The sequence below is a fragment of the Thermoplasmata archaeon genome (assembly GCA_038874435.1).
GTDB lineage: Archaea > Thermoplasmatota > Thermoplasmata > Lutacidiplasmatales > SKW197 > SKW197.
This window is the reverse complement of sequence record JAVZCK010000001.1, coordinates 1-115,343: the sequence shown is the minus strand read 5'-3', so window position 1 is coordinate 115,343 and position 115,343 is coordinate 1. Positions and strand designations below refer to the sequence as shown.

General features: G+C 43.2%; 99 protein-coding genes, 4 tRNA genes and 1 other RNA gene (1 of these 104 running past the window's edge). 51 read left to right on the top strand and 53 right to left on the bottom strand.

All coding sequences use genetic code 11. The features are described 5' to 3' along the window. The 4 genes from QXD64_00520 to QXD64_00505 form a co-directional block, all read left to right on the top strand. Nucleotides 1–1,192, top strand: the 3' portion of a protein-coding gene (locus QXD64_00520) for a restriction endonuclease subunit S (protein MEM3395800.1). 47 nt of this gene lie to the left of the window's left edge; 1,192 of the gene's 1,239 nt are visible here — the last part of the coding sequence; its start codon lies off the left edge, out of view; its stop codon occupies nt 1,190–1,192. Between the two features lie 2 nt (nt 1,193–1,194). Beyond that, nucleotides 1,195–4,218 carry an HsdR family type I site-specific deoxyribonuclease gene (locus tag QXD64_00515; protein ID MEM3395799.1) on the top strand — a complete coding sequence of 1,008 codons (3,024 nt, stop codon included), beginning with the start codon at nt 1,195–1,197 and terminating at the stop codon, nt 4,216–4,218. A 211-nt stretch (nt 4,219–4,429) separates the two neighbouring features. Then, a complete protein-coding gene (locus tag QXD64_00510; protein MEM3395798.1) occupies nt 4,430–4,849 on the top strand; it encodes a M48 family metallopeptidase in 420 nt (139 codons plus the stop codon). A gap of 139 nt (nt 4,850–4,988) precedes the next feature. Next, nucleotides 4,989–6,008 (top strand): hypothetical protein, encoded by a 1,020-nt coding sequence (locus QXD64_00505; protein ID MEM3395797.1) that lies wholly within the window; start codon nt 4,989–4,991, stop codon nt 6,006–6,008. A 13-nt stretch (nt 6,009–6,021) separates the two neighbouring features. On the opposite strand, the gene QXD64_00500 is transcribed toward QXD64_00505, so the two are convergent. From QXD64_00500 to QXD64_00465, 8 genes are all read right to left on the bottom strand, one after another. Next, the gene (locus QXD64_00500) at nt 6,022–6,444 is read right to left on the bottom strand and encodes a Mov34/MPN/PAD-1 family protein (GenBank protein ID MEM3395796.1); all 423 of its coding nucleotides are present in this window, start codon (nt 6,442–6,444) and stop codon (nt 6,022–6,024) included. Nucleotides 6,445–6,446: 2 nt separating this feature from the next. Further along, nucleotides 6,447–7,079 (bottom strand): DUF531 family protein, encoded by a 633-nt coding sequence (locus tag QXD64_00495; protein MEM3395795.1) that lies wholly within the window; start codon nt 7,077–7,079, stop codon nt 6,447–6,449. Beyond that, nucleotides 7,024–9,804, bottom strand: coding sequence for a tetratricopeptide repeat protein (locus tag QXD64_00490; protein MEM3395794.1), 2,781 nt, complete (start codon nt 9,802–9,804; stop codon nt 7,024–7,026). The genes QXD64_00495 and QXD64_00490 overlap by 56 nt, the downstream gene beginning before the upstream one ends. Before the next feature lie 37 nt (nt 9,805–9,841). Further along, entirely contained in the window at nt 9,842–10,768 is a 927-nt protein-coding gene (locus QXD64_00485; GenBank protein ID MEM3395793.1) for a hypothetical protein, read from the bottom strand. 61 nt (nt 10,769–10,829) lie between these two features. After that, complete coding sequence (locus QXD64_00480) at nt 10,830–12,659, bottom strand: M14 family metallopeptidase (GenBank protein ID MEM3395792.1); 1,830 nt, start codon at nt 12,657–12,659, stop codon at nt 10,830–10,832. A gap of 104 nt (nt 12,660–12,763) precedes the next feature. After that, entirely contained in the window at nt 12,764–13,135 is a 372-nt protein-coding gene (locus QXD64_00475) for a hypothetical protein (protein ID MEM3395791.1), read from the bottom strand. A 59-nt stretch (nt 13,136–13,194) separates the two neighbouring features. Beyond that, the gene (locus QXD64_00470; GenBank protein ID MEM3395790.1) at nt 13,195–14,220 is read right to left on the bottom strand and encodes a hypothetical protein; all 1,026 of its coding nucleotides are present in this window, start codon (nt 14,218–14,220) and stop codon (nt 13,195–13,197) included. Next, the gene (locus tag QXD64_00465; protein MEM3395789.1) at nt 14,193–14,711 is read right to left on the bottom strand and encodes an ADP-ribosylation factor-like protein; all 519 of its coding nucleotides are present in this window, start codon (nt 14,709–14,711) and stop codon (nt 14,193–14,195) included. The genes QXD64_00470 and QXD64_00465 overlap by 28 nt, the downstream gene beginning before the upstream one ends. A 112-nt stretch (nt 14,712–14,823) precedes the next feature. Here QXD64_00465 and QXD64_00460 point away from each other — a divergent pair, with 112 nt between their 5' ends. Continuing rightward, nucleotides 14,824–15,651, top strand: a complete 828-nt coding sequence (locus QXD64_00460; protein ID MEM3395788.1) for an MBL fold metallo-hydrolase — start codon at nt 14,824–14,826, stop codon at nt 15,649–15,651. Here QXD64_00460 and QXD64_00455 read toward each other — a convergent pair whose 3' ends face one another. Together QXD64_00455 and QXD64_00450 are read right to left on the bottom strand one after the other, a co-directional pair. Next, nucleotides 15,652–16,059, bottom strand: a complete 408-nt coding sequence (locus QXD64_00455) for a hypothetical protein (protein ID MEM3395787.1) — start codon at nt 16,057–16,059, stop codon at nt 15,652–15,654. An 89-nt stretch (nt 16,060–16,148) separates the two neighbouring features. Then, nucleotides 16,149–16,316, bottom strand: a tRNA-Trp gene (locus QXD64_00450). Nucleotides 16,317–16,523: 207 nt separating this feature from the next. Between QXD64_00450 and QXD64_00445 the strand changes: the two genes are divergently transcribed. Further along, on the top strand, nt 16,524–17,381 hold the full coding sequence (locus QXD64_00445) for an isoaspartyl peptidase/L-asparaginase (GenBank protein ID MEM3395786.1): 858 nt from the start codon (nt 16,524–16,526) through the stop codon (nt 17,379–17,381). 1 nt (nt 17,382) lies between these two features. After that, nucleotides 17,383–18,402 carry an L-threonylcarbamoyladenylate synthase gene (locus tag QXD64_00440; GenBank protein MEM3395785.1) on the top strand — a complete coding sequence of 340 codons (1,020 nt, stop codon included), beginning with the start codon at nt 17,383–17,385 and terminating at the stop codon, nt 18,400–18,402. Here the strand turns inward: QXD64_00440 and trxA are convergent, their stop codons facing one another. Beyond that, nucleotides 18,403–18,819, bottom strand: coding sequence for a thioredoxin (gene trxA / locus QXD64_00435; protein MEM3395784.1), 417 nt, complete (start codon nt 18,817–18,819; stop codon nt 18,403–18,405). It lies immediately after the preceding gene. Nucleotides 18,820–18,974: 155 nt separating this feature from the next. On the opposite strand from trxA, the gene QXD64_00430 reads away from it, so the two are divergent. Next, nucleotides 18,975–20,624 carry an acyl--CoA ligase gene (locus QXD64_00430; GenBank protein ID MEM3395783.1) on the top strand — a complete coding sequence of 550 codons (1,650 nt, stop codon included), beginning with the start codon at nt 18,975–18,977 and terminating at the stop codon, nt 20,622–20,624. Beyond that, nucleotides 20,621–21,523 carry a rhomboid family intramembrane serine protease gene (locus QXD64_00425; GenBank protein ID MEM3395782.1) on the top strand — a complete coding sequence of 301 codons (903 nt, stop codon included), beginning with the start codon at nt 20,621–20,623 and terminating at the stop codon, nt 21,521–21,523. Before QXD64_00430 ends, QXD64_00425 begins: the two co-directional genes overlap by 4 nt. Here QXD64_00425 and QXD64_00420 read toward each other — a convergent pair whose 3' ends face one another. Both QXD64_00420 and QXD64_00415 read right to left on the bottom strand, forming a co-directional pair. Next, entirely contained in the window at nt 21,524–23,011 is a 1,488-nt protein-coding gene (locus QXD64_00420) for a hypothetical protein (protein ID MEM3395781.1), read from the bottom strand. A gap of 36 nt (nt 23,012–23,047) precedes the next feature. Then, the gene (locus tag QXD64_00415; GenBank protein ID MEM3395780.1) at nt 23,048–25,615 is read right to left on the bottom strand and encodes a DUF2791 family P-loop domain-containing protein; all 2,568 of its coding nucleotides are present in this window, start codon (nt 25,613–25,615) and stop codon (nt 23,048–23,050) included. A gap of 76 nt (nt 25,616–25,691) precedes the next feature. Between QXD64_00415 and QXD64_00410 the strand changes: the two genes are divergently transcribed. Then, complete coding sequence (locus QXD64_00410) at nt 25,692–26,549, top strand: tyrosine-type recombinase/integrase (GenBank protein ID MEM3395779.1); 858 nt, start codon at nt 25,692–25,694, stop codon at nt 26,547–26,549. On the opposite strand, the gene QXD64_00405 is transcribed toward QXD64_00410, so the two are convergent. Then, nucleotides 26,546–28,492, bottom strand: coding sequence for a molybdopterin-dependent oxidoreductase (locus QXD64_00405; GenBank protein MEM3395778.1), 1,947 nt, complete (start codon nt 28,490–28,492; stop codon nt 26,546–26,548). The two genes, QXD64_00410 and QXD64_00405, sit on opposite strands and share 4 nt — an antisense overlap. A 36-nt stretch (nt 28,493–28,528) precedes the next feature. Next, nucleotides 28,529–29,584 (bottom strand): deoxyhypusine synthase family protein, encoded by a 1,056-nt coding sequence (locus QXD64_00400; GenBank protein ID MEM3395777.1) that lies wholly within the window; start codon nt 29,582–29,584, stop codon nt 28,529–28,531. A gap of 89 nt (nt 29,585–29,673) precedes the next feature. On the opposite strand from QXD64_00400, the gene QXD64_00395 reads away from it, so the two are divergent. The 5 genes from QXD64_00395 to QXD64_00375 are packed head-to-tail and all read left to right on the top strand — an operon-like array spanning nt 29,674 to nt 40,072. Beyond that, complete coding sequence (locus QXD64_00395) at nt 29,674–30,696, top strand: ATP-dependent 6-phosphofructokinase (GenBank protein ID MEM3395776.1); 1,023 nt, start codon at nt 29,674–29,676, stop codon at nt 30,694–30,696. 9 nt (nt 30,697–30,705) lie between these two features. Continuing rightward, nucleotides 30,706–31,722 (top strand): S-methyl-5-thioribose-1-phosphate isomerase, encoded by a 1,017-nt coding sequence (mtnA, locus tag QXD64_00390; GenBank protein MEM3395775.1) that lies wholly within the window; start codon nt 30,706–30,708, stop codon nt 31,720–31,722. Then, complete coding sequence (locus QXD64_00385; GenBank protein MEM3395774.1) at nt 31,722–32,480, top strand: creatininase family protein; 759 nt, start codon at nt 31,722–31,724, stop codon at nt 32,478–32,480. Before mtnA ends, QXD64_00385 begins: the two co-directional genes overlap by 1 nt. A gap of 38 nt (nt 32,481–32,518) precedes the next feature. After that, entirely contained in the window at nt 32,519–33,943 is a 1,425-nt protein-coding gene (locus QXD64_00380) for an SLC13 family permease (GenBank protein MEM3395773.1), read from the top strand. Nucleotides 33,944–33,982: 39 nt separating this feature from the next. Then, complete coding sequence (locus tag QXD64_00375; protein ID MEM3395772.1) at nt 33,983–40,072, top strand: M14 family zinc carboxypeptidase; 6,090 nt, start codon at nt 33,983–33,985, stop codon at nt 40,070–40,072. On the opposite strand, the gene pdxS is transcribed toward QXD64_00375, so the two are convergent. Beyond that, nucleotides 40,073–41,080 (bottom strand): pyridoxal 5'-phosphate synthase lyase subunit PdxS, encoded by a 1,008-nt coding sequence (gene pdxS / locus QXD64_00370; GenBank protein ID MEM3395771.1) that lies wholly within the window; start codon nt 41,078–41,080, stop codon nt 40,073–40,075. A 171-nt stretch (nt 41,081–41,251) separates the two neighbouring features. On the opposite strand from pdxS, the gene QXD64_00365 reads away from it, so the two are divergent. From QXD64_00365 to QXD64_00350, 4 genes are read left to right on the top strand one after another with little or no spacing between them, the layout of a single operon-like run. Beyond that, a complete protein-coding gene (locus QXD64_00365; protein ID MEM3395770.1) occupies nt 41,252–42,022 on the top strand; it encodes an ATPase domain-containing protein in 771 nt (256 codons plus the stop codon). Further along, a complete protein-coding gene (locus tag QXD64_00360; protein MEM3395769.1) occupies nt 42,019–42,591 on the top strand; it encodes an ATPase domain-containing protein in 573 nt (190 codons plus the stop codon). Before QXD64_00365 ends, QXD64_00360 begins: the two co-directional genes overlap by 4 nt. 8 nt (nt 42,592–42,599) lie before the next feature. Then, entirely contained in the window at nt 42,600–43,346 is a 747-nt protein-coding gene (locus QXD64_00355) for an RAD55 family ATPase (GenBank protein MEM3395768.1), read from the top strand. Between the two features lie 4 nt (nt 43,347–43,350). Then, nucleotides 43,351–44,049 carry a TraB domain-containing protein gene (locus tag QXD64_00350; protein MEM3395767.1) on the top strand — a complete coding sequence of 233 codons (699 nt, stop codon included), beginning with the start codon at nt 43,351–43,353 and terminating at the stop codon, nt 44,047–44,049. Here QXD64_00350 and cgi121 read toward each other — a convergent pair whose 3' ends face one another. Then, nucleotides 44,050–44,544 (bottom strand): KEOPS complex subunit Cgi121, encoded by a 495-nt coding sequence (gene cgi121 / locus QXD64_00345; GenBank protein MEM3395766.1) that lies wholly within the window; start codon nt 44,542–44,544, stop codon nt 44,050–44,052. It lies immediately after the preceding gene. Next, the gene (locus QXD64_00340) at nt 44,513–44,887 is read right to left on the bottom strand and encodes a cyclophilin-like fold protein (GenBank protein MEM3395765.1); all 375 of its coding nucleotides are present in this window, start codon (nt 44,885–44,887) and stop codon (nt 44,513–44,515) included. The genes cgi121 and QXD64_00340 overlap by 32 nt, the downstream gene beginning before the upstream one ends. Nucleotides 44,888–45,021: 134 nt before the next feature. Between QXD64_00340 and QXD64_00335 the strand changes: the two genes are divergently transcribed. After that, nucleotides 45,022–45,741, top strand: a complete 720-nt coding sequence (locus tag QXD64_00335; protein MEM3395764.1) for an ATPase domain-containing protein — start codon at nt 45,022–45,024, stop codon at nt 45,739–45,741. Here the strand turns inward: QXD64_00335 and QXD64_00330 are convergent. After that, a complete protein-coding gene (locus QXD64_00330) occupies nt 45,733–46,614 on the bottom strand; it encodes a hypothetical protein (GenBank protein MEM3395763.1) in 882 nt (293 codons plus the stop codon). The genes QXD64_00335 and QXD64_00330 overlap by 9 nt on opposite strands. A gap of 6 nt (nt 46,615–46,620) precedes the next feature. After that, complete coding sequence (locus QXD64_00325) at nt 46,621–47,088, bottom strand: pyruvoyl-dependent arginine decarboxylase (GenBank protein ID MEM3395762.1); 468 nt, start codon at nt 47,086–47,088, stop codon at nt 46,621–46,623. A 167-nt stretch (nt 47,089–47,255) separates the two neighbouring features. Between QXD64_00325 and QXD64_00320 the strand changes: the two genes are divergently transcribed. The 3 genes from QXD64_00320 (at nt 47,256) to ppdK (ending at nt 53,285) form a co-directional block, all read left to right on the top strand. Next, nucleotides 47,256–48,158: a tetratricopeptide repeat protein gene (locus tag QXD64_00320; protein MEM3395761.1), complete on the top strand. Its 903-nt coding sequence runs from the start codon at nt 47,256–47,258 to the stop codon at nt 48,156–48,158. Nucleotides 48,159–48,169: 11 nt separating this feature from the next. Continuing rightward, complete coding sequence (locus QXD64_00315; GenBank protein ID MEM3395760.1) at nt 48,170–50,425, top strand: DUF2791 family P-loop domain-containing protein; 2,256 nt, start codon at nt 48,170–48,172, stop codon at nt 50,423–50,425. Between the two features lie 67 nt (nt 50,426–50,492). Next, on the top strand, nt 50,493–53,285 hold the full coding sequence (gene ppdK / locus QXD64_00310; protein ID MEM3395759.1) for a pyruvate, phosphate dikinase: 2,793 nt from the start codon (nt 50,493–50,495) through the stop codon (nt 53,283–53,285). Here the strand turns inward: ppdK and QXD64_00305 are convergent. Both QXD64_00305 and QXD64_00300 read right to left on the bottom strand, forming a co-directional pair. Further along, nucleotides 53,282–53,896, bottom strand: a complete 615-nt coding sequence (locus tag QXD64_00305) for a translin family protein (protein ID MEM3395758.1) — start codon at nt 53,894–53,896, stop codon at nt 53,282–53,284. The genes ppdK and QXD64_00305 overlap by 4 nt on opposite strands. A 14-nt stretch (nt 53,897–53,910) precedes the next feature. Continuing rightward, a tRNA-Pro gene (locus tag QXD64_00300) sits at nt 53,911–53,985 on the bottom strand. A gap of 96 nt (nt 53,986–54,081) precedes the next feature. Here QXD64_00300 and QXD64_00295 point away from each other — a divergent pair. Further along, nucleotides 54,082–54,155: transfer RNA gene (locus QXD64_00295), tRNA-Gly, on the top strand. Between the two features lie 2 nt (nt 54,156–54,157). Here QXD64_00295 and QXD64_00290 read toward each other — a convergent pair. From QXD64_00290 to QXD64_00270, 5 genes are read right to left on the bottom strand one after another with little or no spacing between them, the layout of a single operon-like run. Next, entirely contained in the window at nt 54,158–55,591 is a 1,434-nt protein-coding gene (locus QXD64_00290; GenBank protein MEM3395757.1) for a hypothetical protein, read from the bottom strand. A 6-nt stretch (nt 55,592–55,597) separates the two neighbouring features. Next, a complete protein-coding gene (locus tag QXD64_00285) occupies nt 55,598–56,305 on the bottom strand; it encodes an ABC transporter ATP-binding protein (GenBank protein MEM3395756.1) in 708 nt (235 codons plus the stop codon). After that, complete coding sequence (locus tag QXD64_00280; GenBank protein MEM3395755.1) at nt 56,298–58,250, bottom strand: zinc ribbon domain-containing protein; 1,953 nt, start codon at nt 58,248–58,250, stop codon at nt 56,298–56,300. Before QXD64_00280 ends, QXD64_00285 begins: the two co-directional genes overlap by 8 nt. 31 nt (nt 58,251–58,281) lie before the next feature. Beyond that, entirely contained in the window at nt 58,282–58,998 is a 717-nt protein-coding gene (locus QXD64_00275; GenBank protein ID MEM3395754.1) for an acetate--CoA ligase family protein, read from the bottom strand. Continuing rightward, a complete protein-coding gene (locus tag QXD64_00270; GenBank protein MEM3395753.1) occupies nt 58,986–60,398 on the bottom strand; it encodes a CoA-binding protein in 1,413 nt (470 codons plus the stop codon). The genes QXD64_00275 and QXD64_00270 overlap by 13 nt, the downstream gene beginning before the upstream one ends. A 135-nt stretch (nt 60,399–60,533) precedes the next feature. On the opposite strand from QXD64_00270, the gene QXD64_00265 reads away from it, so the two are divergent. Then, complete coding sequence (locus QXD64_00265) at nt 60,534–63,731, top strand: tetratricopeptide repeat protein (GenBank protein MEM3395752.1); 3,198 nt, start codon at nt 60,534–60,536, stop codon at nt 63,729–63,731. On the opposite strand, the gene QXD64_00260 is transcribed toward QXD64_00265, so the two are convergent. Both QXD64_00260 and QXD64_00255 read right to left on the bottom strand, forming a co-directional pair. Then, a complete protein-coding gene (locus tag QXD64_00260; protein ID MEM3395751.1) occupies nt 63,732–64,793 on the bottom strand; it encodes a radical SAM protein in 1,062 nt (353 codons plus the stop codon). A gap of 5 nt (nt 64,794–64,798) precedes the next feature. Beyond that, on the bottom strand, nt 64,799–65,413 hold the full coding sequence (locus QXD64_00255; GenBank protein MEM3395750.1) for a phosphoribosyltransferase: 615 nt from the start codon (nt 65,411–65,413) through the stop codon (nt 64,799–64,801). Between the two features lie 86 nt (nt 65,414–65,499). Here QXD64_00255 and QXD64_00250 point away from each other — a divergent pair, with 86 nt between their 5' ends. Next, nucleotides 65,500–66,162, top strand: a complete 663-nt coding sequence (locus QXD64_00250) for a phosphoglycolate phosphatase (GenBank protein ID MEM3395749.1) — start codon at nt 65,500–65,502, stop codon at nt 66,160–66,162. On the opposite strand, the gene QXD64_00245 is transcribed toward QXD64_00250, so the two are convergent. After that, the gene (locus QXD64_00245; protein MEM3395748.1) at nt 66,157–67,146 is read right to left on the bottom strand and encodes a GTPase; all 990 of its coding nucleotides are present in this window, start codon (nt 67,144–67,146) and stop codon (nt 66,157–66,159) included. The two genes, QXD64_00250 and QXD64_00245, sit on opposite strands and share 6 nt — an antisense overlap. 60 nt (nt 67,147–67,206) lie before the next feature. On the opposite strand from QXD64_00245, the gene QXD64_00240 reads away from it, so the two are divergent. Together QXD64_00240 and QXD64_00235 are read left to right on the top strand one after the other, a co-directional pair. After that, nucleotides 67,207–67,635, top strand: a complete 429-nt coding sequence (locus QXD64_00240; GenBank protein MEM3395747.1) for an arsenate reductase ArsC — start codon at nt 67,207–67,209, stop codon at nt 67,633–67,635. Further along, on the top strand, nt 67,589–68,473 hold the full coding sequence (locus QXD64_00235) for a proteasome assembly chaperone family protein (GenBank protein MEM3395746.1): 885 nt from the start codon (nt 67,589–67,591) through the stop codon (nt 68,471–68,473). The genes QXD64_00240 and QXD64_00235 overlap by 47 nt, the downstream gene beginning before the upstream one ends. Here the strand turns inward: QXD64_00235 and QXD64_00230 are convergent. After that, nucleotides 68,461–69,132, bottom strand: a complete 672-nt coding sequence (locus tag QXD64_00230) for a hypothetical protein (protein MEM3395745.1) — start codon at nt 69,130–69,132, stop codon at nt 68,461–68,463. The two genes, QXD64_00235 and QXD64_00230, sit on opposite strands and share 13 nt — an antisense overlap. Before the next feature lie 133 nt (nt 69,133–69,265). On the opposite strand from QXD64_00230, the gene QXD64_00225 reads away from it, so the two are divergent. Next, nucleotides 69,266–71,533, top strand: a complete 2,268-nt coding sequence (locus QXD64_00225; GenBank protein ID MEM3395744.1) for a DNA topoisomerase I — start codon at nt 69,266–69,268, stop codon at nt 71,531–71,533. Nucleotides 71,534–71,577: 44 nt separating this feature from the next. Here the strand turns inward: QXD64_00225 and QXD64_00220 are convergent, their stop codons facing one another. Continuing rightward, nucleotides 71,578–72,786 (bottom strand): molybdopterin-binding protein, encoded by a 1,209-nt coding sequence (locus tag QXD64_00220; protein MEM3395743.1) that lies wholly within the window; start codon nt 72,784–72,786, stop codon nt 71,578–71,580. Nucleotides 72,787–72,843: 57 nt separating this feature from the next. On the opposite strand from QXD64_00220, the gene QXD64_00215 reads away from it, so the two are divergent. Then, nucleotides 72,844–73,446 (top strand): DUF1616 domain-containing protein, encoded by a 603-nt coding sequence (locus tag QXD64_00215; GenBank protein MEM3395742.1) that lies wholly within the window; start codon nt 72,844–72,846, stop codon nt 73,444–73,446. Beyond that, nucleotides 73,439–73,807 carry a peptidyl-tRNA hydrolase Pth2 gene (gene pth2, locus QXD64_00210; protein ID MEM3395741.1) on the top strand — a complete coding sequence of 123 codons (369 nt, stop codon included), beginning with the start codon at nt 73,439–73,441 and terminating at the stop codon, nt 73,805–73,807. The genes QXD64_00215 and pth2 overlap by 8 nt, the downstream gene beginning before the upstream one ends. A gap of 4 nt (nt 73,808–73,811) precedes the next feature. Here pth2 and QXD64_00205 read toward each other — a convergent pair whose 3' ends face one another. From QXD64_00205 to QXD64_00195, 3 genes are read right to left on the bottom strand one after another with little or no spacing between them, the layout of a single operon-like run. Continuing rightward, a complete protein-coding gene (locus QXD64_00205; protein MEM3395740.1) occupies nt 73,812–74,381 on the bottom strand; it encodes a CDP-2,3-bis-(O-geranylgeranyl)-sn-glycerol synthase in 570 nt (189 codons plus the stop codon). A gap of 33 nt (nt 74,382–74,414) precedes the next feature. Next, nucleotides 74,415–75,017, bottom strand: coding sequence for an MBL fold metallo-hydrolase (locus QXD64_00200; protein MEM3395739.1), 603 nt, complete (start codon nt 75,015–75,017; stop codon nt 74,415–74,417). Beyond that, the gene (locus QXD64_00195; protein ID MEM3395738.1) at nt 75,007–77,583 is read right to left on the bottom strand and encodes a tetratricopeptide repeat protein; all 2,577 of its coding nucleotides are present in this window, start codon (nt 77,581–77,583) and stop codon (nt 75,007–75,009) included. Before QXD64_00195 ends, QXD64_00200 begins: the two co-directional genes overlap by 11 nt. A gap of 103 nt (nt 77,584–77,686) precedes the next feature. Between QXD64_00195 and QXD64_00190 the strand changes: the two genes are divergently transcribed. Genes QXD64_00190 through QXD64_00175 form a run of 4 tightly spaced genes read left to right on the top strand, consistent with a single transcriptional unit; the run spans nt 77,687 to nt 83,792 of the window. Next, nucleotides 77,687–78,547, top strand: coding sequence for a fumarate hydratase (locus QXD64_00190; GenBank protein MEM3395737.1), 861 nt, complete (start codon nt 77,687–77,689; stop codon nt 78,545–78,547). Nucleotides 78,548–78,560: 13 nt separating this feature from the next. Then, a complete protein-coding gene (locus QXD64_00185; protein ID MEM3395736.1) occupies nt 78,561–79,160 on the top strand; it encodes a FumA C-terminus/TtdB family hydratase beta subunit in 600 nt (199 codons plus the stop codon). Continuing rightward, on the top strand, nt 79,161–81,320 hold the full coding sequence (locus QXD64_00180) for a DEAD/DEAH box helicase (GenBank protein ID MEM3395735.1): 2,160 nt from the start codon (nt 79,161–79,163) through the stop codon (nt 81,318–81,320). Nucleotides 81,321–81,380: 60 nt separating this feature from the next. Further along, nucleotides 81,381–83,792, top strand: a complete 2,412-nt coding sequence (locus QXD64_00175; GenBank protein MEM3395734.1) for a right-handed parallel beta-helix repeat-containing protein — start codon at nt 81,381–81,383, stop codon at nt 83,790–83,792. Nucleotides 83,793–83,820: 28 nt separating this feature from the next. On the opposite strand, the gene gcvPB is transcribed toward QXD64_00175, so the two are convergent. From gcvPB to QXD64_00155, 4 genes are all read right to left on the bottom strand, one after another. Beyond that, nucleotides 83,821–85,254, bottom strand: coding sequence for an aminomethyl-transferring glycine dehydrogenase subunit GcvPB (gcvPB, locus tag QXD64_00170; GenBank protein ID MEM3395733.1), 1,434 nt, complete (start codon nt 85,252–85,254; stop codon nt 83,821–83,823). A gap of 1 nt (nt 85,255) precedes the next feature. Beyond that, nucleotides 85,256–86,572 carry an aminomethyl-transferring glycine dehydrogenase subunit GcvPA gene (gene gcvPA / locus QXD64_00165; protein MEM3395732.1) on the bottom strand — a complete coding sequence of 439 codons (1,317 nt, stop codon included), beginning with the start codon at nt 86,570–86,572 and terminating at the stop codon, nt 85,256–85,258. 111 nt (nt 86,573–86,683) lie between these two features. Continuing rightward, nucleotides 86,684–88,129 (bottom strand): pre-peptidase C-terminal domain-containing protein, encoded by a 1,446-nt coding sequence (locus QXD64_00160; protein ID MEM3395731.1) that lies wholly within the window; start codon nt 88,127–88,129, stop codon nt 86,684–86,686. A 100-nt stretch (nt 88,130–88,229) separates the two neighbouring features. Beyond that, entirely contained in the window at nt 88,230–88,886 is a 657-nt protein-coding gene (locus QXD64_00155; protein ID MEM3395730.1) for a MarC family protein, read from the bottom strand. Between the two features lie 60 nt (nt 88,887–88,946). Here QXD64_00155 and QXD64_00150 point away from each other — a divergent pair. Both QXD64_00150 and QXD64_00145 read left to right on the top strand, forming a co-directional pair. Further along, a tRNA-Arg gene (locus QXD64_00150) sits at nt 88,947–89,021 on the top strand. A gap of 353 nt (nt 89,022–89,374) precedes the next feature. After that, nucleotides 89,375–89,527: a hypothetical protein gene (locus tag QXD64_00145; GenBank protein ID MEM3395729.1), complete on the top strand. Its 153-nt coding sequence runs from the start codon at nt 89,375–89,377 to the stop codon at nt 89,525–89,527. A gap of 2 nt (nt 89,528–89,529) precedes the next feature. Here QXD64_00145 and coaBC read toward each other — a convergent pair whose 3' ends face one another. Continuing rightward, nucleotides 89,530–90,720 (bottom strand): bifunctional phosphopantothenoylcysteine decarboxylase/phosphopantothenate--cysteine ligase CoaBC, encoded by a 1,191-nt coding sequence (gene coaBC, locus QXD64_00140; protein ID MEM3395728.1) that lies wholly within the window; start codon nt 90,718–90,720, stop codon nt 89,530–89,532. Between the two features lie 4 nt (nt 90,721–90,724). Then, nucleotides 90,725–91,792, bottom strand: a complete 1,068-nt coding sequence (locus tag QXD64_00135) for a M20 family metallopeptidase (protein MEM3395727.1) — start codon at nt 91,790–91,792, stop codon at nt 90,725–90,727. A gap of 239 nt (nt 91,793–92,031) precedes the next feature. Here QXD64_00135 and ftsZ point away from each other — a divergent pair, with 239 nt between their 5' ends. Genes ftsZ through QXD64_00115 form a run of 4 tightly spaced genes read left to right on the top strand, consistent with a single transcriptional unit; the run spans nt 92,032 to nt 94,465 of the window. Further along, complete coding sequence (gene ftsZ, locus QXD64_00130) at nt 92,032–93,156, top strand: cell division protein FtsZ (protein ID MEM3395726.1); 1,125 nt, start codon at nt 92,032–92,034, stop codon at nt 93,154–93,156. Nucleotides 93,157–93,184: 28 nt separating this feature from the next. After that, nucleotides 93,185–93,502 carry a hypothetical protein gene (locus QXD64_00125; protein MEM3395725.1) on the top strand — a complete coding sequence of 106 codons (318 nt, stop codon included), beginning with the start codon at nt 93,185–93,187 and terminating at the stop codon, nt 93,500–93,502. Next, the gene (gene rnhB, locus QXD64_00120) at nt 93,483–94,130 is read left to right on the top strand and encodes a ribonuclease HII (protein ID MEM3395724.1); all 648 of its coding nucleotides are present in this window, start codon (nt 93,483–93,485) and stop codon (nt 94,128–94,130) included. Before QXD64_00125 ends, rnhB begins: the two co-directional genes overlap by 20 nt. Beyond that, the gene (locus QXD64_00115) at nt 94,127–94,465 is read left to right on the top strand and encodes an SCP2 sterol-binding domain-containing protein (protein ID MEM3395723.1); all 339 of its coding nucleotides are present in this window, start codon (nt 94,127–94,129) and stop codon (nt 94,463–94,465) included. The genes rnhB and QXD64_00115 overlap by 4 nt, the downstream gene beginning before the upstream one ends. A 103-nt stretch (nt 94,466–94,568) precedes the next feature. Here QXD64_00115 and QXD64_00110 read toward each other — a convergent pair whose 3' ends face one another. Then, complete coding sequence (locus tag QXD64_00110; GenBank protein ID MEM3395722.1) at nt 94,569–95,783, bottom strand: PRC-barrel domain-containing protein; 1,215 nt, start codon at nt 95,781–95,783, stop codon at nt 94,569–94,571. A 136-nt stretch (nt 95,784–95,919) separates the two neighbouring features. Between QXD64_00110 and rnpB the strand changes: the two genes are divergently transcribed. Further along, nucleotides 95,920–96,327, top strand: an RNA gene (gene rnpB, locus QXD64_00105) — RNase P RNA component. Nucleotides 96,328–96,350: 23 nt separating this feature from the next. On the opposite strand, the gene QXD64_00100 is transcribed toward rnpB, so the two are convergent. Genes QXD64_00100 through QXD64_00090 form a run of 3 tightly spaced genes read right to left on the bottom strand, consistent with a single transcriptional unit; the run spans nt 96,351 to nt 99,466 of the window. Next, nucleotides 96,351–98,021: a formate--tetrahydrofolate ligase gene (locus QXD64_00100; GenBank protein ID MEM3395721.1), complete on the bottom strand. Its 1,671-nt coding sequence runs from the start codon at nt 98,019–98,021 to the stop codon at nt 96,351–96,353. Nucleotides 98,022–98,030: 9 nt separating this feature from the next. Further along, a complete protein-coding gene (locus tag QXD64_00095; protein MEM3395720.1) occupies nt 98,031–98,960 on the bottom strand; it encodes a DUF835 domain-containing protein in 930 nt (309 codons plus the stop codon). Nucleotides 98,961–98,965: 5 nt separating this feature from the next. Next, nucleotides 98,966–99,466 (bottom strand): Rab family GTPase, encoded by a 501-nt coding sequence (locus QXD64_00090; protein MEM3395719.1) that lies wholly within the window; start codon nt 99,464–99,466, stop codon nt 98,966–98,968. 227 nt (nt 99,467–99,693) lie between these two features. Here QXD64_00090 and QXD64_00085 point away from each other — a divergent pair, with 227 nt between their 5' ends. Genes QXD64_00085 through QXD64_00075 form a run of 3 tightly spaced genes read left to right on the top strand, consistent with a single transcriptional unit; the run spans nt 99,694 to nt 101,121 of the window. Then, nucleotides 99,694–100,074 (top strand): 30S ribosomal protein S8e, encoded by a 381-nt coding sequence (locus QXD64_00085; GenBank protein MEM3395718.1) that lies wholly within the window; start codon nt 99,694–99,696, stop codon nt 100,072–100,074. A 5-nt stretch (nt 100,075–100,079) separates the two neighbouring features. Next, on the top strand, nt 100,080–100,361 hold the full coding sequence (locus tag QXD64_00080) for a signal recognition particle subunit SRP19/SEC65 family protein (GenBank protein MEM3395717.1): 282 nt from the start codon (nt 100,080–100,082) through the stop codon (nt 100,359–100,361). A 1-nt stretch (nt 100,362) separates the two neighbouring features. Next, entirely contained in the window at nt 100,363–101,121 is a 759-nt protein-coding gene (locus QXD64_00075) for an ATP/GTP-binding protein (protein ID MEM3395716.1), read from the top strand. Here the strand turns inward: QXD64_00075 and QXD64_00070 are convergent. The 4 genes from QXD64_00070 to QXD64_00055 are packed head-to-tail and all read right to left on the bottom strand — an operon-like array spanning nt 101,094 to nt 103,198. After that, entirely contained in the window at nt 101,094–101,762 is a 669-nt protein-coding gene (locus QXD64_00070) for a hypothetical protein (protein MEM3395715.1), read from the bottom strand. The two genes, QXD64_00075 and QXD64_00070, sit on opposite strands and share 28 nt — an antisense overlap. Then, complete coding sequence (locus QXD64_00065; protein MEM3395714.1) at nt 101,725–102,405, bottom strand: CDP-alcohol phosphatidyltransferase family protein; 681 nt, start codon at nt 102,403–102,405, stop codon at nt 101,725–101,727. The genes QXD64_00070 and QXD64_00065 overlap by 38 nt, the downstream gene beginning before the upstream one ends. Continuing rightward, nucleotides 102,344–102,952, bottom strand: a complete 609-nt coding sequence (locus QXD64_00060; protein MEM3395713.1) for an adenylate kinase family protein — start codon at nt 102,950–102,952, stop codon at nt 102,344–102,346. The genes QXD64_00065 and QXD64_00060 overlap by 62 nt, the downstream gene beginning before the upstream one ends. Before the next feature lie 3 nt (nt 102,953–102,955). Continuing rightward, nucleotides 102,956–103,198 (bottom strand): hypothetical protein, encoded by a 243-nt coding sequence (locus QXD64_00055; protein ID MEM3395712.1) that lies wholly within the window; start codon nt 103,196–103,198, stop codon nt 102,956–102,958. A gap of 107 nt (nt 103,199–103,305) precedes the next feature. On the opposite strand from QXD64_00055, the gene QXD64_00050 reads away from it, so the two are divergent. Genes QXD64_00050 through QXD64_00035 form a run of 4 tightly spaced genes read left to right on the top strand, consistent with a single transcriptional unit; the run spans nt 103,306 to nt 108,961 of the window. Beyond that, complete coding sequence (locus QXD64_00050; GenBank protein ID MEM3395711.1) at nt 103,306–107,493, top strand: helix-hairpin-helix domain-containing protein; 4,188 nt, start codon at nt 103,306–103,308, stop codon at nt 107,491–107,493. A 33-nt stretch (nt 107,494–107,526) separates the two neighbouring features. Next, nucleotides 107,527–107,946, top strand: a complete 420-nt coding sequence (locus QXD64_00045; GenBank protein MEM3395710.1) for a hypothetical protein — start codon at nt 107,527–107,529, stop codon at nt 107,944–107,946. Nucleotides 107,947–107,951: 5 nt separating this feature from the next. Then, complete coding sequence (locus tag QXD64_00040) at nt 107,952–108,452, top strand: hypothetical protein (GenBank protein ID MEM3395709.1); 501 nt, start codon at nt 107,952–107,954, stop codon at nt 108,450–108,452. Nucleotides 108,453–108,454: 2 nt separating this feature from the next. Then, nucleotides 108,455–108,961 (top strand): hypothetical protein, encoded by a 507-nt coding sequence (locus tag QXD64_00035; GenBank protein MEM3395708.1) that lies wholly within the window; start codon nt 108,455–108,457, stop codon nt 108,959–108,961. On the opposite strand, the gene QXD64_00030 is transcribed toward QXD64_00035, so the two are convergent. The 3 genes from QXD64_00030 to QXD64_00020 are packed head-to-tail and all read right to left on the bottom strand — an operon-like array spanning nt 108,954 to nt 110,662. Continuing rightward, nucleotides 108,954–109,328: a dihydroneopterin aldolase family protein gene (locus tag QXD64_00030; GenBank protein ID MEM3395707.1), complete on the bottom strand. Its 375-nt coding sequence runs from the start codon at nt 109,326–109,328 to the stop codon at nt 108,954–108,956. The genes QXD64_00035 and QXD64_00030 overlap by 8 nt on opposite strands. Beyond that, nucleotides 109,315–110,058 carry a CDP-diacylglycerol--serine O-phosphatidyltransferase gene (gene pssA, locus QXD64_00025; GenBank protein ID MEM3395706.1) on the bottom strand — a complete coding sequence of 248 codons (744 nt, stop codon included), beginning with the start codon at nt 110,056–110,058 and terminating at the stop codon, nt 109,315–109,317. The genes QXD64_00030 and pssA overlap by 14 nt, the downstream gene beginning before the upstream one ends. After that, nucleotides 110,042–110,662, bottom strand: coding sequence for a phosphatidylserine decarboxylase (locus QXD64_00020; GenBank protein ID MEM3395705.1), 621 nt, complete (start codon nt 110,660–110,662; stop codon nt 110,042–110,044). The genes pssA and QXD64_00020 overlap by 17 nt, the downstream gene beginning before the upstream one ends. 94 nt (nt 110,663–110,756) lie before the next feature. Here QXD64_00020 and ileS point away from each other — a divergent pair, with 94 nt between their 5' ends. Beyond that, nucleotides 110,757–113,666: an isoleucine--tRNA ligase gene (gene ileS, locus QXD64_00015; GenBank protein ID MEM3395704.1), complete on the top strand. Its 2,910-nt coding sequence runs from the start codon at nt 110,757–110,759 to the stop codon at nt 113,664–113,666. On the opposite strand, the gene QXD64_00010 is transcribed toward ileS, so the two are convergent. Continuing rightward, entirely contained in the window at nt 113,661–114,230 is a 570-nt protein-coding gene (locus QXD64_00010) for a phospholipase D-like domain-containing protein (protein ID MEM3395703.1), read from the bottom strand. The two genes, ileS and QXD64_00010, sit on opposite strands and share 6 nt — an antisense overlap. Nucleotides 114,231–114,523: 293 nt before the next feature. On the opposite strand from QXD64_00010, the gene QXD64_00005 reads away from it, so the two are divergent. Then, a partial coding sequence (locus QXD64_00005) for a hypothetical protein (GenBank protein MEM3395702.1) occupies nt 114,524–115,343 on the top strand: 820 nt, incomplete at its 3' end.

Sequence of the window (115,343 nt, the reverse complement as noted above, 5' to 3'; positions counted from 1 at the left end):
GATTGGAAGGATTCCAAAGAAGTGGGAGATTGTGAAGCTTGGAGATATTACAACTCTTAAAAATGGTGAACGTCCTTTAATGATTAATGATAATAATGTTGTTCCTGTGTATGGAGCTAATGGGGTGATGGGTTATACATCAAAGTTTTTAGTTGATAACGATTTTACATTAGTAATCGGAAGAGTTGGAGCATCTGGTGAAGTTCATATTGGGAATGGAAAAATATGGATAAGCGACAATGCGATCTATAGTGAAAGTTATGATAAAAGCAAAGTGTATTTACCATTACTCTTTTATTTACTCAAGTTTAAAAATCTTAGCAAATTTGCTACTAAATCAACTCACCCAATAATAACTCAAAGTTTTTTGAATTCTATTAATCTCCCCCTCCCGCCTCTCCCCGAGCAAAAAGCCATCGCAAAGGTGCTCTCAACAGTGGATGAAGCCATTCAGAAATGCAATGAACTCATAGCAAAAACGGAGCGGCTGAAGCAGGGGCTGATGCGGGAGCTTTTGACGAAGGGAATTGGGCACAAGGAGTTCAAGGACACAGAGATTGGGAGGATTCCGAAGGAGTGGGAGGTGGTGAAGTTAGAGGAGGCTGTCAAAATAAACAGGGAATCCATTGACCCAACCAGATTTCCAGATGACGAATTTCTTTATGTTGATATTGAGTCCGTAGAGAACAATACTGGTGTGATATGTGACGCAAAGAAAATTCGTGGAAAAGAAGCGCCATTACGTGCAAGAAGAGTGTTACACTACAACGATGTGATCATGTCAACTGTGAGACCATATTTAAAAGCCTTTGCTATAATCCCCAAAGAACTAGATAATCAGATTTGTTCTACTGGCTTTGCCGTTTTGAGTTGTGGAGAAGAAGTTGTGCCGAGATATCTGTTATACACAATTTTCTCAGATATGGTAATCAACCAATGCACCAGAATGATGGTAGGAGGTCAATATCCTGCTTTGAATGAATCTCAAGTTGCAGAAATTAAGGTCCCGTTACCTCCTTTGTTGGAGCAGCAAAAAATTGCCGAGATTCTCTCAACAATTGACAAGAAACTCGAACTTGAGCGAAAGCGAAAAGAAAAGCTTGAGCGAATAAAGAAAGGGCTTATGAACGATTTGTTGACTGGGAAGCGAAGAATTCCCAAGGAAATGTGGGAAAAGATTGGAGGTGAATAGGTATGGAGAAGAATTACATGAATGCAGAGGAAGGAACTACACCTCACTTTTTGTGGGAAAAAGAGATTGTAGAAAAGCCGCTATTGGAACAACTTCAGAACCATGGCTGGAAATACATTCCAGCTGAAACACTTGGCAGGGAAAGTCCAGAAGATGTCCTTTTACTCTCCAATCTCAGAGCAGCACTGTTACGCATAAATGAAAGAATGCTTGAAGGGATATCCCAGAATGAAAAAAAAGAGGTTGTGGAAGAGGTTATTCGGGAACTTAAAACCAGAGGTTCAGGAATTGAAGGGCACAAACAGATAATGGACTTGCTAAAGTACGGACTTCCAGTAAATCTCGGAAAAAAAGGTCTGGCTACTATTCAACTTTTTGACTATATAAACATCGAAAAAAACGAGTTTATTGTCTCAAACCAGGTCACATTCACAAGCATCAATGGAAAGATTCGAGCAGACCTCGTTCTTTTCGTCAACGGCATACCACTCGTGCTCGTAGAATGCAAGGACCCCACAAACCCGACAGTTTCCTGGGAAAACGCTTACCTTCAGATAAAGGACTACGAAAAAAAAGTGCCTGAACTATTCAAATACATTCAAATCAACACAATCATAGAAAAATGGGAAGAAAAAGCAAGATATTTCCCAGCAGAGCCATGGAATGAAAATACCCAAGTGCATGTCTGGAAATCAGAGAACGGGCTTTGCGAGTTTCTCCAGCCAAAAATCCTTCTGGACATCGTAAAATATTTCTCGTTTTTCAGAGAGGAGAAAGGGTGCGAAAAAAAAGTTCTAGTTAGATACATGCAATACCGTGCAGTCAACAAAATTGTTGAGCGGGCAAAGAAGTATGTGAAGGGCGAGGACGACAAGGCATTTGGTCTTATCTGGCACTGGCAAGGTTCTGGTAAAACCCTCACTATGATTTTTGCAGCCAACAAGCTCATGCGTCTCCCAGACCTTGAAAATCCTACAATTCTTTTCGTTCTTGACAGGAAAGAACTGGAAGACCAGACCACGGATGAAATTAAATCTGTAAAAATTGGCTTCCAGCCCTCTACAATTACTTCCATTTCTGAATTAAAAGAGACGCTTCTCTGGGACGAAGGTAGAGGAAAAAGAGGAATCTTTGTTGTGCTTGTGCACAAGTTCAGGCCCGGAGAACTTCAGGAAGTGAAAACCCCGCTTGAACAGAGACCAGTAAATGAAACAATCCTTAAAAGAAAGAACATAATTGTGCTTGTTGATGAGGCAGACAGAACCCAGTATGGAATCCTGGCTGGTACAATGAGAGCCATGTTCAAAAGTGCTTTTTTTGTGGGTTTCACCGGAACACCGCTCGCTACCAAAGGAAAGGACACTTTCGCTGCTTTCTCCCCAGAAGGCGAAGATTACCTTGACAAATACTTCATTGATGCTTCCATAGAAGATGGTTTCACTCTCCCCATTGCCTGGCAACTCAAAGTTGAGAGCGTAGTAAACTTCTACAAGGAAAAACTTGATGATGCTGTAGAAAGCTTTCTTGCAGTAGCAGATGTAGAAGAACTCTCTGAGGAGACAATAAAACAACTGGAGAGCGAGGTTGCAAAAAAGTTGAATGTTTGCAATGTAGTGCTGGAGAATCAAAAAATGATTGAAGAGGTCGCAAAGGACATTGCCAAGGATTTTCGTGAAAATCTGGATGACAGATTTAAGGCCTTGGTTGTCACCGCAAGCAGAAAAGCATGTGTCCTCTATAAAAGAGAACTGGACATACATCTTCCAAAAGAGTACAGTGAAATTGTGATGACCTATACGCCAGATGACGACGAACTCATCAAAGAATACGAGAGAGAACTCAAAAAGAGATACGGAACTAACGAAATTGATGAAATCAACCAGAAAATAAGGGAGGATTTCAATAGAGAAAATTTGCCAAAAATTTTGATTGTTACTGACATGCTCTTGCGTGGCTTTAATGCCCCTATTCTCCATACACTCTACCTTATCAAATTTCTAAAAGGGCATCGACTCCTCCAGACCATTGCAAGAGTTAATAGACCCTACAAGGGCAAGGACTTTGGACGAGTGGTTGACTATGTAGGAATTCTCGGAAGATTAGAGAAAGCTCTCGAAATGTACCAAAGAGAGGACATAGCAAATGTCGCAAGACCGATAGCCGAGTATGCAACAGAATTTAAGGAGGAAATGAAAAAAATGAAAGAACGTCTGGGTGAAAATACTAACCAGAACGAAGAATTTATGAAAGCCAAGGTGATGGAGATTCTCCAGGGGGGAAAGGAAAAAGAGTTTGTGAACAGTTTCCGAAAGATTAGAAAGCTTTACGAACTGCTTGGACCAAACGAGATAAAAACAGATTTCCATACTTACTATCAATGGCTCTGCCTTCTCTACGAATACTACAAGATGATAAATCCAGATGTTGAGGATGTACTTGTTGAGAAACTTTATAAACATACCATGAATGCTGTAAAGGAAGGCACAGAGTTTTACGGTCTAAGGACTACAGAGGAAAAAGTTCAAATTGACACAAAATTCATTGATGAAGTAAAACCCAGCATCGTAGGTGTGTTTGATGCATACGCAAAAGTAAGGAACATCATAAGGAGCAACCATAAGATTCCTAAGCCAGTTTATCAGCAGATTGTGGAAAAAGTGGAAAGAATAATTGATGACTGGAAAAAGAAAAAAATCTCAGCAGAGCAAACATGTAAGGAAATTAAGGAGAACCTTGAGGAGCTTGAAAACATACCAATTCTGATTGAGGAGCGTGGACTTTCTGAAATGGCTTATTCCATCGGCCAAGTCCTTGTGAGGAATAAAATAGAGTTCCAGGACGAAGAACTGAGAGAACTTGAGCGGAAAATCAAGCCGCACATGTTTTATGCCTGGGTAAACAAACCCAGCGCTGTAAAAAGCGTGGGAAGAGAGATAAGGACTTTTCTGATAGAAAAAAAGATAGAGAAAGAAAAGAGGGACAGGGTATATGACCAAATCCTCCAGATGCTCAAAGAGAATTTCTAGCTATTTCGGTATAAAATACACTGTTGAATGGAAGAATGTAAAATATCCTCGCTTGGAATTTTCCACACCAATACTACATCTCATTCTCCCTAGAACCATCAAAGATCCAAGAAAAATCCTTGATTCGAGAAGGGACTGGCTGATAAAAAAGCACGCCAAAATAGAGAACGCTTTAAGACAACACCCGGAACTTTTAAAGAAATGCATTGTAATGGGCAAAGCATCGCCTCAAAAACTGGACGATGTCAAAAAGACAAGGAAAAAATTCAGGAGATTACTGAGGAAAAACCTCAAACCCATTGTAGCCTCTTTTTCAAAAGAGTTAGGCGTGCAACCTAACAAAATCTTCATAAAATGCCAGAAAACAAAATGGGCAAGTTGCTCTACAAAAAAGAACCTAAGTTTCAACCTCAAGATGCTTGCACTCCCTCAAGAGCTAATGGAATACCTGGTTTACCACGAACTCCTGCACCTGAAAGAAAAAAGGCACAATAGCAATTTTGTTCGTATGCTGAGGAAAAAATTTCCAAACTTTGTAGAATTGGAAAAAGAACTCTTCGCCTACTGGTTTGCACTTGAATCAAATAAAATCTGGATGCAGATTTTGGGAAGAGAGGAAGGTATCTCTTAGCCCTCCTCTACCATTCTCCACATGGAGAGTCCCAATCATCTGGAATCACATGGTTCACCATTTGGACATATCAGACATGTTCGGACACATAAAACTGATAAGAAAAAATATATATAGTATGATTAGTATAATATATAATATGTGTCCAAATCCGTTTTACCTAGGTCCGATAGATGCCGCAAACAAAGACCATTTATTCATAGACAGAGAGGGTTCGTTAGAGTATGTGAAAGAGAGAATCGGCAGTGAAGGTGAATGTATTGTTATTCTGGGGGAGAAGGGCGTTGGCAAAACTAGTTTCTTGAATATCATCAAAGCATGGCTGGAAGAGAAAGCCGAATACACAACTGGACGAAAAATTCTGGATAAGATTAGCAGAGAAAATACCAGACTACTGCCTGTTCCTGATACTACTGCAAAAATTGAGCATCTTCTTGTGGATGACATTGCCTTTCTGGACGACAGTGAAGCAGCAAGAGTATACGAAGCCATAGATAGTTTGTTGACGAAGAATGAGTACACCTGTATTTGTCTCACTGATAGAGCACACAGGGGCGAAAATGTATTAAAACTTCGCAAGGAGGTCAGCACAGGAACATACATAGACCTTGCTGTAAGCCCAAACGAAATGGAGAATTTTCTGCGTCAGCGATTGAAAAATACAGGTTACTGCGATAATTTTGAGCATGATGGAGTCTATGTGGCTGCACGCCGTGCTTTCACGAATCTTCGTGAATTTTTCAAATACTGCCGTGAAGCTTACAGATTAGTGGATAAAAATGAGAAGATTGGAAAAGAATTGATGTTCAAGGCAATCTGGACGATTGACAGGGGCTATTTACAGGAAATGGATAAGGTTGCTAGGGGTGTTTTGAGTTGCTTGCATGAACGGGCATCATCTGGTGGAATACCATTAATGCTTCTTTCAAAATATGCAGAAGAAACACTTGGAATTTCTCGCAGTACTCTCTACCATAGGCTGAATATTCTTCAGGATTACAACATGATCGTGGTCACGCAAAAGGGTAGAGAGGCATTTTACAATACAATTTACAACATTATAGAGATGCCGATAGACCCAAAACAGATAATAAATCCCCCATCAATGGAAGAAGCGATTCAAGAAATAGTACCACACGGAAGGAAACGAAGACCATAGCCAGGGTCCAAATTCATTCCCTCCTTTTCCTCTCCACAACCTCTACCTTTATTTCCTCTCCATGCCCATTGTAGGCCTTCCAGCTTCGCATGTTGTAGGGATAAGCCACAATGATGTGGAACCAGCCGAAACGCTCAAACAGAGAAAGGTCTGCAGCAGAGGGGATTGGATAAGGGCTTGGATGCGAGTGAATTGTGCCAACAATTGAAAAATCCGCTGGCTTCATATGAAGCATGAAAACTGCAGATTCGTTGCTTGAAATTGTTCCTGGCAGAACCACATACTGGTTTATCACACCAGTCCTTCCGAGGCGAAGCAACGCAGCAAACTCGTTCGGATGGGCATTTCTTGCGTTTTCAAAAATTGCTTCCAGCAACTCCATTGCAATTCCTCTGAACTCTCTCTGCCTTTTCCTTGGTGGTGCAAAAATTGGCATTTTCACTCCCTCCGCATGCACTTGAGCGTCGCACTCACAACACCCACGACAGCACCGAGTGCAGTGCAGGTCTCAAGCCCCACATTCCTGCCAGTTACTTCGAAATGATACTCCGCAATCTCCTCAACCTTCCCTAAACCTCGGTGTCCAAGCCCGAAAACGAGGCAAACAGATTTTCCATTGAGCAACGCATTGGCAATGAACGCTGCACTCACTGCTTTTTTTTCCTCAGGGTGCTGGGTAGTCACCACAACCATGCCAAGCTGCGGGGGAAAGCCCCTATCGGGAAAAGGGAAAAGATGGAACCTGCCCTCACTAGATAGCTTCATCAAAGCATCCTTCGTTGAAATTGTAGTTTTATCTGCCAGAAACTCGGAAATTTCCTTCGGAGTTTCTGCCTCTGGGGGCAATGGAAAACCGAAGAGCGCAAGGTTACAATCAAAGCCCGTGCAGAGTGCCAATGCTCTTGTTACTGCTCTTCTATGCACCTCATGAAATTTAGTTCCATACGAATTGTAAAGCCCGAGCGTCAATCTGCCTTGCACATCACACACAACCCTCAAACAAAGATAAAGATTTTCAAATCCCAACTTTATCAAGCACCCGCTTGCACTTAGCAAGATAGTTCTTTGCATTTTTTTCCTTGAAAATTCTTCTCGCACTCATCAAAAGCTCAATTCCTCTTTCAGATTCCGTGCCACTTTCAACCAGCATCCTTCCATATTCACAAAGGGTTTTGCCCTTCTCTATCTCCATCCCTGCAACTTCAAAAATTCTCACGCTTTTTGCATAAAGCAGTTTTGCCTCATCCAGATTGCCTGTGGCCTCCTCGTACTCTGCATGCACTCGATATGCCCAGCCAACCACATCCCTTGCATTGATCCTATTTGCAATCTCAAATGCTGTTGTGAGGTTTCCCATCACACCCTGAAACTGCCCTGTCTTCACAAGTGCTTCAGCAATTCCACAGATATTCCAGGCAATTCCATACTTGTTGTCTATCCTTCTACAGAGCTTCAAACTTTCATTGTAATTCCTGATTGCCTCAGGATACTCCTCGTAATCCAGTGCAATATCTCCAAGGCTGCTGTACACCACTGAAAGGCCTCTTCTGTCTCCGATTCTCCTGTCTATTTCAAGGGCTTTTAGGTAATGTTCTCTTGCCTGTTCCCGCTCCCCCAGACTTCTGTAAAATTCCCCCAAATTGTTTGAGGTTGCAGAAATGCCCCGCAAATCCTCAATCTTTGTATAAATTTCAAGTGCTTTCTTCAAATTGTTTTCACCTTCTACAATTCGCCCAAGAGAATGATTTGCTGTGCCGAGACGCATGTGGACATAGGCAATATCTCCATAACTATCTGTATTTTCCAGAATTCTAACAGCCTCTTCATAATACTTTATTGCCTCAGCATGTTCTGCCATTCGCTCATGCACCAACCCTTGGATACACACCAATCTCCCAGTGAGTGCTTTCTCAGGCTTAAGAGAAAGAGCATGCTCAACATCTTTCAGTGCTGTCGTGTATTCGCCAATTGCAATGTGGGCTTCTGCCCTCTTTTTCCATGCAAAAGCAATTTCCCGGCTATTCTCACTGTCCTTGATGGTCTCGAGCATCTTATCAATGAACGCAATCTCTTCCCCGAATCTTGCATCGCTCTCAAGAGCTTCAATTAGTAATCTGAGAATTTCCATTCTCTTTTCGGGTCTACTAGCTATTTCCAGCCCTCGCTTGAGAACTTCCACTGCCTTCTCATTCGCGAAATTTGCAAGTGCATACCTACCAGCAACTGCTGCAAATTCCTCCACTTTTGAAGCTATGCCTGCAGATAGATAGTGCTCAACCATTCGCAGAATTGCCTCATGTTTCCCTGCGAGATACTCTGCTTCATAAATTTCAGCCAAGCACTCATGATACGCTTTCTTAAGCCCTTCATCAAGGATTGAATAGAGAGTGTCCCTCAACATCGGATGAGCAAACCTATAATGATTTTCATCCACCTTACTGACGAAACCGCTGGACTCAAGTGCACTCAACCTCCTAAGAACGCTTAGTTTTGAGAGTTCCAACAATCTTGATACCGTGTCCGGAGAAAACTCGTAGCCCTCTATCGCGCCACACTGGAGTATCTCTATATCCTCTCGGGGTAGTCGCTGCACCCTTTCCTCGAGAATTTCATAAATTCTCTTTGGGAGATTTTTTTCGTACTTCCAACGTGCGATTTCAGCCTCGATTTTCTTCTCATCTTTCACTTCCTTAAGCAATTCTATCGTAAACAATGGGTTACCACGTGTCTGTGTAAATAGTTGAGAAACAACTTCATCGTCTAGTTCATATCCTAGCACCTTGGCCAAGAATGTAGAAAATTCATTTTGATTCAAACCTTCTATTTTCAAATATTCCAGATTTTCCTCCTTTGCCAGCGGCTCAAGCATTCTCTTCTCAACTTGTACATTACTTGCATTCTCATTATAGGTACTAAGCACGAAAATAGGCAGCTCTCCAGCACTCCTCAACAGAAATTTAAGAAACTCCAGAGTTTCAACATCTACCCACTGCAAGTCATCGACAAAAATTAGCACTTTTTTTCCGCCTGCCTTTCTCTTAATTCCATAAAGAACATTTTCGTAGAGGTTCAACCTTTGAAAGTTAGTTTCAATCGGAGCTCCTGAGTACCTTCCATCTGTCAAGAGCACTGAAAAATACTTAGTGAGTCCCGCAGCTTTGGTCATGTTGCCATCCCAGTTCATGAGCAAGCTCCTATTTTCTCCCTCAATTTTTTTAAGAATTTCGTCCATCTCGAAGATCAAGTTTTCGTTTTCCTTGCCCGTGAGCACGGCAACTAAATTCAGGTGTTCTCCTGGGACACTGAGAAGGTTGAAGGCGCCGTAACGCATGCTCTGCACATCCTCTCGGATTTCTGCAGATTTGCGGATGTAGGAAAGAGATTCTCTCACAAACGCACTAACTGCGTTAAGCATCCCTACCAAAATATCTGAATCAATTGTTTCTTCTCGTTCTAATTTTGAAACCATAAGCCCAGATTTTGTTACAGCAAATATTGCCTCAATTCTTGGGTTCTGCACGATTTTGAGCAAGTCCTCAAGTCCCTGCCCCTCCAGTGCTTTTCTCAACGAAGAATATGGAAGAGCAAGCCCAGCAACACATGCAGTTCTCAAGATAAAAGCATCTCTAGCCTCCTTCTTTAAGAATTCCTCTACAATCCGCGTTTTGCCTACACCTGTGTCTCCAATTACCACTATCATTTTGCTTCTATTCTTTTCCACACCTGCAAACTTCTGTTTGAGGTATTCTATGTATTTCTCTCTTCCTACAAACTCACAGTTGGGTGGAATTTTCATCCGAAACACTCTAATGGGCTTATCGCTCTTCCTTTATTTATCTATTTTGGTTTCCCAATCCAAAAAATTCCATATCTATAACTGTGCCTTCGGCAGCATTCACAACCATAACGCCAGCACTTCCTTCCACATACCATATTGGAAGATGAAAGATTCCAAGATATTTCAGCACTATCGTCTCTGGGTCAGGACGCTCCATCCTCTTTTCAATCACTATGATGTTATCAATTTTCATCTCCACTGGACTTATCTCCCTTGATTCGTTGTGCAAAATCCATTCAATTGAGAGTGTTTTGGCTTCCTCAGCACTCAACACCACTGCCTTCAAAGAACCTGGATACTCAGGCATGCTCGCAATTCCAGGCACCTTTCTCCACTTCTTTATCTGTCCGTTCAATGCATCCACCGCAAGAAGCCCTTCTATCTTCGTCCCCATTCCATTCCTTTTTATCTCGCATGAGTAGGTGAAGAGGTGATGGGGCACATACCTGAGTTCATAATTAAAACCAGAAACCTTTTCACCCTCTTTTTCAATTCCATTTCTATCAACCTTCAGCACAAAAAACCTTTCCTCAGGAGAAAAATCAACACTAGTGTCAACCGATGACTCAACTACTTCATAATTCGTAAGAATTTTTGAGAGCTTCACCCTGCCAATTTCTCTCTCAAAGTTTTCCCTTGACACAAGGACAATGCTCTGTTCCCTCAATGTCCTTAGAACCTCTTCAGGCACATCCTGGCACTGTGTGAGATTTATGAAAAGTTTTGTGCTGGCCACGATTTTTCTGATTCTAGTTATCCTCTCCCAGACCGCCTCCTCCAGCACTTCATCAGGTAGTGCATAAGTCACAATAATTTCATCACTCCTTCGCTCTGCACGGATAATCTTTTCAGCCACATTTATCACATGATAGCCATAATTCTCTAGAACCTCAATAATCAATTCCTCAATCTCAGTGTTCATCTGAACTGGGTATGCAACAGCAAGATATAACATTTTTGGATTTTGCTGAACTAGGAGTTATCTAACCTCCCCCAGTGCGAGATGGTTTCTCTTTTCCGTTTCTGTGCATTCCAATGGCTGCTAAGCAAATGAGGAGACCATAAAGCACAAGCGAAACCTGAATTTCGTTTGCTGGGCTAACGGTTATCACAAACACATTTGCAGGGGCGTTTGAGGGCAGTTTTCCAAGATTAAACACATTATCATAGGCAGCGATGTAATAGTAAACAAACCCTGATGATGGTGCTGGTACCACGGCAGAGTACACAGAGCCATTGGCAGTCATCTGTACGGGAGTAAATGTGATGTTGTCATAGGAATAGAAAACAGTCGCATTTTTGACACCGCTAAAATCATCGGTAATCGTCGCATTTATGTAAATTAAAGCATCTGGTTCTGCAACACTAACGGGAGTGTGAACAATCGCAGGTGGTGTTGTATCACTTGACTTAATCGTAATCTCCATTTTCTTTTTGTTGTTGGCACTGTAGTTATCTGCTTTCAGGGTCTCAACCGAGATTGTGTAATTTCCCTGCTCCGTAAATGTGTAGCTCCAGCTCAATTTATGTGTCTGGTTCTGGATAAGGGTCTCTGTAATTGTCTTAGTATCCGTATAGACCACTGTCTCACTTCCGCTCACATTTTTCGCAATCGTAATTTTTACACCGATGTTACTCTGGCTCTGGCTTCCATAGTTCTCCACATAGCCAGTGATGTTGTAAGCACCTGGTTCATAGGTAGAGGTGTTTGTGAATGGCTCTATCTTCATCACTCCAACATCGTCCATGTTGTTTAAAATGTAGTATGGATTTTTTACAGAATCCACCAGATAAACCACAGCCTCAATCTGGTCATAGCAGGCAGGATAAATTTTGTTAGCTGGTGGGTGGAAGCCATCGGAGATTGCGTCGTAGAAAGAGGGGTAGAGTTCTGGTGAAAATGAGAGCGTGCGATGCACTCCATAAAGGTAATCCAGTGTAGAACCACCAACCGAATAAAGCACATCTGGAGGTTGCCCAATTATCCAAGACCTGGTGGAGCCAGCGGTGTTTCTAAACAGGGACTTGAGTTTGTAGGCGGTGGCGTTGAAGTATTGCTCATCTGGTGTGTTTGCAGAGGTATAGCCCCAGGGGTAGAGAATGTACTGGCCATAGGTATGGTAAGACACACCGACGATGAAGTGGTGTTGCTTTACAAAGTTCATGTAGGCCTGAACTTCTGGCTCAGAGGCGGGATATGGGCCACGATAATCGTCCGCACTTGGATTTGAGCTTGAGCCAGAACCCCAGGCGAACGGATAGTTTCTGTTTATGTCCACACCATCGTAGTTCTCGTCAAACTGGCCATTTCCGTTGTTATCTCGCTTATTTTTTCGCCACATGTTGTTGGATGCAGGGTCAATGCCATCAGAAGGGTTTCCATCGTAAACCCTACCATCCGGATTCATCGTTGGGATAACCCAAATCTGTGTGGTGTTTACAAGTTCGCTTATCGTTGAATTTGTGCCGTATTCATCAACAAATTTGTGAATAATGAACATTCCCAGCTCAATGGTGAGCCATTCCCTTGCATGATGGTTAGAGTCAAAAATAATCTCTGGCTTATCTGGGTCTTCAATGTTTACATCCTTTGAGATTTTCACTGCCCAGATGTCTCGCCCTTCCCAGCTTTTTCCGATGCTTATTACCTTCATAATGTCAGGGTGCTGGGCGGAAAGATTGAAGAGTTCCTGGGTTAAGCTGTTAGTAGAATTGTAAGAATGGTAATTTTCCCAGAGCATGGGAGCTGATACTCTCTCGCTCTCACCAACTGCTCTGGTTGTGCTGATAAATCCTACCGAGACCAGTAACATAACAAAGCATAGAAAAGGAAGGAGAGTTTTTTGCAACATGATGCAAGTAATTGTGTGAGGGTATATAACTGTTGTGAATTGCCTCTCACCTGTTGGAAATACTATCAGACAAAATATCGCAGGTAAACAGAGGCAAGAAGTCCTGCAAGAAACAGCAGGAAACCAATTATCGTGAGCCCAAAGCCAAAGGTCCATTCTGTGCTTTTCTCCTCTTGCATGTATCTTTCCTTTCCCGTCTCCCTCATTATTGTACTTGAAATCATGGCTGGATGTGTGCCCCTGCTATAACCTACGCTCTGCGGTGTACTTGCCCATGTAGCACTTCCGAAAACAATCTGGGCGATAATCGCAATGATTATTCCTACAAGGACAAAGACCCCTGCTATTGTGGAACTCCGTAGAAAAATGCAGATTCCAAAGACTATTAAAAACGAAAGCAGCCATGCGCTACACCAAATTAGCTTCCTCTTCTCCATGATGCCCCTTATGGCAAAACAGAATATAAAATTTGCTTACATGATGCGAGAAATCTTGGTCAAGCGAGCACATGTTTCAGTGTAGAAATGAAGTTCTTTGAGAGTGTTTCTGGCTCTATGAGAAGAATGCCTGTGCAGTCATAGTCTGCACAGAGATTGTTGATTTTCGTTATGTATTTTATGAACTTTGCTTCCCAATCCTGAAGTGTGAAGCGGAAGGGTTCAATGTGAGTTAGCACAATCACAGGGTCCTTATTTTCAGATTTCTGGGCGAGAATGAACTCTTTGGGTATCTGCACGAGTTGATGCTCTATTCTCGAAGGCGAAACCACTATGTAACCCTCTCCTTTCTCTGCACTCTCTTCTTTGAGCCAGATAATCTGATGTAAATTAGGCAAGTCCTTTTTCACATGCTTTGGATGGGTTTGAGTGATGTATAAAATTTTGCAGGAGGGAATTCTCTGAAGCGAGGCTACAATTACCTTTGCCTTTTCTCTATCTTCAAGGATGTTCACTCTTCCGATTTCGATGCCCTGCTCATCCACAAACGCCTCAAATGCACTCTGCTCCATCTCTGTCTCTTCCTCTACAACCACCTCTTCTTCTACTTTTTCCTGACTTATCTCTGCAGTCACAGTTTTCCTTGCCATCTCTACTTCCTTTAACACTTGCGGCTTCTCATCACCTTTCTTAAGAATTATCTCGGTGATGTTCTCCTTCTGGATTGTAACAAATGTAGAATAGGGCTGCCCTGTAATGTAAACAATTATACCTGCAAGGGTTCCAGCAGCATATGGGTGTTCAGGGAAAAACTCTGGGAACAATTCCGCTAGATACGCATGAACGCCATCTTCCCTCACCTCCAGTCGAATTTTAGAATATCCACTTCCCCTCCACACAGCTTCTATCTGCGAAATGTAATTTTCTAGCTTACCCTTTCCAAGCAACTCCTTCGCTAAAGCCATTCCTACAAGGCGTCCAACAAGGAACCAGTGCTGCTTCTGTCCACCTTCACCCTCCTTTTTGAACAGAATTTGCTGCCAAATTCGAATTGTTTCTACTGGTAAGAGTATGTTCTGAGACATGCCTCACCTACTTTCTGGAGAATTTTGCTCACACGAAAGCCCGTTTTTGCACTTGTTATTGTAGAATAGCAAACATTTATACCTTTTGCACGCATTTTCTGCTCTAACCTGAAAAGGGACTTTGCATGAGCTACAAGATTTTTTACCATATCAACTTTATTTTCAACGAGTATCACTGGCCTCTCCTGCTTTATCTTCTCTGCCCAGTAAAATTCCATACTACTGTAGGTTCGCCGTCTTGCAGCATCACACAAAAGAATGTAGGCATCAGCATTTTGAAGGTAGGTCTCTAGAAGTGTATCGGGCATATGCACTCCTTGGACATCGTAGAAATAAAATGAAATTGCGCATGGAAAATAATCTTTCCTACTCACTCTAACACCCACTGTGGCGTGGTAGCCAAGTGTGAACACATTTGATACTAAACGCTGAATTAACGCCGTTTTTCCGACACCCGCTTCTCCAAGCACCACAACATTCGCTGCCTTCATACATCCACATTCCAAGCTGCCGATTTAGGATTTCTAAGTAGGATATTACGAGTGATTATATAATTGTTCGCCCACCCAAACTTTTAGATAGTTTCATGGCATTCAACCTTCAATGCGTATCTGTGTGCTTGGCAGCGGTAGTTCTGGGAATGCAACTTATTTGGAAACAGAGAAAACCAAAATCCTTATCGATGCCGGACTTCCCTTTCGAGTGATTGCCTCACGGCTTGCAGAACTTGGAGTTCTGACTAACGAAATTGACGCAATTCTCCTGACCCATGCCCACATTGACCACATAAGAAGCATAGGTACATTCGAGAGAAAATTCGGGACGCCAGTGTTCGCAACAACTAACACACAGAAAGTAGCAGTCAAAAAACTTGGAGAGTATCCATGGAATTTTTGTGAACCCGAAGAAAGATTCAGCGATGTAGAAATTCTGTGGTTTCCAGTTCCCCATGGTGATGAAGGGTCTGCAGGCAAGCCAGTAAATTTTGTTATCAAAGATAGAAACGCAACCTATGCCCACATAACAGACCTTGGCACGTACACAACTGAGATGCTGGAAGTTGTAAAAGGGGCAGATTGCATTCATGTTGAGGCGAACTACGAGGAAAACATTGTGAGAAGAAAATTGCGAGACCCAGCATATGCTGAAGAATGGAACTATTTGGAATGGGTTGCAAGTTCAAAGGGTCATCTTTCTAACACTCAGTGCTCTGAGCTTCTCTCCATGATTGTTACACAAAACACAAAGCATGTATTTCTAGCCCATCTTAGTGAAAACCACGCCGAACCTAGCAAGGATAACAATTCTTTTGTAATTGCAAGGAGAAGAGTGATGCAACACTTGAAGACCTTCAGATTGAAACCAGAACTTCATCGTACTTATCGCCGTGGTGCCACTGAGGGAAAAAAGAGCGATGTGGTGAAAATATAGCTAGGCAATTACTGGTACTATCTTTCCTCCAACAACTATTCCTGTTTCATTACCAACTTCTATGGACACAGTAAACCACATTGTTTCACTTTGAGAGATCACGATGTTTTCTGACGGAATCACGGTAAATGTGGCCCCCTTTCCATTGGTGATAATCTGGATTTTTGAGATTTTCACTGGTACTTCATTTAGATTCTGAATACCAAATGCATTCGTGTAAACAATTCTTGTTCCAGACATAACTGTCCCAAAATCAATTTTCAAATTCCCATCTGTATCGATAACTGCATGTGCTCCTGGCACAAGTTTCACATTCCCTGACACACTTGCATCTGGATTTTCTCTTGCGCTAAAGTATGAAATAGATAACAGGAGCATTCCAATGAGGAGGAAGGTTGAGATTTTCATTTTATCACCCCCAAAACTCAATCTCTCCCTTGAGTTTTAAACTCATCTACCCAATTATCAGAAATGAAAACGAGGAAACACAAAAAAATTGGTGGGAGCACTGGGATTCGAACCCAGATCAACGGGTATCTTCGAGGTTGTTTTCAACCTCTTTTCGGGTCTATGCTCCAGTTACTCATCATTCTGGAGTCAGTATACCCGTATGCTATCATCCCCTAACTGGAGCCCGTTAGGATACCTGGTTACCCCATACTCCCTTGTGATTACTGTGTTCTGAGCTTCATTGCCCTCTTTCTTCTTCGCATCCTTTTTTTCTGCCATTTCCAGCGCATCTGGCCTCTTTTCTTCCATGCTCTTGAACTTCTTTTCATCGTAATACCTCAGTTGCATTTGCAAGTAATGCTGTTGGTATGCCAAATAATAAGTATTATTTAATTCTTTATCATACACCTCGTTGTGATACTATGACAAGGGTCGTCATCACACATGGCGGTGCTGGTGCTGGCAAAGAATATTCAGATGGCACGCAGAAGGCGGCTGAGAAAGGGATGGAGGTTTTGCGAAACAAGGGTAATGCACTGGATGCTGTGGTAGAAGCAATTGTGGTGCTGGAGGATGATGAGCGTTTCAATGCTGGTACTGGTTCTTATGCAAAGCTGAATGGCGAAATTGAAATGGACGCTGCTCTGATGGATTCCAGGATGCAGGCAGGAGGTGTGGCTGCGATAAAGAGGGTAAAGAACCCGATCAGAGTGGCAAGATGCGTGATGGAGACACCCCATGTGCTGCTGGTGGGCGATGGTGCGGTTGAATTTGCGAGAATGAAGGGTTTTCCAGACTACGACCCGATGACAGAAAAGGCAAGGAAGAGATTGGCTGAGGTGAAGGAAAAATTGAAGACAGGTGATTTGCCTCCATGGGCTGAGAAATGGAAGAAATTTGTTTATCCTGGCCTAACAGGCACAGTCGGTGCGGTGGCAATGGATGAAACCGGCTACTTTGCTGCTGGCAGTTCCACAGGAGGGACAAGCATAATGCTACCTGGTAGAGTTGGAGATTCTCCGCAAATTGGTTCTGGGCTTTATGCAGGGAAGCACGGTGCAGTCACAACCACAGGCATTGGTGAAGAAATTATAAAACGAGTGCTTTGCAAGTCCGTGTATGACAAGATTGCAAGAGGCATGGCTCCCCAGAAGGCATGTGAATGGGGCATCTCACTCTTTCCAAATGAAATTTCTGTGGGCATAATTGCGGTCTCAAAGAAAGGTGTGGGTGTGGCAAGCAACAGAGACATGGCACACTGGGTGATTGTTGAGGAGTAGCATGGAAACTAAAATCTACAGGGTCTCTTCGTCAAGGCCAGCAACCTGGAAAATTAAAGAGTGTGCCGAGATTTTAAAGAATGGTGGGCTTGTTGGCTTTCCTACCGAAACCGTTTATGGGCTCGGTGCAAACGCATTCTCAGATGCTGCTGTGAGAAAAATTTTTGAGGTGAAGGGGAGACCTCCAGATAATCCAGTGATTGTTCACATTTCAGACCTTTCCCATCTTGATGGAGTTGTCTCTGAAATGCCAGAAAAGGCATGGAAACTCGCAGAAAAATTCTGGCCTGGACCGCTGACAATGGTGCTTCCAAAGAGCAGGGAAATCCCATATTCTGTCACTGCAAATCTTGACACTGTTGCTGTGAGAATGCCCTCTCATCCTGTGGCTAAAAAACTAATTGAGTTTGCGGGTGCAATTGCTGCACCAAGTGCCAACATTTCAGGAAAGGTGAGCCCCACAAAGGCAGAGCATGTGATTGCAGATTTTTATGGAAAGATTGAGGCAATTATAGACGGAGGAAGCACGAAAATCGGACTTGAATCCACTGTTGTGGGAAATCTAGATGGTGTGCCGATTCTTCTTCGCCCTGGTGGAATAACCCCTGAGATGCTCAGAGAAGTTCTAGGAGAAATAGAAGTGCACCCCGTGGCAAGGGCAGAAATAGAGTTTGAGAAGGCGCTGGCACCTGGCATGAAGTACAGACATTACTCTCCTGCGGCAACAGTGGTGCTTGTAGAAAATTCTGCATCGGAAAAACTCTTTAAGGTGTTTGAAGAAGTGCAGAAAAACAGGAAAACCTGCCTCATTCTCTTTAGAAATAGAAATATTTCTTCTCAGGATGTGTTTGTTGGTTCCCATGGCTCAAAAGAAGAATATGCAAGAAATCTGTTTAGGTTGCTCAGAGATGTGGATAAAAAAGGTTACGAAGTTGTGGTTGTGGAAGGTGTGGATGAGGAAGGAATTGGACTTGCGATTATGAACCGTCTTCGGAAGTGTGCCAGTAAGATTGTAAAGTGATTAGACGCCATAAACCTGTTTCAACGCACGCTGAAGCATCGGATAGGGCATTGCACCCACAAATCTCTCAACTAGCTTCCCATTCTTGAATGCGAGAATTGTAGGGATTCCACTGACTCCAAATTTTTCAGGAGTCACGGGATTTTCATCCACATTCAGCTTTCCAAACACGATTTGGCCAGCATACTCCTTTGCAGCTCTGTGAAATACAGGTGCAAACGCCCTGCAAGGTCCGCACCATGACGCCCAGAAATCCACGATCACATTTGGGTGTTTCTTGATGAAACTGAGAAATTCAGCGTCAGTAAGTTCGATTGGTTCGGATTTTACTGGTTCTTTTGCCTTACTCGTGTTTTCCATCATCTCTGCAATTTTTTTCTGCCTTATCGCCTCAAGTTCATCTTCTTCTGCATGCATTTTTACCACCTTTCCATTTTGTCTATCGGTTTATACATCAATATGCAAAACCGATATATATAGATTGGGAAGGAGGCAATGATGGGCTAAGCACGAACATTTTTCACCGCTAATTAAATATACCATCTCCTTCTCCCATTGTTGAGGTGCTTTACATGATTGAGCCAAACATGAAAGATTATAACAAGGAGTATGCGGCATTCAAATGGCAACTGCCAGAAAAATACAACTTTGGATTTGACGTGATTGAGAAGCGTGCAACCACTGACAGAAATAAGCTGGCTTTGATTACAGTGAACAACGAAGGCACGGATGCCCACAAGCTGACATACTGGGAACTCAACAGAGAGACGAACAAATTTGCGAACTTGCTGTTAAAGATAGGAGCGAAGAAGGGAGAAAAAATTCTCATCATTCTTCCTCAGATACCTGAATGGTATTATGTAGTTATTGGAGCAATAAAGCTTGGGATTATTGTGATTCCCACACCCACCCTATCTACCGCTCATGACCTTGAATACAGAATAACAAAGTCAGAGGCACAGTATGTTGTCACGGATAAAGAAAATGCGCCTAAGATTAAGGAAATCCAGCATAAATGCCCAACTCTCAAGAAAGTGATTGGAATCGGAGTCGCGGAAGAGAACTGGGTCGCTTGGGACAAAGAATACCCAGAACTCTCACCAAATCTTGATAGAAGCAAGGTTGAAGAGACGAAGACAGAAGACCCGATGCTGATTTATTTCACATCGGGCACAGAATCCTATCCGAAGATGGTCCTCCATACCCAGGCCTATGCAATAGGGCATACAGTGACTGCAAAATACTGCCAGGATTTGAAGCCAGAAGACATAATCTGGGTGATTGCAGACACTGGCTGGGCTAAGACCGCCTGGGGCAAGCTCTTTGGCCAGTTTATTGTGGGTGCAACTGTGATGCAGCACAATCACAAAGGCAAGTTTTCAGGTGCAACTGTGCTGAAAATTATTGAGAAGTTTGGACCAACAGTGTTCTGCGCACCTCCAACGGCATTCAGAATGATAATTCTTGAGGACTTGAAAAATTACGATTTAAAGAGTTTGAGACACTGTGTGAGTGCAGGCGAGCCATTGAATCCGGAGGTTATCAAGGTCTGGAAGGATGCCACAGGACTGGACATCTATGACTACTATGGTCAAAGCGAGAGCGTTGCATTGCTCTCAAACTTCCGCTGCATGCCAATAAAGTATGGGTCAATGGGAAAGCCAACACCAGGGCATGTTATAGAGGTTGTAGATGACGATGGCAATATTTTGCCTGTTGGTGAGGAAGGCAACATTGCAGTTAAGGTGAAGCCAGTTCATCCACCTGGCATTTTCAAGGGCTACTGGAAAGACGAGGAAAAAACCCAGTCATGCTTTAGAGGGGATTGGTATTACACTGGCGACAAGGCCTACAAAGACAGTGATGGCTACTTCTGGTTTGTGGGCAGAGCTGATGATGTGATAAAATCTAGCGGATACAGAATTGGTCCGTTTGAGGTTGAAAGTGCCCTCCAGGAGCATCCTGCGGTTGCAGAGTCAGCAGTGATAGGTGTGCCTGATGAAATGCGGGGCCAGATTGTCAAAGCGTTTGTGATTTTGAAGCCAGGCTACGAGCCATCAGAAGCCCTTGTAAAAGAGTTGCAGGAGCATGTGAAAAAGGTCACCGCGCCATATAAGTATCCCAGAGAAATTGAATTTGTGAAAGAACTGCCAAAGACAGTGAGCGGAAAAATAAAAAGGGCTGAGTTGCGAAAAATGGAACTGGCAAAGCGAAAGAAATGATTGTTTTTTTCCTCTTTTTTGCCTCAATTTTTCTTCCTCTCATTTATTCGTTTCTTAAAAAAGCTAATCTGGCTCTCGCTCTAATTCTCGCAAATCTCCTTGTATTTGTGCTTCAGATTTTCTCTGCAAGGTTTATGCCTGAGTGGTATGAGGAAATGGTTTTTGCCCTTGCTTTTCCACAGTATAAACTCTCTCTAACTTGGTTTTATCAGGTCTTCACTCATGCCTTCCTTCATGGAAGTATTTACCACATTCTAGGCAACATGCTTGTGCTCTTTTTTGTTGGGGTGGCTTTTGAGGAACGAGAGGGTTTTAAAAAATTGGGTGTGGTGTATTTTATCGCAATGGTTTTTGCAGTGCTCTTTGATACATTGTTTAATTTTGGAAGATTGAGCTATGCGATCGGTGCCTCTGGTGCCGTGAGCGGCATCCTTGGTGCGATGCTAATAAGACATCCGAAGGCAGAAATTCCAATGTTCCTTGGGCCAATCTTTTTGATGCGTGTAAAGGCATGGATTGCAATTCTCTTCTTTTTCCTGATTGAAACAATGCTGAGCTTCTTTTCGCTCACTGGCATGAGTGATGGAGTTGCCCACCTTGCCCATGTGGGAGGATTTGTTGCGGGTGTTTTTGTGGCGATGTTTTTTTCTGGGACAAAGTGGAAACAGATAAACACAGAGATTATGCCCGACCTTGAAAAACTCGCAGGCCTTGTGGTCAGCGCCGAGCAAAAAAAGGCACTGGAAAATTTGCGAAAGGCGGAAATCCAGGAAGTTGCTGAGGCCTGGCTGCAACATTTTGCAAATCACACAAAGTGCCAGAAATGTGGAAAAACAATGCACTATAGAAAGCCGGATTTTGTTTGTAGTTGTGGGAATACAATGAGGGTGTGGAAATAATTACTCCAACCCCTGTTTCATCTCCTCTTCGAGATATTTTGGATTCAACTCCTCCATGTTGATGTTTCTGGCTAATTCTTCAACGCTATGCTTCTCTCCGATAGACCACAGGGCACGGAGGTATCTTCCAGCATCTTCCTTTTCAAACCATCTCTCACCGTAAAGGTCCTCTAGTTTCTTTCTTAGCATTGGCTCAAAAATCCAGGCACGGAGGTAATCTGCAGAGTAGAAGCCATGGTCAATGTCCGAAAGGAATATCTCTTCCGGATGCGGGAAATGAAGTGCCTTCTCCATCTCCTGCTTATACACTGCTGCCATGCTCTCAATGTCTTTAGCTCTGTGAAGCTGAAGCTCATAGTTAAGTTTCCCAATGTAACGACGAACCAAATAGAGTTTGTACAGCATTTGATACTGTATATATTCCTTGAGTACTTCACCATTTAATTTCTTATCTACGAACAGAGGGTTGGTGAGCAGATATTCAAACAGAAATGCATAGGTCTCTGACACAGAGGATTCGCCAATTTTCTTGTAAACGAAGGGAAGTGTCGGGACCACAAAGGCATAATGCAGTGCATGTCCTGACTCGTGAAACACCGAGAGATAGTCAGATACGCCGCCCTGAGGCATCACCACCATGTAGATTTCAAATGGAGGGTCAACTGCAGATACAAATGCTCTAGGAGATTTCGTGGGACGCTGTTCAAGATCAATTATCACATTTCGTTCCTTGCCATTCAGTTTTGTTATGTCCATACCCATTGCTGCAGTTGCTTCAGCAATCGCATTCATCGTATTTTCCGCAGGAAACCACTTATCAAACTCAGTGCCTGCAAACACAAAGGCAATGTCGTGCTTCTCTAGTTCATCAAGTGAAAGAGAATATTTCTCAAGCCAGCGGTTCATTGCCTCCACATAAATCTTATCCGTGGCAGAGAGAAACGCGTTAAGAAGTTCGCTTAACTGGATAAAATCAACCTGTTTCAATTCTTTGTAAAGTTCGTAATAGTCCTTGTAGCCGAGTTCAACTGCTTTTTCATGCAATGTCTTCATTATTGCAATGTGCAGCGGTTGCATCTCTTTTATTCCTGCCAGCTCCACATTGTATAATTTTTTTCTTCTCACACGATTCTCCTCATTTTGAATTTTTGTATCAAGAAATCTGAATGGGTATTTCTCACCGTCTGCCTCCACCTCCAGTGTTGCCTCTTTTGTGAGCAATACATCCCTCTGGACTTTGACTGCATTTTCTAGATAATTTTCACATGCGAACATGTAGAGACGTCTAGCACGTTCCTTCTCCTCGCCGATGTAATTCTGGGAGGCATTCTTGAATGTGCGAACTCTCTGCTCTGAAAACAACGGCGCATATCTTTCATAAATCTGAGCTGTGTTCACCACACTTCTTAGTCCTGCAGCATTCAAGTAAACTTCCATTTCAACCTCGTATGTAAACCTTCTGGCAAGTTCTTCGTAGTCTTCAAACATGGTTGAGAGGTAAGGCCAGCAGGTTTATGAGGTTTTCTAAACCTGAGAATGTGCGTTATTTTTAGATTGTTTCAAAAAATTCTCAATTCGTTCTAGCATTCGTTTAGCAGCAATTTTCTCGTAATATTTTTTTGCTTCACTTAAAATTTCTATTGCTTCTAAATTTCTACCTTGTAATAAATACACCTCTCCCAGATAGACTCTGTTAGAATTGACATTTTGAGGCATTGTCAGATTTGCAAAGATTCCTATAGCTCGCTTAAAATACTCTTCCGCTTTATCAAAATCTCCCGAAAATTTGTAAATCGTTCCATAGGTACTTTCAACTTGGCCTTCCAGTTCACCGCTCCCCGTCTGAATGGCAACCTCTCTTGCTTTTTTTGCTGTTTTCATTGCCTCCTCAATCTTTCCCTTTGCTGCAAGGGCTTCCGCAAGGTAACAGAATCCAAGGGCAAGCATATCTTTGTTTTTTGTCTTTTCTGCAAGTTCTATAGTTCTATACAAATACTCAAGTGCGCCATCATATTTCTTCTCATCTGCATAAATCCATGCAATGTTAGAGCATGCAATGGACATTGACTCAAGGTCTCCAATTTTCATTGCAATTTGGAAATACTTGTTGTAAAAATCCATTGCTTTTTCCATTTCTCCCTTTATCAAATAAATCCCACCAATATTATTGTAAAGGGTTCCAACACCCCTAACATCTCCAATTTCCTCGTAAATTTTCTTTGACTGGATGTAATATTCGAGAGATGCATCGATATCGCCAAGATAGTCTACAGCAATCGCTAGGTTGTTGTATGTCCCCGCTATCAATTCCTTTTCACCATATTTCTTTCGAATCTCAAGCGCTTTTTCCAGATAGGCCTTCGCTTTTTCAAGATCTGACTTGAAAATGAGTGCAGTTCCAAATCTGTGATACACATCACCTAATAGTTTTTCATCGTTTAATTCCTGGGCGATCACAGTGGCCTTTTCATAATTCAGAACTGCCTCAACATAACTTCCCATTCTCTCATAGACCCAGCCTACACTTAGGAGGGATTTCACAAGGAGCTTCTTGTCTTCTAGTGTTTCTACAAGTTTCTGCACTTCATTTGCAATTTCCATTGCTTTGTCTGCATTTCCCTTTCCGAGATGTGGTTCACAGAGCAGCATTTTTACCTCAGCCACTCCGTTGCTGTCGTTCGCAAATCCCACTGCTTCTTCAAATGCAATAACCGCATCATCAAATTTTGAAAGGAGTGTATAAGCTTTACCCAGGGTCACTAGCAGTTGGTATCTCAACCCCTTCCAGGCATCTGCATTATCAATTTTTTTAACGCAGTCATCAGCGATTTTCGCATAATTTATGCATTCTTCAAGTGTATACTGCTTGAAACTATATTCTGCTGCAGCATAATAATATTTGGCGGCTCTATCAAAAACACCTGCTTCCATGTAATGACGCCCAATTTCAGGAGAAATTTTAGGAGAGCTACCGTATCTACTCTCAAGAAGTTCCGCAGTTCTTTTGTGGAGCAACCTTTTCCTAGGTGTAGAGATTTCCGAATAAACAACTTCGTACATCAGGTTTTGGGAAAATCTATATTTTTCTTCTCCACCTGGTTCTTCTCTCAAAAAATCTTCAATGATTAATTTCTCAAGGGTTTCAAGAAGTGCCTCGTTTTTTACATCCGACAATCTTTCCAAGAGAGAATATTCAAACACCCTTCCTATGACTGCAGCGGTTTTTAAAACCTTTTGGGCTTCTTCTCCCAGTTTCATTATACGAAATGAGACCATGCTTCTGACCGTCTCAGGTATCTCGGACTGAGTAATTGGTGCTTTAAAATCATGTTTTTCTGGATCGAAAAGGTTCTGTTCCACGATTACCTTGCAGAGTTCCTCTGCGTAAAGCGGGTTTCCTCCACATCTGTCGTAAACCTCAGCAAGGCATCGCTCCGAAATTTTCCATGTGCCAAGCATATCCGTCAAAATCTTGCCCACTGCATCTATCGGAAGAGGTCCCAGATGTATTAGAGTGCAATTTCTCTCGATGTTGATATTCTGAACGGTTTTCATTGTCTCGTTTTGCTCACCATGTGCATCCAGAAAGGCGCACAGACAAACTAACCGCATTTCAGAAATGCACCTTGATAGATAATGAAGAAAACTCAAAGTGCCTGTGTCTGCCCATTGCAAATCGTCTAGCAGTAGAACTGCAGGATTTTTACTCGTTATTTCCTCAATCCTACGAAGATATTTCTCAAGAATGCGTGTTTTTCCAGATGCATACTCATTTTCTGATACCTGAGGCAAGCCAAGTGTTGCTGGAGTTAAGCCAAGTGGGATGACCTCTGTCTCTTCACCCCCAACCCTAGCTCTCAGTGCATCTTCAAGAGGAAGATATGGCACTGCATTTTCACCTATGCATGCACTGGCAAATACATTTATGCCCTTTTCTCTGGCTACATTAGAAATCTCCTCAAGAAACCTTGTTTTTCCGATGCCAGCTTCACCAGTGATAAAAAACATTCTCCCCTTTCCCTGTCTCGCCTGTTCAATGGCCACAGAAACCTGGGTGAGTTCCCTTTCCCTCCCCACAAATCTGGGTTTCATATGTAGATAATATCCTTCACAGTAAAAAATCTTCGCACACATAACCTTTATTATCGAGTTATACTTCATTGTACTGATGCAGCTTCCTCCAAACAAGCTTGAAAAAATTGTTGAAGAGTTCAGAGAACACCTGGCAGGAGACAAGAGAAGCAAATACACTGTCAAACAATACTCGCATTTCCTCCTCCACTTTCTCAAATTTGTAGACAAGGAGCCAGAAAAAATTACTGCAGAAGATATAGAACGGTTCAAACAATACCTGGCAATTGAAAAACAGTATGCAAAAAATTCAATTTACATAGCTATTAAGGCAATCCAGGCCTTCCTAAAATCCAAAGGCATCAAAATTGAGGAAATTTCTGCACCTAAACGTTCACTGCAACTACCAAAATACCTTAACGAAGAAGAAACCCATGCACTGATTGAAAGTGCTAAAGAAGATTTGAGGGATTATGCAATTCTTAGGACCCTTGCCTACACCGGCTTACGTGTGGGCGAACTCTGCAATCTTGAGATAGAGGACATAGATTTTGCAGAAGGAATAATACATGTGAGAAGCGGGAAAGGTGATAAAGATAGAATCGTAGTTCTGGAGGAGGGAACTGCCCAGGCACTCAAAAACTATCTTGCAGTGCGTTATAGAATGGAGACGAAAACCACCAAGGTCTTTATATCCAGAAAGAATCATCCAATTTCACCGCTTTCAGTGGAGCGACTCGTAAAAAAGTATGGGAAAAAAGCTGGAATTTTGAAAAAAGTTACTCCACATGTGCTTCGTCATACGCTGGCCACAACACTGCTTAACCATGGTGCAGACATAAGATTCATCCAGACGCTTCTAGGGCATGCAAGTGTAAGCACCACCCAGATTTATACACACTTAGACAATGAAAATTTGAAGAAAATGTATCAGAGGACTAAACCAACCTATTAAACCTTCTTTTTTATCTTTACCACCGTGGAATTGTAGGCGCTACCTCCTCCTAGGTCTGCCTTTTCATCCGTGGTAAGAAGATTTACGCTCTTATCAAAGTAGAACAAAACAGTCCCTGCAGGGATTGCCTCCCAGATCTCCACCATTCTCTCGAGTTTCCCATTAGGACTTTCAAGAACTACACAATCCCCATTTGAGACCTCTAGCTTATCCGCATCTTCAGGATTCAAATATACCGTATTTATCGATTCCGGTTCTGCATGGGTGAACTGAGTATGAATTGTGTTTCTGTTGAGAGGAGTAAGAAGCCAAAAATCCTCGTTTCTCTCGTAAATTGGAAGTGGAACTTTCGGTGCACCAGTTCTCCATGCATTTGTTGAGGCAATCTCAATCTTGCCTGTTTTTGTAGGAAAGCCAGTGATTGCAGGGTTCATTTCCAAGATGATATATCCCTCCTTTACAAACTCACTCCTTGCTTTCTCAGGCAAAAATTCAAGAACTGATGCCATGAGTTGCTCGTCATTCTCCAGAAGCTCCGGGTCCTGAAAATTCATTGCTTTGGCAAGCTCTCTTGCAAGTTCTAAATTCGAGAGGGGCTCTCCATCTGGCTCCACAACCTTATTTTGTTTCGCTACTGAGGGAAAGAAATAGCTGAAAACAACGTCATCAAATTCAAACATTGATTTTGCGGGCAGAAGAAGGTCCGCATACATCGCGGTTTCTGTAAGGAAAAGGTCGTGGACTACTGTGAACAAATCCTCTCTCTCGAATCCCTTCTGCACAAGTTTCTGGTTTGGTAGAGTGGCACAGGGGTTTGAGTTGTAAACAAAAATCATTTTTATAGGTGGATTTAGCCGAGAATTTGCAAGTAGCTTTCCAATTTCGACCATGTTAAACTTCCGCTCCTCCACCTTTCTTAGATGCTTTCCTGTGAACTTCGTAATGTCTACAGGTGGTGTGGTGTTGCTATAAATGATGCCCCCATTACCTGCAATACTTCCTGTAAGAACAGGTAGCATTGAAATTGTCCTTACCGCATTTCCTCCAAGCGCCCTGCGTTGCATTCCATAACCAATTATGAATATCTGAGGTTTGAGTGTTGCAAGTAAACCTGCAAAATCACTCAATTTTTCTAACGATATCCCAGTAATTTTCTCTACATTCTCTAAATTGACCGTTTCCGCCACTGCCTTCAATTCTTCAAACCCTACTGTAAGATTGTTGATAAAGTCATAATCCAATACCTGGCTCTTTATCATAATTTTTATGAGCGCGTAAGCGAGAAACGCATCTGTACCTGGCTTAATTTGAAAATAAATATCTGCATTTTCTGCAAGTTTGTTTCTGATGGGATCAATTACCGTAACAATTGCCCCTTTCCCCCTTGCCTTTAGGACCTTGTTGTATGCATGAAGTGAAGTGTTGTATAAATTTGCACCCCAGACCACAATTAGCTTTGCATTTTCAATCTGCAATGGAGATACTCCACAAGTGGTCCCAAAATGCAGTTGGAGACCTGCAGCACCAGCCACATCACAGAGCGTGTGGTCCAGAAAAGAGGCATTGATCTTATTGAAGAACCTATAAGGAAAATACCTATTAAGAAAACCCATGTGCCCAGCATAATCGTAAACCAGGATTGAAAGCGGTGAGAATTCAGCCGAAATTGATTCTATATTTTCTCTAATCATTTTCAGGGCTTCGCTCCAACTACATCTCTCAAATTTTCCCTCTCCCTTTTTACCCGTGCGTTTCATAGGATAAAGAATCCGTTTTTCGGAATACTGGTATTTGGGGTAGGAATACGCCTTTGGACATAGAAATCCCTTGGTAAAGGGATGGGTCTTTAGGCCTGAAACTTTCTTTATTTTCCCGTCTTCTAAGTGAACCTCCATCAAACAGCTGTCATAGCAGTCCCTGGCACAAACTGTTCTTAGTGGCATTTGATATGCAGATTGCAACCACAAATAAAAACTTTGTTAATCTACCTTCTCAATCTTCTCCAGAATGTCTTTTTTCCACACGAATTTAAGCCGTTGCCTTCCCTTCCAGACACCCTTTTCAAGAATTGCTCCAACAATCAGAGGCAGTGCTACAGTGGTTTCCACATAGGCAGTTGCCTTCGTTGCCTTCTTAGAAATTTTACCCCAGGATTGTGCCTCATGCAGAGTGCTTCCACTCAAACCACCGTCTATTGGTGTTGCTGTTGTTATCTGGAAGGCATAGGTGTGACCCTGAATCTTTGGATTGAACACATAGCTCGCCATAACTTCTGCATCGTTTATCCAGTTCTTAGGCACACCACCGCCAATATAAATCACACCCGTCTTTTTGGATTTCAGGATTATCTGGGTGAGTTCGTAGTTATCCCTTATTGAGTGGATGTAAGCATGGGGTTTGCCTCTGTGCTTATGGTAGTAAATGGTAAGCCCTATGCCTATTGAGGAATCATTTATTGCCGGGGAGAAAACAGGGACGCCGTATTTTCTGGCATTGTAAAGAATTGAATTCTCATCCTCAATTTCTCCTGCCAGAAATTCAAGAAATTCCCTGCTGGAGTAGTCCCTTGGTTCAAGCCGCTCCGTAATTTTCCCAATGTATCTGTCTGTTTCTTCAAATTTAAGTTCATCCACAAGGGTGTCATAAATTCTGTCAATGTAAAAGTCCCGCAGTTTCGTATCATCCATATCTGGAGAGCCAACATAGTGTTTGTGGCCCCTTGCTTGATAAATATCTTGATAGAGGATTGCACCTGTGGAAACCACAACATCCACAATACCGTATTTTATCATGTCTGCAATTACCTTTCTCATACCTCCTGCAATCAACGCACCACTTAACCCCATTATAACAGTTGGTCTATCTTTATCAAGAAGCATGTTTTCATAAACTTCCATGCATTTGCCAATGTTCCTTGCCTGAATTGATGCATTTTTGTATGCCTCCACCAGCTCAAGCACTGTCTTACTTTTTTCAAGGTCAATCATTTCCACTGGCTTGCTGAGAATTCGTTTCCTCAGTTTCTTGTCCATCATGCTATCACCAGCACCGAGATTTTCTCATTCTATTTTAAACTTCCCAAAAAATTTATTACCCCACCAAATATCTCTTGCTCTGTGGGACCATGAGGATAGGCGTTCTAACAGGTGGCGGAGATTGCCCTGGGTTAAACCCGGCAATCAGAGGTGTGGTGTTCAAAGCAGCGGAGTATGGCGACGAAGTGATTGGAATCAAGAAGGGCTGGCTTGGAATGGTTGAAGGGCTTTCAGCCCCCCTGAAATTGGAAGATGTGGATGAAATTATGGGAAAAGGAGGAACAATACTTGGGAGCACGAGAACCAATCCGTTCAAAAAAGAGGAAGATAAGAAAAAGATGCTGGACAACATAAAAAAGATGAGACTTGAAGCACTTGTGGCAATTGGTGGCGACGACACACTTACTGCTGCAATGAAACTCACGAAAGAGGGTTTTCCAGTTGTAGGAGTACCCAAGACAATGGATAACGACATTTCCGAGACGGACTACACATTTGGGTTCGATACATCAGTAAGCATTGCTGTTGACGCACTGGAAAAGCTGAGGGATACTGCAAAGTCACACTGCCGGGTTATGGTGCTTGAGGTCATGGGGAGACATGCTGGCTGGGTTGCACTTTTCACCGGGCTTGCTGGAGGGGCCGACTACATTTTGATTCCTGAAGAAAAAGTGGACCTTGAGAAAATGTACCAGGTGCTGAAAACAGTGTATGCAAGAAAGGGCTATGGACTCGTTGTGGTCTCTGAAGGTATTGAAATCCCAGGCATGAAAGGGGCAGAGGCAAAGGCAGATGGATTTGGACATGAGCTTTTGAAAGAAAAAGGTGTGGGGTCTTATATCGCTTCCCAAATTGAGAAAAACACGGGCTTTGAGACGAGGTATGCAGTTATTGGACATATCCAGCGTGGTGGTCCCCCAACTGTGTTTGACAGAATGCTGGCACTTCGACTCGGCGTGAAAGCGGTAGAGATGTTACACGAAGGAAAAGCAGGGATGATGGCGTCGTTGAGAGGCAATCAGATTGTGGAAGTTAAACTTGAAGATGCAGTGGCAAAAAACAAGAAGGTAAGCGAGGAGTGGGTAAAACTAACAAAGGTGTTTTACAGGTAAAGGCAGAGCATGCTTGTAAAAATAGAAAATGAGACGAAAGAAATAACCTCTGTGTGGATGGAAAATTCGGAGATTGTAATGATTGACCAGCGTCATCTGCCAGAGAAACTTGAGTGGTTTAGAGCGCAGAATACAGAGGAACTCTGTTTTGCTATAAAAGAGATGGTGGTGAGAGGTGCACCTGCGATAGGTGTTGCTGCAGCATTTGGAGTCGCTCAAGCAAAAATGCAGGGGAGGAACCTGAGGGAAGTGGCAGAAAAAATCAAGAGCCAGAGACCTACAGCGCATGACCTTTTTTATGCTGTTGATTTTTGTGTAGCGGAAATAGAGCGTGGGAAGGAGCCAGCAAAGGTGGCTGCTGAATACTGCAACCAGATTGTTGAGGAATGCAGAAAGATTGGAGAGGTTGGTGAAAAACTGATTTTTGAGGGTGCAAAGGTGCTTACGCATTGCAATGCCGGTGCTCTTGCTACCATAGATTGGGGCACAGCACTTGCCCCCTTGAGAATGGCTAAGCGGAAGGGAAAAAATTTTTTCGTGTTTGTGGACGAAACGAGGCCGAGATTGCAGGGAGCAAAGCTGACTGCCTGGGAGCTTGAAAATGAAGGAATTGAGCATGCTGTGATTGCTGACAATGCTGCTGGCTACTACATGGCAAAAGGAGAGGTTGACCTTGTCCTGACTGGTGCAGATAGAATCACAGCAAACGGGGATTTTGCAAACAAGATAGGCACCTACGAAAAGGCAGTTGTAGCCAAAGAGAATGGTATCCCATTTTATGTAGCTGCACCGCTGAGCACTTTTGATTTCAATCTTAAAACAGGAAGCCAGATTAAGGTGGAGATGCGGAGCGAGGAAGAAGTGCATTTTGTAGGCAAGACAAGAATAACGCCAGAAAATAGCAAGGCACTCAATCCTGCATTTGATGTCACACCCTCAAGGTATGTAACTGGATTTATTACCGCATTTGGAATATTCAAACCATCTCAAATTTTTGCGTTGAAAGAGAAGTGGAGGAGAAGATGATGGATAAGATTCTTCTCGGAGAGATGACGAGAGAGGAAGCGAGAGAAAAATTTAATCCAAAAACCGTTTTTCTGTTGCCAGTGGGAAGTGTTGAGCAGCATGGGCCTCATCTCCCTCTAGATACAGATGCTTTTGATGCAAACTATCTTTGTGTTGAGGCAGCAAAGCGCTGCAAGAAACCAAAGCCCATTGTGCTCCCACCAATTTATTATGGTGTTTCTCTCCATCATATGCACTATAAAGGTACGATAACGGTACAGCCAGAAACACTAATTGCTGTTGTTGTGGATGTCTGCACTTCTCTTGTGAGGCATGGTGCGAAAAAAATTGTGGTGGTTAATGGCCATGGTGGAAATGCCCACGCACTCTGCTGTGCACTCCAGAAACTGAGCTACCAGTTTGAGGATGTTTTATTTGTGCTGGACAATGGAGGGCTTGCAGAGATAACAAGGAAGAGGTTGTTTAAAGGCAGAAACGATGTGCATGCTGGCGAATACGAAACCTCCACCTCGCTTTACAATCGCAAAGCCCTTGTGCAACTTGAAAAAGCAAAGGAGGGAAAGATAAAATTCCCCTCGAGATTCCTCGAGTTCGGTGCTTCCGAGAAAGCCATTTATTTCCCGTTTATGGATGCGGTCTCGAGCAATGGGGTGCTGGGCAATCCAGAGAAGGCAAGCAAAGAGAAAGGGAAAGAGATGTGGGAGGCAATGATTGGAGGGCTGGTGAATTTAATTGAGGAGCTTAATCGCTTACAGTAACAAAACTCTCTTATAAGCCCACTCTATCCTCCTGACAGATGCATCGCAACATTGAACATTTGAAACTCATTGCGTTCGCGGACATCCTTATAATAGTCACAATTCTCTCAGTTTACTTCAAATTCCTGACACCAGAAAATCCAGTGATGGGCATTACTTTTATTCTCTTTTTTACAATGCTTGCAAGTGTTGTGATTTTCTGGCAGCATAGAATACCCATTCTTCTTTTAACAATAGGCATCATGTTTTTCCTGAACATATTGAGTATTGATGCATTCATAAGGTATGCAAGATTTGATGTGATTGCTTTTTTGCTGGGAATGATGATTGTGGTTGCATTCCTTGAGGACAGGGGCTTCTTTGAAGTTCTGCTTTCACTTTTCTTGAGCAAGTTTGGAAAAAATGCGAAGTTGTTTTTTGCTGGGCTGCTCATCATGTCCGCCTGCTTTGCAGCAATCGTGGATGAAGTTACCTCTGTTCTTTTTATGACCACGATGGTTCTGAAAGTGACAAAAAAATATAATGTCTCTCCTGTACCATACATTCTATCGGTAGTGTTTGCAACAAATGTGGGAAGCACATTCACACTTATCGGTAACCCAGTGGGTGTGCTGATTGCATTTGAGGGAAAGCTCAGCTTCATTGACTTCCTGATGTGGGCGCTCCCGACAGGATTGCTTGTTCTCTTCTTCACAATCGGATTGTTGATGCTGTATTATCGGAAGGAAATTCATGAGATGGATAGAAAGATGCGACAGGACTACCAGATAAGTAGGAAGCTTACCAAAGCAAAGGACTTCTACAAGAAATTTCTCACGCATAGAGAGATGTGGGTGCCTTTAGCTGTATTTCTCCTCACAATTCTTGGCTTGATGCTCCATCATCCACTTGAGGAAATCCTCCACCTCCAGCCAAACTCACTACTTCTAGGCGTGCCAATATTCGCTGCTGCAATTTCCCTTGCCTATGGAAGAGGAAACTCAATAGAAGTCATTGAAAAAAGAATTGAGTGGCCCACGCTCGTGTTCTTCATCTTCTTCTTTGCATCTGTTGGCGCACTTGAGTATGCAAATATCACAACCAGAATTGGCGAAGCAATAACAAATGTAACAGGGGGCGACATGACCCTGAATATTGCAATATTTATCTGGCTCTCTGGCATAATCTCTGCGTTCATGGCGAATGTGCTTGCAGTTGCCACTCTAGCAAGTGTGGTGAGCACACTTCCTTTCAACACATTTCCACTGTGGTGGGCAATTCTGTTTGGTTCGTGTTACATGGGCAACCTCACAATCATTGGCAGCTCTGCAAATGTGATTGCTGTGGATAAGGTGCAGAAGGAGAGAAATCTGACAATTACATTCTGGCAGTGGTTAAAGCCAGGTATTATCGTAGCAGTTCTCCAGACACTCCTTGCAATGCTGCTTACGATTTTGTTCCATGTGTATCTCTTCCCAAGATAATTCCGTTAGTAATATATAGGAAAAGAACCATATTCCCTCATGAACTCTAAATGGAGAATCTTTGTTGGTTTGGTGCTCTCTGCAGTGCTTTTACCGCTCTACCCATCTACTGTAGGAAGCGATTCCATCTTTGCGTCAGCAAGCTACGAACCCAGCAATATACTATTTTTCACTGAGAATGGCCAGAATGTGAAAGTATGGATAGAGGAAGGGAGAATAAAGTATCAGATTGGTGATGAAGGAGTCAACTATAAATTTGGAGAACATGCCTCCTCTCTTCTCCCAGTTCATCTACCTGGCAAGTTTGGTTTTGTATGGGAAGATGCAACCAGCAGAAGTATCAAGTCCTACATTACTTGGTTCGAAGGCAAAAGATTTGGAAAACCGGTGTGGTTAGGATATTCCAGACCTGCGGTGCTTTCTGCAGACGGCAACATAATCGCAGCTACCATTGGAAACCTCGGTGAGGTATGGCTCACAGTATTTCCAGACGAAAGTCAACCTACAATGTTTCCACTTGGAATTCAGGGAAGAAATGTTTCTCTTGCTTACTACAACGGAATTTTTTATGCTGCTGTGAGCGGTAAAAACGAGATGGGAAAGGGTGTCCACATTTACCAGAGCAAGGAGACAAAATTCTGGGAGGAGATAAGATTCTGGGAAACAGAGTTTCTACCAACAAACCTTTCCTTCAGGGTAGACTACGGGCTATGGCTGAGCTGGATTGAGGACAAAGGTGACCATATTTTAAACGCCAATGGGAGAATTGACAGTGGCGAAATCACTCTCAAACCTGCAAACAAGCCCGAGGACCCGAAAAATGAGAAGCCAGTACCTCCTTTACCTCTGCCAATGAAAAACTGGACGCTTGTCGTGTTTCTCGATGGAGACAACAACCTTGCAAGTTATGGTAGCGATGATGTGAACGAAATGGAAACTGTGGGGTCGCAGGATTGGTTGAATATTGTGGTGCTTTTTGATGGTGCTAGTAATGGTGACTCATGTTTGTATTACATAGAGCAGGACAGCAATACTGGCACAATCACATCTCCCACTATCCCTTTGAACCAGGTAAATTCCTCATGGGGAAATGAGCTCAACATGGGAGCTGTCAACACAGTTGTGGACTTTGCAAAATTCGTGTTTACAAATTTCCCTGCAAAATATACATTATTTGATTTCTGGAACCATGGTGGTTCATGGACAGGGCAGTGCTGGGACGACACAAACGGGGACAATCAGGAGATGTCTGAGTTCCGTCAGGAACTTGAGATGCTCAGAAATCTTACGGGTAGGAAAGTGCTCTGGGATATCTGGACAGGAGATGAGTGTTTAATGGCTTCCGAAGCTGTTGCATACCAGGCAAAGGCGTTCACAAACTACACTATAAACTCTGAAGATAGCATCGGGGGTGATGGCTGGCCCTATGACAAGACATTTAAGTGGCTGAAGGACTATCCAAATATGACAGTGGAAGAATTTGCCTATCATGCCTGGGACGAATATGTGAGAGAGTATGCAACATCTCAGCTGGATACATTGAGCGTTTTAAACAACACCCTGTTTGATTATGAAGTAGTGCCTCTTGCAAACAATTTAGCCCAGAAGTTGAGACACCGTGCTGGCGATTTCAAGAGCCAGATAGATTATGCAAGGAGCAATGCCCAGGGATTCCAGGCGAGTGTTGGCTATGGTTTTGACAGGGACTTCTACCATTTTGTGGACTTACTCATTGGACAGATTCCCCAATCAAGCGACCCGGAGATTTACGCTGCAGCCGTTGCTCTGAAGAATGCCCTTACACCAAACCCATCAAAAGCGGTTATGTGGGAAGGCCACAATTCCTACGCTCCAAATGCCCATGGGCTGAAGTGTTACATCAGCACATCTTATAGCAGTGAGTTTGATACGCTGATGTACCCGAGAGAAACCTCCTGGGATGAGTTTTTGAAAGCGTTCATTGCTGGTACAAATGTGCCAAATGTAGAACCGCATGTGAGCATTACCTCACCGACGGAAGGCAGTGTTGTCTATCAAACTGGAGTAGTTAGTGTAACAGGCACCGCAGACGATAACGGAGATAGTGGTACGGTCCAGTATGTGCAGGTAAAGGTCGATAGAGAGGACTGGCAGAATGCAACAGGCACCACATCCTGGAGCTATTCGCTTGACGCAAGTAAACTTGAGCCAGGAGTTCATAGAATTTTTGCAAGGAGTTATGATGGAAAGGACTACTCTTTGTTTGCTTCCGTAAATGTGACTGTAACCACAAACACGAATCTCCCAGACCTTACAGTAACTTCAATTTCCGTCTCCAATGCCAGCCCGACTGAAGGGCAGATTATCACGATTAACGCCACAATCGCAAATGTAGGTGTAAACTGGAGTGCAACCAATGTGGATGTAGGATTTTATGTGAACTCACTCACAGGAACTCCATTTTCAGTGGTGAATGTGGGTGATATTGCTGCAGGAAACAGCAAAACTGCCACCACAACATTTGACACTACTGGTTATGCAGGCATAAACACAATCTATGTGGTTGCAGACCCATTCTATGCAATTCCCGAACTCACTGATTTTAACAACACAGGAAACATCAGTGTAACGGTGCTGGGCTACAACTTTGAACTTACCTGTGCCCAAAACACGAGTTTTGTGGCTGCAGGCGGCTCACACATCTATCCAATTACTGTAAAAAACACTGGTACAATCACTGATACAATTCAGTTAACAATAAACAATCCGACAAACTGGAGTGCAAATTTCAACGACAATAAGTTAATTGCAACAACATCAAAACTGAGAACTGTAAACGGGTACCACACCTACGCAGAGATTACCTCAATTCTTCAGGGAATTGCTGCAAATTATTCCTCAATTGCAAAGCTGTGGAGCATAGGCACGACCTGGGAAGGCAGGAACATTTGGTGTCTTAAGATTTCTGACAATGTAAATGTGAATGAAACCGATGAGCCAGACATTGCATTCTATGGTTTGCACCATGCCAGAGAGTGGATTTCTGCAGAGGTTCCGCTCTACCTTGCCCAGTATCTTGTGGATAACTATAACATTGATCCGAGGTCTACATACCTCGTAAACAACAGGGAGATTTATATTATCCCAGTTGTTAACCCTGATGGATTGGAATATTGCCAGGCAGGACATGACTGGAGAAAAAACAGGCGAAATAATGGAGATGGAACTTACGGAGTTGACCTCAACCGCAATTACAATGGCTCGCAAAATGGAGACCCAAATGGTGCCTGGGGTGGTGCTGGCTCTAGCCACACAACTTCAAGTGAGACCTATTGCGGCCCATCTGCATTTTCAGAGCCAGAGACACAGGCAGTAAGGGACTTTGTAACAAGTTTGCACAACCAGAACAACCAGCTTGCAATCTCAATTTCCTATCATAGCTACGGAGAGATTGTTTACTATCCCTGGGGTTACGCCTACTCCCCGGAGCATGGTGGTAGCCCCGTATTAACAACACCTGATGTAACCTACCAGAAAAAGATTGCCCAGGAGATTGCATCAAGAATTACATCTCAATCTGGCAGTGGGACCTATGATCCAATGCAGAGCGGAGACTCCTATCTAACCACAGGAGATACTGATGACTGGACCTATGGGTATTCAAAGTATGTCTGGGGCAAGCCCACATTCCCATTCACAATAGAACTTGGCACAAGTTTCCAGCCACCTGCCTCTGCCATAACTCAAATTTGCCAGGCAAATCTTGAAGGTGCACTTTATGCTATCGAGAGAGCAAGTGACCTATACTATGAAGCTCCAACAATCCATCACACGCCACTCCAGAACACATCGGACACTCACAACGGTTACACAGTGAACTCTTCAATAACCTCAAATCTCACGCTCACCTCTGTCAAACTTTACTGGAAGACAACTGGCAATTTCAATGAAATCCAGATGAGCACAACGGATGGTAAGAACTACACTGGAACCATACCTGCACAGCCCGTGGGAACAACGATTTACTATTACATAGAAGCGAAGAATGCAAACACAACAGCCACACTACCCCAGTATGCCCCAGAACAACTCTACTGGTTCAAAGTGCAGAATGAGACCCTCACATACAATGTAACTCTCTTGCCAAATGAGAGCAGAATTGTAAATCTCACAGTAACAGCACCTACAAGTGCACAGCCATTAGAAATGGCTAACATCACCGTAGTGGGAACTTCTCAAGGCAACAATTTAAGGGTGAGAACTGTGCTCACACAAACCCAGGTAAAACCTACGCTTCTCCTTGTGGACGACACATCTGGAAGCTACCTGAGTTATTACACTACAATACTTAATTCTCTTGGGATTACATACGATACTGCCACTTCCGCAAATGCAATTTCAATCCTTACAAACTATCAGACCGTGCTTTGGATTTGCAAGGGTATGACTACGCTCGATAGTAGTGAAAAAACTGCACTTGCCTCTTTCCTAGATGCTGGGGGACGGTTATTCATAAGTGGCGAGGACATTGGGTATGATATTGCCAGTGATTCAGACCAATTCTACCGGAACTATCTACATGCCTCCTACATCTCAGACAATGCAGCCATAGCATATCTTGATGGAATCTCGGGAGACCCTGTTTCAGATGGGTTTACAAACATTGCAATCTATGGAAACTATCCAGATGTGATTGCATCTGCAGATGCCAGTGCAACTATTTCCTTCTATTATCACGGCTCTACCAAAGGTGCAGCACTCCGTGTTGATACTGGCGTTTACAAGGTGTACTATCTTGGTTGCGAGTATTTTGAAGGTAGTGACACGCCCACAAACAAGAATGAGATAATGCGAAGAATTCTTACATGGTTGAATGTTCAGCATGACATAGGAATTGATGACCTCTCTCCTCAGAATGGAAGTATCCAGCCATTAGGTGTTGGTGAAATTTCTGCAGTGGTACGAAACTATGGTGCCCAAACCTGTGGAAGCAGTTTACTCTCATTTGCCATCTATTCCTATAACGCTACAAGGACTGAACTTCTCAATGAGACATTTGAGAGTGGTACCACCAGCTGGACACTCCAATCACCCTGGGGACTTACCACAACTGCCCACACAGGCACCTATGCGCTCACAGATTCACCATCTGGTAACTACCAGAACAGCATTAACATCTCAGCCACTTACAACAACTTCATTTCAATTCCTGCAGATGCCCAAATCGTAAATTTCAGTTTCTGGCACAAGTATTATCTTGAGAACAACTATGACTATGGATATGTGGAATTAAGCACAGATGGAAGCACCTGGCAACAGCTTGGAAAATACACTGGAAATCTAACAAGCTGGACAATGGCATCTTTCGATTTATCCAGCTATGCAGGGCAGAACATAAAGCTCAGGTTCAGAATCACCTCTGATTACTACATCACCTACGACGGCTGGTACATTGACGACATCTCAATTGTGGCAATTTCCTTGAACTCTGAAACTTACCTTGAGACAAGGAACTTCACATTGCCTAGTATCACCTATGGCTCCTCAGTTACACAGGGCTTCACAATGCCTTTCACCGCCTCAGCTTACAAGGTGGTGGCTACTGTCTCCACATGCACAGATGAATTGCCATCTAACAACCAGAGGACCACAATCTTTTTCGTGGAAGCAAGTCAATTTACAGTGCAGCTGAAGAAGGGACTTAACTTTATCACACTGCCTGTCTCAGGCGAGAAAAGTATCACAGAGGTGCTTGGCCAGATCAACGGCAAATACAATATTGTGTGGTACTTCTCACCAGGAACCAACAAATGGCTCAAGTATGTACCCTGGCAATCTGCAAACACACTCACGACAATAAACTCAACGATGGCAATTGCAATTAATGCCACAATTAATTGTGCCATCACCCTCTCAGAATTCCAGATTACTGGGAACACAACACTTTATTTGAAGCAGGGCTGGAACATGGTGGGCATCAACCTCAACAAGAGCATCACAGCAGGACAGTTTCTTGCCCTCCTACCCTCTGGCTCGACAATTGAAACTTTTGATGCTGGTATGCCTTACACACTCACCTCATCAGCAACAATTTTACCTGGCAAGGGATACTGGGTCTATGTGCCCCAAGATGTAACAGTGCCTCTCTAACTACCAGCCCCTTTCCTGCAATCTTTTTTCCTCAGTTAATGTAGAAATTTCTATGCCCTTCATCGCCTCTCCCAGTGCCTTTGAATTCTGGGCAATCACACTTGGGTCATCAAAATTGGTTACTGCTTCTACAATTGCCCTTGCCCTCTTTGCAGGATTTTCTGACTTGAAGATGCCTGAACCGACAAAAACTCCATCAGAACCCAGCATCATCATCAACGCTGCATCTGCAGGGGTTGCAATTCCACCAGCTGCAAAATTCACAACAGGAAGACGCTGGATTCTCTTTATTTCCTTCAGAAGTTCAAAAATACCCTGCACAACCTCTCCATAGGTATTCTCATAAAATACAGGTGTGCTCTCATCAATCTTTTGGTCTGGGAAAAACTCAAGTGCAGCTTTAACATAACTTTGGGCATAACTAACAGCAAGTTTTCTAATCTCGTTCTCATCCAGTGTTTCAAGTTTTTTGATTGCTCCCATCACCATCCGCTGGTGTCTCACTGCTTCAATTACATTACCTGTGCCTGCCTCACCCTTGGTGCGAATCATTGCAGCCCCTTCCCAGATTCGCCTCACAGCCTCACCTAAATTTCTGCAGCCACACACAAATGGCACAGTGAATTTTCGCTTGTCAACATGGTAAAAAGGGTCTGCGGGAGTAAGCACCTCAGATTCGTCTATCATGTCAACCCCAATCACTTCAAGTGCCTTTGCCTCAGCAATATGACCAATTCTGCACTTCGCCATCACAGGGATGCTCACCGCATCCATGATTTCCTGAATTTTTGTCACATCCGCCATTCTGGCAACACCACCCTCTGCCCTGATGTCTGCGGGCACCCTCTCAAGTGCCATAACAGCGACTGCACCTGCTTCCTCTGCAATTCTCGCCTGCTCTGCATTTGTCACATCCATTATCACTCCACCCTTCTGCATCTTGGCAAACCCTCTCTTCACGAGTTCTGTGCCATGCATCAGATTTTCAATGTTCAACTGGAACGGCATATCTATCCCTGTGCATACAATATTCATGTGAGTATATAGGGATTATGGTGATGACCGTCAGATCTGCAAAGCACATCAGGGTCTAGGATAAAATGGGAGGTCTGCGGTGATGGTTTATCTGATATTTGTGAGGCAAAATTAATATAACCTTTCACACTATTGGGTATTGCAATGACTGATGTATTAGCTGAGAAGAAAGGGGTTCAAAGGGAAAGATGCAAGACCGGAATTGAAGGCCTGGACAACATTCTAAATGGTGGGATACCCAGAGGAAACACAATTCTTGTCACCGGTAGCTGTGGCACTGGCAAAACTACACTCTCTCTAGAATTTCTAGTTCATGGAGCTCTAAGCGGTGAAAAGTGCCTCTTCATTTCAGTTACTGAGCCGTCATCCAAGCTCCTTGCAAACTTAATTCCTTACGAGTTCTTTGATGACAGATTGATTGAGCAGGGCTTACTTGTTTTTATAGACATGCCCGCACTCTATGAACGCCTTGGATTACGAAAAACTGAGTTTACATTTGAAGAAATCCACATGCTTGTGAGCGCAATTTCGGGGATTGTGCGAGAACTCCAGATTAAACGGCTTGTAATAGATTCTGTTACCTCTGTTTGCTTCCAGTTGAAAACTGAGGAGAAAATTAGAGAGTTTATTCTAAAGTTAGGAAAGGCACTTTCTGACTTTGGTTGCACGAGCTTACTTGTTTCTGAAATTTCACCAGCAGAACAGCGGTATTCAATGTATGGTGTCGAAGAAGCAATTGCAGACGGAATAATTATATTAGGAAATCTAGAAAGGAAGGGCGATCTGTTAAGAACCCTTCAAGTTGTGAAAATGAGAGGAACGAGCCATTCGAGAGCAAAGTATGTGCTTGACCTCACACCAATAGGCATTCTCCTTGTGCCACTGCTGAAGGGTGGAATGGGGGCAGAAAAATGAAGAGCACAGAAGTAGCAGAACGACTGAAGAGTATGCCTGATGGATCCTCAATAGCCCTGAAAATCGGTGAAACTAACTTTGCGGACAATTATGTGGCGGCACTTACAGGCGTGCTCAAGGAATTCATGCCTGAAAGGAGATACACCTGTATCTATGTCACCACTACCACTCCTTCCCATCTCTGCAAGAACCTGTTTGAAATGTTTGAGGTGGACGTAAGCAACATCTACTTCGTAGATGCAATCTCCCACATCATGATGAATGTTTCCACCCAGATGGAGCGAACAACTTACATCGAGAGCCCAACAATGCTTGAAAACATACTGCTGAAAATTGAGTTTCTGCTGAAAAAGCTGGCAAATGAGAATAAACTCCTGATTCTGGATTCAATCAACACTCTTGCAATTCACAATGGCAATCGAATCCTGGCAGAGTTCTTGCACATTCTTGTGAACAACCTTAAATCAAAGGGAGTATTCACTATCATACTAGGTGTTGAGGAAAAGAACAGTGATGAAATCTCAAACATGCTCAGCTTGGTCTGCGATGATACGATTATTGTGAAATAGGTGGTGAGATGGTAGAAACTGTAAGTGTGGGAATAGAAGGACTGGATGAGGCGCTGTTGAAGGGTTTACCAAAAGGGTACACCCTGCTGGTTTCGGGAGAGCCGGGCAGCGGCACTGAGCTTTTCGCAAAACAGTTTGCAACTGCAGGAATTGGTAAAGAAAATGTGCTTTACATTACTACTACAGAAAGAACAGAAGATATAATCAACACCATGCATGAGTTCGGGTGGAAGTCTGATATGCAAATAGTTAACATTGCTACAATGTACTATGAAGAAATTCTTGCAAAGGAGTTGGAGATCAGCAAATATCGTCAGGAAGGTATTGGTGTGAATGATGTTAAAAACATAACTCTTGATGAAAGCAAAATGAGAGCTACGAACTTTCTAACCCTTGCAAATTATAGAGTTTCACGGCTTAAACCCCCATTTAGAATAGTGATAGACTCAATTGATTTTTTTATGGAAATTTATGACAGAAGCGACGTGCTTTCAACAATGCGATTGATTAAGGCACATTCTCAGCATCATGGCGGTGTGGTTTGTATCACAATGTTAAAGGATGTCTACGATAGAGCAACACAGAGTGGGCTCGAGGAGATTGCTGATTGCGTGGTGGAACTCCAGAAGGAAAAGGCGCAGCTTGAAACTCGTCTCAAGCTTTTTGTGAAAAAGGTGAGGAATCACCCTGAGAAGGGAGAAACTTTACTACTTGAAATCGGAGAGAAGGGGTTCGTTGCAAAGCCGATGAAGTAAGTTTATGATAGTGCTTATCGGTGTGGGACATGTTTTCGACATAAGTGAAAAGGTAAGACATGAAATTGCTGCTGCAGAACCAGAAATTGTTTGTATAGAATTGGACCAAGATAGAGCAAAAGCACTTTTACAGCCAAATCAAAGCAAAGAGGTAGCGGGAAGAAATGTGCCGGTAATGTATCAGATGCTTGCGGTATTTCAGAAAATTATAGCTGACAAATTTGAGACTGAGCCAGGTATGGAAATGCTCGCTGCAATACATGCTGCGAGAAGCTTGAACGCAAAACTTGAATTTATAGACATAGATGCAGTTACTATCGCTGAAAGAATCTGGCGAGAGATGTCGTTTGTGGAACGTGGAAAACTTCTTGCTAGCATTCTATTTGGAATTTTTTTACCTAAGAAGAAGGTAGAAAAGAGCATAGAGGAATTTATGACAGCAGAAACGAAGGTAATTGAAGAGTTTGGAAAAGAGTTTCCAACCCTCAAGAAAATTCTGATAGATGATAGAAACGATTACATGGCTTGGCGAATTTCAATGCTAGCAAAAGAATATACAAACATTGTCTGCGTTGTGGGAGAGGGTCACATTGATGGTATCTCAAAGAAACTTTCCCAGAGAAATCTTCCCCATAGAATCATCCATCTTAAGCAACTGCTTTCTACAAACAATACAAACTATACCTGGAGCTGGACATGGTAGTTATGGTAGGTTCAATAGTGCCATTCTCTCAAGCACTAGATATTGCCATTTCACAATTGGTGTTGCCTCGAGCTCCTCTTGTGAAAAAACCCTCCTGGCTTTTGCCTCGCTAAACTGAATTACCTCCTCACGCTCCTCAAGGTCGAGAACATTCAGGATTCGGACCTTTTCAATGTCTCGAGGTGATACGATCGCAAACCTTCTAGTTTCTGGCTTCACACCTGCATTTCTTCTCGCCTCATAAATTTGGCTGGAGAGACCAACATAAAGAAGAACGCAATTTTCAAAAGTATTTACTTTATGAATTTTTTTTTCGAAGGCCCTCCGGGCATGGAACAAGGCAAATTTAATGTGAACTCTACCAAGAACCCAGTCAGCATCAAAAACGATGATTCTTTGTGAAATCTCCTTTAGCTTTGGTACTATGTCCTTACTCTTACCTTCGGCCCCGAAAATTTCGTAATCAAGGCCTTCTAACAACAATTTCTTCTCCATTTTTTACCTTCTTAAAAATTTCTGGCTTCTGAATTTTCGCAAATACATTTACTGGGGAGTATGCCTTTGGTCTTTCATCCTCACTACTCAAAGTTTTTCCAAAGAAGATGCAGAGGCACTTACCCTCTGGCCAGTAGGCAATATCTCCTACCTCCACATAAACTCGCCCACTCTCTAAATTTGCTTCAACTGGGATTTCGAAGTAAATTTCATCGCCCCAGAAACTTGCTTTACCTTTGAATGGAATTGCTGCCAAGATTTTACTCGCAGTGTTGGGATTCTCACCTGTGGTCTCTGCTTCGACACACCCGGTGCTCCTTGTCTCAATAACGAATTTTGCCATAGTATGCGAGATGAACACAATAGATAAAAGGATTTTCCCATGGCACCACAGAGACGCAATGAAACAAAGATTGCCAAATAGAGGCAAGTTATATATTATCCCATTTTATACTCTCTCTATCGAGGAGTGAAATTATGTCTAAAATTCATGTTGAGCGGATGCCGACAGGTGTACCAGATCTCGATGCGATTATTGAGGGTTTTGTAAAGGACCGAAGCTATCTAATAAGTGGAGAGCCAGGCACTGGCAAAACCATTTTCTCAATCCATTTTATGAGTAAAGCCCTCAAAGACGGTCATAAGGTTGGGTTAGTGACCACAGAGGAACCACTTGAATCAATCTTACTCCAGGCATCATTGGTTGGAATGCCACTAGATAAGTATGTGGGCAACGAATTGAAAGTGGTGGATACTTCACTTCACAGGGCAATAGAGGCCTCGTTTGCGACTCCAACTGGCGACTATCTCATCCAGAGTTTTAGGGACCTCCTTAGTGCTATCCCGTCGGGTGTGGACTGTGTAGTCATAGACACAATTACACCATACTTCCTACCAATGAATGCAACGATGGCACGGGAGACCGCAACTGAAATCATGACCACTTTTAGAGAAAAGCGACTGACTGCTCTTCTAATCATGGATGAAGCCGTGGAGCCAAATGTGCTAAGAGCTGTCGCTGCACCCATGCATGGATTTATACGGCTCACTTACCAACATGACCCTTACACTACAAGACCAATCCAACTGATGTATGTGAGAAAGTTGCGGGCAACAAAAACCCCTAGACACCCCTTAATGTATGAAATTACCGAAACAGGAATTGTCATTCACAAGGAAAAGATTCCCTTAGAATAAAAACATGTTTCTGTTTTTTACACAATTTTTTGCATATTCTGCTATCATTTCTGCAATCTTATCAACAATCCATCGATAATACTCCGAAGGAAGATTATAGGTTTTTATTTCTGGGACATAATTCGAGAAATCAATGAGATAGGGAATCCCTCCTGCAATCCCTATCTCTACTGTGTTGATGTCATAGTCGAGCACAGTGTTTAACTTTGTGCAGATTTCTACAATTCTTTGGTGCATCTCTAGTGAGAGAAAGTTATTTGTGTAAACATACTTTCGTTCGCTGGGCACATACTTAACTGGCAATACATGCTTCTTGCCAATTACAAACGCGCGCACATACTCTTCGTAGGCAACTTTTTCCTGCAAAATCATGGTTTCATTATCAGTTTGTTTGTAAATCTCTGCGAGGTCCTCCAGGGTATTGACAAAGAAAACATTCCGCCAGGCATATCCATTCACAGGCTTTAACACCGCTGGAAAGCTTATCTCTTTCTTCACCCAATCCCACGATATCGGTGGCAGCACATGTCCAAACTCGTAGTCGGGATCAAATGGAGGGAGCATCAAGGTCTTAGGCACCTTCATTCCCAGCTTCTCAGCAATCCCATAGAAAAAAAATTTGTCATCCAACGAGCAAGAAAAAGGATTGTTTATCACATAGGTTCCATGCAGGGCCGCATGCTTCATTGCACATCTGAGATACGGTTCAAGGTAGGACTGTCTGTCTAGAATTATGTCGTACTCAATGGGCTTGGAGAGGGCGACTTCTGAAATTCCAATAACCCTTATCTCTACATTTTCTAAATGCAGACTCAATTTATGGATTAATTCCTGCACCCACTCATCATCATATGTGAGAATCCCAATCTTCATGTTGTCTCAGAATATAAACACACACGCTGCCAGGCACACGCCGTAATGGTCCATTGGAATTGCAAGTTCTTCTGTTTTGAAGTTAATCTTCTCCAGTTCTACGCCCCTCAACTTCGCCATTTCCTCCATTTTCCAGCGAAGCACTTCTTTCAAACTTTTTTGGGTGCCGTGCATGTGCCCCTCTGCCACATAGCCCCCAAGCCCGTCCTTTCGAAATGCATATGCAATTCCCGCTGAAATCATTTCACCCTCACCACCTCTCTGCTGGGCAAGCACACAGTATGTAATTGCACCCATCGGCAGTGTTCGTTTCTCCACCTGTTTTATGCCTACTGGTAGAATCGATGAAACTGATACCAAGTTCTGCTCACCGATGCCTGCACGCAGAAGGGCTAAGTCAAACGCATTTAGGTCCGATACCTTGCTTATCGCCTTTCCAGATGTTACGAAAAATTTCGTTGGTATTGGTAGCATATTTATCAGGAATAAGTTAATACTTCTCTGCACTTAAAGTTTTTTGTGAATTTTCATGAAAAATGGGATTGTCCATTTCGCAATCCCTGCAACTTCCAAACATACCAAACAAACAAAAAATAAACCAATAAAAATTTTTATATCCAAGAAGAGGATATATGGAAAGAATGATTGAAAAGAAAATAAAAGAGTATGAAGAGGCAATCAAAAAAGAACCAAATAATCCTGTGTTATGGTTTGAAATGGGAAAGTTGCTGAGCACAATCGGAGACATAGATAAGGCAATTAATGCTTTTCAAACAGCAACAAGCATAAAGCCAGATTATTTCGAGGCCTGGGATGCACTTGGCGATGTTTACATGGAAATTGGGGAAAAGGAGAAGGCAGTGGAGTGCTACAAGAAGGTTGTGGCGACTGCGACGAAGGACACTACACTTCCAAATCTTTGTCCAAGATGCGGAAAGGAAATCAAAGGGGAAGACCAAGTATGCAAAGTATGTGGCTTTGTGTTCGCCAGCGAGGATTTTCAAGATGCTGTTCCACTCATATCTGGCGATATTTATCACTGTCCACTTTGTGGTGCAAAGGTGGATTTCAACGCCAGTTCCTGCCCATGCTGTGGTGTGCTCATATTTGATGAACACCCACCAGACCCAAACTTGGTGCACATTCTAAGGCGAGAGTTGAAACATACTGTAATTCCACCAGCGACTCCCGCATCCACGCCAGTGGAATCAACCCAAGCAAAATCTGAGAAGGAAACAGAGGGGACCCAGATCCCGCAGGTAATAAGCCCCTCTAAGAAAGAGGGGGAAGTTTTAAAAATTTCAAAAAAAAATGAGAGATTAGAGCCAAACGAAATCCCACCAAATGTAGAGGAGAATAAAAAGAGTGCAACGGAAGACCTACGAATTTATCTAGAAAGCATGAGTGCTGTTAATGAAATTCCGAAACCAGAAGAAAAGAAAATTAAATTTTTTGATGATCCTGTAAATCAAGTTCTGGTCATAGGCCTGATAATCAGCGTGATTATCCTTGGTCTTGCCTTGTGGTTCTTCGTAATACGGTGAGAAGAGAAATTATGGAGGAAATGATAGGTAGAGAGAACGAATTCCGACAACTGGTAAGGATACTCGAGGAGATGCAAAAAGGAAGGGGCAACACAGTTATAATAGAGGGAGAGCATGGAGTTGGAAAAACCTACCTCTGTGAAAAATTTGAGGAATACTGCAGAGAAAAGGGAATTCTCTTCGTCGGTGCAGACGCTCGGAGATATGACATGGGACGCCCCTATTCCACCTTTATTCAGATGCTCGATGACATAAGGAACCTGCACCCAGAATTTGTGCCTCTCGGGCTTGCGCCCTTTCTCGGAACTAGAACTCTGGACATCCCTGATTTGCGTACAGCGCAGAGTTTTCTCTACGAAAAGGTTTATGCATTTGTGGAAGCAGTCAGCACGGAAGGATTGGTGTTGTTTTTTGACAACATCGAATGGATGGATGCATCAAGTGTGGGACTGCTCCACTATCTCACAATGAAAGCGCAGCAGTCACGGTTGCTGATATTGTGCACATATTCGCAAGAAGATGCAAAACTAAATCAGAATGAGCGAATTGTCACAATGATTTCGATGCTAAATACCGAGAAGCTCTGTGTAAGAATACGTCTGGGAACTCTAGGAAAGGAGGAGAGTATTACTGTTGCTAAAAAGTATTTGAAAGACGCAAATCGCCTTACTCTAGAACAAATTTATGCATACTCCAGAGGCAATCCGGGCTTAATCCGGGACCTCTGCAGACATTTATCTGCGGAAAAAGATAGGGAAATTGGGTTGATTGCACCTGAAAAGCTTAAACTATCATTTGAGAGCAAGCTCGCTAAATTATCCCCTCGAGAGTTGGAAGTGGCAAGAGTTGCAAGTGTAATTGGACTCAGCTTTGAAATGGGATTTTTGGCAAAGATGTGCAATCAGAGCGAGGAAGAGCTCGTAGATGTTCTGGAAAAATTGATAAATTCTGAGGTCATTGAAGAAGTCGGAGATAAATATGTGTTTAAAACTCCTGTAATTCGGGCATACCTCTATTCCCAACTTCCACAGGATGTGCGTGCCCATATACATAAGATGGCTGCTGAATACATATCTAGAAAATACAGGGAAGGTGAGGAAAAAATTTATGCACTTGCATACCATCATTTTCACGGAGAAAACTACGAACTTGCACTTAGATATTTGCTGAGAAGCGCTGAGCTATCTTATGAAGAATATGCATTCGAACGCACATTGGAATTTCTAAAGATGGCAGAGAAGTGTGCAGCATACATCGGTAACATCTTTTTGCAAGCTGAAGTTAAGAGTAGAATAGGAGACATATATTACGGACTGGGCGAGTTTGAAAGGGCAGGTGAAATATACAACAGGTTGATTGAAGAACCAGTAGTTAAAACTGATGCAAAGCTTCATGCGTCACTCCATCTGAAACTTGGGAATTTGGCAAATCTTCGTGCTGATTACTGGGAAGCCCTGAAATTTTATGAGAAAGCCCTGGAAATTGCAATCGGCTCGAAACATGAAATGGAAATTGCAATGGCCCATAGGGGCTGTGGATACATTTACCTTCGTCTCGGAAACTGGCGGAAAGCGCTGGATGAATATTCCATAGCTCTTGGCACTGCTCAGAAACTTCATGACACATGGTTAAATGGAATTCTTTTCTTGGAACTTGGAAATCTGTACAACATGAGAGGCAACCTTGATGATGCGTTGATGCATTATGCAATGGCATGCAAAAATTTTGAAAAAGGGAAGCACTACCTGGACATGGGGAGAGCACTCTGCAATGCGGGCGAGGTCTATGTACAGAAAGAGGATTTTGCCAAAGCAGATGCAAAATTCATAGAAGCATTAGAGTATGCAAAAAAAACAGAGAACGAGAGCTTTGTGCAGTGGGTAGAGACCAATCACGGTTTTGCACTGATAAAGTTGGGCAAAATAGATGAAGCAAAGAAGCGATGTTATGCATTTGTAGAGACATGCAGAATGAACAAAAATAGGTTTGGAACTGCGAGAGCATTCAGGGTCCTAGGATGGGCAGAACGAGAATTGAAAAATTATCTAAACGCAATAGAATACTTCGAGCTTGCACTTGAGATTCATCAGGCACTGGGAGTGCAGTACGAACTTGGTCGTGAACTCTGGGAACTTGGAAGAACCTATGAGGCAATGAATGAAATGGAAAAAGCAGAACGATACTATGCCCGCGCCCTGGAAATTCTCGGGGCCATCGGTGCCAGCTATTATGTTAAAAAACTCAAAGGGAAGCTTGGAAGAATTTAGATTAAAGGCCAAATCATCAATCTCAAAGATTAAATATTCCCTTCTTTATTGGGCAGGGAAAGAGATGATGACCATGAAGAAGTATGTGTATCTGTTCACTGAAGGAGATGGAAAAAACAAGAAGTTATTAGGTGGCAAAGGTGCTGGACTATGTGAAATGACTCAGATAGGGTTGCCGGTACCTCCCGGTTTTGTGATAACTACAGAGGCTTGCTTGGAGTATTATGAGAGAAACAGGGAATTGCCAGATGGTTTGAGAGAGCAGGTCATGGATGCAATTAAAAAACTTGAGGAGGCAAGCGGAAAAAAATTCGGCGGGAAACCTCCGCTTCTGGTCTCCGTGAGAAGTGGTGCCGCAATTTCAATGCCCGGCATGATGGACACAATTCTAAATTTAGGATTAAACGATGAAACTGTGAAGGCACTGGCTGAAGCAACACAGAATGAAAGATTTGCCTACGATGCCTATAGACGATTCATTTCGCTGTTCAGCAAAATTGCAATGGGTGTTGATGACGAACTCTTTTCCCATGCCCTTGAAAAAATGAAGAAAAACAAGGGCTACAAATATGATACAGACCTAACTGCTGAAGACCTCAAACAACTTTGCGAAGAATTCAAAGCTATAACCAAGAGAGAAAAAGGAGATTTTCCAACAGACCCATATGCGCAGCTCTTTACGGCAGTCAAAGCTGTATTTGAATCCTGGAATGGAAAAAGATGTGTGGACTATAGAAGAGAATTCAAGATTACACCGGATATGGCAAACGGCACTGCCGCGAATGTGCAAACGATGGTGTTTGGTAACATGGGAAATGACTCTGCAACAGGTGTTGCATTTACAAGGGACCCTGCTACTGGAGAAAATGTGTTTTATGGAGAATATCTCGTAAACGCTCAAGGCGAAGATGTTGTGGCTGGGATAAGGACACCTAAGCCAATTGCGGAACTCAAAGAGGAAATGCCCACAGTGTATCAGCAACTTCTGGAAGTTAGAGCTAAGCTGGAAAAGCACTTTAAAGAAGTTCAGGACCTGGAATTCACAATTGAGAAAGGAAAACTCTACATGCTTCAAACCAGAAATGGAAAGATGAATGCTGCGGCCCGTGTGAAAACTGCTGTGGATTTTGTTAAAGAAGGGGTAATCACCAAAGAGGAGGCCTTGCTCCGAATAAATCCTTCTGAACTTGACCAATTGATGCATAGAAGGGTTGATCCAAAGTACACTGGTAAACCGATCGCGGTGGGAATCCCAGCTTCACCTGGTGCAGCATCTGGTAGTGTTATTTTTGACGCTGATGAAGCAGAGCGGAGAGGCCGACTTGGCTGGAAAGTCATTTTGCTTCGTGAGGAGACGAAGCCAGAAGACATTCATGGCTTCTTCGCAGCTCAAGGAATTCTTACGAGCAAAGGTGGTAAAACAAGCCATGCTGCTGTGGTCGCAAGAGGGATGGGAAAACCCTGCGTAACTGGATGTGAGGATATTAAAATTGATTCCAGAGCGAGGGTTGCAACTGTGGGAAACATAAAGATAAGTGAGGGGGACATTGTCACAATCGATGGCACATCTGGCAGAGTTTGGTTGGGAGATGTACCGAAAATTGAGCCGGAAATCAGTGAAGAATTCAAAACCATTCTTGCCTGGGCAGACGAAATAAGAAAACTAGGCGTGAGAGCAAATGCGAACACACCTAAGGAGGCAGCACTTGCGATTTCATTCGGTGCTGAAGGGATAGGGCTATGCAGAACTGAAAGAATGTTCAACGAAACCAACCGCCTTCCAATAGTCCAGGAAATGATTCTTGCAGAGACATACGAGGAGCGGAAGAAATGCCTTGATAAACTCTTGCCATTCCAGAAACAGGACTTCATTGAAATTTTCAAGGTGATGAAGGAAAAACCAGTCACAATTCGACTTCTTGACCCACCCCTCCACGAATTCCTGCCGTCCCAGGAAGAACTGATGACTGAAATCGAGCGCCTAAAGAACTTCAGAAAAATTGTAGAAGCAATGCATGAACTGCCAGAAACGATTAAGCTCATGGACCCAAAACTTCATATGTATCTAGAGCCAGTTGAGAAAGTTTCTGCCGAATTGATGAAGTTAGGAGAGCAAAGAGTTGATGAAGACCTTCTCCGTCTTAAAGAAAACGTGCTGAGAAAAGTGAAGAATTTGGCTGAAGTAAATCCAATGCTTGGACATAGAGGTGTGCGTGTGGGTATTACTTATCCAGAGATTTACGAGATGCAAATCAGAGCAATTCTTGAGGCGGTAGCAGAGTTGCTTAAACAAGGTAATCAGGTAAATGCAGAGATCATGGTGCCGCAGGTGTGCACGGCTCAGGAGTTGAAATGGGTGCATGACATTCTAAAGAAGGTGCACAGAGAGGTTGAAGAGAAGTATGGGATAAAAGTGCCATACAAATTCGGGACAATGATTGAAGTTGTGAGGGCTTGCATGCGTGCTGGAAAACTCTCGGAATATGCAGAGTTCTTCAGCTTTGGCACAAATGACTTGACACAGGCAACCTTCAGTTTCTCAAGAGAGGATGCAGAGAACAAGTTCCTTCCCCTATACAACGAAAAGAAGATTCTCCAGGATAACCCATTTGAGATTTTAGATGTGAAAGGTGTGGGCAGATTAATGATGATTACCATAGAGTGGGGTAGAAAGACACGACCTGACCTGAAGGTTGGAATTTGTGGTGAACATGGAGGCGAACCTCGTTCAATAGAGTTCTGTCATTCCATTGGCGTGGACTATGTAAGTTGCTCGCCCTACAGAATTCCAATTGCAAGGGTCGCTGCTGCCCAGGCGGCAATAAAAGAGAAGATGGGAACACTAAAAAAGGAACCCTAAACTCTGCGAGACATTACAGCATAAGCAACATCGCTTCGTGTCTTGTCTATGATTCCTCTTGCCACATCAATCTTGTGTTTGAGCGGAACCATTGCAGTGGGATAATCTAACACTTCAAGTTCACTGTAAAATTCCTCCATAATTTCAAGAATTTTTGTGCCCTTCTCAACCTCTCCCCTTTTCAAACAGTTGAGACAGAATCTGCGCAATTCCCCAATTACATCCCCACAAGCTAGAAGGTAAGCACCTGGTGTAATTCCGAGTTCTTTATGAGAGGGTATTGGCTCGCCTTTCAACACCGCGAGAAAAATGCATACTTCCCCAAACTCCTGGTATGCATCTTCTAGTACAGGCAAGACCTTGTTTGCATCTATTTTTTCACACAAACCCCTAATCATCAGCATCTCTTCCCTTAATTTCTTGAGTCCCTCACGCACATCATTGCCTAGATGCGTCATCTGAATAATTTTTCTGGACTCTTTTATGATTGTCCTTGCATTCTTTATTGCAATCTCTCTAACCGCTTCAATCTCGTCAAGTTCAGCAACGGCCTGACTTATCATTTCATGCAAATTAAGATTGGGCATGGTTAGGAGCATTCCTAACCACATAATAAACACTTCTATGGGGCCGTCCAGATTTGAACTGGAGTCTCTAGCACCCCAAGCTAGAAGGATAGTCCAAGCTACCCCACGGCCCCTGTGCAGATGGCCTAAATCCCTGGGAATATAAAATTGTTTCAGTTCCTAGTCAAAAGAAAGATATATATTCCATCTTGGTATTTCCCGTTTGCACTGCGGGTGTAGTGTAGTCTGGCTATCACTCAAGCTTGCCAAGCTTGTAACCCGGGTTCAAATCCCGGCACCCGCACTCTATTTCTCAATCCTCTCATACTCTCTTCCTCCGGATTTACAGGCAAGCACATAAGCTAAAGCACCCATATCTGCAGAGAAAATCGCAGCCAGGATGCCGAGCACCTTATCATGGAAGTAAATTTGGAGTGGGATTCCCAGAAAAAGTGCGTTTAGCACAAGAGAGAGAATCAGCACATTGTATGTGGTAATGATGTCTGTTGAGCCACGATGCCAGGCAGAAAAATCAGGGTACCTTGCAGCCCCCCATGTTCCCGCAGCAGTGGAAATAAAAGCACTGGCAACACCTGAAGCAATCACAAACAACACTAATGGAATTTTCCTGAAAATGTAGAGCGGTAATGCAAGAAGCACAATAGGCAAGCCAATCAGACAGGTAAAGAGAACCCAGTAGGTTTTTGCCACCATTATTCGCTCTCCACTCACGGGTGCGGTCTTGAGAACCCAGTATGCTTTGCCATCCTTTCCAACCACACTCAGGGCACTGATTACAGAAAGCAGGGCTGAGGCAACGAATAGGGCAGTGCCAGCAACCGCTGCATAAGTGTATCTTGCAGTGAAACCTGTGAGGGTCTCTGACGGAAGCACACGGAGGGCAAGAATTTGCCCAACAAATGCAAATACAATCACGAGCGGAATGCTGATGTGCTCGCTGTTGCGAACTATGTAGAGCCATTCTGCTTGAGCCAGTTTCCTCAGGTGTTCTTCTTTCAAAAAGACAGGTAGCTTTATTTGGGTCTTTTTTGGTGTTCTCTCCAGCACAATTCCATTGTTCCATGCCACTAGACCAATTTTGTAAGCCAGATACAAAAGAAAGCAAGCATACGCTATTACAGGAACAAAAAGAAGAGAGTTTTCAAGTGCATACCATACGCCGACATAACTCATTGAGAAAAGATAGAGACAAAGAATTTTTTTCTTGAGGGGCTTGACAAACATGAAAATTCCAACTGCAAATCCGCACAAACTTCCTATGGCTCCAACTGAAACAAGCTTCCATCCAAAGTCAAATGGGATGGCGAGAGGTGCTTGCAGAAGCATCACCATTCCCACCATCGTTGAGAGCGCAATTGCAATCACACCCTCTATGAGCCAGAAGGTCAGAAGCCATGTGCCTGCGAACACATGCCATGTTTCAACTGGCTGAGAAAAATACCAGACAAGCTTTCTCTCCTTCACAAAATGGTTCAACGAGGTTGAGTAAGCAATTCCAGTGAAAAGGAAAAAAGCAAAAAAGAGCACATCCTGATAGGAAAAAGATACAATGGTGTCAAGCTTCAGAATTGTAGAAAGCGAAACAATCTGAATTACCATCCATTCCCCAGCAAGAATCAGCACAAAAAACCAGCCCACCATAAATGGGTGTTCTTTCGCCCTGAGATAGAATTTTCTCAGACCTTCTGCACATCCATTGTTGAATATAGTGTAGAGCAAAAAGCATCACCCTGCGGCATCAATTTTCTCAATCAGTGACTCCTCTAGTGTGAGAGCCCCTTTCACTTCATCCAATTTTCCGCAAGCAAGTAACTTACCCTGATGAATAATGCCTATGCTATCGCAAATTTCCTCTGCCAAATTCGTGATGTGTGTACTCATAAAAACCACATGGTTTCTCCCATAATTTTTTATGTAATTCTTTGCCACATGCCAGTATTTTGGGTCCATTCCCAGCAAGGGCTCATCCAAAAAAAGATATTCTGGCTCATGAAAAATTGCACCGGCGAACGCAAACTTCTGTCTCGTGCCTTTGGAAAGGGTGGAACAGAGTACATCAAGATAATCTCCAATCCCCAGCATTTTTGCGAGTTCCTCAATTCTATTTTCGATTTCCATCACTTCCATTTTTCGCAAATTGCCCATCAATTCCAGAAATTCCTTGCCTGTTAAATGTTCAAAAAGCATTGGCATCTCTGGGAGATACCCTATCTTTTTCTTAACCTCCATTGGTTTTCTCACAACATCAATTCCATCTATCAATGCAGTGCCTGATGTGGGTTTTAGCAAGGTGACAAGAATCTTTATGGTTGTGGTTTTGCCAGCTCCGTTGGTTCCGAGAAGTCCAAAAACGCCCTTTTCCACAGTGAAGGAAATATTTGAGAGTGCGAGAAAATTATCAAATTTTTTCGTAATTTCTCTGCATTCAATCATGCTTTTCTTCTCTTCTACTACAAATCATCCAGGTTGCGATCAGAAGCACTGGAATCACTATCACAATTTGCACATCTTCGTTCACGCCTGGACTCAGCACCACTCTGCTTGCACTTGAACTGTTCCAGTCCTTGAATGCCACATCCACATAGAAAAATGTATTTTTCACTACATTTGGAATTTCAAATTCCACCTGCCATTCTGAGATTTTTGCATTCACTGCCTGAATTTTGACCCATGTTCCGTTAACCTGAGTATAAAATGCAGCATTTTTGACGCAGTTATCCAATCCTGAGATTTCCACCATGTAATCTGGGCTGATGTAAGAAAGAGTCGTGTAGAGATAGACACGAAGCACATCCTCACCTGAAATGTAGCCAGATGTTGGCTGTTGGCCACTACCGGTGCCAACAATCGGCGTGCGTTCGGGTATTAACTCCCCATTGAAAATTCTACCTTCAACACCAACATACATTCCCAGCGTGTTTCCCAACAAAAACGCATACTCCTTTATGTCCACATTTGGATTTAAAACTCTGGTCGTTTCCTGGGTCACTTCCTTCCACTCCCCAAACGCGCCGTCCACCTCTGGGTTTTGCGGGACTTCCTGGTAGTAACCAACAAAATTTCCATTAGGAGTAGATGGATTTCTTAGCAAAACCTGGGCACTAGCATCAATACTAGAAGGTCCAGCCGGTCTGAAACCCGCAGTGCCACCGACACTCACACCACTTAAATTTCCAGTAAGGATGAGTGTGACAATTGTATTTTTATTCAGTTTATAGTTCCCTGCATTTATTCTAACAGTATCTTCCTCTCCAACGAAAGCGCTTCCAAGTTCTCGAGTTCCATCGGTTAGAGCAAGGGTGTAATTTCTCGCATTACCCAGAACTTTAAACGAAATTTGGTTTAGAAGGGCATCACCGCCTTTGGCACATAGTTCAATCTTCAGAAACTCTGGCGCATCATTCAGCACCATTGGAGCAACTGCCAATACCTTTGCCTCAATGTAAATCCCTGTTTTTGAAAACAGGAAGGGTTCAGAGGCAAGCCCATCCCAGGATTTCATTATGAGAATGGCTGTAAAATTCTCGCTGAAAGATACTGCGGTTTTGCTCACTTGAAGTTCCATTTGCGAACCAGAATTCGCTGCTTTAGCGGAAGAAACCATGTTCCAGGCAGACCAATTAATTCTATTTTCTGTGCTTCCATAGGCATAAACACTGCTGCTTCTCACATTTCCGCTCTCTCCGAATACGGTAATCTTGTAGTCAAATCCATAACCAAGGGCAGAATAGCCCGTATCTGGATTTCTATCAGCATCTACCAGTATGTAGCAGCCATCGGTAATTCTCTCAGCCACTATCTGGGGTGCACCCTCAAAGATTGTGCCCCTCACCTTCACATAGAATGCTAATGTTTTCTCCTCTTCCAGCATAGCCAGTTCCACAGGTGCAATAGAATCCCTTGTTATAGCTGATGCTACAGAGGTCTTGTGCACATCATCCCAGTCACTGAAATTGCCATCAATTCCAATCTTTCCAGATGGTTGTGGAAGCATGAAATAAACGAGAAGTATAGAAGAAACAATCAAAAGAACCACGGCCAATGCAATGACTGTTCTTTTTTTCTCAACATAAACCCTGCGTTCGATTCCTTTCTTCTTTCCATTGGTAAAACCTGTCCTCTCACTCAGACCATTTACTCTTCCATTGGTGAAACCAACTCTTCCATTCTCTTTTTTTCCATACATGGCAGAAGGTCCTTCTGTGAGCTTTGGTTCTACCTCCTCTTCAGATTCCTCAAGTTCAAGCAGAGAGGCAAGTTCCTTCAGTTTCTTATCGCGTTCCTCCGCAGAAACAAGAGTGACTAGATTGCCACACTTTGGGCAAACAGTCGCAGCTGCGGGAAGCTCAGCACCACAATTATTGCAAGTTGATGGCATATTGACTTACTTATGAAAAAGGAAGTATTTATTATTTCTGCTCCTTCACATCTCTCAAAATTATTCTGGCATCAATTGCGTAAAGGTCCCCTTTTGCGCCTATCAGCGGATTTATGTCCATCTCCTCAATTTCTGGATGTGTCTCTACAAACTCAGAAACCTTCATAATGTAGTCCACAATCTTTTTCTTGTTAACCGGTTCGAAGCCCCTTGCTCCCTCAATTATCTCAATCCCCTTTATCTCGTGAATCATTTCCCAGGCATCCACGCGTTCAAGCGGAATTATTCTGAAAGACACATCCTTGTAAATTTCAACCCAGATTCCGCCAAGCCCAAACATGAGCATCGGGCCAAACTGCTCATCTCTGGTAACACCGATAACAAGTTCTGTGCCTCGCAACATCTCCTCGACACTCACACCAAGCACCCTTGCATTCGGCATTACCTTTTTCACATTTTCCAGCATCTGCTCGTAGGCATGCACAATGTCCAGCTCGCTTTGAAGGTAGAGTTTGACTCCGCCCACTTCTGTTTTGTGAATTACATCAGGAGAAACAATTTTCATAGCCACAGGATAACCAATTTTCCTTGAAAGCTGAATTGCTTCCTCCAGATTTCTGGCAAAGCCATAGGCATTGAACTTAATTCCAATGGCTTCAAGCACCTTTCTTGCTTCATCCAATGAAAGCACATTTCTACCCTCTGCCAGCACACTTGCAAACACCTGGCTTATTTCTACTCCTGCCATATCTCTTCCCTCCTTAAAATTCTGGCTCTGTGCACAAGTGCATGCATCCCAAACACTGCATCCTCTGGGAACGACATTTCTGGAATGCCTTGACTCTCCACATAATTTTCTGCGGGGCTTGAAATCATCCCCACAAATGAGGCAATTACTGGCTTTGAGGTGCCTTTCGCAGCCTCCACAATTCTCTTTGCAAGTGTCTCAGGGTCTGTCATTGCCTGAGGGGCAGTGATAACAATCAAACCAGAAACTTCCTTTGCTTCCAGAAGCACACGGATTGAATCTGCATACCTGTCTGGACTCGCATCTCCGAGAATATCCACGGGATTTCTATGAGACCATTCGGGTGGGCAAACTCTGTTCAGCTCATTTATTGTCCGGTCTGATAGTTTTGCTAGCGGTAAACCGAGGTCACTGGCTGCATCTGTAGCAACCACACCGGGACCACCAGAGTTTGTGACCACTGCAATTCCTCCTTCAAGGGAAGGTGGTGGCTGGTAAGCGAGAGCTCTAGCTGCATCAAAAAGCTCGCTCATCGTTCTCGCTCTATAAATTCCCGTCTGGCGAAACATTGCCTCATATGCAATATCATTGCCTGCAATACTACCTGTATGGGATTTAGCCGCATTTCTCCCAATCTCTGTTCTTCCAGATTTTAGAGCGACAATTGGAATCTTTTTACAAACCTCTCGTGCCACCTTCAGAAATTTTCTTGCATCCTTCAGGGCTTCGATATACATTGCAACACATTTTGTGTGTTCATCTGTGGCATAATACTCAATTATGTCTGCATCATCTATGTCAGATTTGTTGCCAATGCTCACAAAATTTGAGAATCCAAAGTGCTCCTCCAGTGAATACTGAATGACCGAGGCACAGAAAGCACCACTCTGAGAGATAAAGGAAATAGGTCCTCTTGCTGGCATTGCTCTTGCAAATGTGGTATTCAGGTCTTCATACAAGCTGTAGATACCAAGGCAGTTGGGTCCGAGAACCCGCATTCCGTAACTTCTAGCCGTCTTCACAATCTCCTCTTCAACTCGTTTTCCCTCCTCTCCCGTCTCACCAAATCCAGCAGAAATTATTATTGCTGCTTTAACTCCCTTCTTTCCACATTCTTCAACTACACCAGGCACTACCTTTGCAGGCACTGCAATCACTGCAAGGTCCACCACTTCTGGAATGGCAAGAACTGATGGATATGTGGGTAAATTGAAAATTACATCCTCGTTTGGATTTACTGGATAAATTTTGCCTTTATAACCCAGCTGTCTATCTCTGCGCAGACAATCGCCAAAGAGCACATTTGCAATAACAGCATGACCCACCTTCCAGAGCTTGTTTGATGCACCGATTATCGCAATGCTCCTCGGATGGAACATGGCTCTTATGTTTTCATCCATAGAATTACCTCTTAGATGTGAATACCTGACAGATATATTAAATTCTCTACTCATGTTATACGACATGTTTCTCCGTCAGCCATAAATTATGCATACAGAAAGTTTAATTTATTGCCTTTACATTACGCCATCTGAATGGCTAATGGACACAGAATAAAACTTACCGCCGCAGAGAAAGTGTTGCTGCACCTGTATGAATATACTAAGTATGTGGACCATTTTGAAGTGCCGTTTGCAGTAACGCAAGATGGAATTGCAGAGGCGGTCGGGATTCTGCGAAGTCATGTGCCCAGAACTCTCAAAGGCCTTCTAGATAAGGGATACATTGAGGAAAAGCTTGCCCATGTGATTGGTTCGGAGCGAAGGAGAAAAGTATATTTTCTCACAACACCAGGCATAGCACATGCAAAAAAGATAAGGGATGATGTGAAGGCAGTGGAATGGATTTTTGGTTTACCAGAGGAAAAAGAGGAACAAATTCTTAAAGAGGTTATGGAGGTCGCAAAAAAGGAGGAAGTAGTGCAGCGAAAAGAGGAGAAAATTCCCGTGCCAGAGGGAAAGAAGACATTGATAGAAGGTGTGTGTTATCTGATTGAGTTTTCAAAGCAGGAATTTGTGTTCTCTTTGCTGAGAAGGGAGCTCCAAGGAAAAAACTGTCTTTTTCTTTCTAGAATACCACCCCAACGAATAAAGAGCTTGCTCGGAGATGATAAGGCGAAAATTTACTGGCTGAGCGGGATTGAAAGTGAGGGTTCTGTGAGTGCAACGAACCTAGTGAGAATTTTTTCTATAATCAAGAGTTTTGCAGAGGAAATGAAGACAGGTTTTGTTATAATTGACGGGCTTGAGTATTTGATTGCCCAGAATGGCCTCGACCCGATTATAAAGTTCATCCATATGATTGAGGACTTCACAATTTCCAACAATCTCACTCTGGCAATTCCGCTCTCACCAGCAGCAGTGGATCCAAGCTTCCTTGCCCTTCTTGAACGGGAATTTGAGGTAATAAGAGAAGATGGGGTGAGCAGGGTAAAGGAAACAAAAACTCCGGAGCCAACCCAAGAGAAACCGCAAATTATGCCACAACCTGCAACCGTGCCTGGTACGCCTTCCCTTTCCGAATTTCTGGAAAAAATTTCAGATGAGGTTACAAGCTTCCACGCAAAAATTCCTGCAATTGTGCACTTCTTTGGCAGACAGGAAGAGCTCAGAAAGATTGATGAATTCATAAATTCTAAAACACATAAGTTTATGATAATTCACGGAATTGCTGGAATGGGAAAAACAACGCTCGGAGCAAAAGTGGCAAGAAATTATGTGAAAAAATGCAATGTATTCTGGCTCCGAATTTACGACTGGGTGAATTTGCGGACAATTGTTGTTGAATTAAGCGAGATTCTGTTTCTGCTGAAACGCCACAACCTCAAGAATTACATAGAGGCAAAGTCGTCAATAGATATTGGAGAAGTTCTAGGCATTCTAGAACGAGAGTTGAAGAACACAGGGCTTATTGTATTTATAGATGATTTTCAGAAGGTCAATGAAGAAATCAGACAATTTTTCACCTCGCTGCTGGATGTGGTTGCGGGGATGGAAGGTGTGAAATTTATTTTGCTGTCTAGACACATTGTCCCGTTCTACGACATAAGGGATGTGGAACAGCGAAAGCTTGTGCTTGAACTTGAGCTAAAGGGCTTGGACAAGGAGAGTACTTTTGAGTTTCTCAAATTGAAGGGTTTTCCTGAGAAAATGTTTGAGCAGATTTATGCTCTCACCAAGGGGCATCCTCTTGCACTTGAATTTTTAAAATCTCCAGAGGATGTGAAACAGACGAGCAGCGGCATCTACAAGTTCATTTTCAACGAAATTTTCATGAAACTAGGAGAAACAGAAAAATCCTTTTTGAAAAATGTGTCTGTCTTCAGACATCCCGTCTCACTGGATACGATAACTTACACATTTCCTGGATACACCACAGAAACCATTACAAACCTGATAAACAGAGGTCTGCTTACCCATGTCTCTAACAACCACTATGAAGTTCATGAACTTGTGCGAGAATTTTTCTACAACATGATGTCTCTCCAGGAGAAAAACGATGCCCACAAAAGAGCGGCGCATTATTATCTGGACATAATCAACAGAGAAGGCACATTTTCAGAAAGAGTTTACCTTGAGTGTGCCTATCATCTCTACAAAACCAAGGACTTTGAGAAACTGGTGGATGTAATCTCTACTAACTCCTTCCGCTTGCTCCAGCAGGGTTACATCTATGATATTCTGGAATTACTAGAAAATATGCCTGAGATCGCATTTTCCAGCAGGATTGACATGTATGTGCTGAAGGGCACAATTTACGACATCCTTGCTAGATGGAACGATTCGCTCAAGGCATATGGTGCTGCTCTGAACATTGCAAGGAATTTGCTCAGCGAGAAGGATAGAGCAGTAAAATTGATGAAACTTTATGAGAGAATAGGGCATGTGCACTACAACAGAAGCGAGTGGTTAGAGGGAATAAAGAACTATGAGGAGAGCTTGAAAATTGCAAGAGAACTCAACGATGCATCAGGAATTGCTTATGCTGAGGAGGGCCTAGCTCTGATTTACTGGAGAACTGGGGAGTATGAGAAAGCAAAACAGTACATAAAGGATGCACTTCATCATGCAGAAATGGTAAACGATCTCTCTCTTTTTGTGAATCTCAAGATTGAGACGGGGATGATATACTCAGAACTTGGCGATATCAATTCTGCAATCTCAGAATACAGTGATGCAATCAAGTATGCAGAAGAAAAATACTTTTATTACGAAATGGCAAGGGCCTACCATAACATAGGCGGCGCCTATCTTGAAGTCAGAGATTTTGAGAATTCTGTGAAGTGCTATGAAAAGGCACTTGATATTTTCAAGAAACTTGGCTATTTCAGAGAGACATACTGGACAATGTTTAACCTTGCTGAGGTCTACATTAGAGGGAAAGGTGATACAGTTAAAGCCGAAGAGTACCTGAAGGAAGCATATGTGAATCTGAAGCGCATTGGAGACCTACACGGTCTGGCAAGTGTTCATAGATACATGGGGGTTGCAAAACGACTCAAAGGCGATTTTGTTGGAGCTGAGGAAAACTTCAAGCACTCTATTGAAATTCTTGAGAAACTCAATCTTCCACACAGACTTGCAGAAACCTACTTTGAACTGGGTTTGCTCTACAAAAGCCAGCTTAGGAAGGATGAAGCAATTGAGTGTTTTGAAAAGGCATATTCAATGTTCGAGAAGATAGGTGCAAAAGTTTACTATCTCCGGAAGCTTTATGAAACGATGAGGGCGTGATTAGAGCGGAATTCTCTCCACTTCCAGCCCATCTTCTGTTGGATAGACCTCCACAATGTAGGCCTTTTCTCCAAGCTCCACTGCTATTTCCTCCAGAATTCCAGGGTGTGTGAGAACCATCTTCTTTCCTTTCACAACTTCTACGAGATTTGATGGGATTCCAAAGTCCTCAACGAGTTTTTGTTTCAATTTCAAAGGATTTTCGCAGTAAATTACGCCCCTCAGGAGGGTGCCTTCATCAGTCACAACCTCGTACTCCTTTGCCACATTCTTTGCTCGCCTCAACAACCTGTTGCGTAACTGGACAGCATCCTTGAATGCTGAAGAGCAGTAATGCACTCTATAATCCTCAAATTCCCTTAGCATTTTTAGAGCCACTTCCTCGCTGCCTTTCGCTGCAGCCGAAACCCCTCCTTTCTCACTGATTCTCAGCCGTCGCAAACCCTCCCAGTTAGTGTCTGAGAATTCAAGTTCATTCAAATTCACAAATTCCACACCAAGAGCAAAACTGTCCTTGAGCAACTTTTGTAACTCCTTAGCCCTGTTCGGAAACACAGGGACCTCAATCCCCACTGTCATTTTTGTTCCAAGTGCAAATCGAATTGCATCAGCATAAGGGCTTTTTGATAGAGAATCCCAGTGCCTTACAGGAATGTGGAATCTGAGTTCGTCAATGTCTGCCTCTCCAAATTTAGCAATTATTTCTTTTGCATGGGTCGTGGTGTAGAGATGGGTGTGGAAATATGAGAAATTAGATTTGAGCAGATTGTTGTAGTGCATCACACGGTCTATCGCCAGTGCTGGCTCCCCACCTGTTATGCCCGCACCCACCGCATCAATCATTTTTGCTTCGTAAACCACATCTTCATCATTTTCCACAAGCAACTCGTTAGCCCATACAAAATCTTTTCCCCGTTTTTCAACTGAAAGCGGGCAGTAAACACAGTTCTGGTAGCATCTACCTGTGACAAAAAGTACGAGCTTTCTACCACTTTTGCAGTGCACACACCCTTTAGGCAAACTTCCAGCGTATTTTGAGCCAGCTGGCAGTGATTTTATCATTCGGCTCACTGCTTCCTTGCCAATGTGAGAAGGGCGTTATAAATCACCTTTTCCTCCACTGTTATCTGACAGTGTTTTTTCAGCACTTCCTTTATTTCTTCAGCAGCCCTCACATCATTCAGCGCTTTTGAAACCAAGCTCTGTATGTCTTCGTTGAAATTCCAGGGGAATATGAACCAGGTCCACTCTTCTTTGGGAACTTCCACGCTGTAAAAATCCGGGACAATTGTGGAGTGCGTGATGTGCAGCAAAGTGGCAGTTTTCAAGGCACTGGGCTTGAAGGAAGCTACATGCTCTTTTGCAAGCGATAAGCTCTGCCCAGTGTCTGTAATGTCATCAACGATGAGCACATTCTTATCCTTGACATCCACAGCAAGTGGCTGGGCAATTTTTGCCTGTCCATCTTTGGTGGCGGTGAGCCCCCAGTGTTCTGTCTTTACAGCATACAAGCTCTTCACCTGAAGTTCATCACATATCAACCTTGCAGGAATCCAGCCACCTCTTGTGAGGCCGATGACGACATCGGGTCTGTAATTGGCTCTGCGGATTTTCTCTACTACATCGTCAACCCATTTCTCTATGTCTTCCCACTTCACTATCTGGCATTTGATGGTCTCCATTTTCACACCATTTTGAGAAAAGCAAACAGTGTATATAAGGATTGATGAGACCAACCCTTTTATAATCCGTCCCCTCTCCTCAAACTATGTTCAAAGCCCTGTTCGTTGACATTGATGGCACAATCACGGATGAGGAACGAAGAGCAGAGCTTGAGGCAGTAGAAATTCTCAGAAATCTGAGCAAAAAACTCACAGTGGTGCTCACAAGTGGTAATGTGCTCCCAGTTGCCTTTGGGATAAGGCAGTTCATTGGTCTGCATGGCCCTGTGATTGCTGAAAACGGAGGGGTAGTGCTCTGCAACAATGAGGTGGAGGTGTTAGCAACAATTGAGGAAGTAGAACGGTTTTTCAGGGCAGCCCAGCAACAAATAAAGATGGAACGCATCTTCACGGATAGATGGCGTCTCACTGAGATTGCAGTGAAGCCAGATGCTGACTATGAAAGAATTGTTGAGTTGAGCAAAGGTTTCAGGGTAAGAATTGAACGCACCGGCTTTGCAATCCACATAATGCCGGAGCATGTTTCGAAAGCCAGTGCGATGGAGCACATCTGCAAAAAGCTCGGCGTTTCGCTAGAAGAGTGCATTGCTGTGGGCGATGGTGACAACGATGCAAGGATGCTTGAAATTGCTGGATTCAGTGGTGCACCTGCAAATGCATCGGAACTTGCTAAACAGAAAGCCAAATATGTGGCTAAGAATGCCTATGGAAAAGGGTTTGTTGAGATAATCACGAGGGTAGGATTATGAGATCTTGCCCGTTTCCAATCCGTTCCTGTACTTCTTCGTCTCTTTGAACCTCTTTTTTATCGTCTCCACTAACTCCTGAAGTCCTTCACCTGTTTCTGCAGAAATTCTCAGACGTTTTGTGGGACTTTTAACAATATCTCCTTTCGTTTCCACCACTATAAACACAGCCTCACCAAATTCCCGCTCTAAATTTCTTAAAAGTTTTTCCTGTTGGTCTACGGTTCCAGAATAACCAGTTGGATCTATGAGAAATAGGATTATGTCTGCAAGATGCCGCAGAGCCAGAATCGTCTGCTTTTCAATCTTGTTTCTTTCTTCAAGGGGCCTATCCAACAATCCAGGTGTATCTATAAACTGGTACTTTACAAGATTCAGTGTTGCATGTCCAATAATCAAACCTTTGGTGGTAAATGGATATGGAGCAATCTCTGGCTCTGCAGAAGAAATTTTTTTCACAAGTGTGGACTTGCCGACATTTGGGAAGCCCGCAATCACAATAGTGGGAAGTGTGACATCAATATGTGGAATCTTGACGAGCACGTTTCTAGCACCGTTTAGAAAATTTAGTTCTGGTGACACCTGTTTTATTACAGAACTCACACGGCCATAATACTCCTTCTTTATTTTTTCTAACTCTTTGAGATTGCTGCGTCTCAATTTTTCTCGGACCTCCTTTCCGATTTTTCTCACTGTTTGGCTACACCACTTAATGGCTGCAAGAGAATGATGCAATTCTTCGCACCCTATTAAAATGTCCACTAGTTCCTTCTCAAATGGAGAAAGTTTTTCAATAACTGGAAATGTCCTTTCATATCTTGCCAGAGTTTGAACTAAATTCGCCTCCACGCAGTCAATTTTTGCATGTACAAGATTTTTTTCATCAGCGAGCTTGTTCCCTGTTTGTTTCACAGTAACAGATGCTGCCTTTTTTAAAACCTTGTTTGTAAGTTCATCGCTGGTAAGCACAGTTGGAATTTCTTTCATTGCCCACCATTGGAGGCAACTAACAGCAAGTATATAAATGAACTCCCTTTCCATTTAACCATGGAAAAGAAAAGGGTGTTAGTGCTTTGTGTCCATAACTCTGCACGCTCCCAGATGGCCGAGGGATTGATAAGAGCATTTTATGGTGATACAGTTGAAGTTTACAGTGCGGGCTCGAAACCAACGAGTGTGCATCCACTGGCTGTAAAGGTGATGAACGAACTTGGAATAGATATCTCAAGCCATCGCTCGAAGCATGTGAAAGAGTTTAGAGGAATGAAATTTGACCTAGTGGTGACAGTGTGTGGGCACGGAAGTGAACCCGCTGAGGAATGTCCATTCTTTCCCGGTGGTAAAAAATACATCCACAGAGATTTTGAGGACCCGGATAAGAGTGGACAAAGTGATGATGAAAGATTGGAACAGTTTAGAAAAGTGCGCGATGAAATCAGGGATTGGTTGGTTCAGATTGAGAAGGAATTTAGATGAGAGCATTCATGAACTGCGCTGTTTCAGTTATGTTTATAAGCGTTGGTGGTATGTAGGAGCAAAGGTGCATCAGATGGAAGAAGTAGTAATCAAACTAACCAAGAAGCCAAAACTCAAAAATCCAATCTTTCTTGAAGGTTTGCCTGGAATTGGCAGTGTTGGAAAGATTTCTGGAGAATACATTAAAAATTCGCTCAAAGTGGTTAAATTCGGGACCATAATTTCAAAGCATTTTCCACCGCAGGTGTTTCTCAGAGAGGATGGGACTGTAAGAATTGTGGATAACGAGTTGTTTTATTACAAAGGGAAGGAACGGGATGTGGTTTTGCTTGTTGGTGATTATCAAGGGCTTACACCAGAAGGACAATATGAAATCACAGACAAACTGCTTAGTTTACTCCAGAGCTTTCATGTGAAAGAGATTTACACTGTGGGGGGCTATGGAGTTGGGAGATTTGTTGAAAAGCCGAGAGTGTTTGGTGCAGCCACAAAACCTGAAATTGTTGAAAACCTGAAAAAGTATAATGTGATTTTTTCAAGGGAAGAGCCTGGTGGAGGAATCGTTGGCACGATTGGCTTGCTCGTGGGCTTATGCAGTGATTACGGAATGGATGGACTATGCCTTATGGGAGAAACCCCTGGGTTCTACGATGACCCTGTTGCTGCCTATTCTGTGCTCTCTGTGCTTGTTCCCTACCTGAACCTCGATGTAAACCTAGAACCACTGAAAAAGTTGAGCGAGGATACGCTGGAAAGATTGAAACAGATGCCATTCGAGCCAAAACATGGAAAAGAATCCCCACTACCCACAAGTGAAGACCTTTCTTACATAGGATAAATCAGGGTCGCCTTCTTTTCCTTCACTAGCACCTTTGCAATTTTTTCTGGCAAGGATGCAATGTCTCCTTTTTTGTAAAATAGATTTTGCTCGGGAAGTGCGATTGAACTCTCTGTTAAAAATATAATTACGAAATTCTTTTTCTCAAGTTCCGTAATTTCAGGCAGTTTTTCTGGCATCGGGATTGGCTTAATCTGGGGCTTTTCTAGCTCTAGTTTTTCAGTAGGTTTGGGTGTGGTAGGTGGAGCTAAATGAGGGGGTTGATTGGATTTATCCCAGAGCCAGGCATTTGCGACAAACTGGGCAATAACTGCCATGATTCCCTCAAGAAATCTTTTTTCCTCTTCTGTGAGAGCGCTCAAGAAGTCGTTATCATATTTGAAATAGTGGTCATGGCTCTGCTTCAGAATCTTTGTTGTTCTCATATGAACGATGTTTTCAAGGTCCTTTCTAGCGCGCTCCAGCTCTCTTCTTGCCATCTCTGTTGTTCGCGAATCAGGATTGGCTGCAAGTTCTTTCTGATATCTCTCCCTCATGCTCTGGATACACTGTGTGGCTACCTGATAAAAGTCCTTTCTGATCTTTGTTAGCGCTTTAGATTTTTTCTCTTTCTCGAAGATGAGGGCGAGGTCTGTGATTGTGAAGTCCTTGTCGTTCATTCGAAATGAGAATGGTTCAAAGATATTAGGTTTTTTGGGTGTGCAAAAAGAGACAAACTCAAACGTTAAAACACATCCCACAACCATAAAATAAGAGTTCCATCTTTACGCATGCAAACGCAAGGAAGATAAAATGTCCGTGCTTGTGATAGCGGAAAAATACAATGCTGCGATGCGAATTGCCACAATTCTCGCAGGTGGTAAGGCAGAACGTAAAATGTACGGGAGTTTACCTGTTTTTAATTTCAAGAAGGATGGAGAAGAATGGCATGTGGTCGGTCTCCGTGGTCACATAATTGAACTTGATTTTCCGGAGAAAATGAATAGCTGGGAGAAAACTGACCTACAAAAACTTGTTGTAGCGAAGCCACTGAAAGAGGTGAAAATAAAGAGCATCGCATCAGTAATCAAAAATCTTGCCTCAAAATCAGAGAAAATCATTGTAGCTACTGACTACGATAGAGAGGGTGAACTAATTGGCAAAGAAACGCTTGAAATTGCAGGTATCTCACCACAGGACCCAAGGGTGAGACGTGCCAAATTTAGCGCACTTACAAAGCAAGAAATTACAGAGGCGTTTCAAAATCTCCAGCAACTTGATGAAGCCCTTGCTGATGCTGCCGCTGCAAGACAAGAAATTGATTTGAAATGGGGTGCAGTGCTAACAAGGTTTATCTCTACATCTTCTGGCAGAGTAGGAAAAAATTTCCTGTCTGTTGGAAGAGTCCAGAGCCCGACGCTCGCCCTTGTAGTAGAAAACGATAATTTGATAAAAAATTTTGTCCCACAAACATTCTGGGAAATCTTCGCAGAGATTCAAAAAAAGCAAACTGTAACTGCAAAACACATGGCAGGTAGAATCTTTGAGGAGACAAAGGTTAAGGAGATTTTGACTAAGCTAGAGGGGGCAAAAACCGCTATAGTGAAAGAATACACAGAAAAGGAACAGAAGGAGTTTCCTCCATCTCCGTTCAACACAACTACATTTCTTGCAGAGGCCTCAAAAATCGGATATTCACCTGCGAAAGCGATGCAGATTGCAGAAAATCTTTACATGCGGGGCCTGATTAGTTACCCAAGAACCGATAATACTGTTTATCCACCTACCATTAACCTCCGCTCTGTCCTGCAGGAACTTAGAAATTCTCCGTTCAGAGAGATGGCTGAAGATATTCTCTCACAGGAACGCATTTTTCCAAGCAGAGGAAAAACCGAAAGCACTGACCATCCTCCCATATATCCGGTTGGTGCAGCCCAACGAGACAAGTTAAAGAAGGATGAATGGGATATTTATGAATTGGTGGTGAGACGATTTCTTGCGACTCTCGCACCTCCCGCAATTTACCAGACCAAAAAAGTGGTGTTTGATATAAAAGAGGAAATTTTTATGGCTGATGGTTTAACATTAGTTGATGAAGGATGGAGAAAGTACTACATTTACAGCAAGCGAACCGAGATTTCACTTCCTCTTTTCAAGCAGGGAGAATGCGTGCCAGTAAAAAATATCTACTCAAAGGAAGATAAAACCAAGCCGCCTGCAAGATACAGCCAGAGTGCGTTGCTTCAGGCGATGGAGAAACTTGGATTGGGAACAAAATCAACAAGGCATGAGATTATTCAGAAACTCTATGAGCGGAAATACATCACTGGGAACCCTGTAATCCCAACACCTTCTGGACATGCAGTGATTGATGCCCTCAAAACCTATGCAGAAATTGTGACGAAGCCAGAAATGACAAGCAAGCTGGAAGAGGAGATGTCAGAAATAGCAAACAAGAAGAGGAAGATGGAGAGTGTGATAAAGGACTCAGAGGAAATCTTACTGAAAATTGTAGCACTTCTGGAAAAGCACAGGAAAGGAATTGGTGATAAAATTAGAACCGCAATCAGGGAGCAGCATCATTTGGGTAAATGTGGAAAATGTGGCGGTGAACTCTCCATCATACATATAGATGGTAAAAAGCGATTTGTAGGGTGTTCAAATTATCCAAAGTGCGATGTGAGTTTTCCAATTCCCCAGACGGGCCACATTGAGAAAACGGAAGAGAAATGTGAACAATGCGAAATGCCAGTAATCAAAATTACCCATAAAGGACATGGCACAGAAAAAATCTGCATAAATCCTGAGTGTAGTGCCCATACTGAAAAACGGAAGATTGGAATCTGTCCGAAATGCGGAAGCGAAATGCAGGTGATGCATGGAAAAACGGGTAAACGATTTATCGGTTGCACAAATTATCCGAAATGCAAAACTGCTTTTCCATTACCACAGAGGGGTAAAATCGTTTATACTGGGAAACATTGTAGCAAATGCAATGCACCCCTTGTTAAAGTCGTGATGAACAAGAGTGCTTGGGAGCTCTGCGTGAACCCAGAATGCGAAGGTAAAAATAAAAATTGATAGAAGTTAGAGGGGTTCTGTCCAAAGTTAAGTGAGAAATCCAATTACAGAAACATTACTACCTCAACTTCCTCTCCTTTTTCCACAACATCCACATTTTCTGGAATTTCAATGTAGCCATGAGCATCAGCCATGCTCGTAATAGCCCCAGATTCCTTAAAAACTGGAATTGCAAGTTCGCCATCAAGCTTAACAGGCAAGAATTGCAACCTTCCGATTGTGGAAGCTACTCTCCTCCCCATCTTTGCCTTTACCCTTCTCAACTGTATCTCTCGCCTCGTAAGTTTTCCAAGTGCGGACAATAGCAATGCATAGGCATTTGTGAGGCAGGATGTAGGATACCCTGGCATTCCAAGCACAATCTTCCCATTAACCTTTGCACAGAGCGTTGGCTTTCCCGGCTTCACAGCAATTCCGTGGAAGAGCAATTCGGCATTAGACAGCACTTTCACAATGAGGTCTCTTTCACCTACGGAGCTTCCACCAGCAAACAGCACAAGGTCGGTTTTCAATGCTTCCACCAATGCCTTCTTCAAAGCATCCATTTCATCAGCTACAACAGGATAAATCACAGGCACAGCACCTGCAAACTGGATGAGGGAGGCAAGTGTATAGGTGTTCACATCATAAATTTTCCCAGGACGCAATTGCTCGCCAGGTTTCAAAATTTCATTACCAGTGGGAATTATTGCCACTCTTGGTTTCTCATAAACTCTTACCTTTTCCCTGCCGATAGCAGCCAAAGCCCCGATTTTCCCAGGGGTGAGAACTTCTCCTCTTTTAATCACAACAGTTCCTTTTTTTATGTCTTCTCCAGCCCTGGTAACATTCTCTCCTTTTCTTACAGGGCTATAGATTTTTACTGTCTCGCTCCCTTCCTCAACCTCTGTATGCTCCACCATCACAACGGCATCGCTTCCTTCTGGCATTGCAGCACCGGTTGCAATCTGGACGCAGGTGCCTCGCATCACATGGATTACTGGCATGTCGCCTGCATGCACCTCTCCAATTTTTCTCAATGTTATTGGCTCTATGGCTTTTGCACCAGCAGTCTCTTCTGCAATCACAGCATACCCATCCATTGCAGCACGGTTGAAAGGGGGTACATCCACTTGAGATACAATATCCTCTGCTAGCACCCGAAATCCTGCGTCTGCAATTCCTAATACCTCAACTCGCTCAACTTGTTTCAGATTTTCAAGCAGAAGCTTTTTTGCAGTGGCAAAGTCAATCACATTTTTCAGCAATTCCATGGCTTGCAGAGAGAAAGCAAACCCTTAAATTTTTCCCATTGTTAAGGAGTTGGGAACATGATTGATGTGCTCCGCTTGCTGATTGGAGTTTTCCTCCTATATTTTCTTCCCGGGTATACGATAGTCCAGTTTATGTTTCCAAGGAAGGGAGAATTTGACAGGGAATGGGACATTCTTTATCGCCTCGTTTTCTCTATTGGGGTGAGCATGGTCGTGGTTATCCTAATTGGTTGGTTTTTAGGTGCCTTGCCACCAGACCCCACGACAGGTAAGGGCTATTTTCAGGGTTCTGCAACTGGCTTTCCCTACATTGAACTTTCCATAATCACAGTTTCCGCTGTTTTTTTTGTTGCCGGCTGGTATAGAGGTGCCTATCCATGGCTCGGACGCATCCATCCGAAACTGGAAAGGAAGGCAAAAACACCAAAACAGGGACCTATCACAAAGGAGGACTTCCTGGATTTGCTTGCTGGTCTGGCTTCTGAAAAGGCAAAGGCAGAAAAACTGCTTCATATGTATGAGGAAAAGGAGAAAGTGAGCACAGGGGAGCGGAGAAAGTATTATAGAGATAAGATAAAGGAAACGAAAGCCAGAATAGAGGAACTCAATGCAAAGATAGAGGAAGTAGAGGAACGAAAAAATGCAGAAATCTATGAGTGAGAGGGAGTTCAGATACAAGCAAGTGATGGTTGTTAGAAAAGACCTGCGACTTTCAAAAGGCAAACTGGCAGTGCAAGTAGCCCATGCTGCAATTACTGCTGCTGAGCATTGCAAAAAACACAGGAAGGAGTGGTTTGAAAGCTGGTTTGCAGAAGGGCAGAAAAAGGTGGTAGTTGAGGTAGAAAATCTTGATGCATTGCTTTTTCATTACGAGATGGCAAAGAGGGAGGGATTGCCTGTTTCGTTGATAGAGGATGCTGGTCTCACAGAGATTCCACCTGGTACAATAACATGCATTGGCATTGGCCCAGCACCTGCAGAACTTGTTGATAAAATCACAGGTAAACTGAAATTGGTGTGAGAAACTACCACGGTACCTTTTTCTTTCCAAGTTTGTAACCAACGATGTTTATGCCACGGTGCAGCAAAGGGGTGACAATTAGAACCATTATCACTGCTGGCAAATTAAGGAAATGCGTTGCAAACCATTCCCAGAAGAAAAGCGCAAGCAGGAGCCAGGAAAAGAGAACAAAACCAAATTGGTCAAGAAGGAAGGCCTTATCCCCTCGTTCATAACCCAATCTTCGTTTTATGAAACTACCTATGGCATCGCCAGTCATTGAGCCAAAGCAGAGCGTAAGGCAGAGGAGCAACGCAGTTGTGGTGCTAGCAGAGTAGGGTGGGAGATAGGGATTTGGGTAGTAAGATGCTGCAAATTGCTCGATTAATCCAATTCCTGTGCCAAGGAGCGAAGCCCCTATGAAACCCCGCCAGGTTTTTCCATCTCCTAAGATTCTTCGCCCATCCCTGAAATTTTTTCCAAAATCCATTGGTGTGCCGCCCCCCACAAGTACAGCAAGGGAATTCACTGCATAACCTGGAAACATGAACCAGAATGCCTGTGCTGCAACTAGAAGGGCCGTGGTAAGATCCATATGAAACCTCAACATCGAACTTCCTCTTATTTTTTATTCCTGCATGAACTTCACAAACTCTTCCAATGTTCTGGGCTTCAGGGTATAATTGTGCAACCTTTCATGACCTATGGTTGAACTTGACATCTCTCCATAATCGTGTCCTGGATAGACCTGCACATCATCATCGAGTTTGAGAATTTTTCCAAAAAGAGAATAGTAAAGTTTTTCTGAGCTCCCTGTAGGCAAATCTGTTCTTCCACATTCACCAACAAAAAGGGTATCTCCTGTAAACAGCTTTCTATCTGCAAGTATGCAGATGGAGTCCTCAGTATGTCCTGGTGTGTGAAGAATTTTTATTTTAATTTTTCCCAATATCAGTTCATCCCCATCACTAACTCCGATGTGATGAAAAACCTTGCTATCTCTGTATGCCACAATTTTCGCTCCTAAGGTTTCTGCAAGTTTTTCGCATCCAGAACTATGGTCAAAATGTCCGTGGGTGAGAAAAATATATCTAACTCTAATTCCTGCCAGTTCCCTCTTTATTTCACTCATCTCACAGGAATCAACAATAAAGCCCTCTCCGGTCTCTGGCTCCCAGCAAACATAAACAAAATTCTCAAGTGTGCCAACTTTCAACTGCTTAACTTCCATCCTTTCCCTCAATTTTCTTAAGTTCTTTCTCTACTTCTTTTATAAGTGCATTGGCACCGATCTTCCTGTAGAATTCCAGTGCACTGTTAAAATACTTCTTCGCCTCATCAATTTTGCCCATTCCTGCATACACTCTGCCAATGTCCGATTCAACTTCCTTGATGTAGCTGGGGTTTCCAAGTGATTTATAGATTTCCAAAGTTTCGAGCATGAATCTCTCTGCCTCTGCATAGTTTTTAGCTAGGAGGTAAACCTCCCCCATACCCCACTTTGCATCCGCAATTAAGTCCTTACTCCCCGTGCTTTCGGCAAGATTTAAACTCTCCCTTGCATACTCAAAAGCCTTATCAAAATCACCCATATTCGCATATGTGATTGCAATTCTGTTTAAAACTCCAGTCATGTTAATTTTCTCTCCAATTCTCCTTGAAATTGCTAAGGATTTCTCATAAAACTCAAGTGCCTTTGGATAGTTCTCGAGAAATCTGTGAATCCAGGCAATATTTCTATATGCGAGCATCAGCATGGTGATATCACCAGTTCTCTCAGAAATTTCAATGTTTTTCAGATACAGTTCCATTGCTTTGTCTGTTTCGCCTCTTGGCACATGAATTACAGCAAGGTTATTGTTGATTGTAGCAATGCCTGAAAGGTCATCTAGCTCCTCGTAAATTTTCCTTGCCATCTCATAGTATTGAAGGGTTTTTTCCATTTCTCCTCTGTCATGTGCAATTATTGCTAGATTATTGTATGTGCTCGCCAGCCCTTTCTTGAGGTTGAGGCGTTTCCTGATTTCAAGTGATTTAAAAAGATATTCCTCAGCTTTATTTAGTTCCCCGAGGTCAAGTGAAAGCGTGCCCATTCCATGATAGGCATCGGCCAGAGTTCTTTCATCCCCAATTTTATTGCAGAGTTCTATGCATTTTTCAAAACAGGTCCTTGCCTTCTCAAAATTGCCTATGTGAAGGTAAACCACCGCGAGAGCTCTAAGAGCGGTAGCCGCGCCTTGCATACTGTTTGCATTCTCCATCAGTCGCCTAGCGTTTTCTAGGATGCTCAGAGCTTTCTCTGTCTCTCCCATCTCCTGGTATGGGTTGCTCATCTTGATGAAAATCTCAGCCTTTTCATAGTCTGTTGTTGCATTATTCAAAGCCTCCTCATAATGCGAAAGTGTTTTTCTGAGGTCGCCAAAGATGCTGTAGCAATCACCCAGCATCATGTGAACATTCTTTAGGGTCCTCTTCTTGGTATTCTCATCTTTGAGGTTCTGCACAAGCTTAAGAACTTGCTCACAATAGCTAACGCACTCCTTGCCGGCAAAATTTTTCAGAGAATGCTCTGCAATGCTTGTCAAATATTTTATCGCTTTCTCATTTTCGCCAGCAATCATGTAATGTCGTCCTATATCCGCATGAAATTTCACATCATTTCCATGCTTTTTCTCGATGATTTCCCCCACTTTCTTATGAAGGGTTCTCTTCCGCAAGCTAGAAAGCTCAGAATATACTACTTCATATACTGGGTTATGCATGAACCTAAATGCCTCTGAGTCACCAGGCATCTGTTCGAAAAATCTGAGATTTACTAAGCGTTCCAAAATATCTAGAAGAGTCTCTTCATCTATTCCCACAGTTTCCTTCAATATTTCATAATCAAACACTCTTCCGATCACTGCTGCAGACCAGAGAACCTTCATTTCATTCTCCTTAATCTCCTTTAATCGCATTGCAATAACAGATTTTACAGATGAAGGCATCTGCACTTTGTCTAGGGAGGTTGTGAGCTTCCTGGTCTTCACATCAAAAATTCCCTGTTCCTGGATTGCTTTGCTAACTTCTTCCACGAAAAGCGGATTTCCACCTGTCTTCTCATGCACAAATTCAACGAGTTCTTCCGGAATTTTCCAAGTTCCAAGGATGGCGCTCAAAATTTTTGAAATATCCTCTCGTTTCAGAGGGTGAAGGTAAAGAGTATTTACATTCTTTTCAAGGGCGAGATTTGAAAGAAATTCGTCAAATTGGGGACTGCCCATAGTTCGCACATAATCATCAGGGTATGCACCAATCAGAATCAGGTTGAGATTCCTTACATTTCTCGCTAGATAGAGGAAAACACTTAAAGTGCCCGTATCTGCCCACTGGATATCATCAATAATTAACATCACTGGCTGTTTCTCTGAAATTTGGGAGAATCTACGCATTATCGCCTCCATCATTCTTATTTTCTCACGGGTAAAGCCAATGAGCTCTACTTTTTCTTCTCGATCAGTTCCGACCAATCCTGTTGGCACATATTTTGAGGTTTCATCAGGTATAGTGGAGTACTTCTCAAATGCTTCAATGACTGGGAGAAAAGGGACTGCCTTTTCATCTATGCATCTCCCAAGCATCACTGCATAACCAAGTTTTTCCGCGATTCTAGAGGCCTCCTGAATTAACCTTGTTTTGCCCACTCCCATCTGACCGGTTATTATGTACACATTACCTGCTTTAGTTTCTTTAGTTTTAGTTAATGCATTCTTGAGTATATCCAGCTCCTTTTCCCTACCAACAAAAGGTATCTCCATGCGCTGTGTAACGACTTCTCATAGATTAATTTAACTCATAGGACTTTCTTGCACCATTGAGAAAACCCTTATCTACTACTCCCAATTTAGCTTCGGTGGTAAAATGATAACCGAGGAAAAAATAAAGGAAGCGGTTGTTGGGTTGTTGCAGAGGGCTTCGACTACACTGCCATCCGATGTTCTTGCTGCGCTGAGGGATGCTTATGAGAAAGAAGAGTCCCCGCCTGCAAAAATGCAGCTCAAGGCAATTTTGGACAATGTAGACATTGCTGGTAAGATGACGAAACCCATATGTCAGGACACAGGAGTACCCCTGTTCTATGTGAAGATTGGGAAGGTAGAACACGGAGACATTGGGAAGGCAATAAATGAGGGTGTGTCGGATGCTACAAAGATTGTGCCACTTAGACCCAATGCAGTACATCCATTGAGTAGAAAAAATCCTGGCAACAATGTGGGCAGAAATATGCCCTATGTAAATTACAAAGTTATATCTGAGCCATACATGGAAATAATTGCGTTTCCGAAAGGGGCTGGCTCTGAAAACATGAGTGCTTTGGGCATGCTTGTACCTTCACAGGGTGTTAAGGGAGTTAAAGAATTCGTGCTGAACACTGTAGTAAAGGCGGGAAGCAATCCTTGTCCTCCAACAGTAATTGGTGTGGGTATTGGCGGTTCTGCGGACATCTCAATGAAGCTTGCAAAGGAAGCTCTGCTGAGACCCATCACGCAGAGACATGAAGAACCAGAGATTGCAAAACTTGAGGAGGATTTGAAGGAGGCTTTGAACATGCTGGGCATAGGACCAATGGGACTAGGAGGCAAGGCCACAGTGTTAGGTGTGAATGTAGAGTATGCCTACTGCCATACTGCTAGCTTACCTGTTGCAGTCAATGTTCAGTGCTGGGCTGCAAGAAGGGCAGGATGCAGAATATATTCTGATGGAAAGATTGAGTATTTGTGAGGAGGTGGATTGAATGGAATATCATCTTAAAACACCATTGAGCATGGAAGATGTAAAAAAGCTGAAGCTTGGAGACATTGTCTATCTATCTGGCAGAATTTATACTGCAAGAGATGAAGCGCACATGCACATTCTCTCTGACATTAATAAAGGAAAGCAGATTCCCATAGAGTTGAAGGGAATGGCGATTTACCACTGCGGGCCAATTGTGAAGAAAATAAGTGAGGGCAAATGGGAACTGGTAGCTGCTGGCCCAACAACAAGTTCAAGAATGAATTCTCTTGAACCAGAGTTCATTGAGAAAACAGGTGTGAGAGCCATCATAGGTAAAGGTGGAATGAACAAAGGAGTAAGCGACGCAATGGCAAAGCATGGTTGCGTTTACCTTGCATTCACTGGTGGAGCAGCAATCTTAGCTGCAAAAGGATTGAACAAAGTTGAAGGTGTCTACCTAGAAGAACTCGGAATGCCTGAGGCTGTCTGGATTATGAATGCAGATGACTTTGGTCCGCTTGTGGTCGGAATTACCGCGAATGGAGAGAATATGTTTCTGAAACTTGCTGATGAAGTAAAGAAAAATGAGGAAATGGCAAGAAAGAAACTTGGATTATAGATGAAAGAGATTTCAGAACTATGCCTACCTGATAAGGTAAAGCAGCTATTTATCGCTCAGGGAATCCGTACTCTCTATCCTCCCCAAGAGCTAGCGATAGAACCCGCACTTGCAGGTAAGAATGTAGTCGTAGCAGTGCCTACCGCTTCTGGTAAATCCCTGATTGCTTATTTGACTATCGCAAAGGGATTTGTAGAGGGAAAGAAATCAATATACATTGTGCCCCTTCGCGCCCTTGCCAATGAAAAATACGACGACCTGAAAATTCTTGAAAAGATTGGTGCAAAAGTCGGGATTTCTACAGGTGACTACGATGCTGCAGACGAGAAACTGGAAGAGATGGATATTGTGGTGATGACTGCAGAAAAGGCAGACGCGTTACTGCGACACCATAACTCGTTGTTGGAAGATGCAAGCATTGTAGTAGCTGATGAGGTGCATCTTCTTGCTGACTGTGACAGAGGCCCAACTATGGAAATCCTGCTTACAAACTTTCTTTTAAGAAAAAATGTGCAGATTGTAGCGCTCTCAGCCACTGTAAACAACTCTGCAGAACTTGCAGCATGGCTAGATGCAGAACACATTTCAATGAATTGGAGACCTGTAGTTCTGAAAGAAGGCGTCTTCTACAGAAATATGCTTTTCTACAAGGACGGAACCCATAGGGAATTGATTTCAGAGGGAGATGCAATAGTTGCGCTCACAACTGAATGCATACGCAATGGAGGTCAGATGCTGATATTCACAAATACTCGGAAAAGTAGTGAAACCACTGCAAAGCAGCTCTGCAAAGTTGTTAGAAAAGAATTAGATGACGATACCCTTAACGAGCTTAAAAAAATTGCTGAGGAAATTAAGGATGCGGACCACGAAACCACGAGCACGCATGAAAGTTTAGCAGGGTGTGTATTGAATGGTTGTGCCTATCACAACGCTGCTCTTACGAACAACATTAGAAGAATTGTAGAACAGAACTTCAGAAAGGGACTCATAAAGTGCATTGTAGCCACACCTACACTGGCGGCGGGAATAAACCTACCTGCAAGAAGGGTGATTGTGAAAGAGGTCTGGAGATACTCTTCCTTTGGTAGAGCTGCGCTGCCAGTGATGGAAGTAAAACAGATGTGTGGTAGAGCTGGAAGGCCAAAGTATGACAAAGAGGGTGAGGCAATTTTACTTGCAAAAAACCCAGAGCATATGGAGGAACTTTTCAATAAATACATCAATGGAGAGATTGAAGATGTGGAGTCAAACCTTTCCTCAACTAGTGCAATGCGAAAACATGTTCTGGCTCTAATTGCGACAGGAAGAGTAAGAAACCTTCAACAACTTGAGGATTTCATCAGCCACACATTTCTTGCTCATCAGGGAAATCTCAGTGGACTTGATGCTGTTCTACAGGATGTCATTAATTTCTTATCCGCGGAGGAATTTATTCGTATATTCGGAGATGAGTTCCAGCCAACGCTATTCGGCATTAGAACGAGCGAACTTTACATAGATCCCGTAACTGCTGTGCTCTTTAGAAACTCAATGCTCAAAAAGAAACCACTTTCAAATGTAGCCGTTTTCCATACAATTTCACTTTCGCCAGATATGGAGACGCTCATCGTAAAAAGAAAGGACAGTTTGTGGCTTGAAAATTTTTTCCAGGAATGGCATGACTTGCTCTTCCTAACACCAGATGATGGCATTGAGGAGATTTATCACTACAGTGCAGTGAAGACCGCTGCATTTCTGCATGATTGGGTCCATGAAATGCCTGAAGATGCTATAATTAAAAAGTATGACATTGGACCTGGCGATGTCCACAACAAAATTGAACTTGCAGAATGGCTGCTCCATGCCTACAGAGAACTTTCTAAACTTTTTATTCAGGCATGGTTTAGACCCTTAGATGAGTTGTTAGTGCAAGTTAAATATGGAATAAGGCCAGAACTTCTGCCGCTTGTTGAGTTACCTGAGATTGGTAGAGTGAGAGCGAGAAATCTTTACAGGGCGGGAGTAAAAAGCAAGGAAGATTTGAGAAATGCAAGTGTTGAGTTTTTGGCTAGCATTGATGGGATTGGAAAGAAGTTGTCTGTGCGATTAAAAGAGTATGTAAAAGAGACAAAAGTAGAGGAAAGAAAGAAAGGGCAGAGAACACTGGATTCGTTCTAAATTGAGCATGCCTCAAGAAAGATTTATATATTTTCTAGCATTGAGCAAAATGGTGAAAATATGGATTGCACTAGAGCCTTATCGGCTTTTTTGTTTGCAACGCTGTTAATCAGTGTTGTGGGTGCTGTGGTATCTAGTGAAGGAACAGCAGAGTTCAAAAATCCGATGCAAAACATACAGCGACTGGATGATTATGTGAAGGGAACTACCCATGCACCGATCCACATAAATGGCGATGCCGACTTTGTAGCCCAGGCAACAAGTGAGGGTTGGTCAGGAGATGGAAGTCAAAACAATCCTTACATCATTGCCGCCTATGACATCGACGGAGCTGGGGGTTCGTTCTGCATATGGATAGAGAATACGAACCTGTATTTCGTCGTTAAGGACTGCAATGTGTACAATGCCACCAGTTCCTCACCGATTGGTGCTGGAATTACCCTTAACAATGTTACAAATGGAAAGCTGGAAAATAACCTCTGCAACAACTCGAAAATTGGCGTCTACATTTACGGAAATAGTGTGAACAATTTCGTGGTCAATAATACTATTACTGGAAACTCTAAGCACGGGATTTACATTGAATACGGGCTCTCAATAGTTATAGACAACAACACCGTTTCACAGAACTCTGCGTCTCCATGGCGTGGGAAGTACGACTTTTTCGGCATTGGCTTATACTACACGAATGCAAGCACAATCACTAACAACACAGTGTTCAATAACTCCTTCAACGGCATAGGGCTGCTTTACTCCAATTCAAACACAATTGCCAAAAATAACATCTCCAACAACGGAATTAGCAACGGATATGATATTGCAATGGAATACTCAGATACGAACACAATTGCGAATAACTCAGTAAATGGTAGTTTTGCTCTCTCTTACTCTGCCCATAATCTGATTGAAAACAACAACTTTACATCCTCCATATCGGTTGGAGGTGACGATAACATCATACGAAATAACTCAGCATCAGGTGGAAGTATATCGGGCAACAGAAACATCGTAGAGGGGAATACCATTGTCTACTCTAAATCTACTACATCCTCTTCTGGAGCGTACGCATCTGGAATTGGAATCTACGGCACGGAAAATATTGTAACAGGAAACCATATCAATGTTAGTGCAAACACAACCTCTAGCGGTATCGCAAGTGCTTATGCTATTTATGTTGGTGGATTAAACAACACCATATCTCTAAACGACATTCTAGTTCTAGCTGAAACAAAGAGTAGTGCATCCTCCTATGGTTACGGGATAATTGTTGAGGCAAACAACAACACAATCTCCCAGAACCAAATTGCAGTGACATCAAAAAGTACAGGTGCGGCAGGAGGTAAGCCGTATGGGTATGGTGTCTTCATTCAAGGAAACAACACAACAATCTCTCAGAACCAGATATTTGCAGATGTATATGCTACAAACACTATGTTGGTCTATTCATACTGGGTGTATCTAAACAACACATTCAATGCTAAGGTTCTTTACAATACAATAAATGGCACGATTGCAATCCTTTATCTTAACAGCATCAAAGGGATATACATGAGCAATTCCAGTAGTAGCCATATCGTAGGAAACACTGTTTTCCGCGACATTTACATAGAAAATTCACAACTCATAGAGATAACTTCAAACCAGTTATCTGGAGACCACAAATACGCAATCAATCTGTATTATACAAACTACAGCAACATTGTCGGAAATATTCTATCGAATATCTCCGGTGACTCCATGAGAATTGAAAACACTAACAACAACACAATTCATGGGAATACAATCTTCAACTCCGGTAAAATAGATGTGCTATCGTCTGTGGACACCATCATATCTAACAATAACATCCATAACACCACACCGAATGGGGCCATGATATCATTATCTCAATCGAGCCGCACAATTATCCGAGAAAACACTATCAGAGATATTGCTGTCTCTGGTGGAACACCAATCTCATTGTACGCCTCTTGCTATAACACAATTGATGGAAACGAAATTGACAACATTTCTGGGAACGGTGGAAACGGTATTTTCTTGACGATGGGCTCGCATTGGAACACAATAAAGAATAACAACATCTCAAACTGCAACAATGACGGAATTGCCATCTATTACTCGGAGAATAACACTATCACATACAACAATCTTTGCAACAACTCAGCGTATGGCATATTGATCTATGAGGCCACAAACAACACAGTTCAGTACAACAATTTCTATGGAAATAACGGTGCGGGCAAGGGTGTAACTGGGCCTTGTCAGGCGTCAGACAACAAGGGAGGAAACAACTGGAATGGAAACTACTGGAGCAACTGGGATGGAACAGGGGCTTATCCAATTGATGGTGGTGCGGGTGCAAGTGACAATTCCCCGCTTGTTAACCCAGTAACAAGTGAACTAACGCCACTGACAATCCTTGTAATAGGACTTCTGTGTATACTACCAGTGTTGAGAAAGAAAAAATTCTAAATTCTTTTTTTTTTAATTTTTTAGTTTTTTACTCTCTCATCATTTTGTAAGACACAATCGCTCTCTTTGCTGCAAGAACCTCATCAACCCGTTTCACTGCAGTGTTGTGCGGTGCGGTCTTCACAAGCTCCGGTGGTTCATTCAGAATCGTAGCAAGTGCGTCGCAGAAGCGGTCAATTTCGTCCTTGCTCTCTGTTTCAGTTGGCTCAATCATAATTGCTTCCTCTACTAAATGCGGAAAGTAAATAGTTGGAGCATGGAACCCATAGTCCAGAAGCCGTTTTGCCACATCTGTGGTTTTAAGCCCTTTTTTCTTCAGCTCTGCACCGCTTAGCACAAATTCATGCTTTCTGAGTTTTGCATAGGGCATGGGCAAGAGCTTTGAGAGTTTTGCAGCCATGTAATTGGAATTAAGTACAGCTCTTTCAGTTACTTTTGTAAGCCCGTTGCCTCCCAGCATCTTAATGTAAACATATGCTTTCACCATCACTCCAAAATTTCCATAGAACTCACTCACTTTTCCGATGCTCTTTGGATAATCATAGGAAAACCTGTATTTGTTGCCCTCTTTCAACACCCTCGGCACCGGAAGATACGGCTCCAAAAATGCCTTTACAGCTACGCCACCAGCACCGGGACCTCCACCACCGTGTGGTGTGCCAAATGTTTTGTGCAAATTGAAATGCACAATGTCAAAATTCATTTTGCCTGGCGAGGTTTTGCCCATGATTGCATTCAGATTTGCACCATCGTAGTATAGCAAAGCCCCCACATCATGCACACATTTTGCAATCTCTAAGATGTTGTTTTCAAAGATGCCGAGTGTGTTGGGATTTGTTATCATGAAGGCGGCTGTATTTTTGTTGAGAGCACTTTTGAGCGCCTCAATGTCCACACAGCCATCCTTCGAGGGAATTTCAATTACATTGAAACCAGCCATCGCAGCACTAGCTGGATTTGTGCCATGAGCCGTATCTGGCACAATCACATTCTTCCTTTCCTCACCCTTATCTCTGAAGTATTCACGCACAATGCACATGCCTGTAAATTCACCATGGGCTCCTGCAACTGGCTGGAGAGAGACAGCATCCATATCTGAAATTTTACAGAGCATTTCCTGGAGTTCATACATAATCTGGAGTGCTCCCTGCACCGTATCCTCTGGCTGGAGAGGGTGAAGCATTGTTACAGCCTCGTGCTTCGCAAACCTCTCGCAGATTTTTTTGTTGTATTTCATTGTGCAAGAGCCGAGTGGATAAAAGCCAGTGTCAACACCATAATTCATCTCTGAAAGCCGCACAAAGTGTCGCATTACCTCGCCCTCTGTGACATCTGGAATTTTTGGTTCCTCAGCTCGGAGAAGTTCCTCTGGAAATGCAAAATCAATTTTTGACTTCTGCCTTTCTGAGGTGTCCTTATACTCAAAGATTAGCTTTTCATCAAACCTTGCCTGGCGATACATTTCATGCACCCCCGTGAGTTTGCGAATATTTTTTGCAAAGTCCTGCAAATTTTTCAATCTCCTCATCTGTGTTCATCTCTGTCACAGCACAGAGAATTCCATTTTCAATGCCAAGCCCTTTTTCTAATGGAATTCCTGCCAGGACGCCATGCTCCTTTGCAAACGCAAGAAAGTCCGTGTCCATCAGATAAACAAATTCATTGAAGATTGTCCCCTTCTCAAATTTCAGCTTGACACCTGTTTCCCTCAACTTTGCCTGGAGTTTTCTTGCATTTTTCATTGATGCTATTGCCACTTCCTTCAATCCAGTTCTTCCCATCAAGGATACATAGGCAAGGGAGGCAATGGCACTTAGCGTTTCATTGGAACATATGTTGGATGTGGCTTTTGCCCTTCTTATGTGCTGTTCCCTTGGCTGGAGGGTGAGACAGAAAGCCATCCTGCCCTCGCTATCATGGGTGTAGCCCACAATCCTACCAGGCATTTTCCAGAGATGGGCTTTTTTTGCTGCAAAGATGCCTGCAAGTGGGCCTCCGAATGTGGGCCCAGCACCAAGCAGGGAATTGCCAATAACGATATCGGCTCCGTATTCTGACGGAGGTTTCACCACTGCCAATGAAAGAAGGTTTACACCCACAACTAATGGGACATTGCAAATTTCCCGCACCGCCTTCAGCTCTGTCTCAAAACAGCCGAAGTAATTCGGATTCTCAATGTACACACCACAGGTTGCTGTGCTCACCTTTTCTTTCAGTTTTTCTAAATCTATCGTCCCTGTGTCTTCCCTAAATGGCACCTCGACAATTTTCAAGCCCATTCCTCTCGTGTAGTTGGAAAGGACTGATTTTTTCGAACTGGAAATTGCAGAAGGAATAATGAACTCGCTCCCATCTTTTATTCGTCTCGCCATTAGGGCAGCTTCCCCAAGTGCGGTTGCAGCATCGTACATTGATGCATTGGCACAATCCATACCAGTGAGTTCGCAAACCATGCTCTGATACTCAAAAATTGATTGCAAAACACCCTGGCTGATTTCCGCCTGATAGGGAGTATAGGCAGTGTAAAACTCCTGTCTTCCGATAATTTCATTCACCGCTTCAGGCACATAATGGTTGTAGATTCCGCCACCCAAAAAACTTGCAAAATCAGTTAACTTCCTGTTTTTCTGGAGAATTGCTCTGATTTCACGCTCAAGCGAAATTTCATCAATACCATCGGGCAACTGCAGTTGTGTCCTCACTTCTTTTGGAATGTCTGAAAATAAATCCTCTAAAGAACCAACCCCAACCTCTGCCAGCATTTTATGAATTTCATCCATATTTATCACGATTTCCCCCTATGCTATGAACGGTATAAGGTTTTTGGCGGTTTCAATTCCAAAACAAACCTTGAAAAAATTGGTGCAAAATAATAGAGAAAAAAAAGAAGTTTAGTTTCCAGCTGTCACCGTCAGGGTGAATGCACCTGTGCCTCTGTAGGAGTAAACCAGAATGTAGTATGTGCCTCCTGCATTCGTAATTTTTATGGTTTCTGTGCTTGTGCTGGACACACTTCTGTAGTCGTATTTTGTCGTTGAGGGCAAAGAACCTGCTTTCACATAGAGGTCAAAATCAGCATTGGATGGACCATTGAGCTTAATTGTCAGATTCCCCGGCTGGAAGAAGTAGATTGAGGTCTGGAAATACACTTTTTGGTTCACTGCATCAATTCTGCTACCAACTGTATTGCCTGCTGGCACAGTAAACACAGTCTGGTTCTCAATCTTAGCCACACCATCACCTGGAATAACACTCAACGTGAATTCACCGCTACCAGCGTAAGCATAAACCATCATGTACATGTTACCACCAGAGCAATAAACAATTTCACTGCTACCTGCACCAGTAGAGCGGTAAGTGTAATCTGCCTTGGTGGGAATACCGTCAATTTTCACATAGAGGTCAAAGTCAGCATTCGCAGGACCATTTAGAGTTATTTTCACAAAACCTGGTACAACAAAAATTACCGTGCTTTTGAAGTATTTTGTCTCGTTCTGGGCAAGGGTATCTGTTATGCTCCCACCTGCCTGGATTTCCGTAACATTTGATTCATGTGAGCCCGCAATTTCAACAATTGCTGTGAGTGTGAACTGGCCAGAGCCAGAATATGCATGGACCATTATGTAGTACTTACCAGGAACCAGCTGCGGGTTTGTGTTGGCGTTCAGCACAACCTTTTCCTGGGCTGTGTTTGTGTAACCCCTTGCATCATAGCTTGAGGTTGTGGGCTTGGTCTCTCTTTTCACATAGAGGTCAAAATCAGCATTGTTTGGTCCTGAGAGAAGCACTGTCAAGGCAGTGCCGCTTCTTGGCACATCAACAGAGAAATACTGCTTACTGCCCGCAGATGCAGAGCCAGTGTATGGAGTTCCCGCAGTTAGTGTAATTACATCTTCACCTGAACTGCTTCCTTCAACAGTTGCAGAAATTGTGTAACTGCCCAAACCCTTATAGTCATAGACCATCACATAATAGATTCCAGAAGGATTGCTCACTGATAGTGTTTCGTCAGCAGAGCTTGTGTAAGCCCTGGCATCATAGCTTGAGGTTGTGGGCTTTGCTCCCTTCTTTATGTAAAGGTCAAAATCCACACCAGAAGTATTAGGTCCATCAAGTCCGATTTTTAACTTACTGCCAGAATTTACTTCCACCCTGTAATAGTCCTTCTTTCCCGCTCCTGATAAACTCCCAGAAAGAGAACTACCTGGAACTAAGTCCCTTTCCACATCGTCAGCAGCACTATTCTGGAACATCACAGCACTTACTGCTATGCTCACACATGCAATTCCGAGGAGCACAGCAAGAATTTTTTTTGCTCTTTCACTTATTCTCTGCATTCAGCCACCTCCAAGGTGTTTCTTGAAATTCCGAGATTATGGAAGTATATAAAATTAACTATTGTCTGTAGTTACTAGATACTCTTTCCCACTGGCTCATTCATCCATAATAGAGATACCATGCCCCTACAACGCCATCAATTATGAACTGCACTGCAACCCCTGCAAGAATAAGACCCATAATTCTTGAGAATGCAAGGATGCCAATTCTCCCAGCCCTTGCAAAAATTTTATCTGCAATTGCAAGAAACAGGTATGCAAGAATGCAAACAATTGCTATAGACCCAATTATTATTCCATAGCCAACTGGTGCGAAGTCAGTGCGCTGAGCGTAGGTGACATAAATCATCACGGTGGTGATTGCACCTGGACCTGCAAGCAACGGCACACCCAAGGGCACGATGCCTATTTCCTCCCTTGCAAGTGCTTCCTCCTTGTCCTTCTCAGTGATTTTTGTTTTTGATTTTTCACCTTGCAGCATCTCAAAGGCGATTGTGAAGAGCAGCAGACCCCCAGCAATCTTGAAAGCGTGGATTGTAAATCCAAAAACTCTGAAAATGTATTCTCCAAGAAGTGCAAAGATGACTAAAACTGCAAAGGCAACAATCACAGAACGCAAAATAATAATGTGTTTCTCTTGCTTGTTGTAACCCTCAGTCAACGACACGAAGAATGGAATTACCGCAAGAGGGTCAACTATGGCGAAGATGCTTGCGAATGTAGCAAGTGCAAAACCGATGATCTCTGCGATGCTCATTGGACGGCTTAAGTAAGGCGGTTATATTTAAATATGTTGTTAGCTATTGCATTTTATTATGGGCGTATGGCTTAGTCAGGATATAGCACTGGCCTCCTAAGCCAGCGGTCGAGGGTTCAAATCCCTCTACGCCCGTGTAAAACCTTACTACTCTATTGTACGAAACAACCAGCTCATGCTGTTCTCTGCTTTCCATACTTTTATATCAGTAAAACTTGCAAAAATGATCAGTAATCCATCTATTGGTTTTTGATTTTTTTCCTCCTCACCGCAAATACTCTGCTGTGAGACCCATTCTTGGAATAGAGTTTCATAATAAGTTTATACTTCTTTTAAAAATATAACAAAAAAATATAGCAGGCCGAAATGTTTATATATGACGCAGATGATACACATAATGCATACAAAATGCATACAAAATGCAACGGGGTGTAAAAAATGATGATGGCTCTACTCATCTGGAGAAAATACGAAAAAGGAGGTGAAACATGGCAGAAGAAGTACCGCTAGAGGGGTGCAACTGCATAAACTGCCGACTGGCTAGAATGGAACTCAAACTTACAGAGATCGAAAAAGAAATCACAAAGATTCTAGACAGTGAGCAGTCGAAAGATGTTGCGCCTGGCAATCGCTCAAAGTAAAGTTATTTTCTTACTAGATCAAAAATTTTTTCCGCAATCTTTTCTTTTGTGCCTGCAATTCTCGTAGCACTGCCATTTTTATCAATCAGAAATACTTCTCCCGTTTCAGTTCCTACATTCGATAGGGTGTTCGCACAAATGAAGTCAATGTCGTTAGCTTTGAGTGCAGCAAATGCACGATTTATTAGTTGTTTTTCAGCAGCAACTGGCTCTGCCTTGAAACCCACTATCAAAGCTCTACTGCGCTTCCTTAAATGATTTAATACTTTGGGAAGGGGTTTCAACACAATTCTGTGTTCCCTGTTCGAAGGCAACTTCCCTTCTTTCGTGTCTACAGTAAAGTCAGAGAGGGCTGCAGGCACAAAAATATAATCATAATCCAACTTTTTCAGTTTTGCCAGCAAGTCCTCTACAGTTGTAAATCTGGTTATCCTGATGTACGGAGGCAAGTTAACTTCGATTCTACCTGCTAGAAAATCTATCTCTGCACCCCTCAGAAATGCCTCCCTTGCGATAGCCAAACTCATTTTTCCAGTGGAGAGGTTAGTGAGAACCCGCATTTCGTCAATTGGTTCATAAGATGCCCCACCAATGACAAGCACTTTTTTCCCTACGTAATCCCTCTTTCCAATCAACCTTATCACATTTGCCACAATTTCCTCAATCTCTGGGAACTTGGCCTTATGCTCAGAAATTCTCGGTTCGACAAAGTTTACCCCAAGTTTTTTGAGTTTTCCAATGTTTTCCTTAAGCACTGGATGTGAATACATTGTTTCATGCATCGCAGGAACCACAAGCAAAGGAATGCCTGTACCGATCGCAGTTGTTGCAAATGTAGTTACTGATGTGTCGTCAATCCCACAAGCAATTTTAGAAATTGTGTTTCCAGTGGCTGGCGCAATCAGAAGAAGGTCTGCTTTTTCGGGCCTTGCACCACAGTACATAACGTGCTCTACATTACCTGTAATTTCTGTTACTGGAGGAATGCCCGTAGCAAAATGCAAACTCTCAACTCCAATAATCCCCGTTGCAGCTTTGCTCATCACTGGGATTACAGTCGCACCATGTCTTATTAGCTCCCTTGCAAGTTTTACAGTTTCCACGGCCGCAATGCTACCAGTAACTCCTAACACAATCTTTTTTCCCGCAAGTTTATCAGACTTTACACCTTCTATGTCCTTTGCCGGGTGCATTTCTTCACTTCGGTGCAAACTTACTGGCTATTTTCTTATACACTTCCGATGCTTTCAGCACATCCTCTAGCTTCACATATTCATTTACATGATGGGAAACTTCCTCATCGCCGCAACCAAATAGAACAACATTTCTGTTTACTTCATAGTACTTAACAAGTTCTGAAGTGTATTTCAGACCCACGAGCTCCGTCTTAGCAATTTCAAGAGCACTTGTAATTACTTCTGACTTTGGGTCAATTTCTATTGCTGGCAACTCGAACATCTTGTTTAGCACGAACTGTTTCTTTGCAGTGTGCATGTGTTTGCTGAGGGCTTCATAAATGCTCTTAACCGTATGGGGTGGCGGGAACCGAACATCAATCATTGCAGTGCATTTGTCTGCAACCACATTAACTTTCTCCCCTCCAGATATTGTGCCTATGTTGATTGTCACACCACCTAGCTGAGGGTGCTGAATAGTGTCTTTGAATGTTTCGAGCGTTCTCAGCACCTTCATCATCTTCAAAATTGCATTTTCCCCAAGATGAGGCATTGCACCATGAGCTGCCTTTCCTATCGTCTCTATCTGGAGAAACATTAAACCTTTCTCAGCGTAACCCACATTTAGATTTGTGGGCTCACCTATCACAATTACAGGTGCATTCCTGATTGCTCTTGCCCTACACAAGGAGGATGCTCCTCGCATGGTGGTCTCCTCATCTGTAGTAAGCGCGATTGCAAAAGGAATCTCTCGTTTCACCAATTCACTAACTGCATTAAGCATAGCAGTAACCGACCCCTTCATATCTGCTGCACCGCGTCCATACATTTTGCCATCTACGGTCTGAGCTTGAGTATAGGTCCAGAATTCACCGATTGGGCAAGTATCTAAATGCCCTGCGAAAACCACACCACCCTCCCCATATTCTACGAGGATTGCAGGAGAGCTGTCATCACCATACTCAGTAACCTTCAAATTCAGCGGGGAGAGGTAATCAACAACATATCTTATTATATCTGCTTTCTCTTCCTCTAGATAGGACTTGAAGCGTATTAAATCTGCCAGTGTATCTGTAATCTGTTTTCGCATGCTTACCCGTTATAACAACTGATTAATTAAAACTTTTGAAAGCGGTGCACCTCCTAGAGGAGATCGTAAAGACATATCATTGTAAATCTTTGAGCACTGAGAGTACAAAATCTTCCGCAAGGGTAAGGGTCTTCGCAATCTCACAAAAGATTTAAATACTCCACTTCCATAATGTGTTGTTGGATGGGGTGCATTCTCTCCCTAGTGGAAAGAGTGCAGGACTCCAGGAGGAAATGGATATGAAATCAATAATAAGTGAAGCCTTATCCAGGCATGAGGAAGCAAAAAAAGCAGAGACACAGCAGCAGAATGCGCCGGTGACAACTCCAGATGATGAGGTAATTCGTCAACTTGCAGAAAGTCTGAAAGTGAGCATAAAGATTGTTGGCTGTGGTGGCGGTGGCTGCAACACGATAAATAGGTGTGTGGAAGAAGGAATCTCTGGTGCGGAGATGTGTGCGATTAACACCGATGCAAAGCATCTCCTAGCCATAAAATCACCTAGAAAGATTTTGATCGGGCAGAGAACAACTCGAGGACTAGGTGCAGGAGCAAGACCAGAGATCGGTGAGGAAGCAGCTAGAGAGAGTGAAAACGAGATTAAGCAGTTTCTTGCAGGAGCCAACATTGTATTTGTCACAGCAGGCATGGGTGGAGGCACCGGTACTGGCTCAGCCCATTTTGTAGCGAAGCTCGCAAAGGAGATGGGTGCACTGGTGCTCGGTGTAGTCACATTACCCTTCTCTTCTGAAGGCACAGTTAGGATGGAGCAGGCAAAAGACGGGCTCGAGAGATTGAGAAGAGTATGCGACACCACGATTGTGATTTCGAACGACAAGTTACTGGAACTTGTTCCGAGGTTACCATTAGATGCTGCATTCAAAGTTGCTGATGAAATTCTGATGACTGCAATCAAGGGCATCACAGAGATTCTGACTAAGCCAGGACTTGTAAATCTTGACTATGCAGACCTGCTCACTGTGATGAAAGATGGTGGTGTTGCCCTCATTGGTCTCGGTGAGTCAGAAAAGACCACTGACAGAGTTACGGAAGCTGTGGAAATGGCACTCACATCTCCTCTGCTAGGGAACATTGACCTGAGTCAGGCACAGGGAGCACTTGTGCGAATAACTGGTGGCAGTTCAATGAGTGTAAGCGAGGCACAGAAGGCCTCTGAGCTTGTCAATTCGAAGGTTAGCAAGAGGGCAAGAATAATCTGGGGCGCATCAATTGATCCCACACTCGGAGATAAGATCCAAGTCCTGCTCATCATCACAGGTGCAAAATCACCGTCACTGTTGGGCAAGGACAAAGGCGGATATGCAGTCGGAGAAAGTGACGATACGATTGATCTGATAAGGTAAAAATTTTTACCATTCTTTTTAATTTTTCATGACTGTAAAGGACAAAGTGGGCAGGAGGAGATATGTGGTTTTCAGGCTGAGCATAGGAGGTACTGGGAACCCCAGGAAGGATGTAGAGAAACTTATCAATCAGATTCGTAAAGATTTCAAAAGTGTCCAACTGATCCAGATTAAGAACGGTTTAGGCATAATAAGGGTGCTTCATTTTGAGATGAATGGAGTAATTAACGCTCTGAATGTAAAATATCAGAATCTGAGCATAGAAACGATTGCCACAGCTGGCACGATTAAAAAAGCCAGAGAAATTATTGCGAAGAAGTGGGGAAATGCAGATTTGCGGAATTGATGAGGCTGGCCGTGGGCCAGTAATTGGTCCGTTGGTTGTGGCGGCGGTTTGTGTGCACGATGATGCAGAGCTAAAGAAATTGGGTGTGAGAGATTCAAAAAAACTCCAGAGGAAAAAAAGAGACGAACTTGCGGGATTAATTGAGAAAGTTGCCATTGTAGAAACCATTGTGCTAGAACCAAAAGAGATTGATGATCTGATGGACATTCTCAATCTGAATTACATTGAGGCAGGAATATTCGCCAAGCTGATTGACAAATTGACCCCTGATGTGGTCTATGTAGACGCTGCAGATGCAAATGAAGAGCATTTCAGACAAATGATTGATGAGCGATGCACATGGAAATGCAAAATTGTGGCAGAGCATAAGGCAGATGAGAAGTATCCTGTAGTTTCTGCGGCCTCAATAATCGCGAAGGTGAGGAGGGATGCGGCAGTGGACAAAATCAAAAAGGAAATCGGCATTGACTTTGGAAGTGGGTATCCAAGTGACCCTAGAACCGTTAAATATCTTCAAAATATCATTGCAGAGCACAGACCTTTGCCCAAATTTGTGAGAAAGCACTGGAGCACGGTTTCAAAAGTAAAAGATGAGATTTCAACTAAAAAGCTGGAGGAATTTAAATGATTGAGGAGATTTTCAACCAGATAATTCAAAAATTCAACGAGAAGGCGAGCAAGGATGCAGGTATCCAGGAAGAACTTGAAGGAATTGAACGCAAAATCCAGATTGAACTAGACGATGGTAGGGTTTATACCACATTGCTTAGGGACTGTAAGTTAACACCACTTTCTAAAGAAAGATTTGATAATCCAGACATGAGAATAATCTCAAGCGAAGCCACTATTCAGCAACTCTGGAACAGGGAAATTGGGCCCTGGAAGGCAATGGTTACTGGCAAACTGAAAATAATTGGGACTTTGGAGGACAAGGTTAGATTAAGAAAACTGCTTGGCGATTAAACGAGAAGGAAGTAGGCCACAAGCATTACTACTCCAATGAAGATGAGCAATGTGCCAACTTTGACAAGGCCACCTCTCTTAATAAAACGTAAAACTCTTTCCTTCATTTCTTCTCTACCTTTTTCTTAACTGCCTTTTTTGGTTCTTCTTTTGTAGCTGGCTTCTCTTCATACTTCAAACCGCACATGGGACAGGAATCAAGTGAACTCTCAAACACAGCGCCGCAGAGGGCACATGTTCGTCGTCCATGGTCCACAATTGCTTCCTTTTCCTCCCTGCCTTCCTTCGGTTTAGGTTTCTGCTCGGACAGAATAGTGTCTTTAGCCCTCTTTATTTCTGCCATTATCTTATCAACAGCATCTTTCTGGGATTTTGCGAGTTTTTCAGCAGCAAGCCCAGAAACATTTTTTTCAATTACATCGAGAACCCTGACAAAATCGCTTCTAAGCAGATTCTCCCTTTCTGCCAGTTTCTTTTCAACCTCTGCATTTACCCTCCTTGCAATCTCTTCCTCAGATGCCTTTAGCTTTTCCTCCATCTCCTTCAGTTCTTTTTCCACTTTCAGCACCCTGAACTTCTTAATTTTTGCTCTCTGCTCTGGGGATATTTGTGGTGCGCCTAGGGGCAGATTTTCAGTTCCGGGCTTTTCTATTTTCTTCTCAGCAGTTTCCTGCACTCTTGCTGCGCGCAACAGGGCAGAGGACTCTAAACGGGAGAGAATCTCGTTTGCCTTTTTCATGCTGGCGTCAAGTATCTGAGCCTTTCTCTTCAATTCAAGAATATTACTCGCAAACTCCCTACGGTCAATGACACCTAGAACTCGCTTCTCTGTCATCTCAGAAATCATGCTGTAAATTTTTGCACTCTCTTTTTTGAAGCCTGCCAACTTCTTGTTCGTTGCATCGAGGAGTTGCAGCCCCTCCTGAATAAGACGCTTTGCTTCAGGTGACGCTTTATCCAAAATCGCTTTGATTTGCTCTCTTGGCACATTCTCCTCAGCAAGCAAAACAAAAACTTCTGGCATCAGGGCTTCCTGAATTTCCAAGGTTTTGATAAATTTATCTGCATCTGCATACCATGAAGGAATGAAAATCAGTCCACGCCTTGTCACAAGGACATTGTCAACAGGGATCTGGAATGTACTCACTTCATTCTCTAAAACATAGCTCAAAATTTTCCCATCTTTGGATTCAACAATATCTGAAACCATGCCTAGAACTTCGCCATTTTCCTCCAAATAAACTGGTAATCCTACGACCTTTCTCTTTCCCGGCCATATAGATTCCTTCATCCTCTCAAATATTGATTGTGCCACCATAATGATCATGCTATAATCTGACTTGGTGTATATAAAATTTCTTATTTGCATTCGAGAAGTTGTATGTTGTATCCCCTCGCTTCTGCGTATGAAACATAACCTATATATTACCCCATGCTGATTTATATATTGTGCCTGGAGTTGGCGGATGGCTGACGGTGGAAGCTTTCGATTGGCATATACAAAGAAGAAGCTGGATTGGTGGGAACCCCTTACGGGTTTCTTTTCCATGAAGGCTTTTCTTTGCATGCCGAAGAAAATGCTTCCGCTGAGGAAAGTCCCCACTCCTTCAGCTAGGCCGAGATGCGCAAGCATCTATGCCGAGAGGCATGGTAAAGGTGCAGAAAAGACACAGCCAGTCCATTTCCACGCTCTGCTGTGGAAAATCTGTGAACCTCTGCAGGTGAGAAAAAGGACTGGATTTGGTGAAACTACCTTCCCGGCCGGAGCAAGCCCAAATGTGCGGAATGATTGGCTGAGGACCGCAAAGTGGGGCGCATAGTCGAATGCCATCAGAACAGAATGGGGCTTACTACCAACACCAGGCACAAAAAGGCACATTACCACTTAAAACAATCCTTTTATTTTTCCGCTCTCCTCAATATCCATTTCAAATGCCGCCGGTTTTTTTGGCAACCCGGGCATCAATGAAATTTCTCCAGTTAGAGGCACAACAAAACCACCACCAGCGGAAATTCGAAGGTCTCTCACTGTTATCTTGAAATTCTTTGGTCTTCCCAAAAGGGTAGGGTCATCACTTAAAGAATATTGTGTCTTGGCCATACAAACGGCAAGCTTGCCAAACCCATTTTCCTCTGCTTTTCTAATTGCCTCCTCTGCCTCAACAGTATAGGCCACTGTTTTCGCTCCATAAATTCGTGTTGCAATCGCCTCAATTTTTTCTTTAATTGTTAGGTCTAAGGAATAAAGAAACCTGAATCTGTTTCCCTTTTTTATCACATCAACCACTTTCTGGGCAAGCTCAATGCCTCCGGCTCCACCGCGGTCGGCTACATCCGACACTGCCGCAGGAATCCCAGCATTCTCACAGAGCCGTAAGATTGTCTCCAACTCTTTTGAGTTATCGCCCTGGAACTTGTTTATGGCTACTACCGCAGGCACACCGAACATCTGAATGTTTTCCAGGTGCTTTGAAAGATTTGCAAAACCCTTTTTGATAGCTTCAATGTTCTCGATGCTGAGATCTTTCTTAGCAACACCGCCATGCCATTTCAGGGCCTTAGCGGTAACTACTACAACTACGGCGCTGGGTACGAAACCGCCTGTTCTACAAACAATGTCAAAAAATTTTTCCGCACCAAGGTCTGAACCGAAACCAGCCTCTGTGATAAAATACTCTGACAGCTTGAGACCTAACATTGTAGATATTATGCTGCTAGAACCTGTCGCAATATTTGCAAATGGACCACCATGAACAAACGCAGGTACATGCTCAATTGTTTGCACAAGATTTGGCTTGATTGCATCCTTCAAAAGTAGTGCCATTGCACCAACTGCTTTCAGGTCTGCAGCAAAAACTGGCTTATCCTCAGTCGTATAGCCAACAATAATTTTGCCCAGCCGTTCTTTAAGGTCTGCAAGGTCCTTGGATAGGCAAAGCACAGCCATTACCTCGCTAGCTGCGGTGATGTCAAAGCAATCTTCCCTAGGAATCCCACCAAGTTTCCCCCCGAGACCTATTACCACATGTCTCAATGCCCTGTCATTCATGTCCAAAACTCTATGGAGCGTGATTTTTCTAGGGTCTATTCGGTTTGGATTCCCATAATGAAGGGCATTGTCAACAAGAGCACAAAGAAGATTGTTGGCAGCTCCAACTGCATGGATATCTCCTGTGAAATGCAGATTGATGTCCTCCATCGGAAGCACCTGTGAATAGCCAGCACCCGCAGCACCACCTTTAACCCCAAACACTGGGCCAAGCGATGGCTCTCTAATTCCCAGCATTGCTTTGTATCCTAGTTTTGCAAGTGCCTGGGCAAGTCCAATCGTGGTAGTGGTTTTACCCTCTCCTGCAGGCGTTGGATTTATTGTGGTGACTAGAACCAGTTTGCCATCTTGTTCTGCCCTTAAACTCTCAAAAATTTTGAGATTAACTTTTCCGATGTATTTTCCATAGGGTTCCAGAAATTCCTCATCTATGCCTACAATCTTAGCAATTTCTGATATTGGAAGAAGTTCCGCATTCTGGGCAATTTCAACATTAGAAAGTGACATGATACTACCCTAAAGTAAATCAAACCATTTAGTGACGACCAGTTCTCTCTCAAAGGTCTTTACATCCCTTGTTTCAAGTGTACCTGGCTCGAGGTAGAGCACACCAATTGCCTGCGAAAGCGCAATTCTATCCCTCAGGCTTTGGAGGAATCTAAGGGCCTGAGAATAGGATGTATTAGAGATTATGTATTCAATCCCAGAAATAAACACCACTGCGTTCTTGTTGCTGATAATGAAGTCCTTTACATCACTGTAAATCCCTGCAAGATTTGTGGGCTGAACTGCATAGTCATACTCCTTCTTATCTGCACCTGTGAGCCAGAGAAACCTTGTGTCAATTCCAAAATTTTTCTTGATATGTTCTGGAAACTCTCGTGTAACACAAAGCGTGGGATACCCTGCGGATATAAACTTTCTCAAGCCCTTGTAGAGTTTGGAAACATCGTTTCCTTCATAGAGATAGAATATACCTGTCTCACTAATCCCTATTTTATCAGTAGCTGGAGGAATCTGCGGAGTCACTGATGGAGTTGGAGAATATGTTGCTGCAGTGGGGGATATTTCTCTAGCAAAGTATTTTCCATCCTCTTTGATGCATTCAAATGGAATCTTCTGAATTTCGGAGATGATGCCTGCAATTGCTCCAAGCGTAAAATTAATTTCGGCATACAATTCTAGAAAGTTAATTTCAAGCACACTCCCTGATATTTTTTTGATGCTCACTTTGCAAATGCCCGTTTGTTCCATCAGCTCAGAGACAGTTTTTGGCACTTCGTCGAAGGTTGTGACAAGTTCAATACCCTCTAACACTGATTTTCCGCAACGGTAGCCAAATCTGTACATGATTTCCCTTGCTACTTCCACATCAATCTCAAGGTTAATCTCATCCGCGAGGTCTGTTATGGCACTTGCAGGCACACTTATTAACTGAACTGGCATTTTTTCTACCTCCTCAACAGGAGTTCACCCATTCGTGTAAATGCTTCATTAACGTTCACACCGGTTTTTGCACTTGTGATAAAATATGGCATTCCTTTAGTGGTTGCAAAATTTTCTATTTCCTCCAGACTCACCTGCCAGCTGGGAAGGTCTGACTTGTTAGCTAGAAGAATAGCTGGAACCTTTCCGACAGCATTGTTCAGCGATGAAATCCAGGATTCCAGTTTTTCAAATGTTTCTCTGCGTGTGATATCAAATACGAACAATGCTCCTTCGGTGCCTGAATAGTGTCCTTTGTGGAGTTCGTCGTGATACCGCTGTCCTAAGATGTCCCAGATTATTAAAATTATTTCATCCTCTCCGACCATAACCGATTTCTTAGATATCCTTGCACCAATTGTCTGGATGTAGGTTTCGTTAAAGGTATTATATACAAATCTTTGGATTAAAGCTGTTTTGCCCACTGCACCTTCTCCAAGCAGCGCTATTTTTTTGATCTCTCTCATACAGTTCACCAAATGAAGTTCATGATAAAAAGCTTTTTGCAGGAACCCTTTTCAGGGTGCTTCGCACCCCGATAAGGTTTCATCCAAAAAAAGGGTAGGTTCGGAGATGCTGAAAGCATCTCCTTGACGCAGGTTACCGTAAGGGTGTCAACCCTCGGGGGTTACCGTAAGGGGGCGTAGCCCCCTCGGGAGAAAGTATTTAATACCCTTTGTTCTTAGTTTGCCCCATGGCGATATGGCAAGGTTTACCAAAACGAAGAAAAACAGGTGCGAGAATTAGGTATGCGAGAAAGAAAAGGAAGTTTGAAATTTCCAGAGAGAGGCAGTATGCCATTGTGGGAGTACACAAAGTCAAATTTTATAGAACCAGGGGTGCGAATCGCAAGATTAGGTTGTTGGGCGTCGCGTTCGCAAATGTGGTCAATCCCGAGACAAAGGAAATAAAAAAGGTAAAGGTGCTCGGAGTGATTGAGAATCCTTCGAATCCACACTATGTGCAACGAAACATTGTCACTAAGGGCGCTAAAATTCAGACAGAACTCGGACCTGCCAAGGTTGTTTCTAGACCAGGACAACATGGTGTTGTGAACGCAATCCTCGTCAAATGATTTCTATGCTCAGGGAAAAGAAAGGATTTGTAGTAATCTACCCTGAGTACCTGGATGCGACGCTCAGCAGGAAGGAAGGAAGAAAACTCAAAAAAGAATTTTGCATCCAAAATCCAACCTTAGATAATCTTGTACATGCCCTCAAAAAGCTTCATCTGGATTATGAGATAGAGAAAGACAAACATTATCCACCTGATGCTTATCGTAAGCGTGGCAGGGTGCTCGTAAAAAAAACAGGGAGCAAACTTGAAACCCTAGAAAAAATTGCAAAGGTGCTGAGGAGTTGAGATGTACACCTTTTTCTTTGTTGGAACAGCAGGAGCTGGTAAATCCTCACTAGTGGCAGCATTCCAGCAATGGATGGATATTCATAAATATGATTCAATCATTGTGAACCTTGACCCTGGTGCAGAAGTTTTGAAATATAATCCAGACATAGACATTCGGGAATGGATAAGTATCGAAGAAATAATGCGGGAACATGAACTGGGTCCAAATGGAGCCCAAATTGTAGCTGCAGACCTTCTCGCAATGAACGTACCAGAGGTAAGAAACTACATTGAAAAGTATGGTGCGGATTATGTGCTTGTTGACACGCCAGGACAAATAGAGCTTTTTGCGTTCAGAGAGGCGAGTAAACATGTGGCTGATGGATTATCGTCAGGACATTCCATACTTGTCTATCTCCTTGAACCAACACTTGCCAAAACCCCAACTGGGCTCGTTTCTCTGTTGATGCTTGGAGCCACTATTCAATACAGATTCAAATACCCACTGGTAAATGTGCTTAGCAAGTGTGACCTTCTAACCACGGAAGAGATTGAAAAAGTGGTCTCTTGGTGTGAGGAACCCTACAGATTGTATGAATCGATTAGCAGGGATTCAAGAGTGGACGAGATCCCCGTGACTACCGAATTCTTCAAAGGCCTTGAAAACCTTGGTGTGTTCTCAAAAATTATTCCTACCTCTAGTATTGACTTGACTGGAATGGAGGATGTTTTCAATACCCTTCAGCAATCCTACATGGGCGGAGAGGACTTTGAATGAGATTTATTGCCGAGAACTCGGGCTAAACTAATGATTGCTGGGAGCAGAATCACAATGGCTGCTAGAAGGTAAATATATTCTGCTGTGAGAACAGAAACTCCATAGAAAAACAAGAGTGAAAAAACTGTACTTGTAATCGCAGTGCCTGAAACAACAATGTAGAAAACTGTTGTAGAATTGAGTTTCAGGATTTTACCGAGGATTGTAGTGACGAGTGGTCCAAAGCCCTGAAGTGGGATTAGATGAAAGAGAAACAGAAACAGTTTCCAGTCATTCCTTAAATACCTAAAAACTCTCAAACTGAGCTTATTCACCATATTGTGGACAAGGTCTATTTTCATCACACGGTTATATTGGAAAATGACCACAAGTGCTATGAATGCATCCAGAAATACTGAAAGTGCCGTGGTAAACCCCACTGCAAAAACAAGGCCATAGGTGCGAAGTATCGCAACTGAACCGAGTATCATTCCTTCCTTTGGCACAACACTTACTATGTAGAGGAAAGAAAGAGCAAGAATTGCACCTGCCTCGACCCTGAAAAGAAGAAAAAGGGTAATGATGAATAACAGAAACACAATGCCAAGTATTGTTGTTCTTACATCAAGCACCCTGTTTTTTTCTGGCTCTTTCCCTCTCATCTAACTCCTTCCATGTAATGTATGCCCTCTGAATTGCAGTTATGTGCCCCATTACAGCAAAGAAAAGCATCACAAGTTCAAGAAATGTGAAGGTGTGTGTGTATCCATAAATTGTCAGTTCAAGCCCAAAATAGTTTTGGTAAGGATTTGTGAGAAGCGTGCACTGAATCCATGGCGCAAGCACCAGAATTATCAACCTATCTGCTCTTGAAAGAAAGCCAGTATATTTTCTTCCACAGCCAACCGCTTGAGCTTGAGTCCCCATGTAACTTGCAAAAAGGACGCCGACAACAGCAAGCAACCCTATCACCGGATCACATAAACCGGTTAGCATTACTCCTCCAATAATGAAGAAATCTGCATAACGGTCCAAAACATGGTCTAAAAAGTCGCCCCTTTTACTCGCCTTCCTGCTCATCCTGGCGATTTTTCCATCTAACACATCAAAAAATCCATTGAGAAAGATAAACAGTGAGGCGAGGTTGAGGAAATACACATTTACACGAACCAGGATGAAAGAAATGAGTGCTAGAATTGAACAAAGAAAAGCTAGTACTGTCATTGAATTAGGGTCTGTATTCTCAAAGTACTTCGCAATCTTCGAAAGATATGGGTCTACCTTTTTTCTGTAATTTTCTAACATTTTCCTTCCTCTGGACCAACTTGAGGAAATCCTCGCTCCAGTTGATTTTGCCTGGTGGACATTTACCTCTACCTCTAACCATTTCCATTATCTTGTCTGCAACTTCATCGGGCTTTGTGAATGTCGTATCAATTTCTGAGACGGGTTTTCCACTCTCCAATGCCTCAATTAATATTAAATCTATTGCTTCCGCTTCAACATTCTCCCAGATTTTCTTAACCCTCCATTTCTTTCTTTTTAGGCGAGAGTAAAGCACCGTGGGAGCACAACGGAGCACCACAATTTGTGTGACACAAGAAATGAGATGTGCCAGATGCCCCTCTATAACTACATTCATCTCCATTTTTCTGCATTCCAGCTCAATTTCTTTCCCGAGTAACTCTATATCCAGTTCAAATGTATCCTCGCCTTTGATGTATGCTCCCAGGGCACCGCAGTATCTCGCAAAACTCCGAATGTCGACTATTTTTAACCCTCTCTTTCGTAATTCCTTCGCAACTGCAGTTTTCCCAGTGCCAGGTGTTCCAGTAAGCGCAATAATTTCCAATTTCTATCCCCCTTTTAATTCGGCCTCGATTTTTCTTTTACACTCCTGAACCTTCTCCTTGGACATTAGCGGTATAAGTGCAGGAACAATGTATTTTTCCACTATCATTTCCATATCTACAGGTGTGAGATTTTCTTTAGGTATCCCTGCTTTAGACACTGCTTTTCTAGTAATTATTTCGGCTAGGAAAGGCCCAATGTAATCTTCAATCGTTTTCTGCGTTTTTTCAAACACTTGTGTAGACATTTTCCCAATTAGCATCTGTAAATCGCTACATTATATAATCGTTTTGAAACCATGCTGACAGATTAAAAAATCTTAAATATGTTGGAGTTGATATGGTATCGATGGGTATGTCTGAAGAAGAGAACATGGATGAAATGAACCGTGCACTAGCAGAATTCACGAAGATTCCGGGTGTAGGCCTTTCAAAAGCAAAGAAGCTGTATGAGATGGGGTATAAAACTGTAGATGACCTGAAAAAGGCATCATTTGAGGAACTGGCAAATATAAAAGGTATCGGAGAAAGCAGGGCAACACTTATCAAAAATTATTTTGCTGAACTAGAAGAAAAGGAAAGAAAGAAAGAGGAAGCTAAAGTCGAAGGTACTAGCGAACAAGATAAGGAAATTAAGCCCGAGGGTGGAGAAACTAAGCCGGAGATTATTGGCGATGAAGAAAAGAAGGGAGAAGCGAAGCCAGAGGAAACGGTGCCCCAAGAAAAAGAAGAAGGTGCTGGGAAAGAAGAAAAAGCGGAAGAAGTTGGGAAAAAGGAAGTGACAGAAACCGAAGAAGAGATTGCAAAAATGGAAAAAGAACTAGAAGAAGTGGAGAAGGTGCTCGAAACAACGAAAGGGAAGGAAGCTAAGATTGTCTTCGAGAAGAAGGTAAAATCCAAAGAAGGTTTGATAAATGGGCTTAAGGCAAAACCCTCACCAAGGAAGACAAAGAAAATATCGCCAGGTACAAAGATTGGTGTGGCATTCTTGGCGTTACTCTTGATTTTATCATCTGTATTTGTCCTCTGGTATGCTCTTCAGCCCGCTGGTAGAATTAAGGTAGATGGTAGCCTAGAGGACTGGGAGGGTATTGCAAGATACACAGATACTCAACCCGTGTTCAACATGGACATCAACCTGAACGAATACAGTGTTTACTACGAAAACGAGCGGATATACTTTTACGGCAGGGTTTCTGGCACCTTGTTCAATGGTGCTAACAATGGCTACGATGCTTTGATAATTTTTGTGGATACAGATGCAGATTCTAACACCGGCTACAAAATAGAGAATCTGGGCGCAGATGCGAAGATTGAAGTTTCTGGTTATGCGGGTGAAATCCGCTCTGCCGTTGCCTCAAGATTCATTGAACAGAGTGCTTCCTCAAAGCCAGAATTGAATTACAGTGCCTGGGAGAATACTGGCGAGGTAAGAGCTGAGAAGACCGATAAGCTTGTTGAAGGGTATGCCAAAATTGCTGGCTTGAACAACCCAGTGAGTTTGGTGTTGATGCGACACTATGAGGGCAGTGCTTATGCAGAGAAGCGGGGCATGGCACTAGTGGGCAAAACAGAAGGAAGTTTGGTGGTTTACCAGAATTTTATTGGCAATGATGTGGTGAATGCAGATGCTGATGTTCTCGAGCTAAGACTGGTTGCAAAGGGCAAGGCGGTGCATGTGGAGAGTTTGAGCGTGGAGAATGCAAACCTGGATTTGCCGAAAAAAGATTTGGGAGTGAACGAAGAACTTACCGTGAGATGCAAGGCAAAGAGCTTGAGTGATGGTAATGCGTATGCGTTTGCAGTTTCCACCGTGGACACAAATGTCCCTTACAGAATTGTGGGCAATGGTGGAAAGGCATACTTTGGTTCTCTGCCTTCGGGCATTGTTATAGACGGTGCATTTGGTGACTGGCAGAGTGTGCAGAAAGGCGTTGATGTGTCTGGTGATGCTGATAAAAACATTGATTTGCGGGAGTATGCAAGTGCAATTGCAGGCAAGGCATACTTCTACATGGCTGTTGATGGCACAATGCTGGCTGGCTGCGAAATCCCTGTGCTTGGTGCCAGACCACCAGTGCAGCCGGGACCACCGATACCAGTGGTGATAAAAGAAAATCTTGGCATGGATGTGGCAAGAGTTTACATTGACTTGATGAACTCCACAATCAACACCTTCAATCCAGCAATGATTTCCCATGGTTATCTGATTGAGTTACAAGGGAGGAATGGGCAGGTAATCAGTGCAAAGGCATGGAAGTGGGAGAATGGTGTTAAGGCAGAGGAAATCCAGAATCCAAACATTGCTCATGGTTTGAGCGATGGGAAAATAGAGTTCAGTGTTGGGCTTGACACACTACCAGGCATTGATGGAAACTCCAAATTCTACTTTGAGATGAGTAACTGGCTCGGACAGAAGGACGCAAGCGAGATTGCGTATCTTGTGGGAAGGGAAGGTGTAAGGGTTGGCGGTGATGGAAGTTATGGTTCCACACTTCTCACGGAATTTACAGGCAGTTATAACAAGGTAGTGCTTGTGAACGACCGCTACACTTCGACCACAAAAGGTGCGTTACGGCTGGAAAATAATACAGTGGCTTACACACCTGCAGATGGAAACGGAGATGGAACACCCGACACAGATGCAAATGGAAACCTCACTGTTAGCGCCTCCGTGAACTGGGCAAATGGAACATACTATTTCAGACATTTGAGAATCACAAGCACAGGCAACATTTCTAACACAACCTCAACCCAGTATATGGTTACACTAAAAATTTATGCGGAAGTAATAGAAATTGAGGCAGGAGGCACAATCTATCTGGTAGGTAAAGGAGGAGTGGGTGGTGCTGGAGGATATTGGGCTGGTGCGGATGTTGCAGCATACCAGGGGCAGGATGGGAACACAGGGAATGCTGGAGCCCAGGGTAACAGAAACGCCAATGGTGGTGGCGGTGGAGCCGCAATTACTACCCAGGATAATAATGAAGGTGGCTCTGGTGGTGGTGGAGCTGCTCACCAGGTAAATGGAGGGGATGGAGGAATTCACGGTGAAACTAACGGTAATGGCAGTCCTGGGTATGGAGGGATTGCTTATGACACTGCTCCTAGTGCTCTTGATGTGAAACCAGGCTCTGGTGGCGGTGGCGGAGGCCGCGGCAGAGGTGCTAACGGAGCAGCTGGAGGTCGTGGTGGGGATGGTGGTGGTGCAGTTATCCTGAATGCATGGAACATTTACATTGCAGGAACGATAAATGCAAGTGGTACAAATGGCAATAATGGTTTGAATGCTGTCGATGGTGCTGGTGGTGGCGGTGGCGGCGGTGCAGGTGGCGGTGTTCTTATTGTTGGCTGTAATGTTACCGTAACCTCCTCAGCAAAAATTGATGTTTCTGGTGGAAATGGTGGCAATGGTGGAAGTTCTAGCAACAGAGGAAATGGCGGTGGCGGTGGCGGCGGTGCAGGTGCTGCTGGTGTGATCTGGATATATTATGATAATGCCGGGAATATAGACACTACTGGTTTCAGAGTTGTTAACGGAAATCCCGGTGCTGGCGGAAGTGACACAAACAATCCTCCAGGTTATCCCGGTAATCCTGCAGGTATATTACCATATCCTCCATATACCATTACCCAACAAATCTTCACTTCTCGTTTTGGTTATTCCAGTACTGGCTACTATGAATCCCCTGTTTACGATGCGGGCAGAATTGCACTCTGGCAACAACTCATATGGACACATGATACGCACTTCACAGGAACAAGCGCAGAAATTCTTGTCAGATGTGCAAACGATACTGGGAGTTTGAGCAGTACCTCATGGAGTTCCATTGCAACATATAGCGGTTCTGGAGTATCCACAACTACTGAAGCTCTTCCTTCTTCTTTCTTTGCACGCTTTTTCCAGTATAATATTACGCTCAAAACAACAAATTCACAAAATTCCTCAACAGTTTACAGTGTCTTCCTCACATGCCATAAACCAAAGCTTCTGATTGCCAACATCACATTCAATCCTCTCTTTACAATAAGCCAAAAGGTTGCCTTGTACAATAATGACACCATGCTCTTAATCTACTCCAATCTTTACCTGAATGCAAGTGGAAATTCATACTCCACTGGCCCAGTCACCATTAACCCAGGGCAATGGCTCGAAATTTCTGTAGGGGTAGGCTTCTTCAAATCCATAGCAACCTCCGGAGATTACCTATTCCTCAACGACACTACATCAGGCATTGCAGGCAAAGCACCCAATGGTATAGTGGACTTCGTGAACTGGACAGATGCAAAGGGCAATCCTCCGCCTTCAGACGGTGGCATCGCCGCAGCCAATCTTGAGTGGAACGATGGACCAGTGAATTTAAATGGATTTGACATAACAACCGATGAAGGGATAAATCGCACCCAGAGCACTGGTGTGCCTGATGATAATGACGAGTATAAGGACTGGGTGACGACATCAGAACAGAGTTTGATTGTGCTGCTAAGTTTGCCGTTACTGCTTGTAATAATATTGCGGCATCGCAGAAAACGCAAACTGTAACTATTATATACCCATAATGCAATACAGGATTGGATGTTGAGGAACAGGAAAGGCGCCTTAGAGGGACTTCCCCTCTACCTGCTGATCATGGTTATAATAATTGCTCTGGGCACAGGGATTATCTGGGGATATCTCCAGTACTTTAATAAACCCAATCTGAAAACCCTTGTAGTAGAGCCAAAGCAGATTCCAAACAACATCCAGAGCACAATTGAATTCTGGGCTTATGACAACAAGAACTCCCCACTCCAGGATGTGGTGATTGAGTTGAAGGGCGTGAATGTAATCAACGCTGATAAAATCACAAGAACAGATGCCAAGGGCTATGCAAAAGTGACAATCACGCCAGTTATAGATGGCTACGAGGACTCGGGCAGCATCAGGGTGACTGCAACCTACACAGGTGGCACAGCACCCCAGGAACTTCATGAAACGATTGTAGTTGTGAGGTGAAAAAAATGAGAAAGAGATTAACAAAGAAAGGTGTGCTCGATCTGCCAATGCGGCTATTGATAATTATGGTCATCCTTGGGATCACTATTCCAATCATTATTGGTGGATTCATGTACTTCACGAGAATCCAGAAGGAAAATCAGCTTGATGCAAGAATTAACGAATTGAAAATGCAGATTATCCAGGTCTACAGAGGCGGTGAAAACACAGATATTCGTGTGGACATAGAATTTCCTGCGGAAACCGCATACATACACATTGGTGGCTCTCTCAGTGGCTCAGACGAAAAATACCGCATTGAATACAAGATCTATGCCACAATAAGAAGTTATGCGGTGCTGGATGGTGCCAAGAACATTCCAATGTGCTCTGATACGGGCGGCACCCTTGAGATTGGGGGTGCAAAGTACGCCTTGAGCTTGAAAAAACTGACATACCCGAACGACATTGACGGCGACGGCTCTTACCCTGACTTTTATGTTCAAATAAAGGTGCTTCCGGTGTGAACATGTGGGAGTTCGTCTCTTCAAAAGTTGTGGTCACAGCGACTGTGCTTATCCTGATTTCAGTTGCAGTGGGGTTCTTTTTGAACCAGCGAGAAACAAACTACACCTACACTGAGATGAATAATGTGGTCAATGTGATTGGAAATGGCGTGAATGACATGATTTCAATTCAGGCAGATGCAAACATGACCTTTACCTACGATACAAAAGCACCGTTTGGCACCCACCTGCCTGGTTTAATCAATGGCAAAGCCTACAAACTTGAATTTACGAAAGACCAGGTAGTGTTAAGGCGAGAGAATGCCGCCGTCTCATTCAAATTTGCGGCTAAAATTCATCTTTGGAAATGGACAATTTTGACACCAGAACCAACAAAAAGTGATATTTATATCCAGGACACAAATCACCCTTCGCTAACTCTCGATTCTGGCAAAGATTTCATTGTGGAAACCAAGAGATTGCTAGTAGATGGAGAATATCAATACCACACTTTTCTCTATGCTAAGTAATCTCCCTAACTTCCTTTACCATCATAAGCGGATAATCCATCTCCTCAATATGTTTCATCTCTGCAATGACTTCCACATTCTCGTAGTGTATCACGAGGAGAACCTGGAGCATGCTTCCTGTTAGCGTCAGATAGTCATATTCGTCTCGCTTTGTGCGAAGTTTTTCCTTCCGAATCTGGACCTTCACATCCTTGACGAATGGCTGGATTCTGACTCCATTCTCTATTGCCTTCTCAAGCGATTCCACATTTTCCATGCTCACAGGTGTGCCAACAAACTGATGATATACAGTTGCCAGCTTGATTCCTGCCTCAAAGCATGCTCTTTCTCTTGCGTTGCAGTTGAAATACTTCTTAGCCCTGTCCATTTTTATTCCCCCTTCTCAAAATCAATGGCGAACCGAGTATGTAGATTAGCAGTAACCCCAGGGAAAGCACTGCATTCCCGACAGCAAACCAGTGAATTTGGAATTTAATCCCGATGAGGGTGAAAAAAATGCAGATGCCGGCAAATGCGCTGAGCCAGAGATATAAACCCTTCCTTGCCTTTGGATACTCAATGTCAGTTATCATCAGGAAAGCAAAACCACACATGGGCAAAAGCACAAGAAGATGGTTCTCACTGAAAACCCCAGCAGGACCAAAGAGGAGCGAGAGTGCTACGCCTGTCATTGCAGCTGCAGGTGTCGGCAGTCCATAGAATACAGGGGCTTTGTAACCACTTAAACTGAATTTTATGAGCCGCATCAAGCCGAAGAACGCAATAAGGCAGGATGCAAGCACTGAAAGAAAATTCTGGAAATCCACAAAAGCACTGCCTCGCTGAAGCGAGTAGAATTGATGGTAGAGCAGGAAGGCTGGTGCAAAGCAGAAGGAAATCGTGTCTGAAATTGAATCCAGAAATCTGCCGGCGTTGTGCTTAGAAGGAAATTTTCTCGCAAGATAGCCATCCAGACCATCCAGCATTGCCCCGCATAGTATGAAAAGACACGCAGCCAGAAAGTTTCTGTCCAGTGTGTAGATTATTGCAAAGAAGCCACACATTCCATTTCCAAGCGTGGCAAGGTCCGCAACCGAGATTTTAGTTATCCACCGCATCCTTCCATACCCCTATTGTGGTTTCTCCAGCTTTTACCTTTTCACCTTTTTTCACCTGAAGCACAGCATCTGGTGGAAGATAGAGTTCAACCCTTGAGCCGAAAAAGATGATGCCAATTCTCTCGCCTTTCTTTACCACATCTCCTGGCTTCACATAGGTGGAGATTCTTCTGGCAAAGATTCCTGCAATTTGAACAATTCTCAAGCGCCCGTGTCTTGTTTCCAGCTCAATTACTGCATGCTCGTTCTCTCTCACCTTGCTTCCGAACGCAACTCCGTGTTTTCCAGGAAAATGTTTCACACTAAGAATTTTACCCTGCTCAGGAGAACGGTTCACATGCACATCATGCACATTCATGAAAATACTTAGAAACTTGCCACCATCACGCTCGCAAGCATCGGTGACAACACCGTCAGCAGGAGACACAATGCCGTCGCCAATTTTTCGCTCAGGGTCTCTGAAGAACCAGGCAAAGAATAGGAGTGCAATAAAGAAAACAAGTGCCAATCCTGTGAAAAATTGCCAGAAAATTCCAAGAACCATCGTAATTGAAGCAATGAGGGCAAGCCCACACAGAACGCTTTTGCCTGCACTTGCAAACATCGGGCATGAATACTTGCAACTGTATTTATTGGTTGTGGGCTACCGCCTCAATAAATGTTATATCCCCTCTCTGTTTCCCTTTGGATGTGGGAACATGGCGAATGCAGTGTTCAACGAAGTTAAGGCAAGAAAACATCCTGAACTGGAAAAAGAAATTCTCTCATTCTGGGAAAGGGAAAACATTGAAAAAAAAGTAAGGGAAAAGATGAAAGGCGGCAAGATTTTTGTTTTTTGCGAGGGCCCGCCCACAGCCAACGGCATGCCCCACATAGGACATGTGCTCACCAGAACTTCGAAGGACGCCTTTCTCCGCTACAAAGTGATGAATGGTTATGAAATTTTTCCCTACAAAGCGGGCTGGGATTGTCATGGTTTGCCTGTGGAAATTGAGGTGGAAAAAGAATTGAAAATCTCTGGGAAAAAGAAAATTCTGGAGTTTGGAATTGATAACTTTAATGCCAGATGCAAGGCATCTGTGTTCAAATACAAATCTCTCTGGGAGGCAATGAGTAAGCGGATGGCATTCTGGCTGGATTATGAGCATCCTTACATCACCATGGATGATGCCTACATAGAGAGCGTGTGGTGGTCGCTGAAGGAACTCTGGAAACGAAATTTGTTGGAAAAATCATATTACATTGTGCCTTACTGTCCCCGCTGTGGAACCCCACTTTCAAGCCACGAAGTGGCTCAGGGCTATGAGACAGCAAAAGACCCTTCCATTTATGTGAAGTTTAAAGTGCTGGAAGAGGATACTTTCTTTCTCGTCTGGACAACTACACCATGGACATTACTGTCTAACCTCTTGCTTGCGGTTAAGCCAGATGTGGATTATCTGTTGGTTGAGAAGGACGGCGAGAAATACTACATTGCAGAGGCACTCGCCACACAAGTCCTTGGTGATTTTGAAACGATTAAAAAAGTAAAGGGCAGTGATTTGTTGGGAAAGAGATACGAACCACTTTATCCCTATGGGAAAAAGCTGGGAAAAGTGCATTATGTAGCTGCTGGTGATTTTGTTGGTACTGAGGAAGGCACAGGCATTGTCCACATTGCTCCCGCTTATGGTCTTGACGACTACGAACTTTGCAAGAAGGAAAATGTGCCCTTGCTCAATCTTGTTGATGAGACAGGAAAATTCATTGAAAGCGTTGAGAACTATGCAGGAATGTTTGTGAAGGATGCAGATAAGCAAATTATTCAGGAATTGAAGGAACGAGGGATTCTTTACAAAGCAGGAACGGTAGAACACACTTACCCATTCTGCTGGCGCTGTGATTCGCCACTGCTCTACTATGCGTTAAACACATGGTTTATAAGAACCTCAAAGTTGCGAGAACGCCTTATTGCTAACAATGAGCTCATAAACTGGGTGCCTGAACATCTGAAACATGGACGATTTGGCAATTTCCTTGAGGAGGTGAAGGACTGGGCATTAAGCAGAAACCGTTTCTGGGGCACACCATTGCCCATCTGGCGCTGCAAATGTGGGCATGAGATATGCATTGGCTCGAAGAAAGAACTGGAGGAGCTTGCTGTCGAACCCCTGCCTCCTAATTTTGAACTCCATAGACCATTTGTTGACAATGTTAAGATTAAATGTGAGAAGTGCGGCGATTTGATGAAACGGGAGGAGTATGTAATTGATGGCTGGTATGATTCTGGTAGTGCCCCATTTGCCCAACTCCACTATCCTTTTGAAAACAAAGAACTGTTCGAAACGCGGCGACCTGTTGAATTCATAAGCGAGGCATTAGACCAAACAAGGGGCTGGTTCTACACGCTCCACGCCGTAAGTACCCTGCTGTTTGACATGCCTGCATACAAGAATGTGGTTTGCCTCGGCCTAATCCTGGATGACAAAGGCCAGAAGATGTCAAAGAGCAAGGGGAATGCTGTGGAGCCAATGGCTGCCTTTGAGAAAATGGGTGCGGATGTGATCAGGTTTTACTTCTATCTAACACCGCTCTGGAACACAAGTAGGTTTTCTGAAGCAATGGTGAATGCAACAGCAGGAAAGATGTTCAATACATTGATGAATGTCTATTCCTTCTTTGTGTCTAACGCAAATGTGGATGGTTTTGTGCCTGCTGGCAGAGAACCCAAGGACTTGCTTGATGTCTGGTTGATTTCAAGATTGTACAGCACGGTTAAGGCAGTGCGTGAGGGCTTTGACACTTACAATGTTCACATTGGAGCAAGAGCTATTGAATCGCTTGTTTCGGACATCAGCAACTGGTATCTGCGGCTTTCAAGAAGAAGGTTCTGGGAAGACACGGATTCAAAAATTGAGGGCTATGAGACACTTTACACAGCGCTCACAACTCTTGCAAAATTGCTCGCACCTCTGGCACCATTTACAGCAGAAGAAATTTATCAGAATCTGGTGCGAAATGTGAAGAAAGAGGCACCTGAGAGCGTCCACCTCTGCGAATTTCCAGTTGTGGATGAGAGCAAAATCAAGCCGGAAATTGAGATGCAGATGCAGAAGGTGATGGAACTTGCAGAGGTGGGAAGAAACCTGCGGCAGAGCAAGGGCATAAAGTTGAGACAGCCACTTTCAGAACTCTTTGTTGTGGCTTCTGCAGAGGAGACAAAGGCACTTGAGCCCTACATCCAGTATCTTGCTGAAGAACTGAATGTGAAGAAAGCAATGCTCTCAGAGACAGTGCCTGCTGGTGATGCTTACATTACAGGAGAGCATGAGAACTTTAAGATTGTGCTCAACATCCAGATTGATGAAAAACTGAAGTATGAGGGATTAGCAAGGGAAGTGGTGCGACGGATTCAAACCCTGCGGAAAGCCCTCAACCTTGAATACACCCAGAAAATTGAGACGGGCTATGAGGCCTCGCCTGAAATCGAGAAGGCAATAGAGGTTTTCAGGGACTACATCATGCACGAAACTCTTTCAGATAAACTAGAGAAAGGTGAAAATTCTGGCAAAATGGAAAAATGGAAAATTCAGGAGATGGAATTAGCCATCTGGGTAAAGCCGTTATGAACCCCACAGTGCACTGAAATATTCCTCGTATTTCTGTGCCAGCTTCTCATCTGTAATCGCCACATTTGCCTCATGGTTCTTATTGACCGCAGAATAACTCCAGTTTGTAGAACCAACAATCACAGTTTTGGAATCAATTATTATGAGTTTTGTGTGGGTGGTGATGCTTGGAGAGTCAAATTTCACATGCACTCCATTGTTCATCAGATACTGGGCTGTGAGTGTGTTGTTGCTCGTTATCATCTGATTAGAGGGGTCCGTGTCCAAGAATACCTTCACATCCAGTCCTGCCTTAGCTTTTGCCACAAGAATGTTCACGAGGTTCTTTATTTCGTTGGTATCCTCATACCAGAAAACCACATACATTGTCATGTGAATACTTTTGTTTGCACTCTGTAGTAAGTCAAATGCCGCCTGGTAATACTGCCTGTCGTTCATCACAATTGCAGTGTAGTTTTCAGGCAAATTCGTGGTCTCTGGCCTGTTAAGGCTAGCAAGGTACTGGGCAACGATGAAGCCTGCTACAAAGCAGAGCAACATGAGCAAACCATAGATTTTTCGCATGTGGGGAGAAAAGGCCTTGAGGTATATGAGGTTAAGGTTATCCTAAGGTAGCCGCATGAGGCGGCTTAATTGTTCCCCATGGGATTAACTACTACAAATAGTTAATCTTCCGAAATCCTTATATACTCATTGAAGTATAGCATAAATAGAGCGTAAAAACAAGCACTCTCTCTTAAAATCACGCTGCACTCATCACCCCTACACTTTTTATTTTTTTGCAGTGTTTGATACAAAGACCTGACTCTGTGAATACACCGATAGTTTTTAATCGGAGCGGTGCCTAAACCGGATTGATGGAGTTCAACCCATACGCAATCCCGCCAATTCTGTCAATGATAATCCACATATTCCTCCTAATCTATCTTATGGCTTACACTAAATCCAGAAATATAAAGAAGGCATTCGCACCCTTTTTTATATCAGCAGTAATATGGGCAGGTGCAGAATCTGTGTTGCGATGGTTTGTAGTTACTGAAGAAAATTATAGAATGCTTTGGTGTTACCCTTATGCACTGCTCATGGCGAAAATTATGGCTCTTGGTGTGACTGCACTCATATTATCAGGGGTCTATCTTTCTTTCCTTTATCCAATGAGAAGAGTTGCTGAAAAACAGGAAAAAATCCTTGCTTCCATACTTGCTTTGGGTTTAGCCATTATTGCTCCAATTACCTTCTTTACACCCGCTATGGTAGAAGATGTGATGTATTATTGGGCTGGCTATGGCACTGACTTTGGGGATTTGCTCACATATCTGCTACCTATTATATTCATAATCTCACTGGTCATTTTCTATAACTTCTATTACTCATATACCCATGCAAAAACAAAAGTTGAGAAAAAGCAGATACAACTTTTAGCTCTCGGTGCTGCACTGTTCGCTATCACGGCGATTCCAACAGGAATACTGCCAGAGTACATGCCGAACAAAAGTTTTATCATACCCGGGATGCCAGCAGGCAATTTCTACATAATCTTCCTTGACATTTTCCTGCTTTATGGAGCTGCAAAATACAAATTGTTCACAGTTGAGGCAGTTGTGGAAAATGGTGTCAAGGATATGCCAATGCCAGAAACTGCGAAAACCATAGAGCCAGGCGATGTAGTGCTCGTTG

What these genes read in the sequence shown, in the direction of transcription:
- QXD64_00515 (MEM3395799.1), top strand. Translation starts at nt 1,195, where the DNA reads ATGGAGAAGAATTACATGAATGCAGAGGAAGGAACTACACCTCACTTT.
- QXD64_00510 (MEM3395798.1), top strand. Translation starts at nt 4,430, where the DNA reads ATGGGCAAAGCATCGCCTCAAAAACTGGACGATGTCAAAAAGACAAGG.
- QXD64_00505 (MEM3395797.1), top strand. Translation starts at nt 4,989, where the DNA reads ATGTGTCCAAATCCGTTTTACCTAGGTCCGATAGATGCCGCAAACAAA.
- QXD64_00500 (MEM3395796.1), bottom strand. Translation starts at nt 6,444, where the DNA reads ATGCCAATTTTTGCACCACCAAGGAAAAGGCAGAGAGAGTTCAGAGGA.
- QXD64_00495 (MEM3395795.1), bottom strand. Translation starts at nt 7,079, where the DNA reads ATGCAAAGAACTATCTTGCTAAGTGCAAGCGGGTGCTTGATAAAGTTG.
- QXD64_00490 (MEM3395794.1), bottom strand. Translation starts at nt 9,804, where the DNA reads ATGAAAATTCCACCCAACTGTGAGTTTGTAGGAAGAGAGAAATACATA.
- QXD64_00485 (MEM3395793.1), bottom strand. Translation starts at nt 10,768, where the DNA reads ATGAACACTGAGATTGAGGAATTGATTATTGAGGTTCTAGAGAATTAT.
- QXD64_00480 (MEM3395792.1), bottom strand. Translation starts at nt 12,659, where the DNA reads ATGTTACTGGTCTCGGTAGGATTTATCAGCACAACCAGAGCAGTTGGT.
- QXD64_00475 (MEM3395791.1), bottom strand. Translation starts at nt 13,135, where the DNA reads ATGGAGAAGAGGAAGCTAATTTGGTGTAGCGCATGGCTGCTTTCGTTT.
- QXD64_00470 (MEM3395790.1), bottom strand. Translation starts at nt 14,220, where the DNA reads ATGTCTCAGAACATACTCTTACCAGTAGAAACAATTCGAATTTGGCAG.
- QXD64_00465 (MEM3395789.1), bottom strand. Translation starts at nt 14,711, where the DNA reads ATGAAGGCAGCGAATGTTGTGGTGCTTGGAGAAGCGGGTGTCGGAAAA.
- QXD64_00460 (MEM3395788.1), top strand. Translation starts at nt 14,824, where the DNA reads ATGCGTATCTGTGTGCTTGGCAGCGGTAGTTCTGGGAATGCAACTTAT.
- QXD64_00455 (MEM3395787.1), bottom strand. Translation starts at nt 16,059, where the DNA reads ATGAAAATCTCAACCTTCCTCCTCATTGGAATGCTCCTGTTATCTATT.
- QXD64_00445 (MEM3395786.1), top strand. Translation starts at nt 16,524, where the DNA reads ATGACAAGGGTCGTCATCACACATGGCGGTGCTGGTGCTGGCAAAGAA.
- QXD64_00440 (MEM3395785.1), top strand. Translation starts at nt 17,383, where the DNA reads ATGGAAACTAAAATCTACAGGGTCTCTTCGTCAAGGCCAGCAACCTGG.
- trxA (MEM3395784.1), bottom strand. Translation starts at nt 18,819, where the DNA reads ATGCATGCAGAAGAAGATGAACTTGAGGCGATAAGGCAGAAAAAAATT.
- QXD64_00430 (MEM3395783.1), top strand. Translation starts at nt 18,975, where the DNA reads ATGATTGAGCCAAACATGAAAGATTATAACAAGGAGTATGCGGCATTC.
- QXD64_00425 (MEM3395782.1), top strand. Translation starts at nt 20,621, where the DNA reads ATGATTGTTTTTTTCCTCTTTTTTGCCTCAATTTTTCTTCCTCTCATT.
- QXD64_00420 (MEM3395781.1), bottom strand. Translation starts at nt 23,011, where the DNA reads ATGTTTGAAGACTACGAAGAACTTGCCAGAAGGTTTACATACGAGGTT.
- QXD64_00415 (MEM3395780.1), bottom strand. Translation starts at nt 25,615, where the DNA reads ATGAAACCCAGATTTGTGGGGAGGGAAAGGGAACTCACCCAGGTTTCT.
- QXD64_00410 (MEM3395779.1), top strand. Translation starts at nt 25,692, where the DNA reads ATGCAGCTTCCTCCAAACAAGCTTGAAAAAATTGTTGAAGAGTTCAGA.
- QXD64_00405 (MEM3395778.1), bottom strand. Translation starts at nt 28,492, where the DNA reads ATGCCACTAAGAACAGTTTGTGCCAGGGACTGCTATGACAGCTGTTTG.
- QXD64_00400 (MEM3395777.1), bottom strand. Translation starts at nt 29,584, where the DNA reads ATGATGGACAAGAAACTGAGGAAACGAATTCTCAGCAAGCCAGTGGAA.
- QXD64_00395 (MEM3395776.1), top strand. Translation starts at nt 29,674, where the DNA reads ATGAGGATAGGCGTTCTAACAGGTGGCGGAGATTGCCCTGGGTTAAAC.
- mtnA (MEM3395775.1), top strand. Translation starts at nt 30,706, where the DNA reads ATGCTTGTAAAAATAGAAAATGAGACGAAAGAAATAACCTCTGTGTGG.
- QXD64_00385 (MEM3395774.1), top strand. Translation starts at nt 31,722, where the DNA reads ATGGATAAGATTCTTCTCGGAGAGATGACGAGAGAGGAAGCGAGAGAA.
- QXD64_00380 (MEM3395773.1), top strand. Translation starts at nt 32,519, where the DNA reads ATGCATCGCAACATTGAACATTTGAAACTCATTGCGTTCGCGGACATC.
- QXD64_00375 (MEM3395772.1), top strand. Translation starts at nt 33,983, where the DNA reads ATGAACTCTAAATGGAGAATCTTTGTTGGTTTGGTGCTCTCTGCAGTG.
- pdxS (MEM3395771.1), bottom strand. Translation starts at nt 41,080, where the DNA reads ATGCCGTTCCAGTTGAACATTGAAAATCTGATGCATGGCACAGAACTC.
- QXD64_00365 (MEM3395770.1), top strand. Translation starts at nt 41,252, where the DNA reads ATGACTGATGTATTAGCTGAGAAGAAAGGGGTTCAAAGGGAAAGATGC.
- QXD64_00360 (MEM3395769.1), top strand. Translation starts at nt 42,019, where the DNA reads ATGAAGAGCACAGAAGTAGCAGAACGACTGAAGAGTATGCCTGATGGA.
- QXD64_00355 (MEM3395768.1), top strand. Translation starts at nt 42,600, where the DNA reads ATGGTAGAAACTGTAAGTGTGGGAATAGAAGGACTGGATGAGGCGCTG.
- QXD64_00350 (MEM3395767.1), top strand. Translation starts at nt 43,351, where the DNA reads ATGATAGTGCTTATCGGTGTGGGACATGTTTTCGACATAAGTGAAAAG.
- cgi121 (MEM3395766.1), bottom strand. Translation starts at nt 44,544, where the DNA reads ATGGAGAAGAAATTGTTGTTAGAAGGCCTTGATTACGAAATTTTCGGG.
- QXD64_00340 (MEM3395765.1), bottom strand. Translation starts at nt 44,887, where the DNA reads ATGGCAAAATTCGTTATTGAGACAAGGAGCACCGGGTGTGTCGAAGCA.
- QXD64_00335 (MEM3395764.1), top strand. Translation starts at nt 45,022, where the DNA reads ATGTCTAAAATTCATGTTGAGCGGATGCCGACAGGTGTACCAGATCTC.
- QXD64_00330 (MEM3395763.1), bottom strand. Translation starts at nt 46,614, where the DNA reads ATGAAGATTGGGATTCTCACATATGATGATGAGTGGGTGCAGGAATTA.
- QXD64_00325 (MEM3395762.1), bottom strand. Translation starts at nt 47,088, where the DNA reads ATGCTACCAATACCAACGAAATTTTTCGTAACATCTGGAAAGGCGATA.
- QXD64_00320 (MEM3395761.1), top strand. Translation starts at nt 47,256, where the DNA reads ATGATTGAAAAGAAAATAAAAGAGTATGAAGAGGCAATCAAAAAAGAA.
- QXD64_00315 (MEM3395760.1), top strand. Translation starts at nt 48,170, where the DNA reads ATGGAGGAAATGATAGGTAGAGAGAACGAATTCCGACAACTGGTAAGG.
- ppdK (MEM3395759.1), top strand. Translation starts at nt 50,493, where the DNA reads ATGACCATGAAGAAGTATGTGTATCTGTTCACTGAAGGAGATGGAAAA.
- QXD64_00305 (MEM3395758.1), bottom strand. Translation starts at nt 53,896, where the DNA reads ATGTGGTTAGGAATGCTCCTAACCATGCCCAATCTTAATTTGCATGAA.
- QXD64_00285 (MEM3395756.1), bottom strand. Translation starts at nt 56,305, where the DNA reads ATGATTGAATGCAGAGAAATTACGAAAAAATTTGATAATTTTCTCGCA.
- QXD64_00280 (MEM3395755.1), bottom strand. Translation starts at nt 58,250, where the DNA reads ATGCCATCAACTTGCAATAATTGTGGTGCTGAGCTTCCCGCAGCTGCG.
- QXD64_00275 (MEM3395754.1), bottom strand. Translation starts at nt 58,998, where the DNA reads ATGGCAGGAGTAGAAATAAGCCAGGTGTTTGCAAGTGTGCTGGCAGAG.
- QXD64_00270 (MEM3395753.1), bottom strand. Translation starts at nt 60,398, where the DNA reads ATGGATGAAAACATAAGAGCCATGTTCCATCCGAGGAGCATTGCGATA.
- QXD64_00265 (MEM3395752.1), top strand. Translation starts at nt 60,534, where the DNA reads ATGGCTAATGGACACAGAATAAAACTTACCGCCGCAGAGAAAGTGTTG.
- QXD64_00260 (MEM3395751.1), bottom strand. Translation starts at nt 64,793, where the DNA reads ATGATAAAATCACTGCCAGCTGGCTCAAAATACGCTGGAAGTTTGCCT.
- QXD64_00255 (MEM3395750.1), bottom strand. Translation starts at nt 65,413, where the DNA reads ATGGAGACCATCAAATGCCAGATAGTGAAGTGGGAAGACATAGAGAAA.
- QXD64_00250 (MEM3395749.1), top strand. Translation starts at nt 65,500, where the DNA reads ATGTTCAAAGCCCTGTTCGTTGACATTGATGGCACAATCACGGATGAG.
- QXD64_00245 (MEM3395748.1), bottom strand. Translation starts at nt 67,146, where the DNA reads ATGAAAGAAATTCCAACTGTGCTTACCAGCGATGAACTTACAAACAAG.
- QXD64_00240 (MEM3395747.1), top strand. Translation starts at nt 67,207, where the DNA reads ATGGAAAAGAAAAGGGTGTTAGTGCTTTGTGTCCATAACTCTGCACGC.
- QXD64_00235 (MEM3395746.1), top strand. Translation starts at nt 67,589, where the DNA reads ATGAAATCAGGGATTGGTTGGTTCAGATTGAGAAGGAATTTAGATGAG.
- QXD64_00230 (MEM3395745.1), bottom strand. Translation starts at nt 69,132, where the DNA reads ATGAACGACAAGGACTTCACAATCACAGACCTCGCCCTCATCTTCGAG.
- QXD64_00225 (MEM3395744.1), top strand. Translation starts at nt 69,266, where the DNA reads ATGTCCGTGCTTGTGATAGCGGAAAAATACAATGCTGCGATGCGAATT.
- QXD64_00220 (MEM3395743.1), bottom strand. Translation starts at nt 72,786, where the DNA reads ATGGAATTGCTGAAAAATGTGATTGACTTTGCCACTGCAAAAAAGCTT.
- QXD64_00215 (MEM3395742.1), top strand. Translation starts at nt 72,844, where the DNA reads ATGATTGATGTGCTCCGCTTGCTGATTGGAGTTTTCCTCCTATATTTT.
- pth2 (MEM3395741.1), top strand. Translation starts at nt 73,439, where the DNA reads ATGAGTGAGAGGGAGTTCAGATACAAGCAAGTGATGGTTGTTAGAAAA.
- QXD64_00205 (MEM3395740.1), bottom strand. Translation starts at nt 74,381, where the DNA reads ATGGATCTTACCACGGCCCTTCTAGTTGCAGCACAGGCATTCTGGTTC.
- QXD64_00200 (MEM3395739.1), bottom strand. Translation starts at nt 75,017, where the DNA reads ATGGAAGTTAAGCAGTTGAAAGTTGGCACACTTGAGAATTTTGTTTAT.
- QXD64_00195 (MEM3395738.1), bottom strand. Translation starts at nt 77,583, where the DNA reads ATGGAGATACCTTTTGTTGGTAGGGAAAAGGAGCTGGATATACTCAAG.
- QXD64_00190 (MEM3395737.1), top strand. Translation starts at nt 77,687, where the DNA reads ATGATAACCGAGGAAAAAATAAAGGAAGCGGTTGTTGGGTTGTTGCAG.
- QXD64_00185 (MEM3395736.1), top strand. Translation starts at nt 78,561, where the DNA reads ATGGAATATCATCTTAAAACACCATTGAGCATGGAAGATGTAAAAAAG.
- QXD64_00180 (MEM3395735.1), top strand. Translation starts at nt 79,161, where the DNA reads ATGAAAGAGATTTCAGAACTATGCCTACCTGATAAGGTAAAGCAGCTA.
- QXD64_00175 (MEM3395734.1), top strand. Translation starts at nt 81,381, where the DNA reads ATGGATTGCACTAGAGCCTTATCGGCTTTTTTGTTTGCAACGCTGTTA.
- gcvPB (MEM3395733.1), bottom strand. Translation starts at nt 85,254, where the DNA reads ATGTATCGCCAGGCAAGGTTTGATGAAAAGCTAATCTTTGAGTATAAG.
- gcvPA (MEM3395732.1), bottom strand. Translation starts at nt 86,572, where the DNA reads ATGGATGAAATTCATAAAATGCTGGCAGAGGTTGGGGTTGGTTCTTTA.
- QXD64_00160 (MEM3395731.1), bottom strand. Translation starts at nt 88,129, where the DNA reads ATGCAGAGAATAAGTGAAAGAGCAAAAAAAATTCTTGCTGTGCTCCTC.
- QXD64_00155 (MEM3395730.1), bottom strand. Translation starts at nt 88,886, where the DNA reads ATGAGCATCGCAGAGATCATCGGTTTTGCACTTGCTACATTCGCAAGC.
- QXD64_00145 (MEM3395729.1), top strand. Translation starts at nt 89,375, where the DNA reads ATGGCAGAAGAAGTACCGCTAGAGGGGTGCAACTGCATAAACTGCCGA.
- coaBC (MEM3395728.1), bottom strand. Translation starts at nt 90,720, where the DNA reads ATGCACCCGGCAAAGGACATAGAAGGTGTAAAGTCTGATAAACTTGCG.
- QXD64_00135 (MEM3395727.1), bottom strand. Translation starts at nt 91,792, where the DNA reads ATGCGAAAACAGATTACAGATACACTGGCAGATTTAATACGCTTCAAG.
- ftsZ (MEM3395726.1), top strand. Translation starts at nt 92,032, where the DNA reads ATGAAATCAATAATAAGTGAAGCCTTATCCAGGCATGAGGAAGCAAAA.
- QXD64_00125 (MEM3395725.1), top strand. Translation starts at nt 93,185, where the DNA reads ATGACTGTAAAGGACAAAGTGGGCAGGAGGAGATATGTGGTTTTCAGG.
- rnhB (MEM3395724.1), top strand. Translation starts at nt 93,483, where the DNA reads ATGCAGATTTGCGGAATTGATGAGGCTGGCCGTGGGCCAGTAATTGGT.
- QXD64_00115 (MEM3395723.1), top strand. Translation starts at nt 94,127, where the DNA reads ATGATTGAGGAGATTTTCAACCAGATAATTCAAAAATTCAACGAGAAG.
- QXD64_00110 (MEM3395722.1), bottom strand. Translation starts at nt 95,783, where the DNA reads ATGGTGGCACAATCAATATTTGAGAGGATGAAGGAATCTATATGGCCG.
- QXD64_00100 (MEM3395721.1), bottom strand. Translation starts at nt 98,021, where the DNA reads ATGTCACTTTCTAATGTTGAAATTGCCCAGAATGCGGAACTTCTTCCA.
- QXD64_00095 (MEM3395720.1), bottom strand. Translation starts at nt 98,960, where the DNA reads ATGCCAGTTCAGTTAATAAGTGTGCCTGCAAGTGCCATAACAGACCTC.
- QXD64_00090 (MEM3395719.1), bottom strand. Translation starts at nt 99,466, where the DNA reads ATGAGAGAGATCAAAAAAATAGCGCTGCTTGGAGAAGGTGCAGTGGGC.
- QXD64_00085 (MEM3395718.1), top strand. Translation starts at nt 99,694, where the DNA reads ATGGCGATATGGCAAGGTTTACCAAAACGAAGAAAAACAGGTGCGAGA.
- QXD64_00080 (MEM3395717.1), top strand. Translation starts at nt 100,080, where the DNA reads ATGCTCAGGGAAAAGAAAGGATTTGTAGTAATCTACCCTGAGTACCTG.
- QXD64_00075 (MEM3395716.1), top strand. Translation starts at nt 100,363, where the DNA reads ATGTACACCTTTTTCTTTGTTGGAACAGCAGGAGCTGGTAAATCCTCA.
- QXD64_00070 (MEM3395715.1), bottom strand. Translation starts at nt 101,762, where the DNA reads ATGAGAGGGAAAGAGCCAGAAAAAAACAGGGTGCTTGATGTAAGAACA.
- QXD64_00065 (MEM3395714.1), bottom strand. Translation starts at nt 102,405, where the DNA reads ATGTTAGAAAATTACAGAAAAAAGGTAGACCCATATCTTTCGAAGATT.
- QXD64_00055 (MEM3395712.1), bottom strand. Translation starts at nt 103,198, where the DNA reads ATGTCTACACAAGTGTTTGAAAAAACGCAGAAAACGATTGAAGATTAC.
- QXD64_00050 (MEM3395711.1), top strand. Translation starts at nt 103,306, where the DNA reads ATGTCTGAAGAAGAGAACATGGATGAAATGAACCGTGCACTAGCAGAA.
- QXD64_00045 (MEM3395710.1), top strand. Translation starts at nt 107,527, where the DNA reads ATGTTGAGGAACAGGAAAGGCGCCTTAGAGGGACTTCCCCTCTACCTG.
- QXD64_00040 (MEM3395709.1), top strand. Translation starts at nt 107,952, where the DNA reads ATGAGAAAGAGATTAACAAAGAAAGGTGTGCTCGATCTGCCAATGCGG.
- QXD64_00035 (MEM3395708.1), top strand. Translation starts at nt 108,455, where the DNA reads ATGTGGGAGTTCGTCTCTTCAAAAGTTGTGGTCACAGCGACTGTGCTT.
- QXD64_00030 (MEM3395707.1), bottom strand. Translation starts at nt 109,328, where the DNA reads ATGGACAGGGCTAAGAAGTATTTCAACTGCAACGCAAGAGAAAGAGCA.
- pssA (MEM3395706.1), bottom strand. Translation starts at nt 110,058, where the DNA reads ATGCGGTGGATAACTAAAATCTCGGTTGCGGACCTTGCCACGCTTGGA.
- QXD64_00020 (MEM3395705.1), bottom strand. Translation starts at nt 110,662, where the DNA reads ATGTTTGCAAGTGCAGGCAAAAGCGTTCTGTGTGGGCTTGCCCTCATT.
- ileS (MEM3395704.1), top strand. Translation starts at nt 110,757, where the DNA reads ATGGCGAATGCAGTGTTCAACGAAGTTAAGGCAAGAAAACATCCTGAA.
- QXD64_00010 (MEM3395703.1), bottom strand. Translation starts at nt 114,230, where the DNA reads ATGCGAAAAATCTATGGTTTGCTCATGTTGCTCTGCTTTGTAGCAGGC.